The sequence below is a fragment of the Kitasatospora sp. CB02891 genome, from assembly GCF_002803145.1.
Taxonomy (GTDB): Bacteria; Actinomycetota; Actinomycetes; order Streptomycetales; family Streptomycetaceae; genus Kitasatospora; species Kitasatospora griseola.
Genome location: NZ_NNBO01000001.1, coordinates 735,592 through 848,932, shown reverse-complemented (window position 1 = coordinate 848,932; position 113,341 = coordinate 735,592). Strand labels below are relative to the sequence as shown.

The following is a 113,341-nucleotide window of genomic DNA, read 5'->3' as shown; positions in this document are numbered from 1 at the left end:
TCCGCCTCCAGGATCATCCGGAAACCGGTACGGAGCAGCGGCTGGTCGTCCACCAGCAGCACACGGATCGTCACCTACGACTCCTTGCGGGGATTGGTCAGGGTGGCCAGCGGCAGCGGGTACGGCGGGGGAGTGCCGCCGAACTCCGGACAGCTGGCCTTGTGGTCGCACCAGTCGCACAGCCGGTTGCGGGTCGCCGGGAACTCACCGGTGGCCACCGCCGCCGAGATCGCCTCCCACAGCGCCTCCAGCTTCCGCTCCACCGCCAGCAGATCGGCCTCGTCCGGGTCGTACGTCACCACGTCGCCGCCGCCGCCGAGGTACACCAGCTGCAGCCGCTTGGGGACGACGCCCTTCCAGCGCCACACCACCAGGGCGTAGAACTTCATCTGGAACATCGCCTTGCCCTCGAAGTCCCGCGAGGGCGCCCGGCCGGTCTTGTAGTCCACCAGCCGCACCTCGCCGGACGGCGCGACGTCCACCCGGTCGATGTAGCCGCGCAGCAGCAGGCCGGAGGCCAGCGCGGTCTCCACGTACAGCTCGCGCTCCACCGGGTGCAGCCGGGTCGGGTCCTCCAGCCGGAACCACTTCTCCACCAGCTTCTCGGCGTCGCCCAGCCAGCCGGCCAGTTTCTCCGGCTCGTCCGGGAACAGTTCGGCCAGCTCCGGCCGTTCCCCGAGCAGCCGCTCCCACTGCGGGGCCAACAACCCCCGGGCCCGCTCGGGGGTGCGCTCCACCGGCGGATGGTCGAACAGCCGCTCCAGCACCGCGTGCACCAGCGTCCCCCGGGTGGCCGCCGCACTCGGCGGCTCCGGCAGCCGGTCGATCACCCGCAGCCGGTACATCAGCGGGCAGGTCATGAAGTCACCCGCCCGGGACGGCGACAGCCCGGTCGGCGCGGCCGCCGGACGGGCAGTGGGCGTGGGGTCGGTCTGCTGCATGCCCCGACCCTATTGCACCGGACGGACAGCTCGGTCGAAGAGGTGGGTATGGCTTAGGAGAGCGGGGTGCGCCGTCGCAGCGGGCGGGAGATCACGTAGCGTACGAGGACGCAGAGAGTCGGCGGAAGGTGAAGGGAGCACGGTGAACGACACCAAGGGGCGGGCACCGGGGACGCCGGACTCGCCGGAGGGCGGCGAACCGCCCCGCGGCGGCATCCTGATGGGCCGGCCGTTCGGCGTGCCCGTCTACGTCACCCCGTCCTGGTTCCTGGTCGCCGCGCTGATCACCTGGATCTTCGGCAGCCGGCTGGCCGACGTCCTGCCCGGCCTCGGCGCCACCCGCTACCTGCTCGCCTTCTCCTTCGCCGTCGCCTTCTACGGCTCGGTGCTGGTCCACGAACTCGCCCACACCGTGGTCGGCCTGCGCTACAAGCTCGGCGTGCGCCGCATCCAGCTCCAGTTCCTCGGCGGCGTCTCCGAGATCGAGAAGGAGGCCGACCGGCCCTGGCGCGAGTTCTGGCTCGCCCTGGTCGGCCCGCTGCTCTCGCTGGTGCTGGCCGGCGTGTTCTGGGCCGGCCTGAGCGCCGTCGAACCCGCCACCGTCCCCGGCGTGCTGCTGGCCGGCCTGATGATCTCCAACCTGGTGGTCGCCGCCTTCAACCTGCTGCCCGGCCTCCCGCTGGACGGCGGACGGATGCTGCGCGCCGTCGTCTGGGCCGCCACCGGCGACCCGATGAAGGGCACCGTGGCCGCCGTCTGGACGGGTCGCGCCCTGGCCGTCGCCGTGGTCCTCGGGCTGCCCGTGCTCGGCGCCGCGCAGAACGCCGAACGCTCCACCGGCGAAGCCATGCTCGACGGCGTGCTCGCCGCCATCCTCGGCTTCATCATCTGGCAGGGCGCCGGCAACTCGCTGCGCAACGCCCGCCTCAAGGAGGTCCTGCCCGGCCTCAAGGTCCGCGACCTGGCCCGCCGCAGCATCGACGTCACCTCCGACACCCCGCTCGGCGAGGCCCTCCGCCGCGCCCACGAGGCCCACGCCGGCGCCATCGTGGTGGTCGACGGCCGCGGCGAACCGACCGGTCTGGTCAAGGAGTCCGCGGTCACCGACATCCCCGAGCACCGCCGCCCCTGGGTCGCCGTCTCGGCCGTCGCCCGCGACCTCCAGCCCGGCCACATCGTCCCCGTCGACCTGGCCGGCGAGCAGATCCTGGAGACCCTGCGCCGCGCCCCCGCCTCCGAGTACCTGGTGGTCCGCGCCGACGGCAGCGTCTACGGCGTGCTCTCCCTCGCCGACCTCGAACGCCGCCTCACCGCCGCCCTTCTCGGGCGCCCGACCGTCTGAACCGATCATGTGGTCGGGGGAGCCCTCAGGCTCCCGTAGGATGGCCCCCATGTCCGAACCGACCGGTGCCGCCCGCCGACGCGGGCCCTTCCAGGTCGGGGACCAGGTCCAGCTGACCGACCCCAAGGGCCGCCACTACACGTTCACGCTCCAGGCCGGGAACCAGTTCCACACCCACAAGGGTGCGTTCCCGCACGACGAGCTGATCGGCGCTCCCGAGGGCACGGTCGTCCGCACGACGGGCAACGTCCCGTACCTCGCGCTGCGCCCCCTGCTCCCCGACTACGTCCTGTCCATGCCGCGCGGCGCAGCCGTGATCTACCCCAAGGACGCGGGGCAGATCCTGGCCATGGCCGACATCTTCGCCGGCGCGAGGGTGGTGGAGGCGGGCGTCGGCTCCGGCGCCCTGTCCACCTACCTGCTGCGCGCCGTCGGCGACACCGGCATGCTCGCCTCCTACGAGCGGCGTGAGGACTTCGCGGACATCGCCCGCGGCAACGTCGAGCGCTACTTCGGCGGCCCGCACCCCGCGTGGAAGCTCACCGTCGGCGACCTCCAGGACAACCTGGTCGAGACCGACGTCGACCGCGTCATCCTCGACATGCTCGCCCCCTGGGAGTGCCTGGACGTCGCCTCCGAGGCGCTCGTCCCCGGCGGCCTCATCTGCTGCTACGTGGCCACCACCACGCAGATGTCGCGCACCGTCGAGGCGCTGCGCGAGCACGGCACCTTCACCGAGCCGCAGGCCTGGGAGACCATGGTCCGCACCTGGCACCTCGAAGGCCTCGCCGTCCGCCCCGACCACCGCATGATCGGCCACACCGGCTTCCTGCTCACCGCCCGTCGCCTCGCCGACGGCGTCGAGCCCCCGCTGCGCCGCCGCCGGCCCGCGAAGGGCGCCTACGGCGAGGACTACGACGTGACGGAGCCCGAGCTCACGCTCGCGGAGCGGGCCGCGGTCCGCAAGGCGCAGCGCGAGGCCGCGGCGCACGACGCCCGCGAACTGGGCTGAGCCACCGAGGCACGAGCAACCGGCACCCGTCGGCAGGACCGCGATCAACGGCAAGTCATTGCCCGCGTCGCGGCCTTGCGGACGGGTGCCTTCCGTTTTCCGCACCGCCCCGCGCTCCCGGTTTCCCGTTGCCCACCTGCCGTCGGGCACTTGTCCCCCCGTGTGCGAAAATGCCCGCACGGAGAGGGGAGTTTGCGGTGCACGCACGGTCGGGGTTGAAGCACTGGGTGCTGGTCGCGGCGGGGTGTGCCGCCGTGGTGGGCGGGGCGCTGGGGGCGACGTCGGCGACCGGAGCGGTGGTGACGGGTCGTCAGGCCGAGGCGGCGGTGCCGGAGGTGGACCTGTCGAAGGTCCAACTGCCCATGGAGTGCGGGCCGTTCCCGGTCGCGGTGAGCCTGAAGGCGTCCGCGGTGGTGGACGGGAAGGCGCTGGCGGTTCTCGCCGGGCACTGCCAGGCCGACATGGGGACCCCGCCGGATCAGGTGTTCGTGGTGGAGGGCGCCGGCGGCAAGCCGGTCGAGCTGCTCTCGGACCGCGACGGCTACACGCTCACCGAGTTGACGATCCGCTCCGACGGGTCGATCCGCGGAGCGGCTCGCGGCTACTCGTCCGACGACGTACCGCGGTTCTCGCCGGACGTCGTGGTGGAGCTGGTGTGGAAGCAGTCCGCCCGCGGGTGGACGAGGGGCGAGACCCGGACCCCCGCCCACACCGCCTGACGGAACGTCAGTCCGCGTCCGGGCCGTACACCTCGACGCCGTCGGAGGCCCGGCGGACGTGGATGCAGTCGCCCGGGCAGTCCTTCACCGAGTCGACCACGTCCTTGAGCAGCGTCAGCGGGACGGGCACGGTCTCGCCGGGCTGCTGGCGCAACTCGTCGTCCTCGCCCTTCACATAGGCGAGTCCGTCGATGTCGAGTTCGAAGACCTCGGGCGCGTACTGCGCACAGATCCCGTCCCCGGTGCACAGATCCTGGTCGATCCAGACTTCGAGTGCCTCGCCAGTCCCCGCCATTGCCCCTGCCGTTTCTGCTCCGGTTGCCCCGCATTCGGGGACATTCCTGTCACGATACATCCGCGCTGCTTTGAACCGTTGAGGGGTGGGCATCTCCTCTGTCAGAGGGGAAGCGCGCAGGGCGAACATCGGACACGCCCGATCCATCTTTCTGATCTAGGGGTTTACATGACCCTGGTCCCAGGTAGGTTTGGGTCGTCCAGCTCCCCCAGGAGGAGGTGAGGACCGTGGCAGCCCACGATGACGACTACGACCGCAGCGCCGGCAGGCCCGCACGGGGGTCCGACGAGGCCGCGCAGGTCTCCTACCTCGAGCAGGAGATCGCTGTGCTTCGACGCCGGCTCGCCGATTCTCCGCGCAGCTCAAGGGTGCTTGAGGAGCGGATCGTCGAGCTGCAGACCAACCTGGCCGGTGTGACCGCCCAGAACGAGAGGCTCGTCGCCACCCTGCGCGAGGCCCGCGACCAGATCGTGGCCCTCAAGGAGGAGGTGGACCGGCTCGCCCAGCCGCCCGCCGGGTTCGGCGTCTTCCTCGAGAAGAACGAGGACGGCACGGCCGACATCTTCACCGGCGGCCGCAAGCTCCGGGTCAACGTCAGCCCCAGCGTCGAGCTGGACGAGCTGCGCCGCGGCCAGGAGCTGATGCTCAACGAGGCGCTGAACGTCGTCGAGGCGATGGAGTTCGAGCGGATCGGCGAGATCGTCACGCTCAAGGAGGTGCTGGAGGGCGGCGACCGCGCGCTGGTCGTCGGGCACACCGACGAGGAGCGGGTGGTGCGGCTCGCCGAGCCGCTCCGCGAGCTGACCCTGCGGGCGGGCGACGCGCTGCTGCTGGAGCCGCGCTCCGGGTACGTGTACGAGGTGGTCCCGAAGTCCGAGGTCGAGGAACTGGTCCTCGAGGAGGTCCCGGACATCGACTACCGGCAGATCGGCGGCCTGTCCAACCAGATCGAGCAGATCCGGGACGCGGTGGAGCTGCCCTACCTGCACGCCGACCTGTTCAAGGAGTTCGAGCTGCGTCCGCCCAAGGGCGTGCTGCTGTACGGCCCGCCCGGCTGCGGCAAGACGCTGATCGCCAAGGCGGTGGCCAACTCGCTGGCCAAGAAGGTCGCCGAGGTGACGGGCCGGCCGCAGGGCAAGAGCTACTTCCTGAACATCAAGGGCCCCGAGCTGCTCAACAAGTACGTGGGCGAGACCGAGCGGCAGATCCGCCTGGTCTTCCAGCGGGCCCGGGAGAAGGCCGGCGAGGGCACGCCGGTCATCGTGTTCTTCGACGAGATGGAGTCGCTGTTCCGCACCCGCGGCTCCGGCGTCAGCTCGGACGTGGAGAACACCATCGTCCCGCAGCTGCTGGCGGAGATCGACGGCGTGGAGGGCCTGGAGAACGTCATCGTGATCGGCGCCTCCAACCGCGAGGACATGATCGACCCGGCGATCCTGCGGCCCGGCCGCCTGGACGTCAAGATCAAGATCGAGCGGCCGGACGCCGAGGCGGCGAAGGACATCTTCTCCAAGTACCTCAAGGACTCGCTGCCGTTCCACCCCGACGACGTCAAGGAGCACGACGGCTCGGTGCCCGCCACCGTCGCCGCCATGATCCAGTCGGTGGTCGAGCGGATGTACTCGGAGACCGAGGAGAACCGCTTCCTGGAGGTCACCTACGCCAACGGTGACAAGGAAGTGCTGTTCTTCAAGGACTTCAACTCCGGCGCGATGATCCAGAACATCGTCGACCGGGCGAAGAAGATGGCGATCAAGGACTTCCTCGACCACGGCCAGCGCGGCCTGCGGGTCTCCCACCTGCTCGCCGCCTGCGTGGACGAGTTCAAGGAGAACGAGGACCTGCCCAACACCACCAACCCGGACGACTGGGCCCGCATCTCCGGCAAGAAGGGCGAGCGGATCGTGTTCATCCGCACCCTGGTCACCGGGAAGCAGGGCGCCGAGTCCGGTCGCTCCATCGACACTGTCGCCAACACGGGGCAGTACCTGTAGTACGCGATCCATCCGTCCGGCTGCGGTGCTCGGCACAGTTCCGCAGCCGGACGGCGCGTCTGCACCGGCAGTACCGACAGGGTCTGGAGGGCCGCATGACCGTACGGCGCGTGATGGGGATCGAGACCGAGTACGGCATCTCCGTGCCGGGCCACCCCAACGCCAACGCCATGCTCACCTCGTCCCAGATCGTCAACGCGTACGCGGCGGCGATGCACCGGGCGCGCCGCGCCCGCTGGGACTTCGAGGAGGAGAATCCGCTGCGCGACGCCCGGGGCTTCGACCTGGCCCGGGACGTGGCGGACGCCAGCCAGCTCACCGACGAGGACATCGGGCTGGCCAACGTCATCCTCACCAACGGCGCCCGGTTCTACGTCGACCACGCGCACCCCGAGTACTCGTCCCCCGAGGTCACCAACCCGCGCGACGCGGTGCTGTGGGACAAGGCCGGCGAGCGCATCATGGCCGAGGCCGCCGCCCGCGCGCTGGAGCTGCCCAACGGGCAGCGGATCCTGCTCTACAAGAACAACACCGACAACAAGGGCGCCTCCTACGGCACCCACGAGAACTACCTGATGCAGCGGGCCACCCCGTTCGCCGACATCGTCCGCCACCTCACGCCGTTCTTCGTCTCCCGCCAGGTGGTGTGCGGCGCGGGCCGGGTCGGGCTCGGGCAGGAGGGCGGAGGGCACGGCTTCCAGATCAGCCAGCGCGCCGACTACTTCGAGGTCGAGGTCGGCCTGGAGACCACCCTCAAGCGCCCCATCATCAACACCCGCGACGAGCCGCACGCCGACGCCGAGAAGTACCGCCGGCTGCACGTCATCATCGGCGACGCCAACCTGTCCGAGATCTCCACCTACCTCAAGCTCGGCACCACCGCACTGGTCCTGTCGATGATCGAGGACGGCTTCATCGCCGTCGACCTCGCCGTCGACCAGCCGGTGCGCACCCTGCACCGGATCTCCCACGACCCGGAGCTGAAGCACCTGGTGTCGCTGCGCTCCGGGCGCAAGCTCACCGCCGTCCAGTTGCAGATGGAGTACTGCGAACTGGCCCGCAAGTACGTCGAGGACCGCTTCGGGCAGGACGCCGACGACCAGACCATGGACGTGCTGGCCCGCTGGGAGGACGTGCTGGGCCGGCTGGAGCGCGACCCGATGAGCCTGTCCCGGCAGCTCGACTGGATCGCCAAGAAGGAGATCCTGGAGGGCTACCGCCAGCGCGACGCGCTGAACTGGGACAGCCCCCGCCTCCAGCTGGTCGACCTGCAGTACAGCGACGTACGGCCCGAGAAGGGCCTGTACAACCGCCTGGAGGCCCGCGGCCGGATGGAGCGCCTGCTCACCGAGGACGAGGTGCGCCGCGCCGTGTCCGAGCCGCCCGACGACACCCGGGCCTACTTCCGCGGCCGCTGCCTGGAGCAGTACGCCGACCACGTGGCCGCCGCGTCCTGGGACTCGGTCATCTTCGACCTCCCCGGGCACGACAGCCTCCAGCGAGTACCCACCATGGAGCCGTTGCGCGGCACCAAGGCACACGTCAAGGAACTGCTCGACCGGTGCCGCACCGCGGAGGACCTGGTGCGCGTCCTCTCCGGCGGGTAACTTTTCGATCACCACGGGTGAACATTCCCGGACGGGGAATCATTCGGGTGAGCAGCGAGCGTTGTTACGGGAACACCGAGCGAGCGGGGTGAGGAAAATGGCGGAGAAGGACACCGGCGGCGGCCAGCAGCGGGCCAGCCGCTCCTCCGAGGAGGTCGAGGAGCAGGCCGCGGAAACCCAGGCCTCGGACGACCTCAAGGAGCGTCAGGAAAAGCTCAGCGACGACGTCGACGCGGTACTCGACGAAATCGACGAAGTGCTGGAATCCAACGCCGAGGATTTCGTGCGCGGATTCGTGCAGAAGGGCGGCGAGTGAGAGGGGGCAAACCCCTTTCCATCGGAAAAGAGCACGGCGAGCGCCGCAGGTGTGCCCTGAGCGCGCCTGCGGCCTCGCCTTCTCTGCCGCAGGGCACCGAAAACGTGGATCCGGCTCCCGGAGCGGGTAGGGTCCGGGGCACAACTCCAACTTTGGATCTTCGATCTGGAAGGACACGTGTGGAAGCCAACCTCAGTGGCACCGGGCGTCTACCGGCTGCCTTCCTCACCCCCGGTTCCTCCTCGTTCCTCGACTTCCTCGACAGCCACGCGCCGCAGCTGCTCCCGGGGCGGCGCCAGTTGCCCGAGGGCCTGACGATCGAGGCGCCGCACGGCACCACCATCGTGTCCGCGGTCTTCGACGGCGGCGTGGTGCTGGCCGGCGACCGCCGGGCCACCATGGGCAACGTCATCGCCCAGCGCGACATGGAGAAGGTCTTCCCGGCCGACGAGTACAGCGCGGTCGGCATCGCCGGCACCGCCGGCCTCGCCATCGAGATGGTGCGCCTGTTCCAGCTGGAGCTGGAGCACTACGAGAAGATCGAGGGCACCGTGCTCTCCTTCGAGGGCAAGGCCAACCGGCTCACCACGATGATCCGGTCCAACCTGGCGATGGCCATGCAGGGCCTCGCGGTCGTCCCGGTCTTCGCGGGCTACGACCTCGACCTCGGCCGCGGCCGGATCTTCACCTACGACGTCACCGGCGGCCGCTCCGAGGAGCGGGCGGGCTTCGCCGCCACCGGCTCCGGCTCGGTGTTCGCCCGCGGCGCGATGAAGAAGCTCTACCGGGACGGGATGACCGGCGAGCAGGCCGCCACCCTCACCGTCCAGGCGCTGTACGACGCCGCCGACGACGACTCGGCGACCGGCGGCCCGGACCTCGCCCGCAAGATCTTCCCGATCGTCACCCTGATCACCGAGGACGGCTTCCGCCGGCTCAGCGAGGAAGAGGTCGCCGCGATCGCGGTGTCCATCACCGACCAGCGGCGCGAGCACCCCAACGGCCCGCAGGCCCCGCTGCTCTGAATCCGCCTCAACCACCCGAAGGGAGACCGGCGGTGTCCACGCCGTTCTACGTCTCGCCCCAGCAGGCCATGGCGGACCGCGCGGAGTACGCCCGCAAGGGCATCGCCCGCGGACGCAGCGTGGTGGTGCTCACCTACGCCGACGGCATCGTCTTCGTCGCGGAGAACACCTCCCGCGCCCTGCACAAGGTCTCCGAGATCTACGACAAGATCGCGTTCGCGGCGGTCGGCCGCTACAACGAGTTCGAGAACCTGCGGATCGGCGGCGTGCGCTACGCCGACCTGCGCGGCTACTCCTACGACCGGGCCGACGTCACCGCCCGCGGCCTGGCCAACGTGTACGCCCAGACCCTGGGCACCATCTTCTCCTCGGTCGGGGAGAAGCCCTACGAGGTCGAGCTGATCGTCGCCGAGGTCGGCCGCACCGACGCCGACGACCAGATCTACCGGCTCACCCCCGACGGCTCGGTGGTGGACGAGAAGAACGCCGTCGTGGTCGGCGGCAACGCCGACTCCATCGGCAACTACCTCGGCCAGCGCCACCGGGCCGGCCTGAGCCTCACCGAGGCGCTCAAGCTCGCCGTCGACGGCCTCGCCCGCGACCCCAACGGCGGCACCCCGCGCACCCTGACGCCCGAACAGCTGGAGGTCGCCGTCCTCGACCGCCAGCGGGTCCAGCAGCGCAAGTTCAAGCGCATCCTGGGCGGCCAGCTGTCCCGGCTGCTCAGCGGCGACGAGAGCGCCGCCACCGAAGAGGACGAGGGCACCACCACCGAATGACCGCGTCGGGGCCCGTCCGGCCGACCGGACGGGCCCCGCGACCCGCCACCTGCCGGCGGGCCGCCCGACGATCCATCACCGCACCGAAGGGTTTCACGGAGCTTCCCACAGAGAAGAGTCGCCATATGGACCGCCGAATTTTCGGGATCGAGAACGAGTACGGCGTCACCTGCACCTTCCGCGGCCAGCGCCGCCTGTCGCCGGACGAAGTCGCCCGCTACCTCTTCCGCCGTGTCGTCTCCTGGGGCCGCAGCAGCAACGTCTTCCTGAAGAACGGCGCCCGCCTCTACCTCGACGTCGGCTCCCACCCCGAGTACGCGACCCCCGAGTGCGACGACGTGGTCGAGCTGGTCACCCACGACAAGTCCGGCGAGCGGATCCTCGAAGGGCTGCTGGTGGACGCCGAGCGGCGGCTGCACGAGGAAGGCATCGCCGGCGACGTCTACCTCTTCAAGAACAACACCGACTCCGCCGGCAACTCCTACGGCTGCCACGAGAACTACCTGGTCGCCCGGCACGGCGAGTTCTCCCGGCTGGCGGACGTGCTGATCCCGTTCCTGGTGACGCGTCAGCTGATCTGCGGTGCCGGCAAGGTGCTGCAGACCCCGCGCGGCGCGGTGTACTGCGTCAGCCAGCGCGCCGAGCACATCTGGGAGGGCGTCAGCTCCGCCACCACCCGCTCCCGCCCGATCATCAACACCCGCGACGAACCGCACGCCGACGCCGAGCGCTACCGCCGCCTGCACGTCATCGTCGGCGACTCCAACATGTCGGAGACCACCACCCTGCTCAAGGTCGGCGCCACCGACCTGGTGCTGCGCCTGATCGAGGCCGGCGTGGTGATGCGCGACCTGACGCTGGAGAACCCGATCCGGGCGATCCGCGAGGTCAGCCACGACCTGACGGGCACCCACCAGGTCCGGCTCGCCAACGGGCGGGAGGCCAGCGCCCTGGAGATCCAGGAGGAGTACTACACCAAGGCGCTGGAGTTCGCCGACCGCAAGGGACTCAACGAGGGCACCGTGGCCCGCGTCCTCGACCTGTGGGGCCGCACCCTGGAGGCGGTGCGCAGCGAGGACCTCGGCAAGGTCGGCACCGAGATCGACTGGATCATGAAGTACCAGCTGATCGAGAAGTACCGCGCCAAGCACCAGATGACGATGTCCAACCCGCGGGTCGCCCAGATCGACCTCGCCTACCACGACATCCACCGCCGCCGCGGCCTGTTCTACCTGCTGCAGAAGAACGGCCAGGCGCAGCGGGTCACCAACGACCTGCTGACCTTCCAGGGCAAGTCGGTGCCCCCGCAGACCACCCGGGCCCGGCTGCGCGGCGACTTCATCCGGCGCGCCCAGGAGCAGCGCCGCGACTTCACCGTCGACTGGGTGCACCTGAAGCTGAACGACCAGGCGCAGCGCACCGTGCTGTGCAAGGACCCGTTCCGGTCGGTGGACGAGCGGGTGGAGAAGCTGATCGCGGGGATGTGACGGTGACGGTCCGTCGGGGGCGCGCCCGAGTGCCTCCGACGGACCGGACGAATCGGGCCATACGCTGAGCTCATGCGTCGAATCGCCTGCCTGCTCTCCGTTCCCCTCGCCGCCGTGCTGCTGACCGCGTGCGGCAGCGACTCCGGCAAGTCCGCCGGGGCGACGCCCTCGTCGGCGGCCTCCCCGGCGGAGGTGCCGAGCCCGGTGGCCTCCGCCTCGCCGATGCCCACGATCAGTGGGGAGTTCGGCACCAAGGCGACGATCACACTGCCCGCCGGCCAGCCGAGCGGGCAGTTCGTGGTGAGCACCGAGACCGAGGGCACCGGGGCGACGGTCAACAAGAACGACTGGGTGACCGTCAACTACACCGCCAAGGACTGGACCAGCGGCAAGGACCTGACCAGTTCCTACGACTCCGGCGGCAAGCCGCAGCTGTACCAGGCGGGCAGCGGGCAGCTGGTGCCGGCGTTCGACGTGAGCGTGGAGGGCAAGAAGGTCGGCAGCCGGCTGGTGGTGGTGGCCCCGCCGGCCGCCGGGTTCGGCGCCCAGGGCTCGACGGCGCTCGGCGTCGGCAAGGACGACACCGTGGTGTTCGTGCTCGACATCATGCAGTCGGTGCCGCAGGACTCCACCGCCTCCGGGCCGGTCACCGAGCCGCCCGCGAACGCCCCGCAGGTCAAGGACAACGGCAAGGCCGCGCCCACCATCACCATTCCGGCCGGCGAGCAGCCGCCCGCCGACCTGCAGCAGTACGTGCTGATCAAGGGCGACGGCCCCGAGGTGAAGTCCGGGCAGACCCTGGTGGTCCAGTACACCGGCGTGACGTGGGCCGACGGCAAGCAGTTCGACTCCTCGTGGAACCACGGCGGGGCGCAGGCGCTGCAGGTCGGCACCGGCAGCCTGATCAAGGGCTGGGACCAGGGCCTGGTCGGCAAGACCGTCGGCAGCCGGGTGATGCTGGTCGTCCCGCCGTCGCTGGGCTACGGGGACAAGGCCAGCGGGTCGATCCCGGCGAACTCCACCCTGGTGTTCGTGATCGACATCCTGGAAGCTGTCTGACCGACACCTGACAGCGGGGCCAGTACCGGACTGACCGGCTCTCATGCCGACCTGACATACTGCTGCCCCGCACCAGTGGTACACGCGTCGTCGGGCGAGATGAATGGGGAGTCATGTCTGAGAAGCTGTCGAGCCCGGACGAGGCCGACAACACCGGGCAGCTGCGGCCGGGAGACCGCGAGTCGATCGTCGTCCCCGCCGAGATGCTGACCCAGGCCGGCTGGGCCCCGCCGGCCAGCCCGGCACCGGGCCCCGCGGCCGGGAGCGGCGAGGCGCCGCAGGTCTTCGCCTCCACGCAGCGCAAGGTCGACCAGTCGGAGGCCGGCTACGCCGAGGACCCGGGCAGCTCGGGCCGCCTCGGCGCGATCCTCGGCACGGTGCTGGCGGTGCTGCTGATCGGCTCCGCGATCACCATGTACGAGGTCAACAAGGACAGCGGCAAGCCCGCCGCGAAGTCCGACGCGAAGCCCGCCGCCACCGACACGCCCAGCCAGGATCCGGTGCCGCCGATCAAGGACAACGCCAAGGCGCTGCCCACGGTGACCGGCGACTTCGGCTCCAAGGCGACCATCACCGTGCCGCAGGACAAGCCGGACGGCACCTTCGTGGTCAAGGAGCTGTCCGCGGGCAGCGGCCCCAAGGTCGAAAAGGGCAACTGGGTGTCCATCGACTACACCGCGCTGGACTGGAACACCGGCAAGGAGATCCCCGGCTCGTACGACGAGAAGGCCGGGAAGCCCCAGCTGTTCCAGGCCGACTCCGGCAAGCTGATCCCCGCGCTGGACAAGGCCGTCGCCGGCCACAAGGCCGGCAGCCGGGTGCTGGTGGTCGCCCCGCCGGCCGCCGCGTTCGGCGCGCAGGGCAACAGCCAGCTGGGCATCGCCGCCACCGACAGCCTGGTCTTCGTGCTCGACATCCGGCAGGCCACCGCGCCCGACGCGGTGCTCAGCGGCGAGATGACCGCGCCGCCGGCCGACATGCCGCAGGTCAAGGACAACGGCAAGAAGCCGTTCGACATCACCCCCGTCCCCGGCGTCCCGGACCCGACGGAGCTGAAGTCGCACGTCCTGATCCAGGGCAAGGGCCGCAAGGTCGAGACCGGCGAGAAGGTCGTCGTCCAGTACACCGGCGCGCTGTACAAGGACGGCAAGAAGTTCGACTCCTCGCTCGACCGCAACCAGGCGTACACCTTCGCCACCGGCGCCGGCAGCGTCATCGAGGGCTGGGACAAGGGCGTCGTCGGCCAGAACATCGGCAGCCGCATCGAACTGGTCATTCCGGCCTCGCTGGCCTACAAGGACCAGGCCAGCGGCTCGATCCCGGCCAACTCCACGCTGGTGTTCGTGATCGACATCCTGGACGCCGGCGTCGGCGGCGAGGACTGATCGTCCGCCGCGTTTGTCTAGGATGAGCAGCGTTCACGCAACCGAACGAGAAGAGCAACAGTGAGCCTGACCAAGCCGGAGATCGACTTCCCGGGCGGCGACGCCCCGAGCGAGCTCCAGATTCGCGACATCGTGGTCGGCGACGGCGCCGAGGCCAAGGCCGGAGCGAACGTCGAGGTCCACTACGTCGGTGTCACCTTCGCCTCCGGCGAGGAGTTCGACGCCTCCTGGAACCGCGGCCAGACCTTCCGCTTCCCGCTGGGCAAGGGCCGCGTCATCAAGGGCTGGGACCAGGGCGTCGAGGGCATGCGCGTCGGCGGCCGCCGCGAGCTGGTCATCCCGCCGCACCTGGCGTACGGCAACCAGTCCCCGAGCCCGCTGATCCCGGCCGGCTCCACCCTGATCTTCGTGGTGGACCTGCTGGGCGTCTGACCTCGGACGCACCACCGAACCCCCGGTTCCGCTCGGAGCCGGGGGTTCGGCTTTCGCCCAGCGTGTCCGTACCGGTACGGTCAGGCGGGTCACCCCCGATCGGAGGAAAGGTCAGCGATGGCGATCGCCAAGGCAGAGCGGCTGATGAACCTCGCCCTGTGCCTGATGAACACCCGGCGTCCGCTCTCCAAGAAAGAGCTGCGCGAATCCGTCGAGGCGTACAGAGAGGCCTGGCAACAGGGCTCAGAGGACGCCTTCAACCGGATGTTCGAGCGCGACAAGGACGACCTGCGCGAACTCGGCCTGGTCATCGACGTGGACGAGAACGCGCTCGACGGCGAAGTGGGCTACCTGGCCCGCCGCGACCGCAACCGCCTCCCCGAGATCGCCCTGGACGCCGAGGAGGCCGCCGCGCTCACCCTCGCCGCCCGGGTCTGGCAGCAGGCCAAGATGTCCGGCGCGGCCAGCGGCGCCCTGCAGAAGCTGCGGGCCGCCGGCGTCCCGTTCGCCGAGGAGCGCGAGCACGGCGCGCTGGAGCCGCGGATCCCCGGCCGGGAGGCGGCGTTCGAGCCGCTGCTGGTCGCCGCCCGCGACCGGCGGCCGGTCACCTTCGAGTACCGCAAGGCCGGCGCCGCGACCGCCGAGCCCCGCTCGGTCGAGCCGTGGGCGCTGGAGTGCTGGCGCGGCCACTGGTACCTGGCGGGCTGGGACCGCGACCGCGGCTCCGCCCGGGTGTTCCGGCTGTCCCGGATCACCGGCAAGGTCCGCTCCCGGGCCGGCGCGTTCACCGGCGACGTCCCCGAGCACGTCGACGTGCGCGCCGTGGTCGCCCGGTTCGCCGGCGAGGGCGCGACGGCCACCGCCGTGGTGCAGGTCCGCCGCGGCGCGGCCTACCCGCTGCGCCAGCGCGCCCTGGACACCCGGCCGGTGGACGCCGACCGGGACGAGCTGGACATCCCGTACGGCAACGGCCTGGGCGCCGACCTCGCCGAGTACGGCCCCGACGTCATCGTGATCGGCCCCGAGGACCTGCGGGCCGACGTCATCGACCGGCTGCGCGCCGTCGCCGGTCTCGCGGAGGTTCAGTCGTGAGCAATGCCATCGACCAGACGCGGCGGATGCTGTCGCTGGTCACGTACCTGCGCGAACGCCCCGGGGCCGAGGTCGCCGAGGTGGCCCGGGCGTTCGGGATCACCGAGCGCGAACTGATCGGCGACCTCAACGTGCTGCCGATGTGCGGCACGTCCTTCCGCGGCGGCGACCTGCTCGACATCGACACCGACGGCGAGCGGATCTGGTGGCACAACGTGGACGACGTCGCCCAGCCGCTGCGGCTGGCCGCCGACGAGGCGACCGCGCTGCTGGTCGCCGCCCGCGCCGTGGCCGGCCTGCCCGGGCTGCGCGAGCGCGACCGGCAGGCGCTCACCCGGGCCGTCGCCAAGATCGAGGACGCGGCCGGCGAGAGCGCCGAGTCCGCGGCCCGGATCGGCGTCACCTTCGAGGCCGAGGGCACCGTCTTCGCGGACATCGACCGGGCGCTCAGCGAGGGCCGGCTGATCTGGCTGCGCTACTGGTCGCACGGCCGCGGCGAGCTCACCGAGCGCGAGGTCGACCCGATCCGGCTGGTCACCGAGGGCCACACCTACCTGGAGGGCTGGTGCCGCACCTCCGAGGACCGGCGGACCTTCCGGCTCGACCGGATCGCCGAGATCAAGGTCCTCGACGAGCCCGCCAACCCGCCCCGGATGCAGCCCCGCGACCTGTCCGCGGGCCTGGTGGCGCCCGCCGCCGACGACCCCGAGGTGGTGGTCGAGGTCGGTCCCGGCGGCCGCTGGGTCGCCGAGTACTACACCCACGACAGCGCCGAGGAACTCCCCGACGGCGGCCTGCGGATCACCCTGCGCTCCGCCGAGCCGTCCGGCCTGCGCACGCTCGCCCTGCGGCTCGGCCGGGACGGCCGGATCACCAAGCCGCCGCAGCTCGCCGAACAGGCCCGCACCGCCGCCCTGGCCGCGCTGGAGCACTACCGGGACGGACAGGTCCGAACCACGTGACCGAGGGCACCAGATTCAAGGTGTACTGCTCGCAGTGCCGGGAGAAGGTCGAGCTCCCGGCCCCCGAGTTCCGGCTGGCGCTCGGCGCCAGCCGGGAACGCACCTTCTACAGCTTCACCTGCCCGGCCTGCGGAGCGTCCGTCCGCAAGATCGCCGGGGAGCGGATCGTCGCCGCGCTCACCGCGGCCGGCGTGCACACCATGCGGCTGCTGCCGGTGGACGGATAGGAAGGGCCGCACGCACATGAACTGGACCCTGGTCGGCGCCGTCCTGCTGTCCACCGCGGGCCTGCTGGTGCTCGGCGTGCTCGCCGTCCGGCTCTGGCTGGACGCTCGGGCGCTGACCCGCGAGGTGGACGGGGCGGTCGCCGCGCTGCAGCGGGCCGCGGACAAGAACTGACCGCGCGGGCCCGGTCGCCGAACGTTGGGGACCGGGTTCCCGCCGCGACACCCCGAGCGGCTACCATCGCCCGCAGGGGGAGCTCTGCCTCCCGGACCTCCCGGGTCTCCCGGACCTCCCGGACAAGGAAGGCGGTGCTCCGATGCGGATCCTGTCACCCGCCTCGCTGCTGGTCGTCGTGGTGTTCGCCGTGCTGCTGTTCGGCGGCAAGCGGCTGCCCGACGTGGCGCGGGGGATCGGGCGGTCCCTGCGGATCCTCAAGAGCGAGGGCAAGGCGCTGCGCGGCGAGTTCGCGGCCGGGGCCCAGGCCCCTGCCGCGCAGTCCGCGGCCGCCGTCGCCGAGCCGGAGCGGGTGGTCAAGTCCGCTCCGGGCGCCTCCCGTACCGACCGGGCCGCCTGAACCGTAGGGCTGCCCGTACCACTCCGACCACCACCGACGAGCGCACGATTCGAGGACCGGGTTGAGCAAGACGACCAAAGCGCCCAAGGACCCTGAGGGGCGGATGGCGCTGGCCGACCATCTGCGCGAGCTGCGCAACCGGCTGGTCAAGTCGGTGCTGGCGATCATCGTGATCACGATCGTCGCCGCGTTCTACCAGCGCGACCTGGTGCACTTCCTGACCCAGCCGCTGCCGAAGTGCCTCCCGGACGGGCACCCGCCCGCCGGGGTGAAGCACTGCGCGGAGATCTCCACCATCGGTCTGACCACGCCGTTCACCATCGCGTTGAAGGTCAGCCTCACGGCCGGTGTGGTGGGCGCCACTCCGATCTGGCTGTACCAGCTGTGGAAGTTCGTGGCGCCCGGCCTGCACCGGCACGAGAAGCGCTACTCGCTGTCCTTCCTGGTGCTGGGCACCCCGCTGTTCCTGGCCGGCGTGGTGCTCGCCTACCTGGTCATGCCGGCGACCTCCGAGATGCTGCTCAGCTTCTCCGGGGACGACATCAAGGCGATCGTTCCGGTCGAGACCTACCTCGACCTGATCACCCGCATGGTGCTGGTGTTCGGCCTGGGCTTCGAACTGCCGCTGTTCCTGGTGATGCTCAACCTGATCGGCATCCTCTCCGGCAAGCGGCTGATGGGCTGGTGGCGCGGCTTCGTGATGGGCATCACGGTGTTCGCGGCCTTCGCCACCCCGTCCACCGACCCGCTGTCGATGCTGGCGCTGGCCGCCCCGATCTGGGTGCTGTACTTCCTGGCCGCCGGCATCGCGCTGCTCAACGACAAGCGCAAGGCGGCCCGCAACCCGGATGCGCTGCTCGACGACGAGCAGGCGTCCGAGGTCGACCTGACGGTGGACGCCATCGAGGACTCGGAGGCGGTGCAGGCCCCGGCCCCGGTGACGGCCGCGCGCCGGGACCAGATCGACGACATCACCTGATCCGCGAGGATCGCCGTCCCGAACGGCCCCGGACCCGACGGTCCGGGGCCGTTCGGCGTTCCCGGGTCGGTCGCCCCGGGGATTTGGGCTGGTGGGGGGCTTGTCGATGCTTCTGAACATGTGACATATTACTGACGTGCTGAAGCGAACCTCCTACGACGTCGTGGTGGTCGGCGCCGGCGTGGTCGGCGCCGCCTGCGCCTACTACGCGGCCCGGGCCGGACTGCGGGTCGCCGTGGTCGACCGCGGGCCGGTGGCCGGCGGCACCACCGGCGCCGGCGAGGGCAACCTGCTGGTCTCCGACAAGGAACCCGGCCCCGAACTCGACCTCGCGCTGCTCTCCACCACGCTGTGGCGGGAGCTCGCCGAGGAGTTCGGCGACCGCGTCGAGTACGAGCCCAAGGGCGGCCTGGTGGTCGCCTCCGCGCCCGCCGGACTGGACGCCCTGAACGGCTTCGCCGCGAAGCAGCGGACGGTCGGGGTGCAGGCCGTCCCGGTCGCCGCGGACTCGCTGCGCGAACTGGAGCCGCACCTCGCGGAGGACCTGCCCGGCGGCGTGCTCTACCCGCAGGACGCGCAGGTCCAGCCCGCGCTCGCCGCCGCCCACCTGCTGCGCGCCTCCGGCGCCGAGCGGTACCTGGGCGAGGCCGTCACCGCGCTGCGGCGCGGGCCCGACGGCGCGATCAGCGGCGTGGTCACCGAGCGCCGGGAGCTGGCCGCGCCCGCCGTCGTCAACGCCGCCGGCACCTGGGGCGGCGCGGTGGCCGAGCTGGCCGGAGTGCGGCTGCCGGTGCTGCCGCGGCGCGGCTTCGTGCTGGTCACCGAGCCGCTGCCGCGACTCGTCCGCCGCAAGGTCTACGCCGCCGACTACGTCGCCGACGTGGCCTCCGGCTCCGCGGACCTGCAGTCCTCCGCGGTCGTCGAGGGCACGCCCGCCGGGCCGGTGCTGATCGGCGCCAGCCGGGAGCGGGTCGGCTTCGACCGGACGCTGCGCCCCGAGGTGCTGCACCGGCTGGCCGCGCAGGCCGTCGCCCTGTTCCCGGTCCTGCGCACGGTCGCCGTGCAGCGCGCGTACCGGGGCTTCCGCCCGTACCTGCCCGACCACCTGCCCGCGATCGGCCACGACGTCCGGGTGCCCGGCCTGTACCACGCGTGCGGCCACGAGGGCGCGGGCATCGGGCTCGCGCCGGCGACGGGGTTGCTGATCGCCCGTCAACTGGTGGGTGAGGCAGTGGAGTTCGAGCTGGCTCCGTTCCGGCCGGAGCGGTTCGACGGGACGGCCGAGGGTTCGGGTTCCGGTGCGGAGTAGGTGAGCGGGCCGGCGGCGCTCGCGCGCGGGTGCCGGTGGTCCGGTGGTGCGGCCGGTGTGGCAGGTCAACGGTGTCAGGGAGGTGTGAGCGTGGATCCGCTCGAGTTGGTGGGGGCCGAGCCCGGCCCCGCGCGGACGATTCTGTTCGACGGGCGGCCGGTGTCCGCGCTGCCCGGGCAGACGTTGGCGGCGGCGTTGTGGGCCGACGGGGTGGTGGCGTGGCGGACGACCCGGGTGGGCGGACGGCCGCGGGGCGCGTTCTGCGGGATCGGACAGTGCTTCGACTGCCTGGCGACCGTCAACGGGCGTCCCAATCAGCGGCTGTGCCTGCTGACCGCCGAGCACGGCGACGCCGTCACCACCCAGGAAGGGCACGGACATGGTGAACTCGAGGTCTGAGCAGGTGCGGTACGACCTCGCCGTGATCGGCGCGGGGCCGGCCGGGTTGGCCGCCGCCGACGCGGCCGCCGGGCTCGGGCTGCGGGTCGCGCTGGTGGACGCGGGCGCGGGGCTCGGCGGGCAGTACTACCGGCACCCTGCGCCCGAGCTCGGTGCGGCGCGGCCGGAGAAGCTGCACCACGGGTGGCGGACGTTCGCCGAGCTGCGGGAGCGCCTGGCGGCGGCCCCGCTGGTCGACCACCTGGCCGGGCACCACGTGTGGGCGGCGGAGCGCGGCGAGGACTGGATCCTGCACGCGACCCGCGGGCCGGAGGCCGCCGACCGGGCCACCGTCACGGCCCGGTGCCTGCTGCTGGCCACCGGCGCGTACGAGCGTCAACTGCCGTTCCCCGGTTGGACGTTGCCCGGCGTGGTGACCGCCGGTGGGGCGCAGGCGATGCTGAAGTCGGGGCTGGTGCTGCCGGGGCGGCGGATCGTGGTGGCGGGCAGCGGCCCGCTGCTGCTGGCCGCCGCGTCCTCGCTGGCCGCCGCCGGGGCGCGGATTCCCGCGATCGTGGAGGCGACCGCCTACCTCGGGTACGCCCGGGGGCTGCCGGTGCTGGCCGGGAACGCGGCGAAGCTCGCCGAGGGCGCCGAGCACGCGGCCCGGCTGCTGCGGCACGGGGTGCGGCTGCGCCGTCGCTCCGCCGTCGTCGAGGCGCACGGCGCGGACCGGATCACCGGCGTCACCGTGGCCCGGCTGGACGCCCGGTGGAAGCCGGTGCCCGGCACCGAGCGGCGGATCGACTGCGACGCGCTCGCCGTCGGCCACGGACTCGTCCCGCAGATCGACTTGGCCGTCGAGCTCGGCGCGGACACCGTCACCACCGCCGACGGCACGGCCGCGCTGCAGGTGGACGCCCAGCAGCGCACCAGCGTGCCCGGGCTGTGGGCGGCGGGGGAGACCTGCGGCGTCGGCGGCGCGGACCTGGCGCTCGCCGAGGGGGTGCTCGCCGCCCACTCGGCGGCCGGAAAGCCTGCTCCCGCACGGGAGTTGACGGTGCGCCGGCGGCGGCGGGCGTTCGCCGCGCTGATGGCGGCCGCGCACGCGCCCGGGCCGGACTGGACGGGCTGGGTGACCGACGACACCGACGTCTGCCGGTGCGAGGAAGTCCCGGCGCGGGCCGTCCGGGAGGCGGTCACCGAGCTCGGCGCGGCCGACGCGCGGACCGTCAAACTGCTCACCCGGGCCGGCATGGGCTGGTGCCAGGGCCGGATGTGCGGGCCCGCGGTGGCCTGCCTGTCCGGCGGCCCGGTCGGCCGGCCCGACAGCCGGCCGCTGTCCTGCCCCGTTCCGCTGGCCCAACTGGCACAGCAGGACGGGACGACGGGGCTCTCCGAGTAGAGCCGAGTGGGGCCTTGTGCGCCCCCGTCGACCACTTATAAAATGTCACACATCATATCGAGGGAGATCCCCGTGACTCGCACCGCCCACGACTCCGCCCGCCCCTGGCGCGGCATCATGGTCGCCACCACCCTGCCGTTCCGCGAGGACCGCAGCGTCGACTACGACGCCTACGCCGACCACGTCCGCTGGCTGCTCGACAACGGCTGCGACGGCGTCGTCCCCAACGGCTCGCTCGGCGAGTACCAGACCCTCACCCCCGAAGAGCGCGCCAAGGTGGTCACCACCGCCGTCGAGGCCGCCGGCGACGGTGCGCGCGTGATGCCGGGCGTCGCCGCCTACGGCAGCGCCGAGTCCCGCCGCTGGGCCGAGCAGGCCGCCGAGGCCGGGGCCGGCTCGGTGCTGCTGCTCCCGCCGAACGCCTACCGCGCCGACCACGACGCCGTCCGCGCCCACTACGCCGAGGTCGCCAAGGCCGGGGTGCCGATCGTCGCCTACAACAACCCGATCGACACCAAGGTCGACCTCGTCCCCGCGCTGCTCGCCGACCTGCACACGGCCGGGCACATCGTCGCCGTCAAGGAGTTCTCCGGCGACGTCCGCCGCGCCTACGAGATCGCCGAACTCGCCCCCGGCCTCGACCTGCTGATCGGCGCCGACGACGTCCTGCTGGAGCTCGCGATCGCCGGCGCGGTCGGCTGGATCGCCGGCTACCCGAACGCGCTGCCCGCCACCAGCGCCGAGCTGTACCACGCCGCCGTGGCCGGCGACCTGGCCACCGCGCTGCCGCTGTACAAGTCGCTGCACTCGCTGCTGCGTTGGGACTCCAAGACCGAGTTCGTCCAGGCCATCAAGCTCTCCATGGACCTGGCCGGCCGCACCGGCGGCCCCACCCGCGCCCCGCGACTGCCGCTGGGCTCGGAGATCGACGCCGCGGTGCGCGCCGCGACCGAGAAGGCGCTCGCCGAGGGCCACAAGTAGAGCCCGCCCCATGCCCCGACCCGGACCGGCGACCTCGGGGGCGCCGGTCCGGGCCGGACCACCAGCCGTCAGGAGAGGACCCGCGATGCGGACCCGCCACGTCTTCCACGCCGTCGACTCGCACACCGAGGGCATGCCCACCCGGGTGATCACCGGCGGCTTCGGCACCATCCCCGGCGCCACCATGGCCGAGCGGCGCACCCACTTCCAGCAGCACCTGGACCACTTCCGCACGCTGCTGATGTACGAGCCGCGCGGCCACGCCGCGATGAGCGGGGCGATCCTGCAGCCGCCCACCCGGCCGGACGCCGACTTCGGCGTGCTCTACATCGAGGTGTCGGGCCTGCTGCCGATGTGCGGCCACGGCACCATCGGCGTCGCCACCGTCCTGGTCGAGACCGGCATGGTCCCGGTGGTCGAACCCGTCACCACCGTCCGCCTCGACACCCCCGCCGGGCTGGTGGTCGCGGACGTCCAGGTGCGCGGCGGCGCGGCCGTCGGCGTCACCATCCGCAACGTCGCCTCGTTCTCGGTCGAGCTCGACCGCAAGCTCGACGTGCCCGGGTACGGCTCGGTGACGTACGACCTGGCGTACGGCGGCAACTACTACGCGATCCTGCCGCTGGAGCAGTTCGGGCTGCCGTTCGAGCGGGAGCGCAAGGACGACATCCTGGCGGCCGGGCTGGCCATGATGGACGCGATCAACGCCTCGGAGGAGCACCGCCCCGTGCACCCCGAGAACCCGTCCATCCACAGCTGCCACCACGTCCAGCTGCTCGCGCCCGGCTCCGACGCCGTCCACTCCCGGCACGCGATGGCCATCCACCCCGGCTGGTTCGACCGCTCCCCGTGCGGGACGGGCACCTCGGCGCGGATGGCCCAGCTGCACGCGCGGGGCGAGCTGGCGCTCGGCGTGGACTTCCGCAACGACTCCTTCCTCGGCACCACGTTCGTGGGTCGCCTGGTGGAGGAGACCACGGTGGCCGGCCTGCCCGCCGTGGTGCCGACCGTCACCGGCCGGGCCTGGGTGACGGGGACGGCGCAGTACTTCCTCGACCCGACGGACCCGTTCCCGGCCGGGTTCCTGCTGTAGCCGGGGCGCCGCGCGTGACGGGGGGCGCGCGGCACACGGCATGCGGTGGGCGGCGTCCGGTCCGTGCGGCATGGACGGCCGCGTCCTGCGGAAGGAACAGGTCGGCGGCCGGCCCGTCCTTCCGTTCCGCCCGTTGGGCGTCCCCGGCCGGGCGGGCCCCGAATTTCTTGCAACGAAAGGTGTTTCGATCGTGACCACTGTCGACTCGTACAACCCCGCCGACCCCGGCGACCTGGTCGTCTCCGCGCCCTCCGCGGGGGCCGCCGGAGTCGAGGAGGCGATCGCGCGGGCGCGGGTCGCGCAGCGGGAGTGGTGGGCGCTCGGCGCGGCGGGCCGGTCGGCGGCGCTCGGCCGGGCCGCGACGGCCGTGGAGGCGGCGGCCGACGAACTGGTCGCGCTGACGGTGCGCGAGGTCGGCAAGCCGGTCGCGGAGGCGCGCGGCGAGGTGGCGCGGACGGTCGCGATCTGGCGCTACTACGCGCAGGCGCCGTTCGCCGCGGCCGGCGAGCTGCACGAGCCGGCCGCCGGGCAGGGCCTGCTGCTGACCCGGCGTCGGCCGTACGGCGTCGCCGGGCTGGTGACGCCGTGGAACTTCCCGCTGGCGATCCCGACCTGGAAGGCCGCGCCCGCGCTGGCCGTCGGCAACACCGTGGTGCTCAAGCCCGCCCCCGAGGCGACGGCGTGCGCGCTGCGCCTCGCCGAGCTGGCCGGACTGCCGGACGGCGTTCTGACGGTGGTCCCCGGCGGCGGCGAGGAGGGTGCGGCCCTGGTCGCCGGCACCGACGTGGTGTCCTTCACCGGCTCGACCGCCGTCGGCCGGCAGGTGGTCGCGGCGGCCGCCGGCCGGGGCGTCCCCGTGCAGGCCGAGATGGGCGGCCTGAACGCCGCACTGGTGCTCCCCGACGCCGACATCGCGCAGGCGGCTGCGCACCTGGCCTCGGCGATCGCCGGCTACGCGGGCCAGAAGTGCACGGCGACCAGCCGGGTGATCGCGGTCGGCGACGCGTACGAGCCGCTCGCGGAGGCGCTGGCCAAGGCGCTCGCCCAGCTCGCCGCCGCCGACCCGGCGCTGGCGACCACCGCCTGCGGCCCGGTGATCAACGCCCAGGCGCTGACCCGCCTCACCGAGGCGATCGACAGCGCGCGGACGGCCGGCGCGACCGTGCTGACCGGCGGCGTCCGGGCCGCGGACCGGGACGGCTGGTACCTGGAGCCGACGCTGCTGGAGGGCGTCCCGGCCGCACACCCGCTGGCGAGCGAGGAGTTCTTCGGCCCCGTGGCGGTGCTGCTGCCCGCCGCCGACCTGGACGAGGCGATCGCCCTGGCCAACGACACCCGCCACAGCCTCTCCACCTCCGTCCACTCGCGCAGCCTGGACGTCGCCCTGGCCGCCGCGGACCGGCTGGACGCGGGCATGATCCGCATCAACGCGCCCTCCAGCGGCGTGGACTACCACCTGCCGTTCGGCGGTGCGAAGGCCGCGTCGTACGGCTCCCGCGAGCAGGGCCAGGCGGTGCTGGACTTCTACACGGCCTCGCGGACCGTCAGCGTGCTGCCGACCGAGACGTACTGAGGAACGGGGCCGGCGGCGGTGCGAGGCGCCTCCGGCGGTCGGGCGCGGGCGCCGTCGGCCGGGGCGGGGGCGGGCAGTCGGGGGCGCGTGGTGCGGGTGCCGTGCGAGGCGCTCGCGCGGCCGCTGCCTGCCGGGGCGGTCGCGGCGCGCGGCGGTGTCGGGTCGGGTCGGAGGCGCGTTCGGTCGGCCGCCGACCCGGTCCGACCCGGTCCGGTCCGACTCCGGGCGTCCGGTCCGTGTCGGGGCGTCGTGCGTTCCGCCGGCGGGCCGGTGCCGGGCAGCGTCGTGTGTCGGCGGGTGCGGGGCCGGCCTCGTGGCGGCAGCTCGCGTCCGTGCGGGGTCGGCCGGGGTGCGGTCCTGCCGCGCCGACCCGTTCAGCGTTCTGTTTCGTCGGCGGGTCTCGTCGCAGGTGCTCGGTCCACCGGCGGGTCCGTCCGACCCGTCGTCAGCCGCTGGGCTTCGGGCCGTGGCCGCCTCGGCCCGGCGGGCTGTCCTTACTCTCCCTCTGTCAGCGTGCGTTCCTTCGTGGAGTACTGAATGAACATCACCACTACCGACTACCACACAGCCGGTGAGCCGTTCCGGATCGTCACCGGAGGCCTGCCGCCGGTGCCCGGGGACAGCGTCGCCGAGCGGCGGGCGATCGCGATCGGGGCGGGTGGGACGGCGACCTCGCCCCGGCGCAGTGCGTTGGACGACGTGCGGCGGTTGCTGACCCGGGAGCCGCGGGGCCACGCGGGGATGTACGGGGGGTTCGTCGTCCCCGCGGACGACGACGAGGCGGACTTCGGAGTGCTGTTCTGGCACAAGGACGGGTACTCGACGGCGTGCGGGCACGGGACGATGGCGCTCGGGGCGTGGGCGGTGGACACCGGCCGGGTCGCGGCGCCCGAGGACGGGACGGCGTTGGTGCGGATCGACGTGCCGTCCGGGCGGGTGAGCGCGACGGTGCATCGGCGCGGCGGTCGCACCACGGCCGTGACGTTCCGCAACGTGCCGACCCGGGTGCTCGCGAGGAAGGTCGAACTGGACACCTCCCGCGGGCCGTCGGCGGTCGATCTGGCGCACTCCGGCGCGGTCTACGCCTCGCTCCCGGCGTCCGCGCTCGGCCTGGCCGTCGTCCCCGAGCAGCTGCCCGAACTGACCGCCGCCGGGCGGGAGATCAGGGCCGCGCTGGAGGGGCATCCGGCGCTGGCGGAGTACCGGGACGGCGTCTACGGCGTCATCCTGTACGACGAACTGCCCGACACGCCGTCGGGGCCTTACCAGCGGAACGTCACGGTGTTCGCGGACGGCCAGATCGACCGTTCGCCGTGCGGGTCCGGCACCTCCGCCCGGCTGGCGCTGCTCGCCGACGAGGGCGCGCTCCGGCCGGAGCAGAGCCTGCGGCACGACTCGATCATCGGCACGGTGTTCACCGGCCGGGTCCGCGAACGGCGGCCGGACGGCGTGGTCACCGAAGTCACCGGCGCCGCGCACCGCACCGGCGAGCACCGGTTCGTGCTGGACAGCGACGACACCCTCGGCGCGGGGTTCCTGCTGTGATCGAGAGCCTGGAGTTGACGCTCGGCCACCCGGCGGCCGTCGAGGCGCTGGAGCGCACCCTGCTGGACGGGCTGGACGTGGAGCGCTGCCCGCAGCGGTCGGCGGTGCCCGTGCCGGCGGGGGAGTTGCTGCTGATGCCCGCCGCCACGGGCGCGTTCGCGGGTGTGAAGATCGCGGGCGTGGCGCCCGCCAACCCGGCGGCCGGGCTGCCCCGGATCACCGGCAGCTACCTGCTGCTGGACGGGCCGACCCTGCAGCCGCTGGCCCTGCTGGACGGGGCGGCGCTCACCGCGCTGCGCACGCCCGCCGTCACGGCGCTCGCGCTGCGCGCGCTCGCGGGGCCGGACGCGGCGCACCTGGTGGTGTTCGGCGCGGGCCCGCAGGCGTTCGGGCACGTGGCGGCGCTGCGTGCGGTGCTGCCGCTGGAGCGGGTGACGGTGGTGGCCCGCCGGCCCGGCCCGGCGGCCGAACTCGTCCGGTACGCGGAGGGGTTGGGCCTGGCCGCGGCGGTCGGTGGTGCGGACGCGGTGGCGAAGGCGGACCTGGTGGTGTGCTGCACCACGGCGCGCACCCCGCTGTTCGACGGGCGGCTGGTGCCGGACGGCGCGGTGGTCGCGGCGGTCGGCTCGCACGAGCCGGACGCCCGCGAGGTGGACGAACAACTGGTGGGCCGCGCCGACCTGTTCGTGGAGGCGCGGGCGGTGGCCCGGCGGGAGGCCGGAGACCTGCTGATGGCGGGGGCGGCGGAGGAAATCCTGGTCAATCTGTCGGAACTGGTGACCGGCAGGGCCGTTGTCCGCCATGATCGGCCGAGGTTCTTCAAGAGCGTCGGCATGGCCTGGCAGGATCTGGCGGTGGCGGCGGCGCAGTACTCCGAGAGCCGGTCGAGCGGAAGCGGATCAAGTCATTCACTCTCCGCAACGTGACATTGTACAATGGGGCTCTGCTGAAACCCCGCTGGGGTTCTGCTGAACCCCCGGAGGAACCGCCATGTCCGACCTGAAGCCCCGCAACCTCATCTCCGTCCAGGAGAGGCTGCGCGACCAGGTCGCCCACGCCCTGCGCGCCGCCCTGATCTCCGGTGAGCTGCGCCCGGGCGTGGTCTACTCGGCGCCGGCGCTGGCCGCCGACTTCGGGGTCTCCGCCACCCCCGTCCGGGAGGCGATGCTCGACCTGGCCCGCGAGGGCCTGGTCGAGGCCGTCCGCAACAAGGGCTTCCGGGTCACCGAGCTCAGCGACCGCGACCTCGACGAGTTCACCGAGATCCGCGCGCTGATCGAGGTCCCGACCGTCGGCCGGGTCGCCCGCACCGCCGCCGCCGAACAGCTGGAGGCGCTGCGCCCGCAGGCCGAGGCGATCGTCGCGGCCGCCCGCAAGCACGACCTGATCGGCTACCTGGAGGCCGACCGCCAGTTCCACCTCGACCTGCTCGCCCTTGCGGGCAACGCCCGCCTGGTGGAGACCGTCGGCGACCTGCGCAAGCGCTCCCGCCTGTACGGCCTCAACCGGCTCGACCAGCGCGGCGAGCTGGTCTCCTCCGCCGAGGAGCACCTCGAACTGCTGGACGTGCTGCTCACCGGCGACGCCAAGGCCGCCGAGGAGTGCATGACCCGCCACCTCGGCCACATCCGCCACCTGTGGGCGGCCGACGAGCAGGCCCGCGCGGCCGGGCGCTGAGCCGTCCGGCCGCGTTCAGGGCCGAGCGGTCGTCAGGCGGTGCGCGGTGTGCGGCTGCGGGACGAGTGGCCGAGCTCCGGGCCCAGCCCGAAGTAGTGCCGGAAGTTGTACACCAACGGGCTCCACGCGGCCGGCTCGACGTAGTCGGTGCCGGGCACGGTGATCGATTCGGCCGCGTGCACCCGCAGCACCTGCACCTCGGCCACCAGGAACTCGCCGGTCGCGTCCGCCCGCAGGTCAGCCACCCGGGCCTCCAGTTGGAGCGGGCACTCGACGACCCGGGGCGGCGCGACCAGCTCCGCGGGCTGCGCCGTCAGCCCCGCGTGCCCGAACTTGTCGCGGACGAAGTGCGCCGCGTCCGCCCGCCCCGTGGTGCCGCCGAGCAGCTCCACCTGCCGCCACAGCCCCGGACCCGGCACGTTGACCACCAGCTCGGGGCGGGCGGCCAGGTTGCGGGAGGCCCGGCCGTCCGGGCGCCCTGCCGGTGAACGTCCTGGCCGACCCCGGCGCAGTGCCCGTGTCCGAACTCGCCGAGGCGGGAGCTGCCCGCATCAGCGCGGGATCCTCCATCGCCGAGGCGGCGTACGGCCTGATCCACCGGGCAGCCCGTGAACTGCTGGAGAAGGGCACGACGACCACGCTGGGGGGGCGGATTCGACTACGCCACCCTCAACACGCTGTTCCTGACCGAGCCCACGCGCTGAGACGTCGGACTCCCGCACTGCCGACGGCGACCCGTGCGGAAGCGGAGTGTTCGACGGCGGGTCAGGCGAGGGGCAGCAGGAGGAGGGGGCTGCCGGTGGGGTGCGGGGAGCCGCCCGCCGGTTCCTCGGTGACGCCGACCCCGGACGCGGCGTTGACGGGGCCGGCCAGGACGAGCACGCCGTCGGCGGGAAGCAGCCCGGCCGGGCGCATGGTGCCGGCGTCGTCGAACCAGAGCTGGTAGACGCGGTCGGCGGGGAGGGCGGGCAGGCCGGAGGCCCAGAACCCGGCCCGGCCGAGCGCGGGCGACCACACCGTGGCGCCGGTTCCGCCGCCGGTCACGGGGCCGGTGGCGAGGCGGGCGTCCGGAGCGGTGAGGAGTGCCGTGAGGGCGGCCCGCTGATGCCCGGCCGCCGCTGCTGCCGTTCGGGCCCGCTCGCCCTCCCGGTGCTGCTGGACGGCGATCACGCCGGAGCCGACGGCGACGGCCAGGCACGCGGCGAGGGCCCATGCCCGCCGGTGCCGGGACAGTCGGCCGCCCGGGCGGAGACCGGTGGCGGAGGCGACCTGCGGGGCGTCCTGCCGGGTGACGGGCAGGGCCGCCATGACCCGGTCCTTGAGCGGGGGCGGCGCGGTGACGGCCTCGGCGGCGCCGAGCCTGGCGAGGGTGGCGGCGAACTCGGCGACCTCCTGCGTGCAGGACGGGCAGCGCGCCAAATGGCGTTCGAAGGCGGCCCGTTCGGTGTCGTCGAGGGCGTGGGCGGCGTAGGCGCCGGTGAGGGTGTGCAGGTCGGCGGTGGCGTTCATGTACCCACTCCCAGGCAGTCGCGCATGCGGATCAGCGCGTCGCGCATGCGGGTCTTCACGGTGCCGAGCGGGGCGCCGAGCACGTCGGCGACCTGCGGATAGGTGTAGCCGTTGTAGTAGGCGAGGGTCAGGGACTCCCGTTGGAGTTCGGTCAGCGTCTTGAGGCAGCGGCGGACCTGTTCGCGTTCGAGCCGGCCCTCCACCTGTTCGGCGACCTCGTCGAAGGCCGTCGTGTGGGCGGCGGCCGCGGCCCGCCGGTCGCGGTCGGCGGCCGCCTGGGCGGACCGGACGCGGTCGACGGCACGGTGGTGGGCGATGGCCATCACCCAGGGCATGACGTTCCCGTGCTCGGGCCGGTAGCGGGCGGCCGTGCGCCACACCTCCAGCAGCACCTCCTGGGCGACCTCCTCGGACTGCGCGGGATCGCGCAGCACCCGTCGCACCAGGCCGAGCACCGGCCCGGCCACGGCGTCGTACAGCCGTGAGAAGGCGTCCTGGTCGCCGAGGGCGATCCGGCCGATCAACTCCTGGAGGTCGGGCCCGCGACGGCCGGGGTCGGGCAGGTGGACGACCGCGCTCACCACGCGGAGGTCCCGGGGCATCGGTCGGAGCGTGCTTCCGAGGCGGTGTGCGACATGGACGCCTTCCGTCGAACGGCCGCGCTCGGCGGCTCGTGTGGCAGTCACTCGTGCGACAGGTAATCGCGTACCTGCTCGCACGTGCAGTTCGGCGCCGTGCGGTGCACGGATTGGTCGCTCCGCGAACCGGAAAGCCACCGGTTCCGCAGCGTTCTGACCGTCGGGACGGCAGAAGACGAACAGACGATCGGAGCCGCAGTGGCACCGGTGACTTCGGCCGGCCGCCGGACGCCCGGTCCCCGCGATGCCCGCAGTCACTCGATCGGGTGGGTCGGGACGTCCGACCAATCCGGCCCGGAAGAGGCCCCGAACCGGGGATGTGAGCAACGAACCCACTCCTTCGCCCCCACGGCCCGGCCACCGGCTGCTCCGGACGGCCGGTGCAGCCGCGACCGGGCTGGCGGCGGCGACGGCGGCGCTCGGCACAGGCGCCATGGCCGCCTACGCGACGGGCGCGCCGAGCACACCGGTGATCGCGGTGGGGTCGGCGGCGATCGACCTGACGCCGACGCCGCTGAAGGAGTACGCGGTCCGCACCTTCGGCGCCCGCGACAAGGCGGTGCTGCTGGACGGGATCCACCTGACGATGGCGCTGCTCGCCGCTCTCGCCGGACTGCTGGCGGCACGTCGACCGCTCGCCGGAGCCGCCGTGCTCGGGGCGTTCGGCGGCCTCGGGGCCTGGGCCGCACTGTCGCGTCCCGGTGCGCACGCGGCGGACTGCGCCCCGTCGGCGGCCGCCGGACTGGTCGGCGCGGCCACCCTCCTGCTCCTGGCCCGGTCGTGGCGTCGGACGTCGCCCGCGCTCCCCGGACCGCAGCCGGAACCGGAGCAGGAAGGCGCCCTGCCCGGACCGGCACCGGCGGTGACGAGCCGCCGGACGGTGCTGGCCGCGACCGCCGCGACCTTCACCGCAGGCGCGCTCGCCGGGACCGCCGGACGGATCCTGACGGACCGCCGGCTCGACGTCACCGCCGCCCGCGACGCCGTCCGCCTCCCGGCGCCGGCCGTCCCGCCGGCACCGCCACCGCCGCCGTCCGTCCACCCGAACATCCCGGGCCTGTCCCCGTTCACCACCCCGAACGGCGACTTCTACCGCGTCGACACCGCGCTCACCCTGCCCCGGATCGACCCCCGCGACTGGGCGCTGCGCATCCACGGCCTCGTCGACCGGCCGCAGCTGATCACCTTCGACCAACTCCTGCGCGAACCGCTGGAGGAGCTCGACCACACCCTGTCCTGCGTCTCCAACGAGGTCGGCGGCCCCTACCTCGGCACTACCCGCTGGCTCGGCGCCTCCCTGCCCACGCTGCTGCGCCGGGCCGGAGTCCGCTCCGGGGCGGACCAGTTGGTCGGGCGCTCGCAGGACGGCATGACCATCGGCACGCCGCTGGAGTCCGTCCTCGACGGCCGCCGCGCGCTGCTGGCCGTCGCCATGAACGGAGAGGCGCTGCCGCTGGCGCACGGCTTCCCGTGCCGCAGCGTGGTGCCCGGTTTCTACGGCTACACCTCCGCCACGAAGTGGCTGGTCGACCTGGAGGTCACCACCTTCGCCGCCTTCGACCCGTACTGGGTGCAGCGCGGCTGGGACCGCACCGGAACCGTCCGCACCGCCTCCCGGATCGACGTTCCCGCCCCCTTCGCGAAGGTCCGCGCCGGGAACGTCGACATTGCCGGCACTGCCTGGGCCACCCACCGCGGCATCGCCGCCGTCGAGGTCCGCATCGATCAAGGCCCTTGGCGGCAGGCCGAGTTGGCGTTCGACGCCGGGCCCGACCTGTGGCGACAGTGGTCGTACCGCTGGGCCGACGCGCCCCCCGGTGCCCACCGCATCGAGGTGCGCGCCACCGACGCCGCCGGCGCCGTGCAGCCCGAGCAACGCGCCACGCCCTTCCCCGCGGGCGCGACGGGCTGGCACAGCACCGTCGTCACCGTCACCTGACCCTTTCGTCCTGCTTTCCCCCGTACCGCTTCACCCCACCCGAACACCGAGGAGAACCCCGCCATGTCCGCGAACACCCGCACCCGTCGCACCTTCACCGCCCTGCTCGCCGCCGGGACGCTCGCGCTCACCCTGGGCGCGTGCAGCACCGGGAACAGCCCCAGCTCCACCTCGGCCTCGGCGTCGACCTCCGCGGCGATGCCCGGCAACGCCGTGCCCGCGGCAGTGCCGGCCGACCAGCCCTTCGGCGCGGCCTGCGCCGCCGTCCCCAAGAACGGTGCCGGTTCGTTCAACGGCATGGCGCAGGACCCGGTCGCCACCGCCGCTTCGAACAACCCGCTGCTGTCCACCCTGGTGGCCGCCGTCAAGCAGGCCGGCCTGGTCGACACCCTCAACTCCGCACAGAACATCACGGTCTTCGCACCCACCAACGACGCCTTCGCCAAGATCCCGAAGGCCGACCTGGACGCGCTGCTCGCCGACAAGGCCAAGCTCACCGCGGTCCTCACCTACCACGTCACTCCCGGGCGCCTCGCCCCGAGCTCGCTGGCCGGCACCCACAAGACCCTGGAGGGCGGAAGCCTCACGGCCACCGGCTCCGAGCCGGACTTCACCGTCAACGGCAACTCCAAGGTCCTGTGCGGCAACGTGCAGACCGCCAACGCCACCGTCCACATCGTCGACACCGTCCTGATGCCCGCCTCCTGAGCCTCCGTCATGCCGAGGTCCCGGCCGCTTCCGGCCGGGGCCTCGCGCCGACCGCGGTGCGCGACCCGAACCCACCACTCACCGATCCCGGAGGCCGACCGCCCCTCATGAACCCGTTCCCGCCGGACTCCCGTACCGACCGGCGGAGCGGCGCGGCCGGGGGAGCACCTCCCGGCCGCCCGACCCCGGGCCGCGGCGCGTACTTCCCCGCCGCACCGCGCCCGGGGTCGCCCTGTGGACAGGACGGTGGATGTCGTCCCGCCGCTGTCGGAGGCGTGGACGCGGTCCTGCTCCGGATCCGACCTCCGAGCGGGCGGTTCGAGGGTTGATGTCCGGTTCGAGTCGAGGTTGGGGTGAGGGCTACCGCTTCAACCTGCGGGATTCTGGTGCTGCACCGGCGTCCGGTCCGCGACCACCAGCACCGGCCGGTTGCGTTCGACGATCTCGACGTCGATGCCCGGGCCGGCGCCGTGCGCGGCGACCTGCTTCGTGAAGCACTGGTCGACCAGGGCCTTGCGGACGGTGCCGCCGGCGTGCGCCGCGACCTGGTCCGGCAGGGCGATGCCCGCGGCGTCGTCGTGCGGGTGCGCGGCCAGGACGACGACGGCGGCGATGACCGGGCCCAACACGTCCACGGCCAGGGCCCGTCTGCGACCGGGCGCCCGCTGCGCCGGGTCCCGGCCGGTCGTGCGGGGACCCCGGCGGCCACGCGGACGCTCTGCGGGTCCAGCACCACCAGGGCCGGGTCCTCCCATCGGCGGGCCCTGTCGCGGACCTGGCGGCACAGGAGCTCACGGATGACCCGGTCGGTCCCGTCGTCGCGCAGAGGCCGCGAAACAGTAGTGCGTCGCGGTCTTCGGCGGCAGATCGTGCGGGAGGCGGGCCCACTGGCGACCGGTCCCCCCGGTAGAGGACCGGACTCTCGGAATCACCTCCGGTCGGAGGGCGCCGCCCGGCCAGTGGGCCCGGCCCGGGCGGCGGCCGACGCTACGGTGCCGACGCCCCCTGGGCTGTGCGCCCGCCGTTCAGTCCGCGTTCCCAGAACACCTCGTCGCGCCACGCGCCGTCGGCGTAGAAGTGCTCGTGGGCGATGCCCCAGGACCGGAATCCGTGCTTGCGGAGGATTGCCTGGGAGGCGAGGTTCTCCAGTTGGGTGTGTGCCTCCAGGCGGTGCAGGTTCAGCTCGTCCTCGGCGATCCGCAGTGCCAGGCCGACGGCACGGCTCGTGTGCCCGAGCCCTTGGTGGCGGGAGGAGATCCAGTAGCCGAGGAACCCCTTCTGGAACGGGCCGCGCAGGATGGAGCTGATGGTGATCTGGCCGATGACGGCCCCGGCGGAGACCACGACGCCGGGCCAGGCGAGCCCCTTGCGGTGGGACTCCAGCAGGGACGCGATGACCGTGGCCTGCCCGCCGGGCGCATAGAACTCCTCGGGCCTGGCGGGCAGCCAGCGGGCGTACGCCTGCCTGTCCCGGAGGAGCAACTCGGCCAGTGCGGGACCGTCCGAAGGGTCGATCAAGCGGATCAACGTGGACTTCACGAGTGCTCTGCTGCCTTGTCAGTTGCCGTAGCTGGTCGGTTGTGAGGGGGTCTTGCGCGGGTCGCGCTCGATGATCGGGTCGAGGATGCGGTCGATGCGCTCGACGGTCTCGTCGTCGAGCTCGATCCCGGAGGCCGTGGCGCTCTGGGCGATCTGCTCGGGCTTGCTCGCGCCGACGATCGCGGACGCGATGTTCGGGTTGCGCAGCACCCAGGCGATGGCCAGCTGGGGCATGGTCAGGCCGAGGTCCGAGGCGACCTCGCCGAGCTCGGCGACGCGTTTCAGCACGTTGGCGGTCAGCGCCCCCGAGGCGAACTGGGAGGCCGCCGCGCCCGCGGCGCGCGATCCGGTGGGGGGCGGCGTACCCGGCAGGTACTTACCGGTCAGCAGCCCCTGGGCCAGCGGCGACCAGGCGAGCTGGCCGATTCCCTCGCGTTCGCACAGCGGCAGGACCTCCTCCTCGATGACTCGCCACACCAGGTTGTACTGGGGCTGGTTGGAGACGATCCGGTCCAGCCCCATCCGGTCGGCCAGTTCGAGGGCCTCGGACATCTGGGCCGCCGTCCACTCCGACACCCCCACGTAGAGGACCTTTCCCTGTCGGACCAGGTCGTCGAAGGCGCGCAGGGTCTCGGCGAGTGGGGTCCGCTCGTCGAAGCGGTGTGCTTGGTAAAGGTCGATGTAGTCGGTTCCCAGGCGCCGCAGCGAGCCGTGCGCCGCCTCCATGATGTGTTTGCGGGACAAGCCCCGGTCGTTGGCCCCCGGACCGATCGGGGAGAAGACCTTGGTCGATATCTCGACGGACTCCCGGCGCACGTTCTCCAAAGCGCGGCCCAGGACGACTTCTGCTCGGGTCCCGCCGTAGACGTCGGCGGTGTCGAAGGTCGTAATGCCCTGTTCGAGCGCCTCTCGGGCGATTCGCTCGGCTGATCCCTCTGTGTAGCTGATCCAACTGCCGTAGGCGATTTCGCTGACTTTCAGCCCGCTACGCCCCAGTGATCGATGCTTCATGGCTCGGCAGTTTACGCCCGAGGTCAAGCGGTTTACGAGCCTCGGGTATTCGACCGAGCAGGCCGATCTGCCGGCGGGTACGGAAAAGGTGTGCTTGAACTGCGACGATGCGAGGAAAGACAGCAGTTCCGGGCCCGTGGAACCCGGCATTCCCGCAGCGTCGTGCGACGGCCCGCCCCGAACGGCCTCGGGACATAACGGGCGAACCGCCGAGACGATCACCGAGTGAGGGCCGCTGACGAATCGAGGACGAGTGATTCATGAGCATGGATTCGGCCAACCTGGGAAGCATCGTTCGAGACCGACCGAACTGAGTGTAGGTTCTTGGTTGGCCTTCGAAAGGATGACCATGCGCGACAACCTGCCTCGGTTACGGGACCCGGAGTCGGGCCCGGCCGAATTCGAGGACCTCGCGGGACTGATGTCGAGGATGACCGGCGACGAGAAGCACGCCGAGGCCGCGACCTCGACGATGGACGCGCTCTGGGTGCTCTACGACCGGGTCCTGCGCGTCGATCCGGCCATGCGCGAGGACCGTGACCGGTTCTACCTGTCGAAGGGCCACGGTCCGCAGGCCTACTACGCGGTGCTGTGCGCCAAGGGCTTCTTCCAGCCTGAGCTGTTCGACATGTTCGGCGCGTTCCGGTCACCGCTCGGCTACCACCCCGACCGCACGCTCGTCCCCGGCGTCGAGATCTCCAGCGGATCCCTCGGGCACGGCCTGCCCCTCGCGGTGGGGACGGCACTGGGGCTGCGGGCCCGCGGACTCACGGACTCCCGCATCTGGGTGCTGCTCGGCGACGGCGAGTTCGACGAGGGGTCCAATCACGAAGCGGTCGCCTACGCCGCGCGCGCCGGTCTGGACCGGCTGAACGCCGTGGTCGTCGACAACCACTCGGCGACACAGGGCTGGCCCGGCGGTCTGGAGACGCGGTTCGCGGCCGAGGGCTGGGCGATCCAGCGGGTCGACGGCCGCGACCACGACGCCCTGGAGAAGGCCTTCACCACCCCTCATCCCGGCCGACCCGGTCTGGTCGTCGCCGACGTGGGCGCCGCGGCCGACCGCTGACTCCTCGACCTCAGAGCCATCCAGATCTCAGAGCCATCCGGAGGAGTGCCCTTGGCCGGCATCATGCGTCAGCGCTTCGTCGACGTCACGACGGAACTGCTGGACGTCCACGAGAACCTCGCCCTGGTGACCGCCGACCTCACCGCAGGTCTGTTCGGCGCCGCCAGGGAGAGCCATCCCGACCGGGTACTCAACCTGGGGATCAGGGAACAACTGCTGGTGAGCGTGGCGGGCGGCCTCTCGCTGGCGGGAATGCGGCCGATCGCCCACAGCTTCGCCCCCTTCCTCGTCGAGCGGCCCTTCGAGCAGATCAAAGTCGACCTGAACCACCAGGACGTGGGCGCGGTCCTGGTCAGCGCCGGCGCCTCCTACGACATGGCGAGCGGCGGCCGGTCCCACCAGTCGCCCGGCGACGTCGCGCTGTTGTCGACGCTGCCGCACTGGACCATCCACGTGCCGGGCCATCCGGACGAGGCCGAGGCGCAGCTGCGCGAGGCCGCGACGGGCGACGGGCTCGTCTACGTCCGCCTGTCCAACCAGTCGAACGCCGAGCCGTACGGTCTGCGTTCGGGGCCGGGCTTCCGGCTCCTGCGCCGGGGGAGACGGGCCACGGTCATCGCGGTGGGCCCGTTGGCCGACCCGGTGCTCCAGGCCACCGAACACCTTGACGTCACCGTCCTCTACGCCGCCACGATTCGCCCCTTCGACGCCGAGGGATTGCGCGCCGCGGTGCACGAACAAGCAGTGGCCTCCGTCGTCCTGGTCGAGCCCTATCTCGCTGGAACGTCGACGGCCGAAATATCCGATGCCTTGATCGACAGGCCGCACCGAATTCTCGCTCTCGGGGTTGCCAAAGAGGAACTGAGGCACTACGGATCGCCGCGCCAGCACTCCATCGCGCACGGTTTGGGACCGGCGGGGATGCGTCAGCGAATTAATTCGTTCCTCTCCCCTTGACGCGCCGCCCGCTCTCCAATCTAATATTCATCGGACCGTTATCCGACGGGAACCGACGAACCGGCAAGGAAAAGGAGTATTCGATGTCCATCAACGACAAGCTCGCCGCCACCAACGAAGAGGTCATCATCGCCGAGGCCGAGGCCGAGATCGAGGAGCTCTCCAAGCACGACCGCCCGATGGTCGTCGGCGTCATCAACGAGGCCTGACAGCGCGCCGCTCGGAGACGGCCTCCGGGCCGTCTCCGAGCGGTTCCATCCGATCGGCAGGAATTCCCGTGGGAACTGTACATCCGCTGGCTCGCCTCATTGACGAAGTCGATCTCATGGAGGTCTTCTGGAACAAGAAACACGGCCTGTTCAAGGATGCCGCTCCCGTCACGGGAATGCTGGACGAGAAAGCAATTCAGGAAATACTCGATGTCGGCCTGCTCCGCTGGCCGTACTTCATGCTCCTCAAGGAGGGAGTCCAGCCCGCGATCTCGGACTTCACCCGGACCAGGAACGTCCGAGGCCGGGGCGTGAGCGGCTTCGCCGACGCCCGGAAGGTTCGCCGGCTCCTCGACGGCGGCGCCACGATGAAGCTGAGTCAGCTCGAGGACTGGCACCTGCCGACACGGTCGCTCATGGACGAGATCGAGAGCCGGCTTCCCGCCGAGCTCAAGGCCTACGTCTTCTACACCCCGTGCGACAACACCGGCATGCTTCCGCACCGGGACCCGTCCCACGTGCTCGCGCTGCAGATCGCAGGCGCCAAGGAGTGGCGCATCTACGACACCCCCGACAAGGTCGACTCCCGTGGCGGGCTCCTGCCCGACCTGGACGCGGACAGTCACTCGCACTCCTTCGTCATGGAGCCCGGGGACGTCCTCTACCTGCCCCACGGCATCCCCCACGTCGCGACGGCCCGCACGGGCACCTCGCTGCATCTGACCCTGACCCTCACGGAGCCGGCCCCGCTGGATCTCGTCGAGTCCGTGATGGAGGGCTTCGGCGCCGAGGCGGACCGGCTGGAGGCCGTCACCTCCGGCGCCTCCACCGAGGACAAGGCCGAGGCGATGACCCGCGCGTTGCTCGACCACCTGGACCGGATGGATTCGGACGCACTCGTGGACTCGGCCGTGGCGCGCATGCGGAACCGGAGGGCCTGACCCGATGATGATCGATGCTTCCGCGCGGACGGACGGGACCAGGCGGGCCGAGGGGACCACGCGGACGCCCGCGAACATCGCCGACCTCGTCGGCGACGCCGAGTCGTTCCTCGCCGAGGTGTGGGGCAACCGCACGGCCACGTTCACCTGTGAGCCGGCGAGAGGGCTGCTCTCCATGGACGGCGTCTGGCGCGAGCTGGACTGCGGCTCGCTGGTCGCCCCCTACTTCGGCATCCTCCGGCAGGACGCCACTCCCACGGTCTCGGGCGTCTGTGAGACCCGGATCGTCCAGACGAAGCCCCGCCCGGGGTACGCGAAGCCGGCCGCAGTGCGGGAGCTGGTCGCCTCCGGCCGGGTCTTCCTACTGAGGCAGCTGGAGGACTGGAACGCCGGCCTCGGCACCCTGGTCGACGCACTCCGGGGCGAATGCCGTGCCGAGGTCGGCGCCGACGCGTACCTCTGCGCCGCCGGATCCGCCGGGGTGCCTGCCCATGTCGACGGCGCCCACGCCCTCGTCGTGCAGCTGGACGGCCGGGCGCGCTGGGTCGTGGGCGAGGGCGAGGGCGCCTTCGAGACCGTGCTGGAGGCCGGCGGCGTCCTCTACGTCCCGGCGGGACGGGTGCGCCAGGTGGCCCCGGACGGCACCGACACGCTCCACCTGGTGATCTCCGTCCAGCAGCCCACGGTCCGCGATCTCGCCGAGCTGGCCCTGGCACAGTTCCTCAAGGGCTCCGCCGCGGCACAGATCGCGGGACGGCACCACTTCGGGTCCCCGGCGGAGAAGGTCGCCTGGCTCCGCACCGAACTGCGCGCCCATCTGGCCGGCCACGACCGCGGAGCGCTGGCGGAGCAGGCCGTGCGGCTGCGGCAACATGAAGGCAGGGCGTAGGACCGTGAGCGAGCCCACCACCGAAGGCACCGCCGGGACCGCCCTGTTCGACCTCATCAGGGCGCAGCAGCGGCTCAAGTCGGCGCACCGGCTCGGCAGTCGTCTTCTCGTCGAATCCGACATCGAGCGGGAGAACCGTTCCGACCTCGTTCCTTTTGTGCTGGGCTACTCGTTCGACGGCGATGACGGACCGGCCCTGCAGCACGCCCACGCGGGCGCCTCGTCGGTGACCGTCATCGGTGACGACGACTACCTGTTCCTCTCGGATCGGCGTCCGAGAGCGGAACATCCGGTCGGCGGCCGGTCACTCTGGCGGCACCGCGAGGGGCGGCGGCCGGAGGCGCTGCTCGGCACCGCTCGCGACGTGGTCTGCTACGCCGCCGGCGGCCGGACGGCCGTCGCGGCCGTCTGGGTCCACGCCGAGGCGGACTCCCTCGCTTCGGACCGCGCGCTCCGGGAGGAGGCGGCTCAGGACGGCCTGACCGCGGTGATCGTCGGCGGCGACCTCTGGCCGCGCTCCGGCTATCGGTTCGGTCCCGAGGTACTCAAGCTGGTCGGAGTGTCCCTGGACGAGGATGCGGCCGCGCCGGAACTGTTGGACACGCCCCTGGAACGGGACACCCTGCTGTCCGGCCAGCTCGCCCTGACTCCGGACGGCCGCCGCTGCGCCGCCGGGTTGGTCCGCTTCCTTCCCGGCGGACACCGTCGCTACGGCTTGCTCGTGTTCTCCCCGGGCGCGCCGGACGACGCCCGGCAGGTGTGGGCCGATGACGATCTGAGCGACGCGATCGCTTCTCCGGACGGTGCCTGGTTCGCCTGCACGGCGGAACGGATCGCGGTCCCCGGGACGGCGCCCCGTCAGGAAGCGGCCCTGGTGTCGAGCGACGGCCTCGTCGTGCGCAAGGTCGGCCGGGGCCATCGCGACTGGCTCCAGCCCCGCGCCTGGCAGGACCCGACGACCCTGCTGTGCACCGGCGAGGAGGACGGGCGGCGCCACCTGTGGCGGGTCGCCGTCGACGAGGACGACGTCACGCGGATCGACGCCGGCGGCTCGGTGTTCTCCGTGACGGCCCGCCCGGGTGAGGCCCTGGTCGTCCGCTCCTCCATCGCCTCACCGCCCTCGGTCGTCACCCTCGCGCTCGCCGCGCCGGGCGTCCCTCGGACGGAGATCCTCGCCCCGGCGGTCGAGGCCACTCCACGGGGCCGGATGGAGCGCCTCACCCACACGGCATCCGACGGGGTCGAGTGGAGCAGCTGGCTCTGCCTGCCCGAGGACGTCGACCGGGAGCTGCCCGTCCTGGTCTGGTGCCACGGCGGACCGATGCTCAGCTGGACCGACTGGTCCTGGCGGTGGAACCCGTGGCCGTTCGTGGCCGACGGGTACGCGGTGCTGATGCCCGACCCGCCCCTGTCGGTCGGGTACGGTCAGGACGCCATCGAGCGGGGCTGGGGGAAATGGACCTCCGAGGTGGCCGTCGTGGCCGCCGAGCAGGTCGCGGACGCGCTGCTCGACCCGCGTCTCGACGCCGACCGGGTGGCGGTGATGGGCGCGAGCTTCGGGGGCTTCCTGTCGTTGGCGCTGGGGACGCTCCTGCGCGAGCCGCGTCTGATCGTCAGCCATTGCGGCTGGGCCGACTTCCCGGCCGTGGCGCGTGCGTGCGATCTGCACTGGCACTGGCTGCGCGAGTACGGTCCGGTGGACTCGTCGGCCTCCTACCGCTCGGAGAGCCTCTCACTGGAGGCGATCCCGCCGCGGACGAAGGTGCTGTTGTCCCACGGGTGCGAGGACACCCACGTACCGGTCGGTGAATCCCGCGCCATGTACCGGACGCTGGACACCCAGGGCGTGGACGTCGAACTCATGCTCGTCCCGGACGAGAGGCACAGCATCCTCAGGCCCGCGAACGCCGCAGCCTGGCACCGATGGGTGGCCCGGGCATGCCGCGAGACGCTCGGAGGCCGATCAGCGCGAAAGGAACTCAGCGTCAGATGACGATCGTTCACACGAACCTCCGCACGGGAGCCCCCGCGGCGGGTGTTCCGGCGAGCCTCGATCGGACCCATTGGTTCCCGCCCGCCGGGGACCCGCCCGCCACCGCCTGCGGCACCTCCTTGCGGACGCGCACGCTGGAGGAGACGGAAGCGCTTGCCCGGGCCTCTTTCACCCGGTGCGGGATCACTCGGATCGCCGACATCACCGAGCTCGACGACCTCGGCATCCCGGTCTTCAACAGCTTCCGCCCCGCCGCGGCCCCCGGGCTCAACACGGTGACCAGCGGCAAGGGCATGACCCCGGCTGCGGCCCGGGTGTCGGCCATGATGGAGGCGATCGAACGGACCTGGTGCGAACAGCGGGCGGGTGAGCCCCCGCTCCGGGCCTCGTACGCCGAGCTGCGCGAGGCGGGCACCCCGGTCCTCGACCCGCGGCGTCTGATCCTCAAGAGGGGCCACACCTGGACCGAGACCACCTCCATCAGCTGGTGGCCCGTGCGGGAACTGGCCTCGAACGTCGAGGTCCTGGTGCCCGCCCTCGCGGTCTTCGTCCCGTTCCCGAACGAGTGCGGGATGTTCCGGTCGAACACCATCGGCCTCGCCGTGGGCAACAGCCCGCAGGAAGCCCTGCTGCACGGGCTGCTCGAGACCGTCGAGCACGACTGCACGGCGTTCGGCGAGACCCTGAAGAGTGGTTGGAACATCCGGCTGTCCTCACTGCCGGACGCCGCCCGGGAGTTGGCCGGGCGGTTCCAACGGATCGGCATCGAGGTCCAGGTCTTCGCCTACGTCAACGACATCGGGGTGCCGACCTGCTTCGCGACGACCGACGACACCCAGGCCGGGGACGGAATGCTCTTCAACGGCGGCTGGGGCTGCCACCTCGACCCGGTCGTCGCGGTGACCCGCGCGCTGACGGAAGCGGCCCAGTCCCGACTCGCTGTCATCGCGGGCGCCCGGGAGGACTTCACGGGGCAGGCCTATCGCCGGAACTCGTCCTACGAGGCACTGCAGGAGATGTACCGGATGTTCAACGGCGGACGGCCCACGGCGGACTTCGACGTGGTGGAGAGCGCGAGTACCGGCACGACCGACGGCGACCTCGACGTGGTCCTGGCGGGGCTGGAACGCGCCGGGCTCCCGCTGGTGTTCGCGACGGAACTGGCCCCCGAAGGCTTTCCCTTCTCGGTGACCAAGGCGATCGTGCCCGGACTCGAGGTGTATCACAACGATCCCGCCCGGCTGGGAACACGCCTGCACCGCGAGATGGTGCGGGCCGGACTCGCAAAGTCCCTGTCATGAGCGCCGCCGCCACCGTCACGGTGTTCGCGGGCCCTTCGCTGCGCCCGGCAGACCTCACGCACCTGCGCCTGCTCGCCGAGGAGCGGAACCGGGTGCTCGACCTGCGCCCGCCGGTCCGTCGGCACGACCTGGCGGCCCTCATCGGCGCCGAGGCCCCTCGCCGGACCCTCATGCTGGACGGGGAGTTCGGCCAGAGCCTCGCGGTCAGCGTGACCGAGGTGCGGGCCCTCCTGTTCGCGGGGCAACCGCTGACCGGCGCGTCCTCGATGGGGGCCCTGCGGGCCGTGGAGTGCCGGACGATCGGGATGACCGGCAGCGGCTGGGTCTACGAGCAGTACCTGAACGGCTCGATCGAGTCCGACGGCGAGGTGGCGCTCCTCTACGACCCGGAGGACTACACCCCCGTCACCGTTCCCTTGGTGAACCTCCGTTGGCTGATGGCGGAGCGGGTCGGGGAGAAGGACCTCACCCCCGAGGACGCGCACACCGCGCTGGCGATCGCGCGGTCCCTGAACTTCCGGGCCAGACGGCCCTCCGTCCTGGTGAAGCAGTGGAAGCGCGGGCTTCCCGGCGACGCCGCGGCGATTCTGGCGGAACACCTCGCCGCCGACCGCCTCGACCACTGGGACCGCAAGCGGCTCGACGCCCTCGAAGCCGTCCGCGCGGCGCTGTCGTCCTGAGGCGCGCTGCGTCCCCCCGGACGCCGTCGGCAGCGGACCGGCGTCGACGCCGCCGACGACCGCGATCAGCCCGGGCTCCTCGCCTCCACGCTCCCACCCCATGAGAACCCCCGGCCCCGTTCGGCGGTCCGGGCCCGTTCCCCGGATTCCGACAGGAAGAACGCATGAACCAGCCCGTGACCGATGAACAGGTGGTCGCCTACCGACGCGACGGGTTCGTCCGCATCCCCGGCATCATCGGCGAGGACGAGGCCGCTCGCTATGCCAGGGCAGCGCTGGCGGCGAGGGACCGGCAGAAGGACGTTCCCCGCGATCCGGCGTTCACCCACTTGATGCAGCTGTGGCAGCAGGACGAGACCCTCCGCGAGCTCACCCTCAGCCCCGTCCTGGCCGCCGCGGCCACCGCACTGGCCGGGGTCCCGCTGCGGCTGTACCACGACCACCTGTTGATCAAGGAACCGCACAACGGCGCCCCCACCGAGTTCCACCAGGACCAGCCCTACTGGCCGCACCTCGGTTCCCGGCACTCCCTGTCCGCCTGGGTTGCCCTCGTCGACGTCCCGACGACACGCGGCTGCATGACCTTCATCCCCGGCTCGCACCTCCTCGACGGCCGGCACCGCCAGGACCTGCGCGACGCCGACAACCTGATGCGGGCCGCTCCGGAGCTGGTCTGGGAACCCCGCGTCACCGTCCCGCTCCGGGCCGGCGACTGCACCTTCCACCACTCGCTCACCGCCCACAGCGCCTCGCCGAACCTCACCGACGACCCGCGCGTCGCCCACGTCGTCGTCTACATGGACGTCGAGACGCGCTACGACCCCCGCGAACGCCTCGTCGGCGAACCCCTCGTCGAGCCGGCCGGCGTCGCTGCGGGAGTCCCGTTCCCGGATGACGACTTCCCCCCGCTCCCGTGAAGACAGACCGCTTGAGGACGGGCCCCCGCGGCCGCTTATCGCCCGACACGCCACGGAGTTCAACGTGATCGCTTCTTTCGTACGGAACAACTACTCCTCGCTGAAGGGCCCTGCCAGGACGCTCGCCCTGCTGCACTTCCTCGACAGCGTGGGCGGCGGTGTCTTCACGTCCGGTTCGGCCGTCTACTTCATCGTGGTCGCCCACCTCTCCGCCCCCCAGGTCGGCCTCGGCCTCTCCATCGCGGGCCTTTCCGGGTTCGTGTCCAGCGTGCTCATGGGCATGGCCGCCGACCGGATCGGGGCCCGGCGCCTGCTGTTCCTCGCGTTGCTGGCGATCGGCGTCGCCTACTGCTTCTACCCGGTGGTCGGTTCGCTGCCGGCGTTCTTCGCGGCGGTGGGTGTGGTCGGGGCGCTCGAATGGGGCTCCGGCCCGCTGTTCCACACCTTGATCGCGGAGTTGGTCCCGGAGGGCGACCGGGTCAGCGCACGCGCGGCCCTGCGTTCGGTGTTCAACGTCGGCTTCTCGCTCGGTGCCCTGGTGGCCGCGGCGCTGATCGGCATCGGAGGCTCCGCGATGCAGATGCTTCCCCTGGGGAACGCCCTCTCCTTCCTGCTGGCGGCGGGACTGGTGCTGCGGCTGCCCGCCACCCCCGCCCCGCGCACCAGGACGGAACGCGAGTCCCGCTTCCGGGCGTTGAAGGACACGCCCTTCCTCGGCGTCATCGGCGCCTCGAGCCTGCTGGCCCTGCACGGCGCGGTCCTCGTCGTCGGCATCCCGCTGTGGCTCGTGACCAGTGACAAGCTCCCGCGCAGCGTCATCCCCGCGGTCTTCGTGTTGAACACGATCCTGGTCGTGCTCTTCCAGGTGAAGTTCGCCAAGGGATCCGAGACACTGGGCGGCTCCGTCCGCGCGGCGCGCAAGGCGGGCCTGATCAGTGTGGTCGCATGCCTCGCCATGGCCATCGGCAACGTGACCACGGCATGGGTCGCGGGCGTGTTCGCCCTGGCGGCGGTCCTCCTCGTCACCTTTGCCGAGCTGGGGCAGTCGGCCAGCGCGTTCGGCCTCGGCTTCGGACTCGCCCCCGAGGCGGCACGGGGAGAGTACCTGGGGGCGTTCCACCTCCACGTGGTCGTCCAGGCGACCGTCGGACCGGCCGTGGTCTCCTTCCTGGTGATCCACTATGGCTCGTACGGCTGGCTGACCCTGTGCCTGGTCTTCCTCGCCGGCACGGCCGCGATCGCCCCCGCGGTGCGCCGGGCCCGCAAGGACGACCTGACCCCGGCGTCCGCCTAGCTCGATCTCCGACCTCTGCAGCGAGGCCGACGGCTCCGACCCGTCCTCACCGGTCGTCACGGTCCGGCGCCGTGCTCCGGTGCGGGTCGTTCCCGGTCGGCGCGGGCGGCCCGCCGGACGAGAAGCAGGTCGCCGCGCACGGCGTCGGCCCGGGCATCGGCGTCGAGATCGTCGAACGCAACCCGCGGGACAAGGGGTTCGTCCCGCAGCCGAAACGCTGGAGGGTCATCAACCCGCGAACCGCCCTCCGAGGACGGCTCCTAGCGGGCCGTCAGGCGGCCGTCCTGCATTTCCAGGACTCGGTCGGTGCGGCTCAGGAGGTCGCGGTCGTGGGTGACCATGACGGTGGCGGTGCGGTGGGTGCGGGTGACCTCGGCGAGGAGGTCGACGACCTGGGCGCCGCGTTCGTGGTCGAGGGCGGAGGTGGGTTCGTCGACCAGGAGGACGGAGGGCTCGCCGAACAGGGCGCGGGCGATGTTGACCCGCTGGCGTTCGCCGCCGGAGAGCTGGTGGGGTCGGCGCTGCTGCTTGGGGCCGGCCAGGCCCACCGACTCCAGCAGGTCCTCGGCGCGCTGCCGGGCGGCGGCCGGGCGGCGGCCGCGCACCGACTCCAGCACCAACAGCTGCTCCACCGCGGTCAGCGAGGCCAGCAGGTTCGACTGCTGGAAGACGATGCCCAGGCGCTCGCGGCGCAGCGACGTCCGCTCCCGCTCGCCGAGCGCGCCCGCGTCCACGCCGTCGATCAGCACCTGCCCCGTGTCCGGGCGCTGGAGCGTCGCGGCGACCGCCAGCAGGCTGGACTTGCCGCAGCCCGACGGGCCGACGATGGCCGCGAACTCGCCGGGGGCGACGGAGAGCTCGATGTTGTTCAGGGCCGTCAGCCGGCTCTCGCCGTCCGGGTAGGTGAGGGTGACGCCACTCAGTGCGAGGCCGGTGCGGACGGCGGTGGTGGTGGTCATGGCGGGGTCCTTCGGGAAGAGAGGTACGACGGTCATCGGTTGGCGCCGAGCGCGGCGAGCGGGTCGACGGCGGTGATCCGGCGGACGGCGAGGGCCGCGCCGAGCAGGCCGAGCAGCACCATCGCGCCGACCGGCACCGCCACCGTGAGCACGCCCACGTCGAACGGCACCGCCGCCGAGGCGAACGCCCCGCCGATCGCGCCGATCGCCCCGCCGAGCAGCGAGCCCGCCACCAGGACGGCCGCGGCCTGCGCGAGCGCGTCGCGCACCAGGTAGCCGCTGGACGCGCCGACGGCCTTGAGCACCGCGATGTCGGGGCGGCGCTGCACCGTCCACACCGTGAAGAACGCGCCGATCACCAGGGCGCTGACGGCGAACAGGAAGCCCTGGATCATCAGCAGGCTGCCCCGCTCCGCCGAGTACCCGTTGATGCCCGACAGCGCGTCGCTCCGGGAGACCGCCTTCAGGTCGGTGGGCAGGTCCTTCGGGGTGCCGTGCACCGCGACCGCGGTCGGCTGCTTCTGGCCGGAGACCTGCTGCCACGTCGTCGTGGTCGTCCAGACGCTCGGTGCGTGCGAGAGCGAACGCTCGGCGGTGATCGCGCTGACCGTCAACTTCTGGGCGCCGAGGGTGACTTGGCTGCCGGGGGAGAGGTGGTGCTCGGCGGCGGTGTCGGTGCCGACGGCGACCTCGCCGTCCTTGGGCGCCGCACCGGCCGACAGCGGCGGAAGCAGCGCCGCGTCGGTGCCCAGCACGCTCACCGAGGCCGCGCCGTCGGGGGCCGTCAACCGCGTCATCGCCACGCCCAGCGGGTGCGCGTCCCGGGTGCCCGGGGCCGCGGCGATCTGCGCCTGCTGCTCGGCCGTCACCGTGCTGGAGGCGAACGACACCTCCGGCGCCGCGCCCGCGGGCGCGCCGAACACCACGCCGTCCACCGGGAGTTCGGCGATCGTCGAGGACGCCGCCGAGGACAGGCCGCCGGTCAGGCCGTAGAGGAACACCACCAGGGTCGTGATCAGAGTGACCACCGCACCCATCAGGGCGAACCGCCCCTTGGCGAAACGGATGTCACGCAATGCGACGAACACGGGAAACCTTCCGAAGGACAGCTGGACGAGAAGACCACTCCACCTTCGCGTTTTCCGCCCGCCCTGCCATCAGGGAGAAGGCGGACTGTGCACCGTCCGTGCGGTGCAGCCGAAAATCCATCGAACGGTTGATGCCGCGTCGCGCCGACCGGTCGCCGGTGCCCCGTACCCTCGGACAGCGTGCCCCGTACCGAACCACCCCCGCCCCCGCCCGCCACCGCACCGCACCGCTCACCCGCCGGCCCGACGCCCGCGCTGCGACTGGCCAACCTCGCCGTGCACGGCATGTTCTTCACCCTGCTGGCCGTCCTGCTGATCCGGGCCGCCGCCAACGGCGAACTCGGCGCGGCCGGCTGGGTCTGCGCCGGGGCACTCGCCGTCGCCTACGCCGCCGGCGGCGTGCTGCGGCAGATCCGCGAATCGCGCGCGCTGGGCACCGTGTGGCTGCTCGCCGTCGCCCTGCTGTGGATCGAACTCACCCTGCACCACCCCGAGTTCAGCTACCTCGCATTCCCGCTGTACTTCGTCTGCCTGCACGTGCTGCCGGTGCGCTGGGCGCTGCCCGCGGTGGCCGGCCTGACCGCCGCCGTGATCGCCGCGCAGGCCACCACCCCCGGCGGGCTCACCACCGCCAAGGTGATCGGCCCGCTGGCCGGCGCCGCCGTCGCGCTGCTCACCGCCTACGGCTACGCCGCCCTCTACCGGGAGAGCCGGGCCCGCCAACAGCTCATCGACGACCTGGTCCGCACCCGCGGCGAACTCGCCGCCAGCCAGCGCGAAGCCGGCCGCCTCGCCGAACGCCAGCGGCTGGCCCGGGAGATCCACGACACCCTCGCCCAGGGCCTGTCCGGCATCGTGCTGCTGGCCCGCGAAGCCGCCGCCGCCCTGCCCGACACCCCCTCGCCGGCCCTTCCACTGCTGCGCGAGATCGAACAGAACGCCTCCGCGAACCTCGCCGAGGCCCGCCGGTTCGTCCACGCGCTCACCCCGCCCGCGCTCGACGACACCACCCTCGCCGACGCGCTGCGCCGCCTCGCCGACGGCGCCGACGCCGCGTTCCACCTCGACGGCGAGCCCTACCCCCTGCCCGTCGAGGCCGAGGTGGCCCTGCTGCGCCTCACCCAGGAAGCCCTCGCCAACGCCGTCCGGCACGCCGCGGCCCAGCACATCGCCGTGACCCTCGGCTACCTCGACGACACCGTCACCCTGGACGTCTACGACGACGGCACCGGCTTCGACCCCGCCACCGCACCCGCCCCCGGCTCCTTCGGCCTGCACGGCATGCACGAGCGGATCGCCGCCCTCGGGGGCACCCTCACCGTCGAGTCCACCCCCGGCGAAGGCACCGCCGTCGCCGCGACCCTGCCGCTGCGCGCGATCGACCCGCTGCCGACGGCCGCCGACGGCCCCGCGCCTGGCGCCCGTCCGAAGACGCCGCCCGGCGGCCGGCCGGGTACGCCGCCCGGCGGTGCGCTGCGCCTGCGGCTCGCGGGGGTGCGGCGGTGATCCGGGTGCTGGTGGTGGACGACCACCCCGTGGTGCGGCGCGGCCTGCGCGCGATGGTCGACGACCTGCCCGACGTCACCGCCGTCGGCGAGGCCGCGGACGGGGCCGCCGCGCTCGACCTGCTCGCCGCGCTCCCGGCCGGGCAGCGCCCGCACGTCGTCCTGATGGACCTGCAGATGGGCACCGGCATGCACGGCGTCGAAGCGACCCGCCGGATCACCGCGCTGCCCGACCCGCCCGCCGTACTGGTCCTCACCACCTACTCCACCGACGCCGACATCCTCGCCGCGGTCGAGGCCGGCGCCACCGGCTACCTGCTCAAGGACGCCCCGCCCGAGGACCTCGCCGCCGCCATCCACGCCACCGCCCGCGGCGAGACCGTCCTCGCCCCGCCGGTCGCCGCCCGCCTGCTCGGCCGCGTCCGGGCCGGGCGCCCCACGCTCTCCCCGCGCGAGGCCGAGATCCTCCAGCTCCTCGCCGAGGGGCTGCCCAACCGGCAGATCTCCAAGCGCCTGTTCATCAGCGAAGCCACCGTCAAGACGCACCTGGTGCACATCTACGACAAGCTCGGCGTCGACTCCCGCACCTCGGCCGTCGCGGCGGGCCTGGCGGCGGGCCTGATCCGCGCCGTCGACCGCTGACCGACCGCCGCAGAAACCCGGACCGGGTACAGTTTCGTACCCGGTCTGAGTATGATGATCCGATGGTCGGACTGCGTGAACTGAAGAAGGAACGGACCGGACGCCGGATCGCCGAGCAGGCCCTGCGCCTGTTCGCCGAACGCGGCTTCGAGGACGTGACGATGGGCGAGGTCGCCCGGGCCGCCGAAGTGGCCCGGGCGACCCTGTTCGCCTACTACCCCACCAAGGAGTCGCTGGTCCTGGCCGGTGTGGCCGGTGACGACCTGGCCACGACGGTCGCCGACCGCCCCGACGGACAGTCGGCCCTCGCCGCCCTGCGCGCCCACCACCGCACCCTGGCGGCCGGCCCGGTCGCCGCCGCCGACCTGCCCGCACTGCTCACCCGGGTCCGGGTGATCCAGGCCAGCCCCGCGCTGCGGACCGCCGCCGACAGCCTCCGGTACCGCCAGCGGCAGGCCCTCGCCGACGTCCTGTCCGCCGAACACGGTGAGACCGCCGGCACGCTGATGGCCGCCCAGATCGCCGCCTCGCTGGCCGCCCTGCAGGAACGCCACTTCGCCCGCCTGGTCGCCGGCACCCCCGCCGAGCAGGCCGACCGGATGCTCGCCGAAGACCTCGAACTCGCCTTCGACCTGCTGGAACACGGCCACGGCGGAACGAGGGAGCAGTGACGGTGCGCACCCTGGGCATCACCTACGACACCGGGACCTTCACCGGCGAACGCCTCACCCGCCGCCGCTTCGACCCCGCCCGGGTCCGCCACGACCTGACGGTCGTCGCCCGCGAACTGCACTGCGACGCCGTCCGGATCACCGGCGGCGACCCCGAACGGCTCGACCTGGCCGCCCGGTTCGCCGCCGACGCCGGACTCGACGTCTGGTACTCGCCGTTCCCCGCCGACTTGCCGCCCGCGCAGCTGCTGCCGCTGTTCGCGGACTGCGCCCGCCGCGCCGAGACGCTGCGCCGCTCCGGCGCCCGGGTGGTGTTCGTCGCGGGCTGCGAACTCAGCGTGTTCGCCGAGGGGTTCCTGCCCGGAGCCACCCACCTCGACCGGCTGCACGCCATGACCACCGCGGACCTGGACTGGTGGCTGGCGCTCGGCCCCGTCCCCGAGCAGCTGAACGCCTTCCTCGCCGAGGCCGCGACGACGGTCCGCCAGGAGTTCGCCGGCCCCGTCGGCTACGCGTCCGGACCGTGGGAGCCCGTCGACTGGACCCCGTTCGACCTGGTCGGCGTCGACGCGTACCGGTCCGCGCAGAACGCCGACGAGTACCGCGAGCACCTGCGGGCCGCCCGCGCCCACGGCAAGCCGGTCGCCGTCACCGAGTTCGGCACCTGCGCCTACCGCGGCGCCGCCGACCTCGGCGGCATGGCCTGGCAGGTGCCGCCCGGCGCCGTCCCCGACGAGGGCGAACAGGCCCGGCACCTCGACGACCTGCTCGACGTCTTCGCCCAGGAGGGCATCGACAGCGCCTTCTGGTTCACCTTCGCCGCCTACGACAAGCCCGGCCCCCGCGACCTCGGCTCGTACGGCGTGGTCCGGACGCTGGACGACGAACGGTGGGAGCCCAAGCGGGTGTTCGACACGATGGCCGCCCGGTACCGGCGCTGACGGCGACCCGCCGGAGGCGACTCGCTCGACACGCCCCACTTGAGGCGGCTCACTTGAGGCGGCTCACTGGAACGCGGCGACGTACCGCCGCGCCCAGTCGGCGAAGGTGCGCGGAGCGCGGCCCAGGACGCGCTCCACGTCCGGGCTGATCCGCCGCTCCGCCGGAGTGGGAGCGCCGAGGATGCTCAGCGTGGTCTCCACCACTGGCTCCGGCAGGAAACCGAGCAGCTGCGCCCGCGCCTCCTCGGCCGTCTGCTCGACGAACCGCACCGGCTCGCCGAGCGCGTCGGCGAGCGCCTCGGCCCGTTGGCGGGGCGTGGTGGCGACCGGACCGGTCAGCTCGTAGATCCGTCCGTCGTGGCCGTCCGCGCGCAGGGCGACGGCCGCCACCTCGGCGATGTCGTCCGGGTCGACGGACGGCAGGGCGACGTCCGCGAACGGCGCGGCGACCGTCCGGTGGGCACGGACCGGCTCGGCCCACGCGTACGCGTTGGAGTGGAACCCGCCGGGCCGCAGGATCGTCCACGCCAGCCCCGACTGCCGCACCGCCTCCTCGAACGCCAGCGCCGTCGCACCGTGCGACTGCGATTCAGGCCGGGTCGCCACGCCCTGCGAGGACAGCAGGACGACGCGGCCGATGCCGGCCGCCCGCGCGACCTCCACGATCCCGTGCGGGCTCAGCAGGTGGGCGCTCGGCCCGCCGTTCTGCAGGAACAGCGCGTCCGCCCCGTCGAACACGGCCCGCAGGCCCGCCGGATCGGCCAGGTCCGCCCGCCGGTGCGCGATGTGCTCCGGGACGTCCGCCGCCGAGACGTTCCGCGACGTCGCGGTCGTCGGCACGCCGGCCGCCGCGAGCGCCCGCACCAGCGATCCGCCCACGTTACCCGTCGCTCCCGTGACTACGATCATGGCAATTCCTCTGTTCCGTACGGTGATTGACGCCCAGTCGGAGCGGCGCTCCCGGGCAGTGCGAGGACGCTAACAAGGCCGATACAGTAGGTACCTAGAGGAAAGCGACTACCCGTGGAGTGCGTGTGGCCACCGAGACCGACCGGGCATCGGCCGCCGCCACCGACCCCGAACTCGCCTGCCCCACCAGCGCGGTGGTGGACATCGTGTTCAGCCGTTGGACCACGCCGATCCTGTGGACCCTGCACACCCACGGCCGTCAGCGCTTCGTCGAACTGGAACGCCGGATCGGCGCCATCACCGCGAAAGTCCTGACGCAGCGCCTGCGCCAACTCGAACGCGACGGCATGGTCGTCCGCACCTACCACCCGGAAGTCCCCCCGCGCGTCGAGTACGAGATCACCGACCTCGGCCGCAGCCTCGCCCCGCTCTTCGCCCACCTCTCCCAGTGGGCCGCCGCCAACCTCGACCGGGTCGAACAGGCCCGGCACGCCTATGACGAGCAGGCGCCCTGAGGCCGCAGCGATTCGGTGGTCAGCGCCGCCGCGTGTGTGTATCGTCGCAGTGCGCGACCGGACGGCTGTCGCGAAACAGCAGCTGGGGGCGGCAATGGCTGTGCAACCACCACCGGGACTCGATCCTGTCCTCAGCCTGCTCGGCGTCCGCTTCCCGAGCATCGACGAGGACCAACTCAGGCTGCTGGCCGACCAGTTGGAGAAGTTCGCCGAGGGGCTGGACGGTGCCCAGACGGCGGCGGACGCGCAGCTCGCCCAGCTGTACGAGGTCTACCGGGGCTGGTCCGCGGGCAAACTCGCCGAGCTGTGGAGCACCGTCACCGGGTACTCCGGGCTGATCGCCGAGACCTGCCGCACGGTGGCCAGAGTGCTGCGTGCGGCGGCCGTGGTGGTCGAGGTGGCCAAGACCCAGCTCATCACACAACTGCTCGCCGTCCAGGCCCAGTTGGCGAGGGTCTCGGCCCGCGGCTCGTGGCGTGCGGCGGCGGTGCTGCGGCTGGGTCGCAAGATCGTCAACCAGTTGCTGGAGGCGGCGGCCGACCGGCTCGCCCGGACCGTCGCCCGGCCGATCGACGACATGGTCGACAAGGTCGCGCAGAAGATTCCCCCCGCCCCGGTGGGCGGCTCCGACCGCTCCGACGGCCAGAGCTTCGACATCGACCTCGGGCAGCTCAGATCGTGCGCGGCCGGCCTGCGCCGCGGCGCGGACGACATCGAGTCGAAGGGCCTCGACCTCCGGCGGACCGTGCAGGGCCTCACCACCGGCGAACCCCGCGACCCGTTCGGTGAGTTGGCGATCGAGGCCACCGAGAAGATCCTGCGGGCGATCACCGACGACGCCCTCGGACGGATCCTCACCTCGTTCCGCGACACCGCCGCCAGGATGGACCGGCTCGCGGGCGGCCCGACCGAGGACGCGGACGGCAGCCGCATGGCGTTGAACAGCCTCTCCAGTACCGTCACCGACCGGCTCCGCCCGTCCCCCTTCTCCGATTCCGGCTTCTTGCGGGGCGGTTCATCGGCGGCCGGGCTCGCGATGCCCCGGTACAGCCCGGTCGGCTACTTCCGAAGGCCCGGCGCCGACACGTCCGCCCTGACCTGGGACTCGCCGTACGAGGACGCCGCCGCCCCCCGCGCCGCCCGCCCGCCCGAGCACGTCCGGGACCACGTGCGGCGGCTCCTGGACACCGACCTCACGGCGCTCGGCGCACTCGACGAGGCCTCGCTGGACGAGATCGCGGACACCGTGGACCGGGGCCTCGCCGAACTGCTGGAACGACTCGACCGCCTGCCCGTCCCGACGAACGGGACCCTGGGCGACGATCTGACGGAAAGGCCCACCGGGGAACATCGTGGCTGAGGACGAGCAGTACGAGGCGGACTCCGAACCGGACGGGCCGTACGAGGAGGGCTTCGAGCCGGACGACCTGTGGCAGAGCCGGGCGTTCGAGCAGGCGAGCAAGATGGCCGCGAAGTGGGGCGACGTCCCCGCGCCGACCGTCGTCGCCATGCTGGCCACCCTGAACCAGGAGGCCGAGCGCAAACAGCAGTTGCGCCTCAAGCTGGCGGAGTTCCAGCACGAGCTGGAGATGGCCAGGCTCAAGGACGGCGAGCGGCTCCACGAGTTGGAGATGGCCAAGCTGAAGGACGGCGAGCGGCTCCACGAACGGGAGATGGCCAAGCTCAAGGACGCCGACCGGCGGCACAAGCTGGACATGGCCAGACTGAAGGACGGCGAACGACTCCACGAGCGCGAGATGGCCGAGCTCAGCGACGCCGACCGGCAGCACCTGGTGGGCGTGGCCGCCGGCGTGCTGGTGAGCCTGAGCTGCATCGGCGGCGCGATCTGGTTCGGCGCGGCCGGCCACTACTGGCCGATGGGCATCCTGGTCGGTCCGGTGCTGATCGTGCTGACCAAGATGTTCGTCCTGCGCCGGAGCGACACCGGCGACGTGGGCGCGATCGCCAACACCTTCGGCAGGCGGCTGGGCCTGAGCCCCGCCCCCCGCGCCGACGCCGAAGGCACCGACGTCGGCTGAGGCGCTCCACCGGCCGACCCGGCCGGGCAGTTCGCTCACTTCCGCCGAGGCCGCCACCCGGAGCGCGGACGACCCCAAGGCGGTCCGGGCCGGCCGGGGCAGCATCGGCCGGCGGCCCCGAGGTCCACGGGTGCGGCTGCCCCCGATCTCCGCGGTGCGCGAGAATCGGCGGCATGCTGAGAGTCGGGTCGGTGGTACTGGGCGTGGCGGACGTGGCGCGGGCGACGGCCTTCTGGACGGAGGCGCTCGGGTATGTGCCCCGCGAGGGGAGGCGGGACGACTGGGTCGTTCTGGTGCCGGCCGGTGGGGGTGAGGGGGTCCAGGTGGCGCTGATGCGCACGGGGACACCCGTTCAGGAGCATCCGCGGGTCCACCTGGACCTGTACGCCCGGGACGCGGAGGAGCAGGCCGCGGAGATCGAGCGGCTGCTGGCCCTCGGCGGGCAGCGCGTCGACTGGGACAGCTACCCGCAGGACCCGGACTTCGTGGTGCTCGCCGACACGGAGGGGAACCGCTTCTGTGTGATCGACACCAGCCACGGCTGACCGGGGGCGGGGTGCGAGGTGCACGACCAGCGCCTCCGGTGGTCCGCTCCCTCCTGGAAAACCACTGGTCAGGGCGTCGGCGAGGCTGGCAGGCTGCCGGGTATGGACTCCTTGCGCGTGGTGGCGAACCGTCAGGCCGTCGGGTGGATCTGGCCCGAGCAGCTTCCGATGGCGGCGGCGGATCTGCTGGTGGACGGTCATGACTCCCCGGCACTGCGGGAGTTGGCCGGCTGCAGTGGCCGCGAGCAGAGTGCCGAGCTGAAGTGGCTCTGGCGGCGGGCGCTCGACGAGCTGGGGGCGGCGGAGCCCGAGCAGGAGGACGCGGAGCGGTGGGCGCTGCGCGAGGTCGCGGCCCGGCTGGTCTCCGGTGAGATCCGGTCGATGGGCGAAGTGATGGCTGCCGTCGGCGGGTTGGAGTCCGCGGAGGGCGAGTTCGTCCGGGTCGTGGGGGAGAGGTGCTGCGACGGGTGCGTCGAGTACTGGACTCCCGAGCAGATCCGGGCCTGGGAGGCGGAGGCGCGGGCCGCCGCGGCGGCGCTCGTGGCGGAGGGGCGGTGAGTGGGGGTGCCGGAGGCGGAGCGGGTGCGGCTGGTGGCGCTGCGGTACCGCGCAGGTGAGCTGAGTACCGGTGAACTTCCGATGGCCGCCGCCGAGTTGGTGGCCGACGGGTTCGACTCCTCGGCGTTGTACGACCTGGCCGGGCGGGGGCGACGGGAGTCGGCGTCCGAGTTGGAGCCGCTGTTGCGGGAGGTGCTGGACGAGTTCGGTCTGGCGTACCCGGGGGCGGTGGACGGCAAGCGGTGGCTGGTGCGCGAGCTCGCGGCCCGGGTGGTGGCGGGCGGTGCGACGCCCGCGGAGCTGGCTGCGGCGGTGAGCGACTGGGACTCCGAGGGCCTGGACCAGGACGAGGCGGCGCTGCTCGGGCTGTTGGCCGTCCACTGCGACTGCTGCGCCGGGTACTTGACCGCCCAGCAGTTCCGCGAATGGGAGGCCGAGGTGCGGGCCGCCGCTGCCGCGCTCTCCGGGGGAGAGTGAGGGCGGCCCCTCCCTTGCGGGGGAGGGGCCGAACGGGTCAGGCGAACTGGCCGGGGACGTAGTCGCCCGCGGGCTGGCGAATGATCACGTTGACCCGGTTGTAGGTGTTGATCAGGGCGATCAGGCCGACGAGGGCGATCAGCTGCTCCTCGTCGAAGTGCTTGGCGGCCTCCGCCCAGGCCTCGTCGCCGACGCCGCCCGCCGCGTCGGCGATCCGGGTGCCCTGCTCGGTGAGTTCGAGCGCGGCGCGCTCGGCCTCGGTGAAGCAGGTCGCCTCCCGCCAGGCGGCGATCAGGTTCAGCCGCTGCTGGGTCTCCCCGGCGTGGGTGGCGTCCTTGGTGTGCATGTCGGTGCAGAAACCGCAGCCGTTGATCTGGCTGGCCCGGATCTTCACCAGCTCCTGGGTGGCGGCCGGGAGCGAGGAGCCCCCGATGGCGGCGCCGGCCGAGTTGATGTGCTTGATGATCTTCCCCGCGAGCGGGTTGCCGAAGTAGTTGAGGCGTGCGTCCACGGTCGGGCTCCTTGTCGTGTGTGCTTCTGCAAGGACTGACCCCGCAGCTCCACCGAATGTGACCGCCCTGCGGATGTGACGCCCGTCACGCCACCCGTTCGTGTCCGTTCGCGTCCGTTCGGCCGTGCGGGCGGACCGGGGCGGCGTCAGCGCGGGGCCGTTCCGACGCTGCGCACCCACACGGGAAAGGGCGGGAACCCGGGGTCGGGCTCCGGCGGGTCGTCGACCTCCTCGGGATCCTGCTGCTCGTCGTGCAGGAAGCCCTCGACGACCGGGCCGAGATCGCCGACCGGCAGGTACGCGGCACCGAACGGCAGCTCCTCGGCGGGCACCGATCCGGTGGAGCACCGGAGTTGGTCGGCCTGGCGGTCGTGCCACACGTAGAACGTCGCCACCCCGGCGAAGCCCAGTTCGCGGACGCGCTCCCGGATGCGTCCGGCGGTGCGCTCGAAGGCGGCGACCACCTCACGCACGGTCAGGGACCGCCGGTCCTCGTCTGCCGCGCTCAGCAGCCAGGTGTTGGTCTCCCACTCCACCCGCCGGTCGGCCGGCTCCAGCGCCAGCGGTTCGTCCGCCACCTCGGCGATCCAGGTCAACAGCACCCGGGGAGTATCCCGGTGCGGCGAGGGCTCCGGCAAGCGGGAGAGCGACGGCGGACCGGGCGGCCGTCGGCGGGATCGGCCGTGGACGTAGGGTGGGCAGCGACCGGGGATCGGTGCACACGGAGGCGAGGGAGCGGCATGGCATTCGACTGGGAGGTGCCGCTGGTCGCGGCCCCGATGGCGGGCGGCCCGAGCACTCCCGAGCTGGTCGCGGCCGTCAACGGCGCGGGCGGCCTGGGCTTCCTCGCCGCCGGCTACCGGACGGCCGACGGGATGCTCGACCAGGTCCGCCGGACCCGTGAGCTGACGGACCGCCCGTTCGGCGTCAACCTGTTCGTGCCCGCGCCGCCCTCCGACCCGGGGCCGGTCGTCGCCTACCGGGAGCGGCTCCGCCCGGAGGCCGAGCGGTGGGGCGTGGAGCTGCCCGCCGAGGTCCGGTCCGACCGGGACGGCTGGGAGGCGAAGCTCGACGCGCTGCTGCGCAACCCCGTCCCCTACGTCTCGTACACCTTCGGGCTGCCCGGCCGGGACGAGGCCGACGCGCTCCGGGCCGCCGGCATCCGCCAACTCGGCACCGTCACCAGCCCGGAGGAGGCCCGCGCCGCCACCGCGCTCGGCATGGACGCCCTGACCGTGCAGGGCCCCGAGGCCGGCGGCCACCGCGGCACCCACCGCGCCGAGGACACCCCGGGCACCCTCCCGCTGCTCGAACTGCTCGCCGCCGTACGGGAGGTGACGCCGCTCCCGCTGATCGCCGCCGGCGGCCTCGGCGACGGCCCGGCGATCGCCGCCGCGCTGCGGGCGGGCGCGGTCGCCGCCCAACTCGGCACCGCCTACCTGCGCACCGACGAATCCGGCGCCTCGGCGGCGCACCGCCGCGCCCTGGTCGAGCTCCCCGGGACGACCGTCACCCGCGCGTTCACGGGCCGCCCCGCCCGGGCCCTCCGCAACTCCTTCATCGACCGGTACGACGCCGACGCCCCGCCGGCCTACCCCGAAGTCCACTACCTCACCCAGCCGTTGCGGGCGGCCGCGACCCGCCGCGGCGACGTCGAGGGCATGCACCTGTGGGCGGGCACCGCCCACGCCTCGGCCCGCGAGGGCGGCGCGGCGAAGGTGACTCGCGCGCTGTGGGAGGACGCGCAGCGCGCCGGGTAGGACCCGGCGTAGGGCCCGGCCTAGGGCCGGACGTCGCGCCGGTACCAGGTGCCGGGTTTGCCGCCGAGGTCGGCCGGGGCGGCGGGGCCGTCGGGGACGAATCCGGCCTTGGTCAGGACCTGGCGGGACGCGGCGTTGTCGTGGGAGGTGGCCGCCCGCAGGGTGTGCAGGCCGTGCAGCGTCGGCGCCGTTCGGCAGAGTTGCTGGACGGCCGTCGTTGCCAGGCCGCGTCCGGCGGCCTGTTCCGCGACCCGGTAGCCGAGGACGGCGGCGCCGTTCTCCAGGTCGTACAGGTTGAACCTGCCGAGGACCGAGCCGTCCGCGGCGACGAGGAGGTGGAAGACGCAGACGCCGGCCTCCTGCTCGGCCAGCAGGGCGTCGTGGCGCTCGGCGAACCGGTCGAAGTACTCGTCGCCGCGGTCGGGGATCGAGGCGGCGAAGTAGGCGCGGTTCGCCAGCTCGAAGGCCAGGACCGCCGGGGCGTGGTCGGCGCGCAGCCGCTGCAGCTCGGGCATCGGCCGACCCTACTGGGGCCGTGCGCCGAGGTCACTCGAATTTCCGTCGGTCACCGACAGGTCCGGGGCGTGTGATCATGCCCGAGGACCGCCGGGGTCCAGCCGCGAAGAACGGAGCCACCATGGCCGAGCGCCCGTACGTGCTGCTGAGCGTCGCCACGTCGATCGACGGGTACATCGACGACACCTCGGCGGAGCGGCTGCTGCTGTCGAACGCCGAGGACTTCGACCGGGTGGACCAGGTGCGGGCCGAGTCGGACGCCGTCCTGGTCGGCGGGAACACGCTGCGGGCGGACGATCCGCGGCTCCTCGTCAACAGCGAGCGGCGGCGGGCCGAGCGGGTCGCGGCGGGGAAGCCGGCGTACCCGTTGAAGGTGACGGTCTCGGCGAGCGGCGACCTCGACCGGGGGTTGAAGTTCTGGCACTTCGGCGACCGGAAGGTCGTGTACACCACCGACGCCGGGGAGTCGAGGCTGGGCGGCACGCTGGACGGGCTGGCCGAGGTGGTGAGCACCGGTGACAGCGTCGACTTCGGGGCGATGCTCGACGACCTGGCGGCCCGCGGGGTGCGGCGGCTGATGGTGGAGGGCGGCGGGCGGATTCACACGCAGTTCCTGTCGCTGGGCCTCGCCGACGAGGTCCACCTGGCGGTGGCGCCGCTGCTGGTCGGCGAGGCGGGTGCGCCGCGTTTCGTGTATCCGGCCGCGTTCCCGGGCGGCAGCACGCATCGGATGACGTTGCTGGGGGCCGAGACGGTGGGCGATGTGGTGCTGTTGCGCTACGCACCGTGAGGGGGCGTCAGCCGGTGTCGGTGTCCGTGTCGGTGGCCGCGAGGACGGCGAGGCGGCGGCGGTCGGGGGTGAGGGTGGCGGGGCCGAGGTCCCAGGCGAGGTGGTCGAACCAGGGGGCGGGGGCGCCGAGGGTGAACCAGTGACAGGCGGTGGCGCGGGCCTCGGCGGCGGGGAGGCCGGCGTGGGCCAGTGCGGCCGGCGACTGCCACGCGGCGAGGCGGCGGCGAACAGGACGCTCCAGGCCTCGGCGGCGGGCAGGCGGTGACGGAGAGCGCGGAGGGCTCGGCACCGGCGAGGCAGTCCAGGCCGAGGGCGGGCAGGGCGACCGGGACGGACTCGACGGGCAGCGGTGCGGCGAACTCGAACACCTGGGCCTCGATGCGGCTGTTGGACTCCTCGGCACAGTTCGCGACGGCCCGGCCCAGGGCCTCGGCCGCCTCCGGGGTGGTCGTTTCGGCGGCGGGCAGCGGGCAGCGGGCAGCGGGCGGCAGCGGTTCGGCGGGCCGTCAACTGCTCGCCTCCCGAACCCCCGTGCGGCAGCGCGTGGCAACTGCCGTCCGGGCCGTGGCCGGGCAGGCCGGCGAGCGCCTCCAGCGGGGAGGGCGTCCGGGGCAGCGCGCCCAGCGGGTGGTGGGCGAAGTGCGGGGCGGCCGCCCACGCGGAGGCGTCGGGGACGGTGTCGAGGTCCACACCGAACCCCCGTGCGGCAGCGCGTGGCAACTGCGGTCCGGGCCGTGGCCGGGCAGGCCGGCGAGCGACTCCAGCGGGGAGGGCGTCCGGGGCAGCGCGCCCAGCGGGTGGTGGGCGAAGTGCGGGGCGGCCGCCCATGCGGAGGCGTCGGGGACGGTGTCGAGGTCCACGCCGAACCCCCGTGCGGCAGCGCGTGGCAACTGCGGTCCGGGCCGTGGCCGGGCAGGCCGGCGAGCGACTCCAGCGGGGAGGGCGTCCGGGGCAGCGCGCCCAGCGGGTGGTGGGCGAAGTGCGGGGCGGCCGCCCACGCGGAGGCGTCGGGGACGGTGTCGAGGTCCACGCCGCGCAGGATCAACTCGTGGACCAGGCAGGCCCGTAGCTCGTTCGAGGAGGGCTCGGCGAACGCGGCGGCGAGATCGGCCGGACGGTGGCCGGACGCCGGTAGCGGGGCCGCGGGGCGGGCGGAGTCGGGTGCCGCGGTGAGCAGCCGCAGCGCCTGCCGGACGTTCTCGGCGCCGGGCCGGGCGGCCAGGCGCCGGACCAGGTGGTCGAAGGCGCTGCGGTAATGCCATTGCGGCTCCGCCTCGCCGAGGTGCCCGGCGAGGGCGAGGCCGAGTTCGGCGAGGAACACGGCGTCGCCCCGCGCGAGTTGGCTCCCGGGCCGTCGCGCGGACGCTGTCGACGTCGCCGAGACGGGGGAGGTCCGCCACGATCCGGTCGATCCGGTCGATCCGGTCGGTACGGAGGGCACGGTCGGTCACGGGGGCTGAGCCTGCGCACCCGTGACCCGACCGTTCATCCCGACGTCAGCCCAGCAGCTCGCCCATCCAGGACTCGATGCCGTCCACCGCGCGCGGCAGCTCGGCGGACATCAGGCGGGCGCCGTCGGCGGTGATCACCAGGTCGTCCTCGATGCGGATGCCGATGCCGCGCAGCGCGGGCGGCAGGGTGAGGTCGTCGGGCTGGAGGTAGAGGCCCGGCTCGACGGTGAGGACCATGCCTTCCTCCAGCACGCCGTCCAGGTACGTCTCGGCGCGGGCCTTCGCGCAGTCGTGGACGTCCAGGCCGAGCATGTGGCCGCTGGCGCAGAGGGTGTAGCGGCGGTACAGGCCGGAGTCCTCGCGCAGCGCCTCCTCGGCGGAGACGGGCAGCACGCCCCACTCGGAGAGGCCCTCGGCGATCACCCGCATCGCGGCACGGTGGAAGTCGCGGAAGGACGCGCCGGGGCGCAGCGTGGCGATGCCGGCGCTCTGGGCGGCGAGGACGAGTTCGTAGGCGTCGCGCTGGGCGGGGGAGAAGGTTCCGGACAGCGGCAGGGTGCGGGTGATGTCGGCGGTGTAGAGGGTGTCGGTCTCCACGCCCGCGTCGAGCAGCAGGAGCTGGGCCGGGTCGAGCGGGCCGTCGTTGCGGATCCAGTGCAGCACGCAGGCGTGCGCGCCGGAGGCGACGATGGTCTCGTAGCCGGTGCCGTTGCCCTCGGCGCGGGCGCGGGCGTTGAACGCGCCCTCCAGGATGCGCTCGCCGCGGTGGTGGCGCAGTGCGGCGGGCAGCGCGCGGACCACGTCGGCGAAGCCCGCGGCGGTGTGGTCGACGGAGAGCTGGAGCTGGTCGACCTCCCACGGGTCCTTGATCAGGCGCAGCTCGCTGAGCGCGGCGGCGAGTTGGCCGTCGCGGGCGGCGTGGTCGGCGGACGGGCGGCCGGCCAGGGCGTCCAGGACGGGGTCGACGTCGGCGAGGACGCGGGTGGGCGCGTTGGCGGTGAACAGCTTCGGCAGGTCGTCGAGGTGGGCGGTGCGCAGGCCGGTGAGCTGGGCGGCCTCGGCGAGGTCGGCGCGCCGACCGACCCAGAACTCGCCGTAGCGGCGGTCGCGGTAGAACTCGGCGGAGCCGCCGGCCCGGTCGGAGCGCGGCCGCAGGTACAGCACGGCCTCGCCGTCGGGCTCGATCACCAGGACGTGGCCGACCTGCTCCTCGCCGGTCAGCCCGGTGAGGTGGGCGTAGGCGCTGTTCGGGCGGAACCGGTAGTCGCAGTCGTTGCTGCGGATCTTCAACTGCCCCGCGGGGACGAGCAGTCGCTCGCCGGGGAAGGCGGCGGCGATCCGGGCCCGGCGGGCCGGGAAGTACGCGTGGCCGGGAACGCGGCTGTCGGCGGGCAGCGGGGTGGCGGCCCACTGGTCGGCCATGAAGGCGGCCAGGGCGGGGGTGATGGGCAGGTCGTGGCTGCCGGTGTTCAGTGCGGGCTGGTCGGCCATCGGGTGGAACTCCTCCGAGCGGGGGCGAAACAGGGACAACGGGTGTGAGCGGCAAGGAAATTGCACTGCTGAGCGGCGAGCAATGACACGGCTCGATAACAGTCGGGCCGCCTCATTGCGCAGTGCAATTTCACATTACTATGTTACGGGTCACACCTCAGAGCGGGCCAGACCCCGGCGGCATCGATCCCCGGAGGCGCCGATCTCTCGGTGACCTGATCCCCGTTGAGCAGCCCCCAGTTCCGGAGATGCACATGAACAGGCGTACCCACGCCGCCCTCGCGGCGGCCATCGCGGCGTCCCTCACCCTCGTCCTCGCCGCATGCGGCAGCAACGGCGGCGGCGGTGACGACAGCGGCGGACCGCAGGGTGTGACCACCGAAGGCAACGGCATCGTCGGCGGCACCCCCGTCAAGGGCGGCACCCTGACGATCCTGTCGAACCAGGACTTCGACCAGCTCGACCCCGCCCGCAACTGGACCATGCCGGTGATGGACGTCGGCGTGCGCATGCTCTACCGCACGCTGACCACCTTCAAGGCCGCCCCCGGCGCCGAGGGCCTGAAGATCGAACCCGACCTGGCCACCGACCTCGGCACCTCCAGCGACGGCGCGAAGACCTGGACCTTCCACCTGAAGGACAACCTCAAGTACGAGGACGGCACGCCGATCACGGCCGACGACATCAAGTACAACGTCGAGCGGTCGTACTCGCCGGAACTGGCCGGCGGGCCCGACTACGCGGTGCGCTACCTCAACGCCCCGGCCGGGTACAAGGGCCCGCTGGGCGGCGAACGGCTCGGCAGCGACGCCATCGAGGTCCCGGACGCCAAGACGATCGTCTTCCACCTCAAGCGCCCGGTCGCCGAGTTCGGCTACACCGTCACCCTGCCCACCTTCTCGCCCGTCCCCAAGGCCAAGGAGGCGGGCGCCAACTACTCCAACCACCCGGTCTCCTCCGGCCCGTACAAGATCGAGAGCTACGACCGCGGCAAGCGCATGGTGCTGGTCCGCAACACCAACTGGGACCAGGCCTCCGACCCGGTCCGCAAGGCGTACCCCGACAAGATCGTGGTCGACCAGACCCTCAAGGGCACCGGCATCGCCGACCGCCTGATCGCCGACCAGGGCGACGACAAGAGCGCCATCTCCTACGTGGACCTGACGCCCGCGAAGATCTCCGAGGTGCTCACCAACCCCGACGTCAAGAAGCGCCTGATCAGCGAGAACGCGGGCTGCACCACCAAGCTGGACATGAACACCACCAAGGCGCCGTTCGACAACGCCAAGGTCCGCCTGGCGATGCAGTACGCGGTGGACAAGGAGTCCTTCGCCGCCGCCACCGGCGGCCCCGCGTTCAACGACATCGCCACCACCTACCTGCCCCCGATGCTCACCGCCGGCACGGCCGTCGACCACTTCAAGATCAAGCCCGGCGGCGACCCCGAGAAGGCCAAGCAGCTGCTCGCCGAGGCGGGCTTCCCGAACGGCTTCTCCACCGACTTCGTCACCTCCACCGGCGGCAAGGCGCAGGCCGAGGCCATCCAGGCCGCCCTCAAGCGCGCGGGGGTGAACGTCACCATCACCACCGTCGACCCCACCGCCGTCAACTCGATCGTCGGCGACAAGGAGAAGCAGCCCGGACTCACCAGCCTCGGCTGGTGCCCCGACTACCCCTCCGCCGGCACCTTCCTGCCGATGATCTTCGACGGCCGGGCCGTCAAGGACAAGGGCAACAACGGCAACATGACCCGGTTCGACGACCCGACGGTCAACGCCGAACTCGACCGGATCGCCGGCCTGGACAACCTGCAGAAGGCCAACGAGGCCTGGCTCGCCCTGGACGCCAAGATCATGGAGGCCTCGCCCGCCGTCCCGCTGATCTGGCAGAAGAAGCCCGTCCTGGTCGGCTCCAACATCGCCGGCGCCTACGCCCACCCGGTCTGGGCCGGGCAGCTCGACTACGCGGGCATCGGCCTCAAGTCCGTCAAGTAGAGCGGGAGTTCCAAACATGACCACCCCGCTCCCGACGGCCGCGGCCGAGGGAGCGGGGGCCCCGGACACCACCGAGGCCCCCGCGTCCCCCTGGAAGCTCGCCCTGCACCGCCTGCGCCGCCAGAAGGCCGCCCTCGTCGGCGCCGCCATCATCGCCTTCTTCGTCCTGGCCGCACTCCTCGCGCCGGTGCTCACCGCGATCAGCGGCACCCGCCCCGACACCGTCGACAAGAAAGCCGTCGACCCCTACCTCGGCGGCCTGCCCCGCGGCGCCCTCGGCGGCATCAGCCCCCAGCACTGGCTCGGCGTCGAACCGCTGCTCGGCCGCGACATCTTCGCCCGGCTGCTCTACGGCGCCCAGATCAGCCTCCTGGTCGCGTTCAGCGCCGCCCTGCTGATCACCCTGATCGGCACCGTCCTCGGCATCACCGCCGGCTACTTCGGCGGCCGCACCGACGCCCTGATCAGCCGGTTCATGGACGTCATGATGTCGTTCCCCAGCCTGATCTTCATGATCGCGCTGCTCTCCGTCGCCCGGGACGTCAACCGCGTCCTGCTGCTGATCGGCGTCATGTCGCTGTTCTCCTGGCCCTACATCGCCCGCGTGGTCCGCGGCCAGACCCTCTCCCTCAAACACCGCGAGTACGTCGAGGCCGCCCGCGCCAGCGGCACCCGCAACAGCCGCATCCTGTTCGGCGAGATCCTGCCCAACCTCACCGGCACCATCATCGTCTACGTCACCCTCGCCGTCCCCGGCCTGATCGGCACCGAGGCCGCACTCAGCTTCCTCGGCGTCGGCATCCGCCCGCCCACCCCCTCGTGGGGGCAGATGATCTCCGACGCGGTGCTCTACTACAAGGTCGACCCGATGTTCTTCATCCTCCCCAGCGCCTGCCTGTTCCTGGTGGTCCTGGCCTTCACCCTGGTCGGCGACGCCCTGCGGGACGCCCTCGACCCGAAGGGCAGCCGGACGTGATCGGATACCTGCTCCGCCGGCTCGCTGCGATGGCCGCCACCCTGCTGGTCGTCTGCGCGCTCACCTTCGCCGTCTTCTACCTGTTCCCCGCCGACCCCGCCGTCCAGTTCTGCGGCAAGGACTGCTCCACCGAACGCATCGAACTCGTCCGCCAACAGCTCGGACTGGCCGACCCCCTGATCGTCCAGTTCTGGCACTACGTCACCGGCATCTTCGCCGGCCAGACCCTCGGCACCGGCCAGTACGCCGTCCAGTGCGGCTTCCCCTGCTTCGGCTACTCCTTCCAGTCCGCCCAGCCCGTCTGGGACCTGATGATGGACCGGCTGCCCACCAGCATCTCCCTCGCCCTCGGCGCCTCCGCCCTCTGGCTGCTCCTCGGCGTCGGCACCGGCGTGGTCTCCGCACTGCGCCGCGGCACCCGCCTCGACCGAACCCTGATGGTCGGCACCATCGGCGTCGCCGCCCTGCCGGTCTACTTCACCGCGATGATCCTGCTCTACCTGGTCGTCACAGTGGCCGGCCTGCTGCCCTACCCCCGCTACATCGCCTTCACCGAGCACCCCGGCCAGTGGATCTCCAACCTGATCCTGCCGTGGATCACCCTCGCCCTGCTGAACGCCGCCATCTACGCCCGGATGACGCGCAACTCCGTCATCGAGACGATGGCCGAACCGTACGTGCGCACCGCCCGCGCCAAAGGCCTGCGCGAGCGCCGCGTCGTCGGCAAGCACGGCCTGCGCCCCGCCCTCACCCCCGTCGTCACCATGCTCGGCATGGACCTCGGCGGACTGCTGGCCGGCGCCCTGATCACCGAATCCCTGTTCAGCCTCCCCGGCATCGGCAAACTCTTCGCCGACTCCCTCAACAAGTCCGACCAGCCCGTCGTCATGGGCGTCACCCTCCTCGCCTCCTTCTTCATCGTCAGCTCCAACCTGGTCGTGGACCTCCTCTACGCCTGGATCGACCCGAGGGCGAGGCTCGCATGACCGCACCCCTGCTCGCCGTACAGAACCTCGCCGTCACCTTCGACACCGCCGAAGGCACCGTCCACGCCGTCAAAGGCATCGACTTCACCGTCGAACGCGGACGCACCCTCGGCATCGTCGGCGAATCCGGCTCCGGAAAGTCCGTCACCTCCCTCGCCGTCATGGGACTGCACCGCGGCGCCACCGTCACCGGCTCCGCGCAACTCGACGGCACCGAACTGATCGGCGCCCCTGACGACCACCTGCGCACCCTGCGCGGACGGAAAATGGCGATGGTGTTCCAGGACGCCCTCACCGCCCTGCACCCCTACTTCACCGTCGGCGACCAGATCGCCGAGGCCTACCGCAGCCACTTCGGCGGCACCCGGAAAGCCGCCCACGCCCGCGCCGTCGACGTCCTCGGCGACGTCGGCATCCCCGAACCCGCCCGGCGCGCCCGCGAACACCCGCACCAGTTCTCCGGCGGCATGCGCCAACGCGCCATGATCGCCCTCGCGCTGTCCTGCGAACCCGACCTGATCATCGCCGACGAACCCACCACCGCCCTCGACGTCACCGTCCAGGCCCAGGTCCTCGACCTGCTGACCCGCCTCCAGCGCGAGCGCGGCCTCGGCCTCGTCCTGATCACCCACGACCTCGGCGTCATCGCCCGCGCCGCCGACGACGTCCTCGTCATGTACGGCGGCTCCGCGGTCGAACAGGCCGACGCCGAAGCGCTGTTCACCACCCCCCGGCACCCGTACACCCGCGGGCTGCTCGACTCCCTGCCCCGCCTCGACGCGGCGCCCGACACCGCCCTGCGCGCGATCCCCGGCACCCCGCCGTCCCTGCTCGCCCCGCCCGCCGGTTGCGCCTTCCACCCCCGCTGCCCCGCGTACGCCGCCACGCCCGACACCCGCTGCACCGGCGAACGGCCGCCGCTGCGCACCGTCGCCGGCGGCCACCGCAGCGCCTGCATCCACGACGAGGTGACCGCATGACCACCGACACCGCGGTGCTGAGCGTCCGCGACCTCGGCATGACCTTCCCCGGCCCGCGCGGCGTCCTGCGCCGGGCCCCCGGCGTCCGCGCCGTGGACGGCGTCAGCTTCGACGTCCGCCCCGGCGAGACCCTCGGACTGGTCGGCGAGTCCGGCTGTGGCAAGTCCACCACCGGACGGATGCTGGTCCGCCTGCTCGACCCGACGGCCGGGCAGGTCAGCTTCCGCGGACAGGACATCACCCGGGCCCCGCAGCGCCAACTGCGGCCGCTGCGCAGCAAGTTCCAGATGATCTTCCAGGACCCGTTCGCCTCGCTCAACCCGCGCAAGACCGTCCAGCAGATCATCGCGGCCCCGCTGCGCGCGCAGGGCGCCTCCCCTTCGTCGATCCGCGAGGAGGTCCGGGACCTGATCCGGCTGGTCGGGCTCGCCCCCGAACACCTGGAGCGCTACCCGCACCAGTTCTCCGGGGGGCAGGCCCAACGCATCGGCATCGCCCGGGCGCTCGCGACCCGGCCCGAACTCGTCGTCGCGGACGAGCCGGTGTCCGCGCTCGACGTCTCCATCCAGGCGCAGATCGTCGGCCTGATGGAACGCCTGCAGGCCGAACTCGGCGTCGCCTACGTCTTCATCGCGCACGACCTGGCCGTGGTCAAACACCTCAGCCACCGGGTCGCCGTCATGTACCTCGGCCGGATCGTCGAACTCGGCGACCGGGCGGACGTGTACGAGCGCCCCGCCCACCCGTACACCAAGGCGCTGCTGTCCGCCGTCCCGCTGCCCGACCCGGCCGCCGAGCGCGCCCGCGAACGCATCGTCCTGCTCGGCGACCCGCCCAGCCCCGCCAGCCCCCCGCCCGGCTGCACCTTCCACCCGCGCTGCCCCAAGGCGCAGGCAATCTGCCGGACCGAGGCGCCGGTGCTCGCCCCCGACACGCCCACCCGCCAGGTCGCCTGCCACTTCCCCGAGACGTAGCGCACCCCGCGGACGGGGGAGAGCCCACGCTCTCCCCCGTCCCGCCCGCCCCGCCGGGCCCCGCGCCCCGCGAGGAAGCCGTGCGCCCGACCGTGCACCGACCGCACCCCGGCCGCCCGTCCCGACGACCCGAACTGCCACTTCGGCAAGACCGACGTCCGGCCCGGTGGCCGGGCCGGCACCGCCGACCACACCTGCGAAGGCCCGCTGCGCCGCCGACCGGCGCGCGTCACCGGGCCGACGCCTCGAACCCCCGCTCCGGCCGGCCGTTCTCCCGCTTCCGCGGCCGGCCGGGGCGGGACCACTTCCCGCGAAAGGAAACCCCGCGTGACCGCACTGTCCTGGGACGGCTCCGCACCGCCGTCCGGTCGCACCGAGACCTCCCGCACCGTCGACGCCGGCCTGCTCACCCTCCGGGTGACGGCGGTCGGGAGCGCGAGCGCCCCGGCCGTGACCGTGACCGAACTCGCCGTCCCCGGCGTGCTGCTGATCGAGGCGACCACCGTCGAGCCGGACGTCCGCCTGCGGATCGAATGGCAACTGCCCTGCACCGGCGCCACCGCCTACTGGACGCCCAACACCAACGCCCGCTGGCTGCCGCCGAGTTGGGCGAACCCCCGGGAGGCGTCACTGCCCAAGGGCGCACCCGTCGGCAGCCTGGTCGGCCAGGGCGACGGCGCGCTGTGCACCTTCGCGGTCGGCGAACTCGTCCGACCCGTCGCCATCGGCGAAGGCGCGGTCGAGGAGACCGGGCGCTACAGCTGGTGGATCGAGCAGGACGGCCCCGGGATCGCCCTGCGCCTCGACCTGAGCGGCCGTCACTTCGCCGACACCGTCCGGGAGTGCGCCGACTGGTGGGCCGGCCTCGCACCCGTCCGCGCCGTCCCCGACACCGCGTTCGAGCCGGTGTTCTGCACCTGGTACGCCCTGCACCTGGCGATGGCCGCCACCGACGTCGAGCGCCTCGCCGAACTCGCCGCACCGCTCGGCTTCCGAAGCCTGATCGTCGACGACGGCTGGCAGACCGACGAACGCACCCGCTCCTACGCCACCACCGGCGACTGGCAGCCCGCCCCCACCGACTTCCCCGACTTCGCCGCGCACGTCGCCCGGGTCCGCGGCCTCGGCCTGAACTACCTGCTGTGGCACGCCGTCCCGTTCGTCGGCGACCGCAGCGAAGCGGCGACCCGGCTGGCCGGCCACACCCTCGCCCACCTGCCGACACTGGAGACCTACCTGCTCGACCCGCGCAGCCCCACCGTCCGCGCCCACCAGGTCGACCGGCTCGCCGCCGCCGTCGAGCAGCACGGCGTCGACGGCCTGAAGATCGACTTCGTCGACACCTTCGCCCACCGGCCCGCAGCCGGCGCCGCACCCCACACCGCCTCGCCCGAGGCGGACTGCGCCACCGTCGCCGAAGGCGTGCAGAGGCTGCTCGCCGCCCTCGACGAACGGCTCCGCGCCACCCGCCCCGACGTGCTGGTCGAACACCGCCAGGACTACCTCGGCCCCGGCCTGTGGCCGTACGCCACCATGGTCCGGGCCGCCGACTGCCCGCACAACGCCGTGGAGAACCGGGTCCGCACCGCCGACCTGCGCCTCACCGCCGGGCCGCTCGCCGTGCACGCCGACCCGCTGACCTGGCACCCCGAGGAGAGCCCGGAGCAGATCGCCGTGCTGCTCCAGTCGGTGCTGTTCGCCACCGCCCAGGTCTCCGTCGACCTCGCCGCGCAGCGCCCGGAGCAGCTGGCCGCACTGAGGTTCTGGCTGGGCGTCATGGCCGAGCACCGCGAGCTGCTCCAGCGCGGCGAACTGCGCCCGCACCGGCCCGAGTTGGCGTATCCCGTGATCGAGGCGCGGCGCGCGGGCGCGCTGGCGTTCGGCCGGTACGCCCCGCTGCCGCTGCGCGTCGCGGGCCACTGGCGGAGGCTGCTGGTGGCGAACGCCGACCCGGACACCCTGGTGCGGATCGAGTTCGACCGGGCGCCGGGCCCGGTCGACCTGCTGGTGCAGGACTGCCTGGGCGGGGATGTGGCGCGGGCGCAGACCCCGGTCGACGGGACGGAGCTCGCCGTCCGGGTGCCCACCGGGGGCCTGCTCACCCTCGGCCGGGTCGGCTGACCTCAGACCTCCAGGTCGGTCTCGACCTTCTTCAGCTGGTGGCGGGCCATCGCCAGGTTCGCCCGGTTGCGGTCCAGCGCCAGGTAGAGGAACAGGCCCTTGCCGGAGCGGGAGGTGAGCGGGCGGATCAGGTGGTACTGGGAGGAGAGGGTGATCAGGATGTCCTCGATCGCCTCGTTCAGGTTGAGCAGTTCCATCGCGCGGAGCTTGGCCCGGACCACGTCGGTGTTGCCGGCGGCGGCGACGTTCAGGTCCAGGTCGGGGCCGCCGCCGATCAGGCCCAGGGCCATGCCGCTGTTGTAGTCGACCAGGGCGACACCGATGGCGCCCTCGACCGACCCCATGATCTCCTTGAGCGCGGTTTCCAGCGTAGACATGGTGCAAGTACCTCTTCCGGTAAGCGAATTGACGGCACGTCAGATCGACGGGCCGGGTGGTGCGGAGACGGGACGAACGTCGAAGGGGGAGAGCGGGAGGGTCAGAGCGGGCTGCGGTCGAGGTCCGCGTCGGCCAGGGCGGCTATCCGCGCGCCGGCGCGGCGGGCCTCCAGGTGCAGGCGGCCGACGTTGGCCTGCGCGTCGGCCAGCAGCGTGAGCACCGTGTACGCGCCGGCGGCGTACGTCGCCGTGTAGCCGCGCTCGCCGCGGGTGATCAGCTCCAGGAAGGCGCCCTGCCCGGTGGCCTCCGTGAGCCGCGCGCCCACGCCGAGCGCGGCGGCGGTCAGCGCGGCCACGCTCTCCGCCTCCAGGGCGCTGGTGTCGTGGGCCACCACCAGGCCGTCGACGGTGGCGACCAGCGAACCCGTCAGGTGCGGGACGCGGGACCGCAGGCCCCGCAGTTCGGCCTGCACCTCGGCTTCGGGCAGCACGGGCGTCCTCCTCGCGGTCAGTTGACGGAACGTGCGCTTCATGACTCGGACGGCGGGCAGGTGCGGGCGGACAGGGCGGTCACAGGGCCTCCAGGGCGGCACGTAGTCGGAGCAGCAGGCCCACCTCCGGGTCCGAGGAGTCGTAGGAGCGCGGGCCGGGCGGCAGCAGCACGTCCGGCGGCGCCGGACCGGGCGCGGCGGCCGGTGGCGGGTCGGGGAGGACGGCGGGCCGGCCGGCCGAGAGCAGCCCGGCGGCGGCCAGCTGCCGGACGTCCAGCAGGGCGCCGAAGGTGGTGCGGCCCAGCAGCCGGGCCAGTTCGGGCACGGTGCGGGTGCCGTCGGCGGCGGCCAGCAGCGCCTGCCGGCGGTGGCGCGGCACGGCGGTGCGGCGGACCGGGACGGCGCCGGTGGCGACCGGCGGGGCGGAGTCGAGTTCGGCGGACGGCCAGCAGGAGTCCAGCAGGGCGCGGCGTCGGCCGACCGCGCCGCGCAGTTCCAGGACGGACAGCGGGCGGGCGAGCCGGAAGCCGGGGCGGGCGGCGGAGTCGAAGCGCAGCTCGCCGCCGTGCTGGGCGAGCGCGTCGTGGGCGCCGTCCAAGGTGGCGGCCAGGCGGGCGAGTTCGAGTTCGCCGCGGCCGACCAGTCCGGCGGCGAGCAGGTGGTCGGCGGGGTGTCCGCCGGTCAGCGCCACGCTCTCCTCCCAGACGCGGACGGTGACCCGGCCGGCGGCGGTGAGCAGGTGGCCGACGCTCGCCCCGCGCGGGGACTCGGCGTGCACCACCAGGCCGGCCGCCAGGTGCACCGCGCCGTCCGGGCCGTGCAGGACGCCGGTGGCGCCCTCGGTGGCGAGGTCGGTGAGCGCCGCCTCGAACGTGGTGGCGGGCGCGCAGGCGGAGCGTCGCCGGCGGGGGAGCGGCGCGGCCTGGGTGCGCCGCGGGCGGGGGCTCGACTGCGGTGCCGGGCCGTCGAGTTGAGGGGAGGCGCCCAGCAGCGGCGGCGCGGTCGGCATCGGGGGGACGCGGTAGGGGCCGGTGGTGGAGGCGGGTGTGAGGGTGTCGGCGGACCACATCAGGTGAGCACCAGTCGGTCGGCGATGGCGGCGAGGCGGAGCCGGGCCATCGCCAGGTTGGCGTGGTCGCGGTCCAGCCGGAGGTAGAGGAAGACGTTCGCGTCGAAGGCGGCGGGGACGAACCGGATCAGGTGGTAGTTGCCGGCCGAGGTGACGATGACGTCCTCGGCGGGCGGGGCGCCGGAGTCCGGGTCGGCGAACGACGGGGTCTGGGTGACGGCCCGGGCGAGTTCGGTGGCGTCGGCCGCCCCGACCTCGTGGTCGCCGTCGGGGCCCAGTCCGGCGGTGCCGATGGCCAGGCCGTTGGTCCAGTCGACCAGGCTGACCCCCAGGGCGCCGGTGATCCCCATGGCTTCCGCAAGGCACTCTTCGATCCCGGGCACGTACGGCGTTCCCTCCCCACCGTGCCGGACACGGTGCGTCGCTGCCACCGCTTTCACCTGCGGTAGTCTGACCGGAACGCAACGCTACCGGCGGGGCCCCCGCGGGGCGAGACTTTCGGCCATATCCGTCGGGCATATGCCCGAATGCGCTATCGTGCCCCGGAATCCCGACCCGACGTCAGGTCGAATGTTCGAGTCGTTCCTCCTGGTCAGCCGGGTCCTCCGGGTCCACCGCCCCGTCCCGGCCGGGCAGTTCGCGCAGCCGCGGGATCGGCGAGAAGACCACCCACAGTCCGGAAGCGATCGCTCCGATCGCGGCGATCCAGAGCGCGGGGTGCAGGCCCAGGGTGGAGCCGAGCAGTCCGCCGAGCAGCGAACCGAGCGGCCGCACACCGTAGTTGACGGCCTGGTAGGCGCCGGAGACGCGGGAGCGCAGGGCGTCCGGGATGCAGGCGGCGAAGATGGTGCCCGCGGAGATGTCGAGGATCATCATGCCGATGCCGGACAGGAACTCCGCGGCGAACAGCAGGGCGGCGGCCGTGACGCGCGACCCGCCGGCCAGCGGGATCAGCAGCATCGGCGCGGCGAACGCCACCAGGCCGAACAGGAAGGCCGGGCCGATGCCGATCCGGGCCGCCACCCGCCCGGTGAGCGCCGCGCCGAGCAGCGTGCCGACCGCGGCGGCGCCCAGCACCGCGCCCAACAGGCCCGCGCTGAAGCCGAGTTCACGGGTCGCGTAGAGCACGAACAGGGCGCTGAGGACGAAGGTGAACAGGTTGACGGTGGCGGTGCCGAGCAGCGCCGCGCGCATCACGGGGGAGCGGCGGATCCAGCGCAGGCCCTCGCCGGTCGAGCCGCGCCCGGCCTCGGCGGGCGGCGGCTCCTCGGGGCTGATCCGGCGCAGGAACAGCGCGGACGCCACGAAGGACAGCGCGTCCGCCACCAACGCCAGTGGCGCGGACAGTAGTTGGACCAGCAGGCCGCCGAGGCCCGGGCCCACCACGTAGCTGGCCGCGCGGCTGCCGTTGATCAGGGCGTTGCCGCTCAGGTACTGCTCGGCGGGGACCAGGGCGACGAACAGCGGCGCGTTGCAGACGTTGAAGAACACCGACAGCGAGCCGACGGCCAGCACCACGGCGTACAACTGAAAGAGCGTCAACAGCCCGGCGGCCCAGGCGATCGGGACGGTCAGCAGCGCCGCCGCGCGGCCCAGGTCGGTGACGATCATCACCCGGCGCCGCTGCCGGGAGCGGTCGGCCCAGCTGCCCGCGTGCAGCGACAGCAGCAGGTACGGCAGGTAGCCGGCGGCGGCCAGGTAGCCCATCTGCGCGGCGTCGGCGTGCAGCGCGGAGACCGCGATCAGCGGGATCACCAGCAGGGTGACCTGGTCGCCCAGCGAGGAGACGGTCTGTCCGGTCCAGTAGCGGCGGAAGGCCGTCTCGCGCAGCAGTTCGGGTATCCGGAGCCGGCCGATCACGGCCGCACGTCCGTCGGCACGGCCAGCTGCATCAGCTGGACGGCGCGCGCGCCCTCCGGCCGGTCGGCCGTGCGCTCCACGTAGGGGCGGGTCAACTCCTCGATTCGGGTGAGGAGTTCGGTGAGCTCCTCGGGGGTGACCCGCACCACGGTGTCGCCGAAGCCGGCCGCCTCGCGCCACTCGGGCGTCTCCTCGGCGCGGTGCGTCAGCCAGCCGGTGGCGCGGGCGAAGTAGCCGTCCAGCACCGCGCGTTGCAGGGTGTCGACGGCGGCGGCCTGCTCGGGGTCGGCGGGGGAGGAGTCCCAACTGGTGAGGTCGGCGGTGGCCTGCCAGGGCTTCTCCCGCCCGCGCCCGCCGCCGGCCTCCTCCACCAGCCCGTACTTGGCGAGTTGGCGCAGGTGGAAGGAGCAGCTGGCGACGGACTCGGTGCCGAGCAGCTCCGCGGCCCGGGTCGCGGTCAGCGGCCCGTGCACGCGGAGCAGGCCCACCAGGGTCATCCGGGTCGGATGGGCGTAGGCGCGCAGGGCGCGCGGGTCGGTCAGCCGGACGGCCGACGGCTGTTCGCTCATGTATCCAAAGCTATCTTTCTAAAGAAGCCTTTACAAGAGGAACAGCCGTCGGCCGACCGGTACTTCAGATCACCGCGGAGCTCAGGACGCCGGGCCCACCCGGACGGTGGTCAGCTTGCCGCCCTGGGTCTCGCGGACCACCTCGATCCGGGTGTTGGTGTCGGGCACCTTCACCCCGAGCTGCGGGATCGCCGGGTCGGTGTACACCCCGCTGTGGTCGTCGAAGGCCGGCACCGCCGGCTCCGAGGGAACCTTGGTCGCCACGCCCGCCTTGTGCAGCGTGAACGCGTCGGTCTTCTTCAGCGAGAACGTCGCGTCGTAGGACTGCGAACGCCCGTTGGTGAGCGAGCCGTCCGCGAACCGCAGCGCCTTCGGATGCGCGTCCACCGGCAGGATCAGTCCGCCGCCCAGGTGGTCGACGGTGTTGTTGTTCTCGTAGGAGGTGTCCCACAGCCAGACCAACACCCCCTCCTGGTACGGGTAGTTGTCGATCACGTCGGCCTTGCCCGGCACACCCGAGTAGCCGAAGTTGTACGGCCCGGTCTTCAGGAACGCGCCGTACCCGGTGTAGCGGCGGTTCTCCACCAGGTAGGCCCGCGGGTGCTGCTTGACGGCGTTCTTGCCGTGGATGACCGAGAACCCGACGGCCGCCCAGTCGCCCGGGCCGCCCTCCGCGCCGTCGGCCAGCAGCACCGCGCCGTCCGCGGTCAGCTTCACCGCGTCCACCAGCACGCCCCGGCCGTGCGTGTTGGTGTCGGAGGTGACGTGGAAGCGCACCTGCACCTGCTTGCCGAGGTACTCGTCCAGCGGGAGGTGCAGCTGACGCCAGCCGCCCGAACTGCCGCTCAGGCCGGGCGTGTTCGCCGTGGTGTCGCCGATCGGCAGCCCGTCGACGGTGCCGTGCAGCGGCGTCCAGGTGCGGCCGCCGTCCGCGGACGCCTCCACCGTGAAGAAGTCGTAGTCCTGCTCGGTGTCCCACCAGGCCGCGGCGTCGAGGGCGGCCGAGGAGGTCTTCCCGGTCAGGTCCACGGTGCGCGACAGCGAGGCGTCCATGTTGTCGCCGCTGTCGCTCCACCACTGCGCGCCGCCCTCGAACGGGTCGGCCAGCGTGGTCGTGGTCGACGCCGGCGGCAGGTGCACCAGGACGGCCTGCGCCTGGTCGGTGTTGTAGCCGGACACGCCCAGGGTGTGGCTGGAGCGGGTGGCGGCCTGCGCCTCGTCGTAGTTCAGCCAGCCCATCTGCAGCTTGCTCCAGGCGTCCAGGTCGCCCGGGTACGCGCCGGTGGTGTTGCGCCCCTTGCCCAGGTACGAGCCCGAGGACATCAGCGACCAGAAGCTGACGGAGTTGTCGCCGCCGTTGGTCGAGTACAGGTCCGGCAGGCCCAGGTTGTGCCCGAACTCGTGGGAGAACAGGCCCACGCCGCTGTTCTCGCCCGCCTGCACGTAGTCGTACACGTACAGGCCGGTGTCGCCGACCGGCGCGCCGCCGATCCGGTTGCCCGCCGGGCCGGTCTGCCCGGTCGGGTCGGGGAAGGTCCAGCTGCGGTGCGCCCACAGGGCGTCGCCGCCCTGCGCGCCGCCGCCCCAGGTCTCGTCGACGCCGGCGTGCACCACGATCACGTTGTCGAGGTAGCCGTCCGGCTCGTCGAAGTTGCCGTCCTTGTCGTAGTCGTAGCGGTCCTGGACGTCGTACTGCGCCAGCTCCGCCTTGACGTCCGCGGCCGTGCGGCCCTTGGCGATCTCGCCGTCGTACCAGGCCTTGGTGGCGTCCCGGACGAACTCCTGCGCCTGGGTCCAGCCGCCGCCGCCCTGCGGGCCCTTGTTGGAGCCGTAGCGGGCCTCGTTCCACGGCAGGGTGACCCAGTCGGTGACGGTGCCCTCGATGTCGTACCGGCCCGAGGACTGGGTGCGGTAGAAGTTGCGCATCGAGTTCGCGCCCGGCGCGTCGTCGAAGAACATCTTCCGGTAGGAGTCGCGACTGAAGTCGTTCTGCCAGTAGGTGTGGGTGTCGTTCGCGCCCGGCTGCGGAATCCGGTTGTGCTGCGGGCCGGGGGTGCCGCCGTAGCGCGGCTTGCCGTCGTACAGCGTGGTGTTGTCGACCTGGTCGCCGAACTGGGCGAGGATCACGAACACCTTGTCGGTGCGCTGGTGGGCGAGCTGGACGTAGTCGTTGCCGATCTTCACCTTGGCCGGGGTGGTGCCCTTGTCGCTCTTGGCGACCTTGCCCTGGTTGACCTGTGCCATGGCCTGCGCCTTGAGCGCCTGCCGGGCCCGCTCCTGCGGCGGCACCGGCGAGGGCGGCGCCTCCCGGCCGTCGGTCGCCGACTGCGGGGCGGCGGTGGACGGTTGGGCCTGGGCAGGGACGGCGGCCAGGGCTATCGCGCCGGTGGTCAGGGCAGCCAGCAGGGCTGTGGGGAGTCTGCGCAAGTGACCCGCTCCTCAGTAGGAAAGGGGGAGGTAAAGGAATGGTCGGTAATATTTCACATGTCATGCATCAAGAGGAAGGGGTAGCGCCCAACTCCTGCCGCAGGCCCAACTCCTCGCGGAGGAAGGCGAGCTCCACCGCCGCCAGCCGCTCCAGCTCGCCGTCCGGCAGCATGTGGCTCACCCCCGGCAGCGGCAGCACCGCGTGCGGACGCCCCGCCCGGTTCAGCGCCTGCGACAGCAGCAGCGAGTGCGACGGGTGCACGTTGTCGTCCGCCAACCCGTGGATCAGCAGCAGCGGACGGCGCAGTGAGGGCGCGTCGGCCAGCAGGCAGTCCGCCTCGTACCCCTGCGGGTTGTCCTGCGGCAGCCCCAAGTAGCGCTCGGTGTACGCCGTGTCGTACAGCCGGAAGTCGGTCGGCGGCGCACCCGCGCTCGCCACGTGGAACACGTCCGGGCGGCGCAGCACCGCCAGCGCCGCGAAGTACCCGCCGTACGACCAGCCGCGCACGCCCACCCGGGTCAGGTCCAGATCCGGGTGCTCCGCGCCCAGCGCCTGCAGCGCCGCCACCTGGTCGTCGATCGCCACCTGCGAGAAGCGGCGGAAGATCGCCCGGGTGAACTCCGGTGACACGAAAGGCGTTCCGCGGTTGTCCACGGTCACCACCGCGAAGCCCTGGTCGGCCCACCACTGCTTCAGCTGCCAGCGGCGCGGCTCGTTCGCCACCGCCTGGAAGCCCGGCCCGCCGTACACGTCCAGCAGCACCGGCAGTCGGTTCCCCGCCACGTGCCCGCGCGGGTACAGCACCGCCGAGGGCAGCCCGTGCTCGGTGACCCGTCGCAGCAACGGCTCGGGCCGGTAGGGGAGTTCGGCCGACAGGTCGGGGAACGAGGTGCGGGCGTCGCCGGGCCCGACCAGCTCGCGGCGGACGCCGTCGAGGGACGCCGAGACGAGCAGCAGCACGCCCTCGCCGTGCGCGGCCACGCTGTGCACGCCCGGGCCCTCGGTGAGCCGCTCCGGCGCGCCGCCGTCCGGGTCCAGCAGGAACACCTGCTGGTCGGCCGGGTCGCCGTCGCCCGCCTCGACCAACAGGCCGCCGTGCCACGGCCCGACCACCCGGCGCACCTGCAGACGCTCGTCCGTCAGCGCCTTGCCGTCCAGCGCCAGCCCGCGCGCCGCCGGGGTGTCCGCCGAGGTCAGCACCCGCCCGTCGGGCAGCCGCAGCGGCGTGCCCGGCAGCGGGTCCACCCAGAACTCGTCCTCGGTGCGGGAGAGTTCGCGCGTGACGCCGGTGGCCGGGTCGGCGCTCAGCAGCAGCACCCGCTGCTGCAGGCGGTCCGCGACGGTCAGCAGGATCTCCCCGTCGCCCTCCCAGTCGGCCGCCAGCAGGTACGGGAACTCGGCGTCGTCCCAGCGCAGTCGGGTGCGGTCGCCGGACAGCCGCAGCACCCACAGCTGGACGTCCGCGTTCGGGCCGCCCGCCTGCGGGTACGCGAACGACTCCGGCTCCCGCTCCGGGTGCGCCGGGTCGGCGAAGTGCCGGAGCGGCACCGCCGATTCGTCCACCCGGGCGGCCAGCACCGCGGAGCCGTCGGGCGACCACCAGTGGCCCCGGGAGCGGCCCAGCTCCTCCGCCGCCGCGAACTCCGCCACGCCCCAGCGGGCCCCGTCCGCCGGGCTGAGCCGGCCGCCCGAGGTCAGGTGCAGCGCGTCGTCCGCGACGTACGCGACCAGCGCGCCGTCCGCGCTCGGGCGCGGGTCGAACGCGGGCCCGGCGACCGGGAGTTCGGTGCAGGAGCCGGTCACGGTGTCGCACCGGAACAGCCGGCCGTCGAGGGTGAAGACCGCGGTGGCGAGATCGGCCGTGGCCGCGAACGAGCCGATGCCGGGCGCCCACACCCGGATCCGCTCGCGCAGCCGGCGCTCCACCGGCGGCAGGTCCGCGACCGCGCCGGTGCGCCCGGGCGCCAGCGCCAACGGGTCGGCCACCAGCCGCTCCTGGCCGGTCGTCAGGTCGAAGCTCCACAGGCGCTCGACCGGGTCGGTCGGGCCGGTGGAGCGCAGGAACAGGGCGCGGCGGGCGTCGGCGGCGAGGGTGACGGCGCGGGGCGAGCCGTAGCTGAAGCGGCCGGTGGCGGCGCTCAGCGCGAGAAAGGGGTCGGTGTGAGTCACCAGCCGATCGTTGCGGGGCAGGGGTGGGTTCGGCTAGAAGTATGACCTGTGAAATGTCACACAGCATAAGCACCCGAGCCGCCGTACGCTGCGGCAGTCACCGCGGCGGCGACCACGGCTGGGGCAACGGGCTGCGCTCCGGAGTGCACCGGCCGCGCGGTCTGCCTGCCGCCGGAGCTCGCGCGGCGAGACGTCATGAGCGGGCCACCCGGCGCTGGCGGCGGGTGGCCCGTCGGCGTGTCAGGGGGAGGCGCGGAGCTCCTCCAGCAGCATGCCCTGATCGGCGAGCAGCTCGGTGAGTATCCGGCGGGCGGTGCGCAGCAGTTCGGCGACGTCGGCGCCGGCCAGCGCGTAGACCACCGTGGAACCCTCGCGGGTGGCGGTGACCAGGCCGGAGCGGCGCAGGATGGCCAACTGCTGGGAGAGGCTGGACGGTTCGACGTCGAGTTCGGGCAGCAGCTCACGGACGGGCGTCGGCCCCGCCTGGAGCAGTTCGAGCACTCGGATCCGGACCGGATGGCCGAGCATCCGGAAGAACTCGGCCTTGGCCTGGTACAGCGGTACGGGCATGCTTCCTCCCCTTGTCTCCGGCGGCCCGTGGGCCGCCGCCCCGCGCTCAGACCTCCAGGGACGCCTCGATCCGCTTCAACTGGTGCCGGGCCATCGCCAGGTTGGACCGGCTGCGGTTGAGCGCGAGGTAGAGGAACAGCCCGCGCCCGCCGGCCGTGGTCAGCGGGCGGATCAGGTGGTACTGCCCGGTCAGGGTGACCAGGATGTCCTCGATCCCGTCGTCGTGGAGGTTGAGCATCTCCATCGCCCGCATCTTGGCACGCACCAGGTCGGTGTTGGCGGCCGCGGCGACATTCAGGTCGATCTCCCCGCCGTCGCCGAGAGTCCCCAGCGCCATTCCGCTGCCGTAGTCCACCAGTGCCACGCCGATGGCTCCTTCGATGGTCATGGCTTCCTTGAGCGAGGTTTCGAGATTCGCCATCGCCTGTCCTCCTGCTGCTGTCGCGGCCTGCTCGGTCGGCACGACTGTAGGAACCGGATCGCACTTCGGCCATCTGCCGACCACAACTGTTCGACTCTGGCCGCAGCCTGATCGATCGACACCGATTCGCCGACCACATGAAGACATTTGCAACTCTGGATGTGAACAGTTCGCGTGAGTCGCCGCCCCGCCGAACCTAGGCGCGATCCGCTGGGCGAGGGGGCGCACTCCTGTCATGGACATGTCCCCGTGTCCGGCTTCGGACTGGCCGATTGACGACACCCGAAACGGCTTCCGGCGGCCCTCGCGGCGGGCGAAGCTACTGATCGCCGCCGGGGGGGGGTCGACGCCCCGGGCAGCGCCGCCGCTGCGAACCGGCCGTCGCCCCGGCTTGTCGCGCCCGGCCGCTGTGCGCGCAGGACGGGCGTCCGCCGGCGCCCCGCCGAGCCGCCCACGCATCACTCCAGGTTTTCCGAACCCGCCACGAGAGGACTTCGCCGTGCCTTCTTCCCGCAGCTCCAAGTTCGTCCGCTTCGCTCTGGCCGCCGCCATCACGCTCTCCGGTGCCGTCGCGACCACCGCCGCCACGGTGGCCACCGCGACCACCGCCCAGGCCGCCTCGTCCGTGGGCGGCCCGATCACCCGCAGCGAGGTCATCCAGCGGGCCCAGTACTGGATCGGCAAGCCGATCCCCTACAACCAGGGCGGCACGTACCCGGACTCCTCCGGCCGCAACTACCGCACCGACTGCGGCGGTTACGTCGACATGGCGTGGCACCTCGCAGACGGCCCCAACACCCAGGGGCTCGAAAGCAGTGCCTACACCACGCAGATCTCCCGCAGCGACCTGAAGGCCGGCGACATCCTCAACAGCTACCGGGACCACGTGATCCTGTTCGAGAAGTGGGACGACTCCGCACACACCGTCTTCTCCTACTACTCCTTCGGCTCCACCCCCGTGAAGCACGTCACCGGCGTCTCCATCAACGCCGCCTACTTCGACTCGCACCCCAACGGCGACTACAAGGCCCTGCGCTACAACAAGATCGTCGACGACGCGACCGTCATGCCGACGAATGTGCAGCTCGACATCGTGGGTGGGGACGGTGCGTTGTACAGCCAGTTCGGCAACTACTCGTCGGGTTCGTTCAATTCGGCGTGGGCGGCGATCTCGGGTGTTCCGATCAGCCGGCTGACGAGTGTGAACGTGGGCGGGAACCTGGTGCACTTCTACGCGGTGGCGGACGGCCGGGTGTTCGGGCGCGACCACATTCCGTCGAGCAACACGTGGACGGGCTGGTCGGAGATTCCGGGCGGCGCTTCCGGGGTCAAGGACATCGCCGCGACCGCTGTCGGCAGCAATGTGATCCTCTCGATCGTCGGTGGCGACGGAGCGCTCTACACGCAGTTCGGGAACTACGACGCCGGTCACTTCGACGCGTCGTGGGTGCGCCGCAGCGGTGCGGAGCTGACCCGGATCACGAGCGTCACGGGCGACAGCAACACCGTTCGAATCTACGCCGTTGGTCCCGGCGGCCGGGTCTACGGCGCCGACTACACGCTCTACGCCAACAGCGTCGGTGCGTGGGGCGAGATCCCGGGCGGTGCGACCGGGGTCAAGGACATCACGGCCAGCACGAGCGGCACCAACGTGATCCTTTCGATGATCGGCGCCGACGGCACGCTCTACACGCAGTTCGGGAACTACGACGCCGGCCACTTCGACCCGTCGTGGGTGCGGCGCAGCGGCGTGGAACTGACCAACCTGTCCAGCGTCCCCGCCTTCAACGGCGACGTGGTCCGCATCTACGCGGTCGGTCCCGGCGGCCGGGTCTACGGCGCGGACTACACCCTCTACAGCAACAACGTCGGCGCGTGGGGCGAGATCCCGGGCAACGCCACCAACGCCCAGGACATCGCCGCCGCCAACTCCAACTGACACCGACCCGCCCGGACGGGCGGGCGAGACGCGAGGCGCGTCGATCCACGCCCGTCCGGGTCCCCTCCTGCCTCCTGCCGCACCGATCGAAGGAAACCGCCATGCCGTCGTCCGCCCGCCTGAAGTGCTCCCTGGTCGTCGCAGCCGCGTCGCTGCTCACCGTGCTCGCACCCGCCGCCACTGTCGGCACCGCCTCCGCCGCGTCCGTGAGCACCTGGGACAAGGTCGCCCAGTGCGAGAGCGGCGGAAACTGGAGCATCAACACCAACAACGGCTACTACGGTGGGCTGCAGTTCGACTCCGGCACCTGGGCGGCCTACGGCGGACGGCAGTACGCACCGCAGGCCAACCTCGCCAGCAAGCAGCAGCAGATCCTGATAGGCGAGAAGGTCCTTGCCGTCCAGGGCCAGGGCGCCTGGCACACCTGTGGCCCGCAGGCCGGACTCGGCGCCGACCACGCCGACCCGTACCCGTCCGTGCCGCCCGTGACGTCGCAGCCGACGAATGTGCAGCTCGACATCGTGGGTGGGGACGGTGCGTTGTACAGCCAGTTCGGCAACTACTCGTCGGGTTCGTTCAATTCGGCGTGGGCGGCGATCTCGGGTGTTCCGATCAGCCGGCTGACGAGTGTGAACGTGGGCGGGAACCTGGTGCACTTCTACGCGGTGGCGGACGGCCGGGTGTTCGGGCGCGACCACATTCCGTCGAGCAACACGTGGACGGGCTGGTCGGAGATTCCGGGCGGCGCTTCCGGGGTCAAGGACATCGCGGCCAGTGCGAGTGGCAGCAGTGTGATCCTGTCGATCGTCGGTGGCGACGGGGCGCTGTACACGCAGTTCGGGAACTACGACGCCGGTCACTTCGACGCGTCGTGGGTGCGTCGAGGCGGTGCGGAGCTGACCCGGATCACCAGTGTCACGGGCAACAGCGACACGATTCGGATCTACGGGGTCGGCGCGGGCGGCCGGGTGTACGGCGCGGACTACACGCTCTACGCCAACAATGTCGGTGCGTGGGGCGAGATCCCGGGCGGTGCGACCGGGGTCAAGGACATCACCGCCAGCACGAGCGGCACCAACGTGATCCTGTCGATGATCGGTGGCGACGGGGCGCTGTACACGCAGTTCGGGAACTACGACGCCGGCCACTTCGACGCCGCGTGGGTGCGGCGCAGCGGCGTGGAGCTGACCAACCTGTCGAGCGTCCCGGCGAACAACGGCGACGTGGTCCGCATCTACGCGGTCGGCCCGGGCGGCCGGGTGTACGGCGCGGACTTCACGCTCTACAGCAACAGTGTCGGCGCGTGGGGCGAGATCCCGGGCAACGCCACCAACGCCCGGGACATCGCCGCCGCGAACTCGAACTGACGCCGAGCCACTTGCGCCTGGGGGCAGCAGAACGTGACGGAGCCCGGGAGCGGTATCCAGCTCCCGGGCTCCTGAGGTGCCACCCAATTGCTCTGCGCCGGCACGTTTAAGGCCGAGGGTCACTCTCACAACGTCGTGCTTTGCCATTGAAGCTACCGCGCCAGGAAGAGGCGCAGGCGGGAGTCGAACCCGCATCCGACGTTACCGGCCCTCGACCGGTCGATCCGGCGCTCGGCGGCGAATGCTGAGACTTGAGCGAGAGTCTGAGATTGACGGGGTTGCCTCTGCCTGGTTGGGCCACCCCGGCGCGTGTGGTGCCGGGGGGAGGACTCGAACCTCCACCTGTGCCCCGAAGTCAGCTTCAACTTCAGTGTCAGCTTGCGCTTCTCGCGCCACCCCCGGTCTCACCCGGGGGGCTCTTGGGGCTACCCGAACAGGTAGCCGAACACGGCGTCGCCGACCCGGCGGTCGGTGACCTCCGAGGCGTTCGCCTCCTCACGGGCGAACTGCACCGCCTGCTGGAGCTTCTCCACCCGCTCCAGCAGCTCGTTCACCCGGCGCGCGGGCAGCGCGCCGGAGAACTTCACGGTCGTCCAGTACCCGATCGCGACGTCCTCGTAGTAGACCTCGACCTGCGCCGGGTGCTTCTCCGTCGCCTCCGCCTTCACGTGGTTGCGCGGCACCTTCTTGGTGCGGATGGTGCGCACCGCCTCGGTCTTCCACGCGTCCGAGGACGGGTCGTGCGACCAGGACTCGGCGGCGTCCAGCACCGGCAGCTTGCGGACGAAAGTCCGCAGGTCGGTCAGCTGCTTCTCCAGGAACAGCAGGTACGTGACGGGCGCGTCGGCCACCAGCGTCCGCCCGTCCACCACCACGTCGGCCCGGGCCTCGGTGTTGGCCCAGTCCTTCGTCGCGGTGACGTCGAACAGCCGGGTGAGCGTGGCGGCGGTGGTGCGCAGCACGTCCTCCGCCTTGACCTGCACCCGCGTCGACTCGGGCGGCAACTGCTCGCCCTCCTCGTCCTTCGGCTGGTACGTCCGGGAGATGCCGGCCAGCAGGGCGGGCTTCTGCAGATCCTGGTGAGCCTGCGTCAGCTCCTGGAACGACTTCGACTTGACGCCTTTTTCCACGGCGATGATCTGGTTCAACTTGGCCACGACGAGGACGCTAGCGGAACGCCCGTTCGACCCGCACCGGATTTTCGCGGCCCGGCCCACCTGCGGCGACGCTCACCCCGAGCAGCCGTCCGATCACGCATCGCACCGTCTCCCGCCGGCGATTTCAGCTGCCGGAAAAGTCGGCTGTTGATGTCACTCCAGACGGGTAATCTCAGGCTGAGATGCTCGATCACCACACCCCAAGCACCCGCTGCGCCCCGTCGCCCGCCAGGGCCGCGGCCCCGCAGCCGCAGGCGTCGCCGTCTGCGCCCCCGTCCAGCCACACCCACGGGAAGAAAAGGTGACGCCAGTGCACGGCAGCCCCACGCCCGAAGAGCAGCTCAGCCCCGCCGAGCGGTACGCGGCCTCCCGCGAACGCGCCAAGGAGCAGGCGACGGCCCTCTACGGCTTCCAGCAGTTGTACGACTTCCCGCTCGACGACTTCCAGGTCCGCGCCTGTCAGACGCTGGAGAGCGGCAAGGGCGTCCTGGTCGCCGCCCCCACCGGCAGCGGCAAGACCATCGTCGGTGAGTTCGCCGTCCACCTGGCGCTGGCCGCCGGGCGCAAGTGCTTCTACACCACGCCGATCAAGGCGCTGTCCAACCAGAAGTACGGCGACCTGGTCAAGCGCTACGGCCAGGCCAAGGTCGGCCTGCTCACCGGCGACAACTCCGTCAACGGCGACGCGCCGGTGGTCGTGATGACCACCGAGGTGCTGCGCAACATGCTGTACGCGGGCTCCAGCGCCCTCGACGGCCTCGGCTACGTGGTGATGGACGAGGTCCACTACCTCGCCGACCGGTTCCGCGGCGCCGTCTGGGAGGAGGTCATCATCCACCTCCCCGAATCCGTGATCCTGGCGTCGCTGTCCGCGACCGTCTCCAACGCCGAGGAGTTCGGCGACTGGCTGGACACCGTGCGCGGCGGCACCGAGGTGATCGTCTCCGAGCACCGCCCCGTCCCGCTCTGGCAGCACGTGATGGCCGGCAACCGGATGTACGACCTGTTCGCCAGCCCCGACCGGGACGGCCGCCCCAAGGGCAGCCTGAAGAACCCCGCCAAGGCGGTCAACCCCGAGCTGGTCCGCCTGGCCCGCTCCGAGGCCGACCGCGGCCGGGACAGGTTCGCCCGCGGCCGCGGCCGCTCGATGCCCGCCGGCCGCCCCGGCCGGGTCTGGACGCCGAGCCGGGTCGACGTCATCGACCGGCTGGACGCCGAAGGCCTGCTCCCCGCGATCACCTTCATCTTCAGCCGGGCCGGCTGTGAGGCCGCCGTCCAGCAGTGCCTCAACTCCGGCCTGCGGCTGAACCGCGAGGCCGACCGCGCCACCGTCCGCCGGTTCGTCGAGGAACGCTGCCGCGACATCCCCGACGAGGACCTCAACGTGCTCGGCTACTACGAGTGGCTCGACGGCCTGGAGCGCGGCATCGCCGCCCACCACGCCGGCATGCTGCCCAGGTTCAAGGAAGTCGTCGAGGAACTCTTCGTCAAGGGCCTGGTCAAGGCGGTCTTCGCCACCGAGACGCTCGCCCTCGGCATCAACATGCCCGCCCGCTCGGTGGTCATGGAGAAGCTGGTCAAGTGGAACGGCGAGACCCACGCCGACATCACCCCCGGCGAGTACACCCAGCTCACCGGCCGGGCCGGCCGCCGCGGCATCGACATCGAGGGCCACGCCGTGGTGCTGTGGCAGCGCGGCCTCGACCCGGAGGCGCTGGCTGGCCTGGCCGGCACCCGCACCTACCCGCTGAAGTCCTCCTTCCGCCCGTCCTACAACATGGCCGTCAACCTGGTCGGCCAGTTCGGGCGGCACCGCTCCCGCGAACTGCTGGAGACCTCCTTCGCGCAGTTCCAGGCGGACCGCTCGGTGGTCGGCATCGCCCGCCAGGTCCAGCGCAACGAAGAGGGCCTGGACGGCTACCGCGAGTCGATGACCTGCCACCTCGGCGACTTCGACGAGTACATGTCGCTGCGCCGGCAGCTCAAGGACCGCGAGAACGAGCTCGCCCGCGAGGGCTCCACGCAGCGCCGCGCCGCCGCCGTCGAATCTATCGAGCAGCTCAAGCCCGGCGACATCATCCACGTCCCCACCGGCAAGTTCGCCGGCCTCGCGCTCGTCCTCGACCCCGGCCTCCCCCCGGACGTCCGGGGCAGGCACGGGCGCACCGGGCCGCGCCACCCCGACTACCAGGACGGGCCGCGCCCCGTCGTGCTCACCGCCGAACGCCAGGTCAAGCGCCTCGCGATGATCGACTTCCCGCACCCGGTCGCCGCCATGGACCGGATGCGCATCCCCAAGTCCTTCAACCCGCGCAGCCCGCAGTCCCGCCGCGACCTCGCCTCCGCGCTGCGCACCAAGGCCGGCCACCTCGAACCCGAGCGGTTCCGCAAGGGCCGCGCGGCCGCCGCCGACGACCCCGAGATCGCCCGGCTGCGCGCCGCGCTGCGCCAGCACCCCTGCCACGGCTGCGACGAACGCGAGGACCACGCCCGCTGGTCCGAGCGCTACCACCGCCTGCACCGCGACACCGAACTGCTGGAACGCCGGATGCGCTCCCGCACCCACACCATCGCCCGCACCTTCGACCGGGTCTGCGGCCTGCTCGCCGAGCTCGGCTACCTCAGCGGCGACACCGTCACCGACGACGGCAAGCGGCTGGCCCGGCTCTACGGCGAGCTCGACCTGCTCGCCTCCGAGTGCATCCGCGAAGGCGTCTGGGACGGTCTCGCCGCCGCCGAACTCGCCGCCTGCGCCTCCGCGCTGGTCTACGAGGCCCGGCAGTCCGACGACGCCACCGCTCCCCGGGTCCCCGAGGGCGGCGCCAAGGACGCGCTCGGCCGGATGGTCCGGATCTGGGGCAAGCTCGACGCCCTGGAGGAACAGCACAAGATCTCCACCGCGGAGGGCGTCGGCCAGCGCGAACCCGACCTGGGCTTCGCCTGGGCCGCCTACCGCTGGGCCCTCGGCCACGACCTGGACGCCGTCCTGCGCGACGCCGACATGCCCGCCGGCGACTTCGTCCGCTGGACCAAGCAGCTGATCGACGTCCTCGGCCAGATCCAGGACGCCGCCGGCGACAACGTCGAGCTCCGCCGCACCGCCCGCAAGGCCGTCGACGGGATGCGGCGCGGCATCATCGCGTACTCGTCCGTCGGGTAGCGGTACCTGCGCAGCGGGCCCGGCCGGTCGGCGGCCGGGCCCGTTCGCGTCCGTCCTCGTCGGTGTGGTCGAGCCGGGGACGCCGGGACCGGGGTCAGGCGTCGGCCGGGAGCACCGTGCACGGCAGCGGGTCGAAGCCGTTGAAGCCCTGGGTGAGGTAGCTGACCGCGTACGCGCCGCTGGCGAGGATCCACACCGGGTCGCCGGAGGCCACCGCCCGGGGCACCGGCACCAGGCCGGTGGTGCGCCCGTGCGGGAAGGTGTCGTCGCTGTCGCAGGTCGGGCCGGCGATCACGGCGGGCACGCGGTCCTCGTCCGGGTGGGTCGGGAAGACCAGCCGGTACTGCACCTGGTCCATCTCGTACAGCCCGTTGAACTTCCCGCAGCCCAGGTAGAGCCAGTGCTCCCGCTCGCCGTCCGGCTGCTGACGGTCCGTCAATCGGTAGACGTGGGTGCGGATCGCGCCCTGGTCGGCGACCAGGTGGCGGCCGGGCTCCAGGACGAACGCCAGCTCGCCGCCGTGCAGTCGGCGCAGCCGGTCGAGGCCCCGCCGGACGGTGCGGAAGATCTCGTCGAGCGGTGGTTCGAGCGCGGTGCCGTGCCGGTCGACGTAGCCGAGGGCGGGCAGGCCGCCGCCGAGGTTGACGTGGTCGAGCCGGATCCCGTCCCGTTCGAGCTCCACCATGGCGTCGGCGAGCAGGTCGAAGGCCGCCGCCCAGGCCTCGGCGGTCAGCTGCTGCGAGCCGACGTGCACCGAGAGCCCGGCGGGGGTCAGCCCGGCCGCCCGGGCCGCGGTCATCACCCGGACGGCGTCCGCCGCCGAGCAGCCGTACTTGCGGCTCAGGCCCCAGAGCGCGCCCTTGCCGGTGGTGGCGAGCCGGCAGAACACCCGGGCGCCCGGGGCGTGTTCGGCGATCGCGGCGACGTCCGCGAGGCTGTCGGTGGCGAAGTCCCGGATGCCCAGGCGGTGGGCCTCGGCGATGCCCCGGTCCGACTTGACGGTGTTGCCGTAGTGCACCCGCTCGGCCGGGACGCCGGTGCGCAGCGCCTGGGCGATCTCGTTCGGGCCGGCGGCGTCGAAACCGGCGCCGAGCGCGGCGAGTTCGGCCAGCACCTCGTCCACCGGGCAGGCCTTCATGGCGAACCGGACGGCGACGCCCGGGAGTTCGTCCCGCAGTGCGGTGTAGCGGCGGGTGATGCCGGCCAGGTCGTAGAAGATCCGGTCGTCGCCGGACGCCGCCAGGGCGGAGCGCAACGCCGGGCTGAGGGAGGTGAGTTCGGCGGTCAGGTTCAACGGCCCCGGTCCTCGCGGCTGGAGGTCGGCCGATGCTTCATCACCGCACGGACGGCGTCGCGCAGGTGGTCGCGGTTCGGCTGCAGGGCGCGGTCCAGTGCGGGGGCGAACGGCAGCACGGCGCCGTCCGGGCGGGTGATCCGCCGGGGCGGGGCGATCAGGCGCAGCTCCTCGGCGGCGGTGGCGACGATCTCGCCGCCGATGCCGCAGCTGCGGTTGGAGTCGTCGACGACGACCAGCCGGCCGGTGCGCTCCAGCGAGGCGGCCAGCGCCGTCCAGTCGAACGGGTACAGGGTGCGCGGGTCGAACACCTCGACGGAGACCTCCGGGGCGAGCTCCTCCGCGACGGCCAGCGCGTCGTGCACCAGGTGGCCGACGGCGACCACGGTGACGTCGGCGCCCTCGCGGTGGATCCGGGCCGAGCCGAGCGGGATCGGCGCCAGCTCCCGGGTCACGGTCTCGCGCACCGGCAGGGCGCCGGCCGGGGCGAAGACGACCACCGGGTCCGGGTCGGCGATCGCCGACCGGAGCAGCCCGTAGGCGTCGGCGGGCGTGGCCGGGACCACGGTCTTCATCCCGGCGTGCGCGAACAGGCTGTACGGGTGGTCGGAGTGCTGCCCGGCCCAGCCGTCCCGGGAGCCGGAGCCCGGCACCAGGCAGGTCAGCGGGACGTTCGCCTGGCCGCCGGTCATCAGCGAGAACTTGTGCGCCTGGTTGACGAGTTGCTCGAAGACCAGGAACAGCAGCGAGGGGATCTGGAACTCGATCACCGGCCGCCGCCCGGTCAGCGCGGCGCCGATCGCCATCGAGGTGAACGCCTGCTCGGAGAGCGGGGTGTCGACGATCCGGCCGGGGCCGAAGCGGTCGAGCAGGTTGAGGGTGGGGCCGGCCATTCCGGCGCCGATGTCCTCGCCGAACACGCAGACCGCCGGGTCCTCGGCGAGGGCGTCGGTGAGCGCCCGGTTGAGCGCCTTGGTGTAGGAGAGCCTCATGCCCCGGCCCCCGCCCTCGGACGCATCCCGTCCGCGTAGAGGTGCTCCGACGCGCCGTCGGGGGAAGGGAGTTCGGAGTCGAGCGCGAACTGCCGGGCGGCGGCCAGCTGCTGCGCGACCGAGTCGTCCAGCCGCTCGGCCAGGCCGGGCGGCAGCAGCGCGGCGGCGCGCGGCAGCGGGTCCAGGCCGCGCCAGTCGGCGACCTCTTCCGGGGTGCGGTAGCGCAGTTTCATCAGCCGTTCCATGGTGTGGTGCCCCTCGAAGCGGTAGGTGCGGCACTCCAGGAAGCCCGGGCCGCCGCCGTCGGCGGCCCGCGCGACGGCCTCGGCGGCCGCCGCGCGGACGGCCTCGGTGTCCATCCCGTCCACCTCGACGGCGGGGATCCCGAAGGCGGCGGCCCGGCCGGTGGCGCTGCCGGCCACCGCGGTGGCGGCCGGCAGCGTGGTGGCGTAGCCGTTGTTCTCGCAGACGAACAGCACCGGCAGCCGCCACATCGCGGCCAGGTTGAACGACTCCAGCAGGACGCCCTGGTTGAGCGCGCCGTCGCCGAAGAACGCGACGGCGACCCGGTCCTCGTCGGCCTGCCGGGCCGACCAGGCGGCGCCGACCGCGATCGCACCGCCGGCGCCGACCATGCCGTTGGCGCCCAGGATGCCGAGCGAGAAGTCCGCGGCGTGCATCGAGCCGCCCCGCCCCCGGTTCAACCCGCCGGTGCGGCCCAGCAGTTCGGCCAGCAGCCGGCTCGGGTCCGCGCCCTTGGCGAGCACGTGGCCGTGGCCCCGGTGGGTGGAGGTGATCCGGTCCTGCGGGCGCAGCGCGGCGCAGACGCCGACCGCCACCGCCTCCTGCCCGATGTACGGGTGGATGCCGCCGGTGATCTCCCCGGACTTCACCAGGCCGAGCGCGAGCTCCTCGAAGCCGCGGATCAGCCGCAGCATCCGGTAGCGCCCGGCGGGGGAGCCGAGGTCGGCCGAGCCGGGCAGGCCCGTCACCGGGCTCCCCGCCAGACGACCGGGCAGATCTCCGGGTCGGCGTAGTCGGGGCGGCCGTCGGCGGTGCGGCGGACCAGCACGTCGTGGTTGTACGAGGCGGGGCTGCCGTCCGGGCGGGTGGCGTGGCGGTACGCGTTGGCGCCGTCCTGGAGGTGCAGCGAGATCGCCCGGCGCGGGAAGTCGGCCAGGTTGGCGCCGCTGCCGTGGTAGGTGCGGCAGTGGTGGAAGCTGACGTGCCCGCGCGGGATCACCACCGGGACCTTGCGCACCTCGGCGCCGTTGTGGCGCGCGTTGGCGGCCAGGATCGACTCCAGCTCGGTGCGGTCGCGCTGGGCGAAGTGCCGGGTGGCGTCTTCCTCGGAGGGCAGCTCCGCCCAGCGGTTGCTGCCGTCGACCATGGTGATGGTGCCGTTCTCCACCCCGCAGTCGTGGAACGGGATGAAGGCGGTCAGCATCTCCTCCGAGGTCGAGGTGTGCCAGTAGTGCTTGTCGAAGTGCCACGGCACCTGGTTGGAGGGCTCCTCCGGCACCGGCGGCTTGAAGATCAGCGTCGACTGGAAGATCCGGATCTCCTCGGCCCCGGCGAGCACCGCGGCGACGGCGCCGACCAGCGGCTTGCGCAGGATCGCGGCGATCGCGTCGCTCTCGTAGTGCACGTAGTCGTTGTGCCGCTGGACCGGCCCGTGCGCGGGCTCCCAGGCGGCCAGCCGGGGCGGCCGGACGGCGAGGGTGCGGTCGCGCCGGCCCTCGTAGTAGTCGTCGGTGGCGGCCTGGAGGGTGTCGAGCTCCTGGTCGGTGAACAGCTGCCCGGAGAGGTACCAGCCGTGCTCGCGGTAGCCGGCCACGTCCTCGGGCGTGGGCAGCAGGGCGGTCTCGGCCGGGGTCAGGACGAACTCGGGTGCGACGGTCATGGGGCGGTCCTCCTCGGAGGGCGGTCGGGTCGGGTGGGGGCGGCCGGTCAGACGGCGGCGGCGGCGCGCTGGCGCTCGACCGCCTCGTACAGGGCCTTGATGTTGGCGGTGCCGAAGGTGCCCGCGCCCTGGCGTTCGATCAGCTCCAGGAAGAAGGTCCGCCGGGGGTGGGTGGAGCGGGCGAAGATCTGGAACAGCTGGCCGCCGTGGTCCTGGTCGACCAGCACGTCCAGCTCGCGCAGCGTCCCGACCGGGATCGCGGTGTCGCCGAGCCGCTCGGCCAGGCCGTCGTAGTAGGCGCCGGGGGTGGCCAGGAACTCGACGCCGCGCGAGCGGGCGGTGCGGACGGCGGTGGCGATGTCGTCGGTGCGCAGCGCCAGGTGCTGGACGCCCGCGCCGCCGTGGTCGGCGAGGAAGGTGTCGATCTGGCCGGCCCGGCGGTCGGTGTCCGGCTCGATCAGGGTGAAGGTGACGTCCCCGGAGGGGCTCTGCACCACGCTGGAGTCCATCGCCTGCTCGCCGACCTCGATGTACTCGCCGAAGATCAGGCGCATGCCGAGCGCGGCCTCGCAGAACCGCACGGACGCGGCGAGCCGCCCGGCGGGCACGCAGATCGCGACGTGGTCGAGGGCGTCCAGCAGGTCGCCGCCGGCGGGCTCCGGCGCACTGTCCGGCAGCGGGACGAAGCGCAGCGCGGTGTCGCCGAAGCCGGCGATCAGCGCGCCCGCGCGGTCCAGCACCTCGGCGCCGTGCCGCTCCGCCCGCTCCAGCGCCGCCGCCGGGTCGGCGCAGCCGAGCGCCAGCACGGCGACGCCTTCGCCGTGCCGCTCCACCCAGTCGGCCACCGGGTGGCCGCCGATCCCGCTGGACAGCAGCCGCAGCCGGATGCCGCCCTGGAGCAGGTGGACGGCCCGCAGCCCGGGCGTCCACACGGGCTGGTCGGCGTCGCGCCGGAAGCCGAAGCCGTCCTGCAGTTCGGCGGCGGTCCGCGCGGCGTCCGCGCAGTGGTACTCGACGTGGGTGATCGTCTGGATGGGCAACTGGGCTCCTGGCAGCTGGGATTCGAGCGCGAAGGCAGCGGGTCGTGGCGGCCGCTTCGGCGCTGGTGGCCTTACTTGACGGTGCTGGTGGGCGTCGGCCCGAAGACCAGACTGGTGTTGTGGCCGCCGAACGCGAACGCGTTGCTGAGCGCGGCCCGCAGCCGGACCGGCCGGGCGGCGCCGCGGACATGGTCCAGCGCGCACGCCGGGTCGGGGTCGTCCAGGTTGAGGGTCGGCGGGAGCAGGCCGCGGGCCACGGCCAGCGCGGTGACGGCGGCCTCCACCGCCCCGGCCGCGCCCAGCAGGTGGCCGGTGGCGCCCTTGGTGGAGCTGACGGCGGGCCGGTGCTCGCCGAACACGGCGTTCAGCGCGGCCGATTCGGCGACGTCGCCGAGCTTGGTGCCGGTGCCGTGCGCGTTGACGTAGCCGATGTCGGACGGGGCCAGGCCGGCGTTGGCGAGGGCGGCGCGCATGGCGTCGGCGGCGCCCGCGCCGTCGGGGCGGGGCATGGTCGGGTGGTGGGCGTCGGTGCTGGAGCCCCAGCCGATCAGTTCGGCGTACCCGGCCGTGCCGCGGGCGGCCGCGTGCTCGGCGCTCTCCAGGACCAGGACGGCGCTGCCGTCGCCCAGCACGAAGCCGTTGCGGCGGGCGTCGAACGGCCGGGACGCCTGCGCCGGATCCTCCCAACCCTGGGCCAGCGCACGGGCGTTGGCGAAGGCGGAGACGATCGTCGGGTGCAGCGAGGCGTCCGTCCCGCCGCACACCACCACGTCCGCGTCGCCGGCCCGGATCAGCCGCAGCCCCTCGGCCACCGCCTGGGCGCCGGCCGCGCAGGCCGTCACGATCGCGGTGCTGAAGCCGCGGATGCCGTGCTTGATCGCGACCCGGGCGGTGGCCATGTTGGAGAGCATCCCGGGCAACAGGTACGGGCTGACGCCGGGGCGGCCGCGCTCCCGGCGGCGCTGCGCCTGCTGCTCGTAGGTCTCCAGGCCGCCGCCGCCGGTGCCCAGCACCACGGCGGTGCGGCGGGCGTCGACGTCGCGGCCGACCACCAGCCCGGCGTCGGCCAGCGCGTCGTCCGCGGCGGCCATCGCCAGCAGCGCGAAGCGGTCGACGCAGCGGGTCTCGGTCGGCGGCAGCACCTCCCGGCCGTCGATGTGCGGGGCGATCCCGGCGGCGGGCAGCCAGCCGTGCGCGACGTGGCCCTCCGGTACGGCGGTGATGCCGCTGAACCCGGAGGTCAGCGCCTCGAAGACGTCGCCCGGCCTGCGGCCCAGCGAGGTGACCATGCCCAGGCCGGTGACGACGGCGCCCGGCCGTCCGACCCGGGTCATCGGGCGGCAGCCGAGAGGGCGGTCGTCGACAGGGCGGTCGTCGAGAGGGCGCCGGCCGCGAGGTTCAGCGCGCCGAGGTGGCGCTCGCGCAGCAGGACCTTGCGGACCTTGCCGGTCGGGCCGAGCGGGATGTCCGCGTCGTCGACCACCAGGACCGAGCGGACGGTGGCGGCGGTGTGCTCGTCGAGCGCGGCGACCACCTCCTCGGTGCGGTCGACGGCCGGGTCGGCGCCGGCCGCGAGCAGCAGCAGCACGTCGGTGACCACCCGGTCGCCGTCCTTCACCGCGACGACCGTGCAGTCCTGCACGCCGGGGACGTCGGCCAGCACCCGTTCCTCGGACATCGCGGTGTACAGCCGCCGGCCGCCGCCGAGGTCGACCGAGTCGACCAGCCGGTCGACGTGGTAGTAGTAGCCCTCCTCGTCCCGGTACATCAGGTCGCCGGTGAGGAAGCGGCCGCGCAGCCGGGTGCGGTAGGTGGTGACCGAGTCGTTCCAGTAGCCGGGCGCCAGGGTCGGGGAGGCGGTGGCGAGTTCGCCGACCTCGCCGGGGCCGAGCGGCTCGCCGTCCGGGCCGACCACCTCGCAGTCGACGAAGGTGTGCGGACGGCCCACGCAGCGGCCGTACTTCTCGGTGCCGGGGGCGTGGGTGATGTGGAAGTGCGAGTGGCCCATCTCGGTCGAGCCCAGGCCGTCGACGAACACCGAGCCCGGCAGGCGGACGCGGCCCTCGCGGGTGACGGTCTCGCGCGAACCCTGGGCGATCAGGCGGCGGATGTGCGCCTCGTGCGCGCAGTCGCCGGTGTTCCACCACAGGCCGACCGAGGACAGGTCGCAGGCGGCCAGGTCCTGCCGGGCCAGGTCGGCCCAGGTGGTGGCGAAGCCGAACACGCTCTGCGGCCGCCAGCGCTCGATCGCCTCCAGCACGGCCGGGCCGGTCTGCTGCGAGATCAGGTGCAGTCGGGCCTCGAAGCTGAGCGCCAGGTTGAGCGCGATCAGCGTCGCGGCGTGCGCGGCGGGCAGCACGCTGAGCACCCGGTCGATGCCCTGCGGCCGGGGCAGCGCGGCGCGGTGCCGGATCGACGCGTACAGGCTGGCGTGCGAGTGCACCACCGCCTTGGGCATCCCGGTGGTGCCGGAGGAGTGGGTGATCGCGATCGGGTCGTCCGCGTGGTGGCGGTAGGGGGCGGGCGCCGCGTCCGGGTCGGCGGCGCCGAGGTCGGCGGCGTCGGCGAGCACCGGGGCCGCCGGGTCGTACTCGGCCAGTTCGGCCCGGTGCGCGGGGTCGGTGAGGATGCCGGCGGCGCCGAGCCGGGCGATGTAGCGGGCCGCGCGCTCGCCCTCCACCCCGGGGTTGAGCAGCGCCGGGATCGCGCCGAGCCGGGTCAGCGCCAGGAAGGACAGCACCTGGTCGGCGGCGGCGCTCACGTACACCACCACCACGTCCCGCCGACCGACCCCGAGGGCGTGCAGCGCGGCCGCCCGGGCCCGGACGGCGCGGTCGGCCTCGCGCAGGGTGAGGGCCTCCCGGGCGGCGTGGCCGTCCACCGGGGTGTCGAAGGTCAGCGCCGGCTCGTCCAGGCCGATGCCCAGGGCGATCCTGCTGGTCAGCACGTTCCCGGCGCCGACGTCCGGGTCGTTCGCCAGGAGGCTGCGGATGCTGCGGGTGCTCACGGTGATGGATCCCTCCCATGGTGCTGACCATGCGGTGTGCGGTGTGCGGTGTGCGGTGTGCGGCGTCCGGGGACGCGTACGGACGGGGTGTCGGAAAGCGGGGTGCGCGCGGACGAGGGCTCAGGCGGTGGTGACCAGGACGGCGGTGGCGTGGCCGGCCTTGCTCCGAGCGTGCTCGGCGTGTTCGGCGTGGTCGGGCTGCTCGGGCTGCTCGGGCTGCTCGGCGGCGATGACCAGGACCTGGTCGGCGTCGCCGTCCGCGAGCAGCAGGGCGGCCAACTCCAGTGCGTCCGGCGGGACTTCACCAGGTGCGGCGGCGGTCGCGAGGCTGATCGCGACGACCGGGCCGGTCAGGCCCCAGCGGGCGGCGATGTGCCCGAGGACGGCGTTCGGGTTGGACTGGAAGAACAGCAGCGGCGGCATCCGATGCCCCGCCGCGCCGGTGTCGATGGCCAGCGCGGTGGCGCGGTCACCCCCGGCGCTGGCGAGCAGCAGGCCGGTGCGACGCGACTCCCCGGGAAACCCGGGCTTGTCGGGTCCGCGAGGTCCGCCGGGCAACGAGGGCTCGCCAGGCTTGTTGGGTGACCCAGGTCCGCCGGGCGCTCCGGGTCGGCCGGGCGCCCCGGGTCCACCAGGCAACCCGCAGTCCCCGAGGCCGCCGGAGGCGATGGGTCTGCGAGGCTCACCGGGCTTCGTCCCGGGGCTGCCAGGCAATCCGGGCCCGCCGGGCACGCCAGGCGACCCGCAGTCTCCGGGTGTGCCGGGTGTGTCGGGCAAGGCAGGTCCACCGGGTTCGCCGGGCTCGCTGGGTTCGCCGGGCACCCCGGGCCCACCAGGCAACCCGCATTCCCTGGGCGTGCCGGGCGTGCCGGGTGTGCCGGGTGTGCCGGGTGTGCCGGGTGTGCCGGGTGTGTCGGGCAAGGCAGGTCCACCGGGTTCGCCGGGCTCGCCGGGCTCGCTGGGCACGCCAGGCAACCCGCAGTCTCCGGGCGCTCCGGGTTCGCCGGGCGCCCCGGGTCCACCAGGCAACCCGCAGTCCCCGGGGCTGCCGGAGGCGATGGGTCTGCGAGGCTCACCGGGCTTCGTCTCGGGGCTGCCAGGCAATTCGGGCCCGTCGGGCACGCCAGGCGACCCGCAGTCTCCGGGTGTGCCGGGTGTGTCGGGCAACGCAGGTCCACCGGGTTCGCCGGGTTCCCCCGGCTTGTTCGGCTCGATGTGTCCGTTGGGCTCCTCGGCTCCGCCGGGCTCGCCGTAGTGCGCGGCCAGGCAGCGCTCGGCGACCGCCGCGACCAGTGGGTTGAAGGTCGAGGCCGAGAAGCCGGGCAGCGGGGGCGGCGGCGCGCCGTCGGTCCAGGCCGCGGTGGCGAGCGTGCGCAGGTGGTTCATGCGGCGGCCACCAGGAGTGCGGTGTTCGCGCCGCCGAACGCCGAGTTGAGGCTCAGCGCGTAGCGGGGACGGGCGTCCTCGCGGGGTCCGGCCAGCACCAGGTTCAGCCCGATCTCCGGGTCCGGGCCCAGCCAGCCGGCGTTGACCGGCAGCCGCCCGCTGCCCAACGCGCCGATGGTGACGGCGAGTTCGAGCAGCGCGGAGGCCTCCAGGGCGTGCCCGTGGACGGACTTGCTGGAGCTGACGGGCAACCCGGCCAGCGCGTCGCCGAACACCTCGCGCAGCGCCCGCGCCTCCGCCAGGTCGGACATCGGCGAACCGGTGCCGTTGGCGTTGACGTAGCCCACCGCGGACGGGGCGACCCCCGCCCGGGCCAGCGCGGACCGGGCCGCCCGGGCCACGCCCGCGCCGTCCGGCCGCGGCCGGCACACGTGGTGCGCGTCCCCGGAGCGGCCCCAGCCCGCCAGCCGGGCCAGCGGACGGGCGCCGCGCCCGGCGGCGGCGTCCGCCGCCTCGACCACCACGGCCACCGCGGCGTCCCCGAGCAGGGTGCCGCTGCGCCCGGTGCTGAACGGCCGCAGCTCGCCGTCGCGGGCCAGCGCCCGACCCGCGTCGAAGGCCGCGAAGACGCCCGGCTCCACCAGGTGCCCGGCCGCGACCAGCACCCGGGGGTGCCGGCCGGAGCCGACCATGGCGGCCGCGTCGGCCACCGCGGTGGCGGCGGCCACGCAGGCGCCGGTGTAGACCCGGGTCACCCCGGCCAGGCCGAGGGCGGCGGCGCCCCGCGACACCTCCTCGGCGACCCCGCGGGTGCGCAGGTCACTGTGCAGGGCGAGCAACAGCGGTGCACCGGCCGGAAGTTCGGACTGCGCGCAGGCGTCGGCGACGGCGCCGAGCACCGCGTCGGCGAGCGGCGGCGGGTCGGCCAGCAGGGCCGCCCGCCGGGTGCCGCGCCGGGCCACGTCGAAGCGGGTCACCTCGGCGAAGCCGGCCCCGGCCGTGGCGGTCGCGGCGGCCAGCGGGGCGAGCCCGGCGCCGAAGGCGCTGAGCACCCCGAGGCCGGTGAACACCGGCCGTCCGGCCGGCGGTGCGCTGCTGCTCATGACCGGGCGACCCCGCCCGGGGAGGGGGTGGCGGCGAGCACGGCCTCGCGCAGCACCGCGACCGCGTCGTCCACCGTGCGGACGGCGGCGAACCGCTCGTCCGAGAGCTCCAGCTCGATGCCGTAGCGCTGCTCGAACTCGGCGGTCAGCCAGGTGAGTTCGAGCGAGCCGAGGTTCTCGGGCACGCGGTCCGCGGGCCGCTGCCCGAACGCCGCGAGCATCGCCACGACCTCGGCCCGGTCCGGCAGCACGGTCGTGCTCACGCGGCGGTGCCGGCGGCGGCGGTGGACTCGGCGGCGATCCGGCGGGCCACGTCGGCGGTGAACTGGTCGAGGGTCATCAGCGCGGTGGTCTCCATCTCCTCCACCTCGAACTTGACCCCGAACTCGTCCTCGACCTGGACCGAGAGCTCGGCGAGCGCCAGCGACTCGAGGTCGAGGCCGGCCGGGCCGAGGTCGGTGTCGCCGGTGACTTCGTCGACGTCGTAGTTCATCCCGGCGAGTGCCGCGATGACGAACTCGTGGATGCGCTCCTGCATGGTGTGCTCCTCGTGCTGGGTCGGGGTTCGGAACGGTGTGCGGTCGATCAAGGCGTGATCAGGGTGCGGCGGCGCGCAGCGCGGCGGTGTCGCGGACGAGCTTGCCGGTGGCGGTGCGGGGCAGCGCCGGGAGGAAGGTGAGCTGCCGGGGCCGCTTGAAGGCGGCCAACTCGCGGGTCAGCGCCTCGCGGACGGCGTCGGCCCGATCCGCGGTTCCGGCGCTCTCGGTGGCCAGGTAGGCCTCGATGGCGCCGTCGACGAAGACCACCACGGCCTCGCGGACCTCCGGCAGGGCGGCCAGGGTGTGCTCGACCTCGTTGAGGTCGACCTTGAGGCCGCCGATCGAGACCTGCGAGTCGCGGCGGCCGAGCACGGTGATCCGGCCGGTCGCCGGGTCGACCCGGCCGGCGTCGCGGGTGTGCAGCCGGCCGTCCGACCAGCGGGTGGGGTCGGTGAGGCCGGGGTACGGGGAGGCGGCCGTCGCGATGTGCAGTTCGCCGCCGTCCTCGCGCACGTCCATGCCGTGGACGGGCACGGCCTCGGGGTGCAGGGCGCCGTCGAGGTCGGTGGCGATGACGCCGAGCTCGGTCATCCCGTACATGGTGCCCAGCGGCACGCCGTACCGGTCGGTGAAGGCGGCGGGCAGGCCCGGGCGGACCAGCTCGCCGGCGACGATCATCCGGCGCAGTTGCGGCAGCGGCGGCGCGTCGGTCGCGCCCGCCAGCAGCTCGGCGTGGAACGGGACGCCGATCACGGTGGTCGGCCGGTCGTCCGCGGCGACGGTGGCCAGGATGCCCGCCGTGGTTATCCGCGCGGGGACGGTCAGCGGCACCCGGGCGTACAGGCTGTTGAGCAGCCCGCCGACCAGGCCGAGGACGTGCACCACCGAGGAGAGCAGGACCACCCGGCCGCCGGCCTTCGGGAACGCCTCCAGCCGTGCGTAGCAGTCGAGTTCGCGCAGCAGGTCGGCGGCGGTACGGGCGATCACCTTGGCCGGGCCGGTCGAGCCCGAGCTGAGCTGCACCAGGGCGTGGCCGGTCGCGGCCGGGCGGCCGTTCGGCAGCGCCACCGGCACCGGGTCGGTGTCGGCGAACCCCCGCAGCGCCGCCGCCGGGCCGTGCGCCGACTCGACCAGCACCTCGGGCGCCAGCCGTTCGACGGCGAGCGCGACCTCGTGGTCGGTGAGCCGGTGGTCCAGCAGGACGGCCTGGACGCCCAGCTGCCAGCAGGCGAGCAGCGCGGCGACGTAGCCGAGCGAGGGCGCCAGCCGCAGCGCGGCCGTGCCGCCGCGGCGCAGACCGGCGGCGGTGAGCCGGGCGGCCTGCTCGGCGACCAGGGCGCGCAGCGCCGCCCGGTCCACGGGGGCGCCGAAGCGCAGGCACTCCTGGTCGGCGGGGCCGGCCAGCAGGTAGCGGTCCACCCAGTCGTGCGGGGCCTCGGCGGCCTCGTACGGCTGGGCGGGGAGAGAAGAAGATCCGGTCAACGCCACTCCACGAAGGGGAGGTTGGAAGGACGCCGGTCACGACGAACGGGGTCGGTTCGGCTTTCTGACGATTGCACAGGCGTTTGAGCCGAAGCAATGTCTAGACCATTGGGGGTGTGGCCTCCTACGCTGCCGGGCCGGAGCGGGCCCGACCGAGGCCTGCCCGGAAAGGCAGACCCGTGGAAGCGCTGGAACCGGCCGACTTCGAACGCGCCGCCCGCGACCGACTCCCCGCCGAGATCTGGGACTTCGTGCAGGGCGGCAGCGGCGCCGAACGCACCCTCGCCGCCAACCGGGCCCGGTTCGAGGAGTGCCGGCTGCGCCCGCGCACCCTGGTCGACGTCTCCGCCACCGACCAGGGCCTCACTCTGCTCGGCAGCCGCCTGGAGACCCCCATCGGCATCGCCCCGATGGCCTACCACCAGCTGTTCCACCCCGAGGGCGAGGTCGCCACCGCCCGCGCAGCGGGCCGCGCCGGCGCGCTCATGGTGGCCGGGATCTTCGCCAGCCGGACCCTGGAATCCATCGCCGAGGCCGCCACCGGCCCGCTCTGGCTCCAGCTGTACTGGCTGCGCCGCCGCGACGTGCTGGCCGCCCTGGTCGAACGCGCCGAAGCCGCCGGATTCCGCGCCCTGGTGCTGACCGTCGACGCCCCCCGGATCGGTCGCCGCCTGCGCGACGCCCGCAACGGCTTCGCCATCCCCGCGCACGTCCGCGCCGTCAACGTCGACCAGGCCGTGATGGCCGCCAGCCACCGCGCCGGCCACGGCAGTTCGGGCCTCGCCGACCACGCCAAGGAGCAGTTCGACCCCACCCTGACCTGGGCCGACCTCGCCTGGCTGCGCGAACGCACCCGCCTGCCGATCGTCCTCAAGGGGATCCTCACCGCCGAGGACGCCCGGCTCGCCGCCGAGCACGGCGTCGACGCCGTCCTGGTCTCCAACCACGGCGGCCGCCAGCTCGACGGTGCCCTCCCGTCCCTCGCCGCACTGCCCGAAGTGGCCGACGCCGTCCCGCCGAACCTGCCCGTCCTCCTGGACGGCGGTGTCCGGACGGGCACGGATGTTGCCCTCGCGATCGCCCTCGGCGCCCGGGCCGTCCTGATCGGCCGGCCCCTGCTGTGGGGCCTCGCCGCCGACGGCGAGAACGGCGCCGCACGGGTCCTCGACCTGCTGAAGGCCGAACTCGACGACACCCTCGCCCTGTTGGGCCGCCCACGCCTGACCGACCTCGACCGCACGGCGGTCGTCCCCGACGGTCGCTGAACGCAGGCGGGTGAGAACACGCGAGCGCTGGAGGTACCCCCAGGCGAAGCCGAGGGGGGCGGAACTGCGCGACAAGCGCCAACCAGTCCGTAAGGTCGCGGACACGTGCAGGTCATTCTCCTGCGTCGCGATCTTGCGGGTGAGCGCCTTCCGCTTCGCGCAGTTCTCCCCCAGCCCTAGCGGGCCGGGAGGTGCCCCCACGCGCCCCTGGTTGTGCTCCCTGGTTTCGCACCCTCGCAGAACCCCGCACCGACCCGCCGCCGAAGACCGGCGGCCCGATCCCCCAGGAACGTCCCTTGCCACTGCATCCCCAGGCCGAGGCCGTGCGCGCGCAGCGCGCCGCGGCCGGTACGCCGCCGTTGTACACCCGTACGCTCGCCGAGGCCCGCGCCGCGGATCTCGCCGACATCCGGGCCGCCGCCGGGAACCCCGAACCGGTGGGCTCGGTCGAGGAGTTGACCGTTCCCGGCCCCGGCGGTCCGCTGCCGCTGCGGGTCTACCGCCCCGAGCGCGACGGTCGGCTCCCCGTCCTGCTCTACCTGTTCGGCGGCGGCTGGACTCTCGGCTCGCCGGACACCGGCGACGCGATCTGCCGCCGCCTCACCAACGCCGTCGGCTGCGTCACCGTCTCGGTCGGCTACCGGCTCGCCCCCGAGCACCCCTTCCCGGCCGCCGTGCACGACGTGATCGCCGGCGCCGAGTGGATCGCCGCGAACGCCGCCGAACTGGGCGTCGATCCCGAGCGGATCGCGGTCGGCGGCGACAGCGCCGGCGGCAACCTGGCCGCCGCGCTCACCCTGGCCGCCCGGGAGCGCGGGGGCCCGGCGCTGCGCCACCAGCTGCTGGTCTACCCCAACACGGACCACGCCGCGGACACCCCGTCCGTCCGCGAGCACGACGACCCGCTGCTGTTCAACCGCCGCTCGGTCGCCTGGTACTGGGGCCACTACCTCGCGGACCCGGCCGACGGCGCGGACCCGCTGGCGTCCCCGCTGCGCGCCCCCTCGCTGGCCGGGCTGCCGCCCGCGACGGTGATCACCGCCGAGTACGATCCGCTGCGCGACGAGGGCGAGGCGTACGCACGAGCCCTGCGCGCCGCCGGCGTCCCGGTCGAGCTGCGCCGCTACGACGGCATGCCGCACGGCTTCTTCGCGATGGCCGGCGTCCTGGACGACGGCCGCGACGCCCAGCGCTACGCCGCCGACCGACTGCGGGAGGCCCTGCGGTGACGACGACCACCACGCTCCCGCTGGGCGAGCTGCACGCCAGCCTGGCCGATCCGCTGCTGGACGCGATGACGTTCCTCAACGAGGTCACCGAGCGCTACCCGGACGCGCTGTCCTTCGCCCCGGGCCGGCCGCACGAGGGCTTCTTCGAGCCCGAGGACGTCCACGGCCACCTGGACACCTACCTCGCCCACCTCGCCGAACGCGGCCTCAGCGGCAGCGCCGTGCGGACCGCGCTGTTCCAGTACGGGCCGACCAAGGGCATCATCGCCGACCTGGTCGCCCGCACCCTCGCCAACGACGAGGGCCTGCACGCCGCCCCCGAGTCGCTGGTGCTCACCGTCGGCGCCCAGGAGGGCATGCTGCTGGTGCTGCGCGCGCTGTGCGCCACGCCCGAGGACGTCCTGCTGGTCAGCTCGCCCTGCTACGTCGGCGTCACCGGCGCCGCCCGGCTGCTCGACGTGGCGACCGTCCCCGTCCCGGAGGGCCCCGACGGCGGCCCCGACCCGCAGGCCGTGCGGGCGGCGGCCCGCGCCGTCCGGGCGGCCGGCCGCCGTCCGCGCGCGCTGTACGTCGTCCCCGACTTCGCCAACCCGTCCGGCACCAGCATGCCGGTCGAGGCGCGCGCCGGGCTGCTGGACGCGGCGGCCGAGGAGGGGCTGCTGGTGATCGAGGACAACCCGTACGGCTTCTTCGCCCGCGAGGCCGGCGACCGCCCCACCCTGAAGGCGCTGGACCGGCGCCGCCAGGTGATCTACCTCGGCTCCTTCGCCAAGACCTGCTTCCCCGGCGCCCGGCTCGGCTACGTCGTCGCCGACCAGCAGGTGCTCGCCCCCGACGGCCGCACCACGCTGCTCGCCGACGAGCTGGCCAAGCTGAAGAGCATGACGACGGTCAACACCCCGGCGCTCAGCCAGGCCGTGATCGGCGGCATGCTGCTCCGGCACGACTGCCGGCTGCGGGACGCCAACGCCCCCGCCCGCGCCCACTACGCGGCCAACCTCGCCGCGCTGCTGCGGGAGTTGGAGCGGCACTTCCCGCCGGCCGAACGGGCCCGGCTCGGCGTGTCCTGGAACGAGCCGGAGGGCGGCTTCTTCGCCGTGCTCCAGGTGCCGTTCACCGCCGACGAGGCGGCGATGGAGCGCTGCGCCCGCGAACACGGCGTGCTCTGGACGCCGATGGCCCCGTTCTACCCGGCGGGCGGCGGCGAGCGCCGCCTGCGGCTGTCGATCAGCGCCCTGAGCGAGCAGCAGATCGGGACGGGCGTGGCCCGGCTGGCCGACTTCGTCCGGGCAGCCGCGGGCTGAACACGACGGAGCGGGGAGGGGCCGCAGCCCCTCCCCGCTCCCCGGCCGGGTGCGGCTACCGGATCCGGGCCGAGAACAGCCGGGCCGAGTAGAACACCGCCGCGACCGTCAGCACCGTGACGATCAGCAGCCCCTGCCAGACCACGCTGTCGCCGGGGTGCCCGGAGAACAGCGCCCGCATGCCCTCCACCGCCCAGTAGAAGGGGTTCCACTCCGCCACCCGCTGCAGCCACATCGGCGCCAGCGCCAGCGGCAGCAGCACGCCGGAGAGCAGGCCGATCGGCTGGGCGATGGTGTTCACCACCGGCGCCATCGCGGCGTCGTTGGGCAGGGCGAGGGCGATGCCGTACGAGACGGCCGAGGTCATCAGCGCCAGCAGGGCGAGCAGCAGGTAGGCCAGCAGCAGGCTCCCCGGGTCGACCCGCAGGCCGAACGGCAGCGCGACCAGCGTGATGATGACCGCCTGGACGAGCAGCCCGACCGTCTCGCGCAGCGCCCGCCCCAGCAGCAGGGCGAGTCGGCTGACCGGGGTCACCCGGGAGCGCTCGATGATGCCGGCCTTCAGCTCGCCGAGCAGGCTGAAGCCGGTGTAGAGGCCGCCGAAGATGCAGAGCACCGCCAACAGGCCGGGGACGTAGATCTGGTAGGCCTCGGCGTAGCTGGTGGCGCCCATGGGGGCGAGCACCTTCTTGAGCAGCGGGGCGAACAGCAGCAGGTAGAAGACCGGCTGGGTGATGCCGATGACGATCCAGATCGGTGTGCGCCACATCAGCAGCACTTGCCGCTGGAAGACCAGCCAGGTGTCACGGGCGAGCTTCACGGAAGGAACCCCAGGGATCTCTCGTCAGGACTGTTCGATGGATCGGCCGGTGCGGGCCAGGAACACGTCGTCCAGGCTCGGCCGTTGGAGCTGCACCGTGCCGGGGACGATGCCCGCCCCGTTCAGGACGCTCAGCAGCAGCGGGATCGCCGCCGCACCGTCGTCCAGGTAGAGCCGCAGGCCGTCCTCGCCCGGCTCCAGCCGGTGCAGGCAGGGCTGACCGCGCAGGGCGTCGGCCGCGGGCTCGGCCTCCCCGGCGGCGAGGCCGAGCAGGACGACGTCGCCGGAGATCTCGCGCTTGAGCGCCTCGGGCGTGCCCTCGACGACGACCTGGCCGTGGTCGACGATCGCGACCCGGTCGCAGAGCGCGTCGGCCTCGTCCAGGTAGTGGGTGGTCACCACCACGGTCATGCCCTCGGTGCGCAGCCGCTTGATCTCGGCCCACACCTGGCCGCGGCTGGCCGGGTCGAGCCCGACCGTCGGCTCGTCCAGGAACAGCACCTTCGGGGAGTGGATCACCCCGAGGGCGATGTCCACCCGGCGGCGCTGGCCGCCGGAGTAGGTGCTGCAGTGGCGGTCGGCGAACTCGGTCAGGTCGAAGGCCTTCAGGGCGTCCTCGGCCTGGCGCCGGGCGTCGGCCTTGCGGCTGCCGTACATCCGGGCCTGCATCACCAGCTCCTCCCGGCCGGTGACCGCGTCGGCGGTGCCGCCGCCCTGGGCGACGTAGCCGATCCGCCGGCGGACCCCGGCCGGGTCGGCCAGCAGGTCGGCGCCGGCGATCAGGGCTTCGCCGCCGTCCGGTCGGATGAGCGTCGCGAGCATGCGCAGGGTGGTGGTCTTCCCGGCGCCGTTCGGGCCGAGGAAGCCGAAGATCTCGCCCGCTCGGACCTCCAGATCGATGCCGCGGACGGCGTCGACGGTGCGGCCGTGCTTACCGGACGGATAGGACTTGCGAAGTCCCTTGGTCTCGATCAACCAGAACTCCCGGGATGGGGCGGTGTACGGGGGCTCACGCCCGTCAACCCCCGTGCAGAAGGCAGGGGTTGGCGGGCGCGAGGCGGAATCAGGGGGCGACCAGCGCTTCCATCCGGTCGGCGGCGGTCGACGCCCCTCCACCGGACAGAAGGTGACGACCGATCAGCTCGGCGGCCGTCCGGTGGGAGGGCTCGTCGAGCACCCGCCGCAGCCGCTCGGCGATCACCGGCGGACTGACCCGGGCGAACGGGACCCGGAGGCCGGCCCCGGCCTCCACGACCCGCTGCGCCACGAACGGCTGGTCGTTGCGGATCGGCGCCGCCAGCACGGGGACACCGTGCGCCAGCGACTCGACCACGGTGTTCATCCCACCATGGCAGAGCACCGCGTCCAAGTGGCCCCCGGACAGCAGCTCCAGGATCGGTGCCCGATCGACCACCGTGACGGAGTCCGGAAGGGCAGCCGGCAGTGCCCCGCGGGGCGCGGCGATCACCGCACGGACGTCGCCGCCGAGCAGCGCCAGCGCCTCGACGGTGCGGTGCAGGAAGTCCGCGCCGACGACGTCCGACATCGTCCCCATGGTGACCAGCACGGTGCGCCGGCCCGGCTCCAGCCGCTCCCACGGGAACGCCGGGTCGGCCGGCCGCTCGGTCAGCACCGGCCCCACCAGGGCGAGTTGCGGCAGCGTCGGCAGGTCGCCGAGCAGCGCCCGCCCGGTGGTGGCCAGCACCAGGTGCGGCGAGAGGCGCGGATCGGCGAACTCCCCGGCGGGCAGCTGCGCCCGCTCCCACAGGCCCGCCAGCAGGCCCGCCGTCCAGGCCTCGACCTGCGGCAGGTGCCGGTACGGGCGGCCCAGCTCCATCGCCCCCGGCGCCAGCGTCGCCCACGGCAGCCCGTACCGGTGCGCCACCAGTGCGCCCGCCGGGGTGTGCTGGTCCACCAGCAGCGCGTCCGGCCGGAACTCCCGGACCACCGCGTCCAGCGGCTTCAGGGTGAACCTGGCGTACGGGACGACGAAGCCCTCCCACAGCGAACGCAGCGAGGCCAGGCCGTGGCCGCCCATCGCCCGGAACATCCGGTTGCCGGTGCCGAAGACCCGGGCGTCGGGCCCGAGCAGCGGCCGCAGCATCGTCTCGGTGCCGGTCCAGGCGACCTCGTGGCCGCGCGCGACCAGCTCGTCCGCGATCCCCGCCGCCGGATTGGCGTGCCCGGCCAGCGGGGGCACCGCCATCAGGAAGCGGCTCATCGGCGCACCAGCTCCGCCAGGTCGCCGACGGTCAGCGCAGCCAGTCCGTCCAGGCCGAGGCCGGCCCGCAGCGCGCCCAGGTCGGCGCCGAAGCGCTCCCGCAGCAGCGCGTCCAGGGCGGCGAACTCGCTTTCGTCCAGGGCGAGATCACCGTCGAGTCGGTCCTCGGGGGCGAGCGACTCTGCCCAATCGGGCAGCGCGTCGGCAGCCTCGGCCAGCGCGGCCAGCAACCCCGGGTCGAGGGCGGCAGGAGGCCCGGAGGCCAGGTCGGAAACGGTTTCTCGGTATGCGGAGTAATGCTGGGGATCGGTCATCGGAAGGCTCCACCGGCTCGACGGCAACGGGGGTGAGGGAGGGGGCTCCAGGGCGGTGATCGCTTGTGCGACCCGCGGAGCGTGGGAATACTAACCGGCGTGACCGCACTGGAGGCAGTGGCCGTCCACCTCCCCCCGCGACTCGAATCGATCGAGGACGTGGGCGCCCGGATCGGCCTTACCCCACGTCAACTCCGACTCTTCCGCCGCTTCCACGGCCTGGACCAGGTGCGCCTGGACCCGGACGGGACGCTGCTCGACCTGCTGGACGCCGCCGTCCGGGCCCTGCCCGAACTGCGCGGCAACGAACACCGGGTCCGGTACCTGCTGCACGCCCGCAACACACCGGTCGCCGTGCCCTACCCGCTCAACCCCCTGCACCAGCTCCGGGAACGCTTCGGCCTCACCCGCGCCGACGCCTTCACCGTCACCCAACAGGCCTGCGCCGCCTCACTGTTGGCCATCGACCTGGCCGGGCGACTGCTCGCGGACGACGGCGACCCGTCGGCGCTGGCCCTGGTGGTGGCGGGGGAGAAGACCTTCACCCGGGACGCCCAGGTCCTCCCCGACACCACGATCTTCGCCGAGGCCTCGACGGCCTGCCTGGTCAGCCCCGGCGGCGACCGGAACCGGGTGCTGTCCTACGCGGTCCGCCAGCGCCCCGAGTTCTACGGCCGGCCGGCCGAGGACCCGGAGCTGATGGTCCGCTACCAGCGGGAGTACCAGCCCACCATGATCGAGACCGTGCAGGCCGCGCTCGACCAGGCCGGTCTGGACCTCTCCGACCTCGCGCTGCTGCTCCCGCACAACGTCAACCAGGCCTCCTGGCGGATGATCTGCCGCCAACTCGGCCACCCCGTCGAGCGGGTGGTCCTGGACAACGTGCTCACGGTCGGGCACAGCTTCGCCGCGGACGCCTTCGTCAACCTCCGCACCGCCACCACCGGCGGAGCGCTCCGGCCCGGCGACCACTACCTGATCGCCGCCGCCGGCGTCGGCGCCACCTTCGCGGCCATGGTCCTGCAGCACTGACCCGCCGCCGCACCCTCGTTCCCCTCCACCCAGCACTGGACGGTCCACCCATGTCAGACTCCGCCCTGCCCACCACCGAGTCGGTCGACCCCGAGGTGCGCGGCCGCATCCGGCGCGGCATCGAGGACGTGCTGCCGCGCGTCCTGGGCGTCGAACTCGCCGACATCCCCGCGAACGCCTGCTTCTTCGACGACTACGGCCTCACCTCCTCCGGCATCGTCGAACTGGTCCTGGACATCGAGGAGACGCTCGCCATCCAGGTCGACGTCGAGCACCTCGGCATCGACGACATCCGCACCATCGACAGCCTCACCGACTACGTCGTCGGGCACTACGCCGACGAGGACTGACCCGATGCCCGCCGAGACCCGCGGCCTGCGCGTGACCAGGGCGGTCGCCGCCGGATTCGACGGCCACTCCGCCGCCGCGCTCCACCCCGACCTGCGCGTCTTCACCGGCGACCTGGTCCGCCCGTACGGCCTGCCGCTGCGCGAGGACCTGCTGGCCGAAGGCGCCGGGTACGACTACGGCGAGATGGCCGCCGGCCTGATCGAACAGGCGCTGCCCGGGGGCGAACCCGCGGACCTGCTGATCCTGGTCTTCTCCTCGCCGGACGTCCTGCCCGCCGCGCCCTCCTCGCTCCGGCTCAGCCGCCACTGCCCCGGGCAGCCGACCGCCTTCGCCGTCTGCGACCAGGGCAGCGCCACCGCCTTCGCCGCGCTGAAGATCGCCGCCGCCCACCACCGCACCGGCGGCTGCCGGCGGGCCGTGATCGTGCTCGCCGAGCAGAGCGCCCTGCACTACCGGCCCGCCGAGCCCGTCGAGCTGCCCGCCGAGCACCGGGCCGTCGTCCTGGTCTGCGAGGAGGCCCCGGGGGAGGGGATGCGGGTCCGCCAGCAGGCCGAGCCGGACAGCGCGCAGGCGCTGCGCTCCGTTCTCGACGAACACCGTCGACTCGGGCCGGGCGCCGGGCTGTTGCTCGCCGCCGACCTCGCCTCCGGCGACACCCCCGAAGGCGCCCGGGCGGCCCGTCCCGGACAGCCGTTCACCGGCGTCTGGAGCCTGCTCGCCGACCGCCTCCCCGGGCCCGGCCCGCTGCTGGTCGCCGACCACGACCGCCGTCTGGGCCGGCTCAGCACCCTGACCCTGCCGTGAACGCCCCTGCGCGGGAAAGCGCCACCGACATCATCGACGTCTGGAGCATCCCCACCGACCAGCCCCCGGCCGTCGTCCGCCGGCTGTACGGCCTGCTCGACGCCGAGGAACGGGAGCGGGCCGACCGGGCCCGCGACCCGCGGCAGGGCGAGCGGTTCACCGTGGTCCGCGGCGCCGTCCGGCTGCTGGTCGCCGAACGGCTCGACGTCGCGCCCGCCGACCTGGCGTGGCGACGCGGCCCGCACGGCAGGCCCAGCCCCGCGGCCGGCGGCCGGATCGACGCCAACTGGTCCGCCTCGGGCGCCCTCGCGCTGCTCGCCGTCGCGGACGGGCGCCGGGTCGGGGCGGACGTCGAGCAGCTCCGCCCGCCCGGCGTCGGCAGCCGGATCGCCCGCCGGCACTTCCCGCCCGCCGACGCGGCACTCGTCCTCGACGCGCCCACCCCGGCCGACGGCGCCGACCGCTTCACCCGGCTCTGGTGCCGCCGCGAGGCCTGCGTCAAGGTCTACGGCGGCCGGCTCGCCCAGGGCCTCGGCCTCCCGCTGGCCGGCCCCTCCCCGCTGCGCCTGGCCGACCCGGGCCCGCTCGGCCCCGGCCCGCTCCGGCTCGCCGACGTCCCCGTCCCGGGCCCGTTCCGCGCGGCGGTCGCCGTCGACGAGGACCGCCCCTTCACCGTCCGCCACCGCACCTGGGCCGCCCCCTCCTGAACCGAACTTCCTTGCTGCGCAGACGCGTTGAGCCCGACCGGCAGCCAGGCCGGTCGGGCTCCTCAGGTACTGCCGCGGTCAGCCCACCGGCCTCGACATGTAGACCGCACGCCGCCCGTAGGACGCGGGCACGGCCACCTCCCGGTGCGCGCGGTAGCCGTAGAACCGCAGCAGGATGTCGGAGCCGCGCACCGCGATCATCGAGATCTGCGCGAAGCCCCCCTCCGCGGCCCGCGCCTGCGCGTGCTCCATCAGGTTCGCGGCGAGCTCCCGGCCGCGCAGCTCCTCGGCCAGCACCAGGTCGTGGACGTGCAGGTTGTCCGACTCGAACGCCCCGGCCTCCGCCACGGCGAGGTCCGGGCAGCGCAGCGGCGGGTACGGCAGGCTCAGCAGGTAGCCGCGGACGACGCCGTGCTGCTCCAGCACGTAGCAGGTCTCCGGCGAGCAGCGGGCCCGGGACTGGAGCGCCTCCCGGCCCTCCGACAGGCCGTCGGCCGCGTAGGCGTCGTGCTCCAGCGCGACCACCGCGTCCCAGTCCCCGTCGGCCAGTTGACGGATCAGGAACTCCCCGCTCACCCGCCGAGCCCCCGCTCGCGGGCGGCGGCCACCATCGGGGCCCAGGCCTCGATCAGCACGGCCCAGCGCTCGGCGTCCTCCCGGGCCTCGTCCAGCAGCTGCTGCCGCTGCCCGGCCACCACGTCCGCCAGCTCGGCGTACTTGCCGCCCAGCTTGCGGTAGAGCCGGTCCACCTCGTCCAGGCACTGCTCGTTCACGTCCCGGTCCAGGTCGACGGTGCCCCGCACCAGGCCGAGGATCGGCTCGACCAGCAGCTCGTGCCGCTCGTCCAGCAGCCCGCGGCCGAGGTCGATCATCTGGCCGTAGACCGGGTACAGGTACAGCATCGAGAGCAGCATCTTGACGAAGCGCAGCTGGTACGAGACGAACCCGGCGCCGACCCGGCGTTCGGGCGTGTAGTAGTTGACGATGTGCCGCTTGTGGATGACGGCGGGCAGCTTGGAGTGCACCAGGGCGTGCAGCAGCGCGTAGTCGGCGCCGATGGTGCGCAGCGACGGCACCAGCGGCAGCACCTCGTAACCCCGATGGTCCAGGGCGACGTTGCACATGTAGACGTCCCAGATGTCCGGCACGCCGAGCACCGAGTCGTCGCTGTCGAAGGTATCCGGCTCGGCGCCCTTGAAGGAGACGTCCACCATGGCGTCCTGCTGCTCCCGGGTCCACACCCGCGGCGTCCACAGTCGCACCAGGTCCCGGTAGACCTCCGGGTCCAGCTCGTTGATCTCGCCGATGTCCACGTTGAGTTCGCCCATGAAGGCGGCGCTGACCAGCATCACGGGCTTGTCCGCGTCCGCCGGGTCGAGCTCGGAGCGGGCCACCCCGGCCACCGCCCGGCCGGCCGGCTTGCCGATCGACAGCAGCTCGTGGTGGATCGGGAACATCTTCTCGCCGTCGACGACCTGGTAGTCGAAGTCGTCGTTGCGCAGGTGCGCCGAGGTGCAGCCCAGGGCGGCGGCGCCCAGGAAGATCCGGTTCACGCAGGAGCCGTACGCGACGGTCGGCGGCAGCATCAGGTCGAGCAGCAGCTCGGGGTCGGCGCCGCCGGAGCGCTGCGCCACGTCGAGGAAGAACTCGCGCTGCGCCTCGTTGCCGAGGTGGTGGACGAACACGCCGGGGGCGGGCGTCAGCGCGGCCACGGCGTCCGCGTTCTTCGCGAACTCGGCGTCCTCGGTGGTGTCGAGGACGAGGAGGTGGACCTCGACCCCGAAGGTCTCGA

At 73.0% G+C, this 113,341-nt stretch carries 112 protein-coding genes and 7 pseudogenes (2 of these 119 running past the window's edge); 69 read left to right on the top strand and 50 right to left on the bottom strand.

The window, feature by feature from the left end:
• Window positions 1–74: the 5' end (the start) of a response regulator transcription factor gene (locus CG736_RS04065; RefSeq protein WP_043911498.1), read on the bottom strand. Its footprint begins 598 nt before the window's first position; only the first 74 of its 672 coding nucleotides appear in the window; the start codon lies at window positions 72–74; its stop codon lies off the left edge, out of view.
• Window positions 75–941, bottom strand: coding sequence for a RecB family exonuclease (locus CG736_RS04060; RefSeq protein ID WP_100584717.1), 867 nt, complete (start codon window positions 939–941; stop codon window positions 75–77).
• 142 nt (window positions 942–1,083) lie between these two features.
• Here CG736_RS04060 and CG736_RS04055 point away from each other — a divergent pair, with 142 nt between their 5' ends.
• The 3 genes from CG736_RS04055 (at window position 1,084) to CG736_RS04045 (ending at window position 4,014) form a co-directional block, all read left to right on the top strand.
• Window positions 1,084–2,283: a site-2 protease family protein gene (locus CG736_RS04055; RefSeq protein WP_100584716.1), complete on the top strand. Its 1,200-nt coding sequence runs from the start codon at window positions 1,084–1,086 to the stop codon at window positions 2,281–2,283.
• Window positions 2,284–2,332: 49 nt separating this feature from the next.
• A complete protein-coding gene (locus CG736_RS04050; protein WP_100584715.1) occupies window positions 2,333–3,295 on the top strand; it encodes a tRNA (adenine-N1)-methyltransferase in 963 nt (320 codons plus the stop codon).
• A 197-nt stretch (window positions 3,296–3,492) separates the two neighbouring features.
• The gene (locus tag CG736_RS04045) at window positions 3,493–4,014 is read left to right on the top strand and encodes a hypothetical protein (RefSeq protein WP_157815398.1); all 522 of its coding nucleotides are present in this window, start codon (window positions 3,493–3,495) and stop codon (window positions 4,012–4,014) included.
• Window positions 4,015–4,021: 7 nt separating this feature from the next.
• Here CG736_RS04045 and CG736_RS04040 read toward each other — a convergent pair whose 3' ends face one another.
• Window positions 4,022–4,309 carry a ferredoxin gene (locus CG736_RS04040; RefSeq protein ID WP_043911509.1) on the bottom strand — a complete coding sequence of 96 codons (288 nt, stop codon included), beginning with the start codon at window positions 4,307–4,309 and terminating at the stop codon, window positions 4,022–4,024.
• Window positions 4,310–4,536: 227 nt separating this feature from the next.
• Here CG736_RS04040 and arc point away from each other — a divergent pair, with 227 nt between their 5' ends.
• The 24 genes from arc (at window position 4,537) to CG736_RS03925 (ending at window position 28,186) form a co-directional block, all read left to right on the top strand.
• On the top strand, window positions 4,537–6,303 hold the full coding sequence (gene arc, locus CG736_RS04035) for a proteasome ATPase (RefSeq protein WP_043911512.1): 1,767 nt from the start codon (window positions 4,537–4,539) through the stop codon (window positions 6,301–6,303).
• Window positions 6,304–6,398: 95 nt separating this feature from the next.
• Window positions 6,399–7,910: a depupylase/deamidase Dop gene (dop, locus tag CG736_RS04030; RefSeq protein ID WP_100584713.1), complete on the top strand. Its 1,512-nt coding sequence runs from the start codon at window positions 6,399–6,401 to the stop codon at window positions 7,908–7,910.
• A 97-nt stretch (window positions 7,911–8,007) separates the two neighbouring features.
• A complete protein-coding gene (locus tag CG736_RS04025) occupies window positions 8,008–8,226 on the top strand; it encodes a ubiquitin-like protein Pup (RefSeq protein ID WP_035868822.1) in 219 nt (72 codons plus the stop codon).
• Window positions 8,227–8,405: 179 nt separating this feature from the next.
• Window positions 8,406–9,251, top strand: a complete 846-nt coding sequence (gene prcB / locus CG736_RS04020; RefSeq protein ID WP_100584712.1) for a proteasome subunit beta — start codon at window positions 8,406–8,408, stop codon at window positions 9,249–9,251.
• A gap of 32 nt (window positions 9,252–9,283) precedes the next feature.
• Window positions 9,284–10,030 (top strand): proteasome subunit alpha, encoded by a 747-nt coding sequence (gene prcA, locus CG736_RS04015; RefSeq protein WP_100584711.1) that lies wholly within the window; start codon window positions 9,284–9,286, stop codon window positions 10,028–10,030.
• Between the two features lie 125 nt (window positions 10,031–10,155).
• On the top strand, window positions 10,156–11,517 hold the full coding sequence (gene pafA, locus CG736_RS04010; protein WP_100584710.1) for a Pup--protein ligase: 1,362 nt from the start codon (window positions 10,156–10,158) through the stop codon (window positions 11,515–11,517).
• 72 nt (window positions 11,518–11,589) lie between these two features.
• A complete protein-coding gene (locus tag CG736_RS04005; RefSeq protein ID WP_100584709.1) occupies window positions 11,590–12,576 on the top strand; it encodes an FKBP-type peptidyl-prolyl cis-trans isomerase in 987 nt (328 codons plus the stop codon).
• Window positions 12,577–12,689: 113 nt separating this feature from the next.
• Window positions 12,690–13,961 carry an FKBP-type peptidyl-prolyl cis-trans isomerase gene (locus CG736_RS04000; protein ID WP_100584708.1) on the top strand — a complete coding sequence of 424 codons (1,272 nt, stop codon included), beginning with the start codon at window positions 12,690–12,692 and terminating at the stop codon, window positions 13,959–13,961.
• Window positions 13,962–14,021: 60 nt separating this feature from the next.
• Window positions 14,022–14,393 carry an FKBP-type peptidyl-prolyl cis-trans isomerase gene (locus CG736_RS03995; RefSeq protein WP_100584707.1) on the top strand — a complete coding sequence of 124 codons (372 nt, stop codon included), beginning with the start codon at window positions 14,022–14,024 and terminating at the stop codon, window positions 14,391–14,393.
• Between the two features lie 117 nt (window positions 14,394–14,510).
• The gene (locus CG736_RS03990) at window positions 14,511–15,485 is read left to right on the top strand and encodes a YafY family protein (RefSeq protein WP_100584706.1); all 975 of its coding nucleotides are present in this window, start codon (window positions 14,511–14,513) and stop codon (window positions 15,483–15,485) included.
• 26 nt (window positions 15,486–15,511) lie between these two features.
• The gene (locus tag CG736_RS03985) at window positions 15,512–16,447 is read left to right on the top strand and encodes a YafY family protein (RefSeq protein WP_198520370.1); all 936 of its coding nucleotides are present in this window, start codon (window positions 15,512–15,514) and stop codon (window positions 16,445–16,447) included.
• On the top strand, window positions 16,444–16,674 hold the full coding sequence (locus CG736_RS03980; protein WP_043911529.1) for a hypothetical protein: 231 nt from the start codon (window positions 16,444–16,446) through the stop codon (window positions 16,672–16,674). Before CG736_RS03985 ends, CG736_RS03980 begins: the two co-directional genes overlap by 4 nt.
• Before the next feature lie 16 nt (window positions 16,675–16,690).
• Window positions 16,691–16,846, top strand: a complete 156-nt coding sequence (locus CG736_RS35905; protein ID WP_157815397.1) for a hypothetical protein — start codon at window positions 16,691–16,693, stop codon at window positions 16,844–16,846.
• 142 nt (window positions 16,847–16,988) lie between these two features.
• A complete protein-coding gene (gene tatA, locus CG736_RS03975) occupies window positions 16,989–17,246 on the top strand; it encodes a Sec-independent protein translocase subunit TatA (RefSeq protein WP_100584704.1) in 258 nt (85 codons plus the stop codon).
• A 103-nt stretch (window positions 17,247–17,349) separates the two neighbouring features.
• A complete protein-coding gene (gene tatC / locus CG736_RS03970; protein ID WP_043911534.1) occupies window positions 17,350–18,225 on the top strand; it encodes a twin-arginine translocase subunit TatC in 876 nt (291 codons plus the stop codon).
• 136 nt (window positions 18,226–18,361) lie between these two features.
• Window positions 18,362–19,534: an FAD-binding oxidoreductase gene (locus tag CG736_RS03965; RefSeq protein ID WP_100584703.1), complete on the top strand. Its 1,173-nt coding sequence runs from the start codon at window positions 18,362–18,364 to the stop codon at window positions 19,532–19,534.
• A gap of 90 nt (window positions 19,535–19,624) precedes the next feature.
• Window positions 19,625–19,933 (top strand): (2Fe-2S)-binding protein, encoded by a 309-nt coding sequence (locus CG736_RS03960; RefSeq protein ID WP_369879809.1) that lies wholly within the window; start codon window positions 19,625–19,627, stop codon window positions 19,931–19,933.
• Window positions 19,914–21,317: an NAD(P)/FAD-dependent oxidoreductase gene (locus CG736_RS03955; RefSeq protein WP_100584702.1), complete on the top strand. Its 1,404-nt coding sequence runs from the start codon at window positions 19,914–19,916 to the stop codon at window positions 21,315–21,317. The genes CG736_RS03960 and CG736_RS03955 overlap by 20 nt, the downstream gene beginning before the upstream one ends.
• Window positions 21,318–21,434: 117 nt before the next feature.
• Window positions 21,435–22,298 carry a dihydrodipicolinate synthase family protein gene (locus CG736_RS03950; protein WP_369879865.1) on the top strand — a complete coding sequence of 288 codons (864 nt, stop codon included), beginning with the start codon at window positions 21,435–21,437 and terminating at the stop codon, window positions 22,296–22,298.
• Between the two features lie 85 nt (window positions 22,299–22,383).
• On the top strand, window positions 22,384–23,391 hold the full coding sequence (locus tag CG736_RS03945; protein ID WP_100584700.1) for a proline racemase family protein: 1,008 nt from the start codon (window positions 22,384–22,386) through the stop codon (window positions 23,389–23,391).
• Window positions 23,392–23,581: 190 nt separating this feature from the next.
• The gene (locus CG736_RS03940; RefSeq protein ID WP_232733768.1) at window positions 23,582–24,964 is read left to right on the top strand and encodes an aldehyde dehydrogenase; all 1,383 of its coding nucleotides are present in this window, start codon (window positions 23,582–23,584) and stop codon (window positions 24,962–24,964) included.
• A 537-nt stretch (window positions 24,965–25,501) separates the two neighbouring features.
• A complete protein-coding gene (locus tag CG736_RS03935; protein WP_100584698.1) occupies window positions 25,502–26,509 on the top strand; it encodes a proline racemase family protein in 1,008 nt (335 codons plus the stop codon).
• Entirely contained in the window at window positions 26,506–27,435 is a 930-nt protein-coding gene (locus CG736_RS03930) for an ornithine cyclodeaminase family protein (protein WP_100584697.1), read from the top strand. Before CG736_RS03935 ends, CG736_RS03930 begins: the two co-directional genes overlap by 4 nt.
• Window positions 27,436–27,499: 64 nt before the next feature.
• Window positions 27,500–28,186, top strand: a complete 687-nt coding sequence (locus CG736_RS03925) for a GntR family transcriptional regulator (RefSeq protein WP_100584696.1) — start codon at window positions 27,500–27,502, stop codon at window positions 28,184–28,186.
• 32 nt (window positions 28,187–28,218) lie between these two features.
• Here the strand turns inward: CG736_RS03925 and CG736_RS03920 are convergent, their stop codons facing one another.
• Entirely contained in the window at window positions 28,219–28,605 is a 387-nt protein-coding gene (locus CG736_RS03920) for a hypothetical protein (RefSeq protein ID WP_232733767.1), read from the bottom strand.
• Between the two features lie 65 nt (window positions 28,606–28,670).
• Here CG736_RS03920 and CG736_RS38835 point away from each other — a divergent pair.
• Window positions 28,671–28,745 (top strand): annotated as a pseudogene (locus CG736_RS38835) (hypothetical protein); the annotation flags it as partial.
• 206 nt (window positions 28,746–28,951) lie between these two features.
• Here the strand turns inward: CG736_RS38835 and CG736_RS03910 are convergent.
• Together CG736_RS03910 and sigK are read right to left on the bottom strand one after the other, a co-directional pair.
• A complete protein-coding gene (locus CG736_RS03910; RefSeq protein WP_100584694.1) occupies window positions 28,952–29,695 on the bottom strand; it encodes an anti-sigma factor domain-containing protein in 744 nt (247 codons plus the stop codon).
• A complete protein-coding gene (gene sigK / locus CG736_RS03905; RefSeq protein ID WP_100584693.1) occupies window positions 29,692–30,297 on the bottom strand; it encodes an ECF RNA polymerase sigma factor SigK in 606 nt (201 codons plus the stop codon). Before sigK ends, CG736_RS03910 begins: the two co-directional genes overlap by 4 nt.
• Window positions 30,298–30,652: 355 nt before the next feature.
• Between sigK and CG736_RS03900 the strand changes: the two genes are divergently transcribed.
• Together CG736_RS03900 and CG736_RS03895 are read left to right on the top strand one after the other, a co-directional pair.
• Window positions 30,653–32,272 (top strand): molybdopterin-dependent oxidoreductase, encoded by a 1,620-nt coding sequence (locus CG736_RS03900; protein ID WP_232733766.1) that lies wholly within the window; start codon window positions 30,653–30,655, stop codon window positions 32,270–32,272.
• A 63-nt stretch (window positions 32,273–32,335) separates the two neighbouring features.
• The gene (locus tag CG736_RS03895) at window positions 32,336–32,980 is read left to right on the top strand and encodes a fasciclin domain-containing protein (RefSeq protein ID WP_100584691.1); all 645 of its coding nucleotides are present in this window, start codon (window positions 32,336–32,338) and stop codon (window positions 32,978–32,980) included.
• A 428-nt stretch (window positions 32,981–33,408) separates the two neighbouring features.
• Here CG736_RS03895 and CG736_RS38830 read toward each other — a convergent pair.
• The 3 genes and pseudogenes from CG736_RS38830 to CG736_RS03880 form a co-directional block, all read right to left on the bottom strand.
• A pseudogene (locus CG736_RS38830) lies at window positions 33,409–33,879 on the bottom strand (IS5/IS1182 family transposase); the annotation flags it as partial.
• A gap of 88 nt (window positions 33,880–33,967) precedes the next feature.
• On the bottom strand, window positions 33,968–34,498 hold the full coding sequence (locus tag CG736_RS03885) for a GNAT family N-acetyltransferase (RefSeq protein ID WP_157815396.1): 531 nt from the start codon (window positions 34,496–34,498) through the stop codon (window positions 33,968–33,970).
• A gap of 39 nt (window positions 34,499–34,537) precedes the next feature.
• Entirely contained in the window at window positions 34,538–35,680 is a 1,143-nt protein-coding gene (locus CG736_RS03880; RefSeq protein ID WP_369879807.1) for an aldo/keto reductase family protein, read from the bottom strand.
• A 199-nt stretch (window positions 35,681–35,879) separates the two neighbouring features.
• Between CG736_RS03880 and CG736_RS03875 the strand changes: the two genes are divergently transcribed.
• The 11 genes and pseudogenes from CG736_RS03875 to CG736_RS38825 form a co-directional block, all read left to right on the top strand.
• A complete protein-coding gene (locus CG736_RS03875; RefSeq protein ID WP_100584688.1) occupies window positions 35,880–36,599 on the top strand; it encodes a thiamine pyrophosphate-dependent enzyme in 720 nt (239 codons plus the stop codon).
• 63 nt (window positions 36,600–36,662) lie between these two features.
• Window positions 36,663–37,556 (top strand): transketolase family protein, encoded by an 894-nt coding sequence (locus CG736_RS03870; RefSeq protein WP_100585035.1) that lies wholly within the window; start codon window positions 36,663–36,665, stop codon window positions 37,554–37,556.
• A gap of 83 nt (window positions 37,557–37,639) precedes the next feature.
• Window positions 37,640–37,765 carry a hypothetical protein gene (locus CG736_RS38330; protein WP_255418981.1) on the top strand — a complete coding sequence of 42 codons (126 nt, stop codon included), beginning with the start codon at window positions 37,640–37,642 and terminating at the stop codon, window positions 37,763–37,765.
• A gap of 116 nt (window positions 37,766–37,881) precedes the next feature.
• Complete coding sequence (locus CG736_RS03865) at window positions 37,882–38,706, top strand: JmjC domain-containing protein (protein ID WP_100584687.1); 825 nt, start codon at window positions 37,882–37,884, stop codon at window positions 38,704–38,706.
• Between the two features lie 4 nt (window positions 38,707–38,710).
• Window positions 38,711–39,595 carry a JmjC domain-containing protein gene (locus CG736_RS03860; RefSeq protein ID WP_100584686.1) on the top strand — a complete coding sequence of 295 codons (885 nt, stop codon included), beginning with the start codon at window positions 38,711–38,713 and terminating at the stop codon, window positions 39,593–39,595.
• A gap of 4 nt (window positions 39,596–39,599) precedes the next feature.
• Window positions 39,600–41,588 carry a prolyl oligopeptidase family serine peptidase gene (locus tag CG736_RS03855; RefSeq protein ID WP_100584685.1) on the top strand — a complete coding sequence of 663 codons (1,989 nt, stop codon included), beginning with the start codon at window positions 39,600–39,602 and terminating at the stop codon, window positions 41,586–41,588.
• Window positions 41,589–41,707: 119 nt separating this feature from the next.
• Window positions 41,708–42,889 carry a YcaO-like family protein gene (locus tag CG736_RS03850; RefSeq protein ID WP_157815395.1) on the top strand — a complete coding sequence of 394 codons (1,182 nt, stop codon included), beginning with the start codon at window positions 41,708–41,710 and terminating at the stop codon, window positions 42,887–42,889.
• The gene (locus tag CG736_RS03845) at window positions 42,886–43,569 is read left to right on the top strand and encodes a TfuA-like protein (protein ID WP_100584683.1); all 684 of its coding nucleotides are present in this window, start codon (window positions 42,886–42,888) and stop codon (window positions 43,567–43,569) included. Before CG736_RS03850 ends, CG736_RS03845 begins: the two co-directional genes overlap by 4 nt.
• Before the next feature lie 164 nt (window positions 43,570–43,733).
• A complete protein-coding gene (locus tag CG736_RS03840; protein ID WP_100584682.1) occupies window positions 43,734–44,486 on the top strand; it encodes a phytanoyl-CoA dioxygenase family protein in 753 nt (250 codons plus the stop codon).
• 64 nt (window positions 44,487–44,550) lie between these two features.
• Window positions 44,551–45,780 (top strand): MFS transporter, encoded by a 1,230-nt coding sequence (locus CG736_RS03835; protein ID WP_157815394.1) that lies wholly within the window; start codon window positions 44,551–44,553, stop codon window positions 45,778–45,780.
• A gap of 119 nt (window positions 45,781–45,899) precedes the next feature.
• Window positions 45,900–46,007, top strand: a pseudogene (locus CG736_RS38825) (IS5/IS1182 family transposase); the annotation flags it as partial.
• A gap of 33 nt (window positions 46,008–46,040) precedes the next feature.
• Here CG736_RS38825 and CG736_RS03825 read toward each other — a convergent pair.
• Together CG736_RS03825 and CG736_RS03820 are read right to left on the bottom strand one after the other, a co-directional pair.
• Window positions 46,041–46,739 carry an ABC transporter ATP-binding protein gene (locus tag CG736_RS03825; RefSeq protein WP_100584680.1) on the bottom strand — a complete coding sequence of 233 codons (699 nt, stop codon included), beginning with the start codon at window positions 46,737–46,739 and terminating at the stop codon, window positions 46,041–46,043.
• Window positions 46,740–46,771: 32 nt separating this feature from the next.
• A complete protein-coding gene (locus CG736_RS03820) occupies window positions 46,772–47,827 on the bottom strand; it encodes an FtsX-like permease family protein (protein WP_100584679.1) in 1,056 nt (351 codons plus the stop codon).
• 180 nt (window positions 47,828–48,007) lie between these two features.
• Here CG736_RS03820 and CG736_RS38325 point away from each other — a divergent pair, with 180 nt between their 5' ends.
• The 4 genes from CG736_RS38325 to CG736_RS35900 all read left to right on the top strand — a co-directional run bounded on the left by CG736_RS38325 (window position 48,008) and on the right by CG736_RS35900 (window position 51,586).
• A complete protein-coding gene (locus tag CG736_RS38325) occupies window positions 48,008–49,333 on the top strand; it encodes a sensor histidine kinase (protein ID WP_198520342.1) in 1,326 nt (441 codons plus the stop codon).
• Window positions 49,330–49,974 (top strand): response regulator transcription factor, encoded by a 645-nt coding sequence (locus tag CG736_RS03810; RefSeq protein ID WP_100584677.1) that lies wholly within the window; start codon window positions 49,330–49,332, stop codon window positions 49,972–49,974. Before CG736_RS38325 ends, CG736_RS03810 begins: the two co-directional genes overlap by 4 nt.
• Window positions 49,975–50,036: 62 nt before the next feature.
• Window positions 50,037–50,645: a TetR/AcrR family transcriptional regulator gene (locus CG736_RS03805; RefSeq protein ID WP_100584676.1), complete on the top strand. Its 609-nt coding sequence runs from the start codon at window positions 50,037–50,039 to the stop codon at window positions 50,643–50,645.
• A gap of 2 nt (window positions 50,646–50,647) precedes the next feature.
• Window positions 50,648–51,586 (top strand): hypothetical protein, encoded by a 939-nt coding sequence (locus tag CG736_RS35900; protein ID WP_198520369.1) that lies wholly within the window; start codon window positions 50,648–50,650, stop codon window positions 51,584–51,586.
• Between the two features lie 63 nt (window positions 51,587–51,649).
• Here the strand turns inward: CG736_RS35900 and CG736_RS03795 are convergent, their stop codons facing one another.
• Window positions 51,650–52,495, bottom strand: coding sequence for an NAD(P)H-binding protein (locus CG736_RS03795; protein ID WP_100584675.1), 846 nt, complete (start codon window positions 52,493–52,495; stop codon window positions 51,650–51,652).
• Between the two features lie 125 nt (window positions 52,496–52,620).
• Here CG736_RS03795 and CG736_RS03790 point away from each other — a divergent pair, with 125 nt between their 5' ends.
• From CG736_RS03790 to CG736_RS03765, 6 genes are all read left to right on the top strand, one after another.
• Window positions 52,621–53,010, top strand: coding sequence for a helix-turn-helix domain-containing protein (locus CG736_RS03790; protein WP_100584674.1), 390 nt, complete (start codon window positions 52,621–52,623; stop codon window positions 53,008–53,010).
• Window positions 53,011–53,104: 94 nt separating this feature from the next.
• Window positions 53,105–54,370 (top strand): hypothetical protein, encoded by a 1,266-nt coding sequence (locus tag CG736_RS03785; protein WP_100584673.1) that lies wholly within the window; start codon window positions 53,105–53,107, stop codon window positions 54,368–54,370.
• A complete protein-coding gene (locus CG736_RS03780) occupies window positions 54,363–55,049 on the top strand; it encodes a hypothetical protein (RefSeq protein ID WP_100584672.1) in 687 nt (228 codons plus the stop codon). The genes CG736_RS03785 and CG736_RS03780 overlap by 8 nt, the downstream gene beginning before the upstream one ends.
• 173 nt (window positions 55,050–55,222) lie before the next feature.
• Window positions 55,223–55,594 carry a VOC family protein gene (locus CG736_RS03775; RefSeq protein WP_100584671.1) on the top strand — a complete coding sequence of 124 codons (372 nt, stop codon included), beginning with the start codon at window positions 55,223–55,225 and terminating at the stop codon, window positions 55,592–55,594.
• Window positions 55,595–55,696: 102 nt separating this feature from the next.
• Window positions 55,697–56,152, top strand: coding sequence for a hypothetical protein (locus tag CG736_RS03770; RefSeq protein WP_100584670.1), 456 nt, complete (start codon window positions 55,697–55,699; stop codon window positions 56,150–56,152).
• Complete coding sequence (locus tag CG736_RS03765) at window positions 56,153–56,629, top strand: hypothetical protein (RefSeq protein ID WP_100584669.1); 477 nt, start codon at window positions 56,153–56,155, stop codon at window positions 56,627–56,629.
• Window positions 56,630–56,666: 37 nt separating this feature from the next.
• On the opposite strand, the gene CG736_RS03760 is transcribed toward CG736_RS03765, so the two are convergent.
• Window positions 56,667–57,140 carry a carboxymuconolactone decarboxylase family protein gene (locus CG736_RS03760; protein WP_100584668.1) on the bottom strand — a complete coding sequence of 158 codons (474 nt, stop codon included), beginning with the start codon at window positions 57,138–57,140 and terminating at the stop codon, window positions 56,667–56,669.
• A gap of 146 nt (window positions 57,141–57,286) precedes the next feature.
• The gene (locus tag CG736_RS03755; protein WP_100584667.1) at window positions 57,287–57,742 is read right to left on the bottom strand and encodes a hypothetical protein; all 456 of its coding nucleotides are present in this window, start codon (window positions 57,740–57,742) and stop codon (window positions 57,287–57,289) included.
• A gap of 138 nt (window positions 57,743–57,880) precedes the next feature.
• Between CG736_RS03755 and CG736_RS03750 the strand changes: the two genes are divergently transcribed.
• The gene (locus tag CG736_RS03750) at window positions 57,881–58,900 is read left to right on the top strand and encodes a nitronate monooxygenase (protein ID WP_100584666.1); all 1,020 of its coding nucleotides are present in this window, start codon (window positions 57,881–57,883) and stop codon (window positions 58,898–58,900) included.
• Between the two features lie 20 nt (window positions 58,901–58,920).
• Here the strand turns inward: CG736_RS03750 and CG736_RS03745 are convergent, their stop codons facing one another.
• Window positions 58,921–59,415 (bottom strand): GNAT family N-acetyltransferase, encoded by a 495-nt coding sequence (locus tag CG736_RS03745; protein WP_100584665.1) that lies wholly within the window; start codon window positions 59,413–59,415, stop codon window positions 58,921–58,923.
• Between the two features lie 122 nt (window positions 59,416–59,537).
• Here CG736_RS03745 and CG736_RS03740 point away from each other — a divergent pair, with 122 nt between their 5' ends.
• Complete coding sequence (locus CG736_RS03740) at window positions 59,538–60,206, top strand: dihydrofolate reductase family protein (protein WP_100584664.1); 669 nt, start codon at window positions 59,538–59,540, stop codon at window positions 60,204–60,206.
• Window positions 60,207–60,213: 7 nt separating this feature from the next.
• Here the strand turns inward: CG736_RS03740 and CG736_RS03735 are convergent, their stop codons facing one another.
• The 6 genes and pseudogenes from CG736_RS03735 to CG736_RS03725 all read right to left on the bottom strand — a co-directional run bounded on the left by CG736_RS03735 (window position 60,214) and on the right by CG736_RS03725 (window position 63,148).
• A complete protein-coding gene (locus CG736_RS03735) occupies window positions 60,214–60,495 on the bottom strand; it encodes a DUF6183 family protein (protein ID WP_100584663.1) in 282 nt (93 codons plus the stop codon).
• 19 nt (window positions 60,496–60,514) lie between these two features.
• Window positions 60,515–60,631 (bottom strand): annotated as a pseudogene (locus CG736_RS38820) (DUF6183 family protein); the annotation flags it as partial.
• A gap of 82 nt (window positions 60,632–60,713) precedes the next feature.
• Window positions 60,714–60,896, bottom strand: a pseudogene (locus tag CG736_RS38815) (DUF6183 family protein); the annotation flags it as partial.
• A gap of 2 nt (window positions 60,897–60,898) precedes the next feature.
• Window positions 60,899–61,066 (bottom strand): annotated as a pseudogene (locus tag CG736_RS38810) (DUF6183 family protein); the annotation flags it as partial.
• Window positions 61,067–61,245: 179 nt separating this feature from the next.
• A pseudogene (locus tag CG736_RS38805) lies at window positions 61,246–61,647 on the bottom strand (DUF6183 family protein); the annotation flags it as partial.
• A gap of 55 nt (window positions 61,648–61,702) precedes the next feature.
• Window positions 61,703–63,148 carry an aminopeptidase P family protein gene (locus CG736_RS03725; RefSeq protein WP_100584661.1) on the bottom strand — a complete coding sequence of 482 codons (1,446 nt, stop codon included), beginning with the start codon at window positions 63,146–63,148 and terminating at the stop codon, window positions 61,703–61,705.
• 254 nt (window positions 63,149–63,402) lie between these two features.
• Between CG736_RS03725 and CG736_RS03720 the strand changes: the two genes are divergently transcribed.
• From CG736_RS03720 to CG736_RS03695, 6 genes are all read left to right on the top strand, one after another.
• The gene (locus tag CG736_RS03720; protein ID WP_100584660.1) at window positions 63,403–65,142 is read left to right on the top strand and encodes an ABC transporter substrate-binding protein; all 1,740 of its coding nucleotides are present in this window, start codon (window positions 63,403–63,405) and stop codon (window positions 65,140–65,142) included.
• A 16-nt stretch (window positions 65,143–65,158) separates the two neighbouring features.
• A complete protein-coding gene (locus CG736_RS03715; RefSeq protein ID WP_100584659.1) occupies window positions 65,159–66,118 on the top strand; it encodes an ABC transporter permease in 960 nt (319 codons plus the stop codon).
• Window positions 66,115–67,104 (top strand): ABC transporter permease, encoded by a 990-nt coding sequence (locus CG736_RS03710; protein ID WP_100584658.1) that lies wholly within the window; start codon window positions 66,115–66,117, stop codon window positions 67,102–67,104. Before CG736_RS03715 ends, CG736_RS03710 begins: the two co-directional genes overlap by 4 nt.
• Window positions 67,101–68,084: an ABC transporter ATP-binding protein gene (locus CG736_RS03705; protein ID WP_100584657.1), complete on the top strand. Its 984-nt coding sequence runs from the start codon at window positions 67,101–67,103 to the stop codon at window positions 68,082–68,084. Before CG736_RS03710 ends, CG736_RS03705 begins: the two co-directional genes overlap by 4 nt.
• Window positions 68,081–69,058 (top strand): ABC transporter ATP-binding protein, encoded by a 978-nt coding sequence (locus CG736_RS03700; protein ID WP_100584656.1) that lies wholly within the window; start codon window positions 68,081–68,083, stop codon window positions 69,056–69,058. The genes CG736_RS03705 and CG736_RS03700 overlap by 4 nt, the downstream gene beginning before the upstream one ends.
• Window positions 69,059–69,385: 327 nt before the next feature.
• A complete protein-coding gene (locus tag CG736_RS03695; protein WP_100584655.1) occupies window positions 69,386–71,179 on the top strand; it encodes a glycoside hydrolase family 36 protein in 1,794 nt (597 codons plus the stop codon).
• 2 nt (window positions 71,180–71,181) lie between these two features.
• Here the strand turns inward: CG736_RS03695 and CG736_RS03690 are convergent, their stop codons facing one another.
• From CG736_RS03690 to CG736_RS03645, 10 genes are all read right to left on the bottom strand, one after another.
• Window positions 71,182–71,556 (bottom strand): hypothetical protein, encoded by a 375-nt coding sequence (locus CG736_RS03690; RefSeq protein WP_100584654.1) that lies wholly within the window; start codon window positions 71,554–71,556, stop codon window positions 71,182–71,184.
• A 101-nt stretch (window positions 71,557–71,657) separates the two neighbouring features.
• Window positions 71,658–72,089, bottom strand: a complete 432-nt coding sequence (locus CG736_RS03685; protein WP_232733764.1) for a roadblock/LC7 domain-containing protein — start codon at window positions 72,087–72,089, stop codon at window positions 71,658–71,660.
• A 37-nt stretch (window positions 72,090–72,126) separates the two neighbouring features.
• Complete coding sequence (locus CG736_RS03680; protein WP_100584652.1) at window positions 72,127–73,116, bottom strand: hypothetical protein; 990 nt, start codon at window positions 73,114–73,116, stop codon at window positions 72,127–72,129.
• Window positions 73,116–73,499, bottom strand: a complete 384-nt coding sequence (locus tag CG736_RS03675; protein ID WP_100584651.1) for a hypothetical protein — start codon at window positions 73,497–73,499, stop codon at window positions 73,116–73,118. Before CG736_RS03675 ends, CG736_RS03680 begins: the two co-directional genes overlap by 1 nt.
• A gap of 178 nt (window positions 73,500–73,677) precedes the next feature.
• Entirely contained in the window at window positions 73,678–74,976 is a 1,299-nt protein-coding gene (locus tag CG736_RS03670; RefSeq protein ID WP_100584650.1) for an MFS transporter, read from the bottom strand.
• Complete coding sequence (locus CG736_RS03665; protein WP_100584649.1) at window positions 74,973–75,545, bottom strand: helix-turn-helix domain-containing protein; 573 nt, start codon at window positions 75,543–75,545, stop codon at window positions 74,973–74,975. The genes CG736_RS03670 and CG736_RS03665 overlap by 4 nt, the downstream gene beginning before the upstream one ends.
• Before the next feature lie 81 nt (window positions 75,546–75,626).
• Window positions 75,627–77,972: an immune inhibitor A domain-containing protein gene (locus CG736_RS03660; protein WP_232733763.1), complete on the bottom strand. Its 2,346-nt coding sequence runs from the start codon at window positions 77,970–77,972 to the stop codon at window positions 75,627–75,629.
• A gap of 67 nt (window positions 77,973–78,039) precedes the next feature.
• Window positions 78,040–80,142 carry a prolyl oligopeptidase family serine peptidase gene (locus CG736_RS03655; RefSeq protein ID WP_100584648.1) on the bottom strand — a complete coding sequence of 701 codons (2,103 nt, stop codon included), beginning with the start codon at window positions 80,140–80,142 and terminating at the stop codon, window positions 78,040–78,042.
• A 240-nt stretch (window positions 80,143–80,382) separates the two neighbouring features.
• On the bottom strand, window positions 80,383–80,712 hold the full coding sequence (locus CG736_RS03650; RefSeq protein ID WP_043911599.1) for a helix-turn-helix transcriptional regulator: 330 nt from the start codon (window positions 80,710–80,712) through the stop codon (window positions 80,383–80,385).
• A gap of 46 nt (window positions 80,713–80,758) precedes the next feature.
• The gene (locus CG736_RS03645) at window positions 80,759–81,133 is read right to left on the bottom strand and encodes a hypothetical protein (protein ID WP_100584647.1); all 375 of its coding nucleotides are present in this window, start codon (window positions 81,131–81,133) and stop codon (window positions 80,759–80,761) included.
• 499 nt (window positions 81,134–81,632) lie between these two features.
• On the opposite strand from CG736_RS03645, the gene CG736_RS03640 reads away from it, so the two are divergent.
• A complete protein-coding gene (locus CG736_RS03640; protein ID WP_100584646.1) occupies window positions 81,633–83,072 on the top strand; it encodes a hypothetical protein in 1,440 nt (479 codons plus the stop codon).
• 101 nt (window positions 83,073–83,173) lie between these two features.
• A complete protein-coding gene (locus tag CG736_RS38520; RefSeq protein ID WP_100584645.1) occupies window positions 83,174–84,439 on the top strand; it encodes a transglycosylase family protein in 1,266 nt (421 codons plus the stop codon).
• A gap of 425 nt (window positions 84,440–84,864) precedes the next feature.
• Here CG736_RS38520 and CG736_RS03630 read toward each other — a convergent pair whose 3' ends face one another.
• Complete coding sequence (locus tag CG736_RS03630; protein WP_100584644.1) at window positions 84,865–85,596, bottom strand: hypothetical protein; 732 nt, start codon at window positions 85,594–85,596, stop codon at window positions 84,865–84,867.
• A gap of 310 nt (window positions 85,597–85,906) precedes the next feature.
• Between CG736_RS03630 and CG736_RS03625 the strand changes: the two genes are divergently transcribed.
• A complete protein-coding gene (locus CG736_RS03625) occupies window positions 85,907–88,756 on the top strand; it encodes an RNA helicase (RefSeq protein ID WP_100584643.1) in 2,850 nt (949 codons plus the stop codon).
• Between the two features lie 94 nt (window positions 88,757–88,850).
• On the opposite strand, the gene CG736_RS03620 is transcribed toward CG736_RS03625, so the two are convergent.
• From CG736_RS03620 to CG736_RS03565, 12 genes are all read right to left on the bottom strand, one after another.
• Complete coding sequence (locus tag CG736_RS03620) at window positions 88,851–90,050, bottom strand: ornithine decarboxylase (RefSeq protein ID WP_100584642.1); 1,200 nt, start codon at window positions 90,048–90,050, stop codon at window positions 88,851–88,853.
• The gene (locus CG736_RS03615; protein ID WP_100584641.1) at window positions 90,047–91,042 is read right to left on the bottom strand and encodes an alpha-ketoacid dehydrogenase subunit beta; all 996 of its coding nucleotides are present in this window, start codon (window positions 91,040–91,042) and stop codon (window positions 90,047–90,049) included. Before CG736_RS03615 ends, CG736_RS03620 begins: the two co-directional genes overlap by 4 nt.
• Entirely contained in the window at window positions 91,039–92,034 is a 996-nt protein-coding gene (locus tag CG736_RS03610) for a thiamine pyrophosphate-dependent dehydrogenase E1 component subunit alpha (protein WP_232733762.1), read from the bottom strand. Before CG736_RS03610 ends, CG736_RS03615 begins: the two co-directional genes overlap by 4 nt.
• Window positions 92,031–92,945 (bottom strand): phytanoyl-CoA dioxygenase family protein, encoded by a 915-nt coding sequence (locus tag CG736_RS03605; protein WP_100584640.1) that lies wholly within the window; start codon window positions 92,943–92,945, stop codon window positions 92,031–92,033. The genes CG736_RS03610 and CG736_RS03605 overlap by 4 nt, the downstream gene beginning before the upstream one ends.
• Window positions 92,946–92,992: 47 nt before the next feature.
• Window positions 92,993–93,985, bottom strand: a complete 993-nt coding sequence (locus CG736_RS03600; RefSeq protein WP_100584639.1) for a VOC family protein — start codon at window positions 93,983–93,985, stop codon at window positions 92,993–92,995.
• Between the two features lie 71 nt (window positions 93,986–94,056).
• The gene (locus CG736_RS03595) at window positions 94,057–95,319 is read right to left on the bottom strand and encodes a beta-ketoacyl synthase (RefSeq protein ID WP_100584638.1); all 1,263 of its coding nucleotides are present in this window, start codon (window positions 95,317–95,319) and stop codon (window positions 94,057–94,059) included.
• Window positions 95,316–96,992, bottom strand: a complete 1,677-nt coding sequence (locus CG736_RS03590; protein ID WP_232733761.1) for a class I adenylate-forming enzyme family protein — start codon at window positions 96,990–96,992, stop codon at window positions 95,316–95,318. The genes CG736_RS03595 and CG736_RS03590 overlap by 4 nt, the downstream gene beginning before the upstream one ends.
• Window positions 96,993–97,112: 120 nt before the next feature.
• Window positions 97,113–97,550, bottom strand: a complete 438-nt coding sequence (locus tag CG736_RS03585; protein ID WP_100584637.1) for a beta-ketoacyl synthase N-terminal-like domain-containing protein — start codon at window positions 97,548–97,550, stop codon at window positions 97,113–97,115.
• A gap of 824 nt (window positions 97,551–98,374) precedes the next feature.
• A complete protein-coding gene (locus CG736_RS03580) occupies window positions 98,375–99,481 on the bottom strand; it encodes a beta-ketoacyl synthase N-terminal-like domain-containing protein (protein ID WP_100584636.1) in 1,107 nt (368 codons plus the stop codon).
• Entirely contained in the window at window positions 99,478–99,744 is a 267-nt protein-coding gene (locus CG736_RS03575; RefSeq protein WP_198520341.1) for an acyl carrier protein, read from the bottom strand. Before CG736_RS03575 ends, CG736_RS03580 begins: the two co-directional genes overlap by 4 nt.
• Window positions 99,741–100,019 (bottom strand): acyl carrier protein, encoded by a 279-nt coding sequence (locus CG736_RS03570; RefSeq protein WP_100585031.1) that lies wholly within the window; start codon window positions 100,017–100,019, stop codon window positions 99,741–99,743. The genes CG736_RS03575 and CG736_RS03570 overlap by 4 nt, the downstream gene beginning before the upstream one ends.
• Window positions 100,020–100,077: 58 nt before the next feature.
• Window positions 100,078–101,508 carry a class I adenylate-forming enzyme family protein gene (locus tag CG736_RS03565; protein ID WP_100584635.1) on the bottom strand — a complete coding sequence of 477 codons (1,431 nt, stop codon included), beginning with the start codon at window positions 101,506–101,508 and terminating at the stop codon, window positions 100,078–100,080.
• A gap of 173 nt (window positions 101,509–101,681) precedes the next feature.
• On the opposite strand from CG736_RS03565, the gene CG736_RS03560 reads away from it, so the two are divergent.
• From CG736_RS03560 to CG736_RS03550, 3 genes are all read left to right on the top strand, one after another.
• Window positions 101,682–102,767 carry an alpha-hydroxy acid oxidase gene (locus CG736_RS03560; RefSeq protein WP_100584634.1) on the top strand — a complete coding sequence of 362 codons (1,086 nt, stop codon included), beginning with the start codon at window positions 101,682–101,684 and terminating at the stop codon, window positions 102,765–102,767.
• A 296-nt stretch (window positions 102,768–103,063) separates the two neighbouring features.
• Entirely contained in the window at window positions 103,064–103,996 is a 933-nt protein-coding gene (locus CG736_RS03555) for an alpha/beta hydrolase (RefSeq protein WP_100584633.1), read from the top strand.
• On the top strand, window positions 103,993–105,300 hold the full coding sequence (locus CG736_RS03550) for a PLP-dependent aminotransferase family protein (RefSeq protein WP_100584632.1): 1,308 nt from the start codon (window positions 103,993–103,995) through the stop codon (window positions 105,298–105,300). Before CG736_RS03555 ends, CG736_RS03550 begins: the two co-directional genes overlap by 4 nt.
• Before the next feature lie 55 nt (window positions 105,301–105,355).
• On the opposite strand, the gene CG736_RS03545 is transcribed toward CG736_RS03550, so the two are convergent.
• The 4 genes from CG736_RS03545 to CG736_RS03530 form a co-directional block, all read right to left on the bottom strand.
• Window positions 105,356–106,120 carry an ABC transporter permease gene (locus tag CG736_RS03545; protein WP_100584631.1) on the bottom strand — a complete coding sequence of 255 codons (765 nt, stop codon included), beginning with the start codon at window positions 106,118–106,120 and terminating at the stop codon, window positions 105,356–105,358.
• 24 nt (window positions 106,121–106,144) lie between these two features.
• Complete coding sequence (locus CG736_RS03540; RefSeq protein ID WP_100584630.1) at window positions 106,145–107,095, bottom strand: ATP-binding cassette domain-containing protein; 951 nt, start codon at window positions 107,093–107,095, stop codon at window positions 106,145–106,147.
• An 88-nt stretch (window positions 107,096–107,183) separates the two neighbouring features.
• Window positions 107,184–108,341 carry a glycosyltransferase gene (locus CG736_RS03535; protein ID WP_100584629.1) on the bottom strand — a complete coding sequence of 386 codons (1,158 nt, stop codon included), beginning with the start codon at window positions 108,339–108,341 and terminating at the stop codon, window positions 107,184–107,186.
• Complete coding sequence (locus tag CG736_RS03530; protein WP_157815391.1) at window positions 108,338–108,655, bottom strand: hypothetical protein; 318 nt, start codon at window positions 108,653–108,655, stop codon at window positions 108,338–108,340. The genes CG736_RS03535 and CG736_RS03530 overlap by 4 nt, the downstream gene beginning before the upstream one ends.
• Window positions 108,656–108,754: 99 nt before the next feature.
• Between CG736_RS03530 and CG736_RS03525 the strand changes: the two genes are divergently transcribed.
• The 4 genes from CG736_RS03525 to CG736_RS35885 are packed head-to-tail and all read left to right on the top strand — an operon-like array spanning window position 108,755 to window position 111,549.
• Entirely contained in the window at window positions 108,755–109,687 is a 933-nt protein-coding gene (locus CG736_RS03525; protein WP_100584627.1) for a 3-oxoacyl-[acyl-carrier-protein] synthase III C-terminal domain-containing protein, read from the top strand.
• A 50-nt stretch (window positions 109,688–109,737) separates the two neighbouring features.
• Window positions 109,738–110,037 (top strand): acyl carrier protein, encoded by a 300-nt coding sequence (locus CG736_RS03520; RefSeq protein WP_100584626.1) that lies wholly within the window; start codon window positions 109,738–109,740, stop codon window positions 110,035–110,037.
• Between the two features lie 4 nt (window positions 110,038–110,041).
• Window positions 110,042–110,842: a 2-hydroxy-acid oxidase gene (locus tag CG736_RS35890; RefSeq protein WP_157815390.1), complete on the top strand. Its 801-nt coding sequence runs from the start codon at window positions 110,042–110,044 to the stop codon at window positions 110,840–110,842.
• Window positions 110,839–111,549 carry a 4'-phosphopantetheinyl transferase superfamily protein gene (locus CG736_RS35885; protein ID WP_157815389.1) on the top strand — a complete coding sequence of 237 codons (711 nt, stop codon included), beginning with the start codon at window positions 110,839–110,841 and terminating at the stop codon, window positions 111,547–111,549. The genes CG736_RS35890 and CG736_RS35885 overlap by 4 nt, the downstream gene beginning before the upstream one ends.
• A gap of 78 nt (window positions 111,550–111,627) precedes the next feature.
• On the opposite strand, the gene CG736_RS03510 is transcribed toward CG736_RS35885, so the two are convergent.
• Both CG736_RS03510 and CG736_RS03505 read right to left on the bottom strand, forming a co-directional pair.
• Window positions 111,628–112,125 carry a GNAT family N-acetyltransferase gene (locus CG736_RS03510; RefSeq protein WP_043911619.1) on the bottom strand — a complete coding sequence of 166 codons (498 nt, stop codon included), beginning with the start codon at window positions 112,123–112,125 and terminating at the stop codon, window positions 111,628–111,630.
• Window positions 112,122–113,341, bottom strand: partial view of a DUF6271 family protein gene (locus tag CG736_RS03505; protein WP_100584624.1) — the 3' portion only. It continues 85 nt past the right edge of the window; only the last 1,220 of its 1,305 coding nucleotides appear in the window; its start codon lies off the right edge, out of view; the stop codon is at window positions 112,122–112,124. The genes CG736_RS03510 and CG736_RS03505 overlap by 4 nt, the downstream gene beginning before the upstream one ends.

Coding starts and splice junctions, on each gene's coding strand:
- CG736_RS04060 (WP_100584717.1), bottom strand. CDS start 941: ATGCAGCAGACCGACCCCACGCCCACTGCCCGTCCGGCGGCCGCGCCG.
- CG736_RS04050 (WP_100584715.1), top strand. CDS start 2,333: ATGTCCGAACCGACCGGTGCCGCCCGCCGACGCGGGCCCTTCCAGGTC.
- CG736_RS04040 (WP_043911509.1), bottom strand. CDS start 4,309: ATGGCGGGGACTGGCGAGGCACTCGAAGTCTGGATCGACCAGGATCTG.
- dop (WP_100584713.1), top strand. CDS start 6,399: ATGACCGTACGGCGCGTGATGGGGATCGAGACCGAGTACGGCATCTCC.
- CG736_RS04025 (WP_035868822.1), top strand. CDS start 8,008: ATGGCGGAGAAGGACACCGGCGGCGGCCAGCAGCGGGCCAGCCGCTCC.
- pafA (WP_100584710.1), top strand. CDS start 10,156: ATGGACCGCCGAATTTTCGGGATCGAGAACGAGTACGGCGTCACCTGC.
- CG736_RS04005 (WP_100584709.1), top strand. CDS start 11,590: ATGCGTCGAATCGCCTGCCTGCTCTCCGTTCCCCTCGCCGCCGTGCTG.
- CG736_RS04000 (WP_100584708.1), top strand. CDS start 12,690: ATGTCTGAGAAGCTGTCGAGCCCGGACGAGGCCGACAACACCGGGCAG.
- CG736_RS03990 (WP_100584706.1), top strand. CDS start 14,511: ATGGCGATCGCCAAGGCAGAGCGGCTGATGAACCTCGCCCTGTGCCTG.
- CG736_RS03985 (WP_198520370.1), top strand. CDS start 15,512: ATGCTGTCGCTGGTCACGTACCTGCGCGAACGCCCCGGGGCCGAGGTC.
- CG736_RS35905 (WP_157815397.1), top strand. CDS start 16,691: ATGAACTGGACCCTGGTCGGCGCCGTCCTGCTGTCCACCGCGGGCCTG.
- tatA (WP_100584704.1), top strand. CDS start 16,989: ATGCGGATCCTGTCACCCGCCTCGCTGCTGGTCGTCGTGGTGTTCGCC.
- tatC (WP_043911534.1), top strand. CDS start 17,350: ATGGCGCTGGCCGACCATCTGCGCGAGCTGCGCAACCGGCTGGTCAAG.
- CG736_RS03955 (WP_100584702.1), top strand. CDS start 19,914: ATGGTGAACTCGAGGTCTGAGCAGGTGCGGTACGACCTCGCCGTGATC.
- CG736_RS03950 (WP_369879865.1), top strand. CDS start 21,435: ATGGTCGCCACCACCCTGCCGTTCCGCGAGGACCGCAGCGTCGACTAC.
- CG736_RS03945 (WP_100584700.1), top strand. CDS start 22,384: ATGCGGACCCGCCACGTCTTCCACGCCGTCGACTCGCACACCGAGGGC.
- CG736_RS03935 (WP_100584698.1), top strand. CDS start 25,502: ATGAACATCACCACTACCGACTACCACACAGCCGGTGAGCCGTTCCGG.
- CG736_RS03925 (WP_100584696.1), top strand. CDS start 27,500: ATGTCCGACCTGAAGCCCCGCAACCTCATCTCCGTCCAGGAGAGGCTG.
- CG736_RS03910 (WP_100584694.1), bottom strand. CDS start 29,695: ATGAACGCCACCGCCGACCTGCACACCCTCACCGGCGCCTACGCCGCC.
- sigK (WP_100584693.1), bottom strand. CDS start 30,297: ATGCCCCGGGACCTCCGCGTGGTGAGCGCGGTCGTCCACCTGCCCGAC.
- CG736_RS03895 (WP_100584691.1), top strand. CDS start 32,336: ATGTCCGCGAACACCCGCACCCGTCGCACCTTCACCGCCCTGCTCGCC.
- CG736_RS03880 (WP_369879807.1), bottom strand. CDS start 35,680: ATGCCGGGTTCCACGGGCCCGGAACTGCTGTCTTTCCTCGCATCGTCG.
- CG736_RS03875 (WP_100584688.1), top strand. CDS start 35,880: ATGCGCGACAACCTGCCTCGGTTACGGGACCCGGAGTCGGGCCCGGCC.
- CG736_RS03870 (WP_100585035.1), top strand. CDS start 36,663: ATGCGTCAGCGCTTCGTCGACGTCACGACGGAACTGCTGGACGTCCAC.
- CG736_RS38330 (WP_255418981.1), top strand. CDS start 37,640: ATGTCCATCAACGACAAGCTCGCCGCCACCAACGAAGAGGTCATCATC.
- CG736_RS03865 (WP_100584687.1), top strand. CDS start 37,882: ATGGAGGTCTTCTGGAACAAGAAACACGGCCTGTTCAAGGATGCCGCT.
- CG736_RS03860 (WP_100584686.1), top strand. CDS start 38,711: ATGATGATCGATGCTTCCGCGCGGACGGACGGGACCAGGCGGGCCGAG.
- CG736_RS03845 (WP_100584683.1), top strand. CDS start 42,886: ATGAGCGCCGCCGCCACCGTCACGGTGTTCGCGGGCCCTTCGCTGCGC.
- CG736_RS03840 (WP_100584682.1), top strand. CDS start 43,734: ATGAACCAGCCCGTGACCGATGAACAGGTGGTCGCCTACCGACGCGAC.
- CG736_RS03825 (WP_100584680.1), bottom strand. CDS start 46,739: ATGACCACCACCACCGCCGTCCGCACCGGCCTCGCACTGAGTGGCGTC.
- CG736_RS03805 (WP_100584676.1), top strand. CDS start 50,037: ATGGTCGGACTGCGTGAACTGAAGAAGGAACGGACCGGACGCCGGATC.
- CG736_RS03795 (WP_100584675.1), bottom strand. CDS start 52,495: ATGATCGTAGTCACGGGAGCGACGGGTAACGTGGGCGGATCGCTGGTG.
- CG736_RS03785 (WP_100584673.1), top strand. CDS start 53,105: ATGGCTGTGCAACCACCACCGGGACTCGATCCTGTCCTCAGCCTGCTC.
- CG736_RS03775 (WP_100584671.1), top strand. CDS start 55,223: ATGCTGAGAGTCGGGTCGGTGGTACTGGGCGTGGCGGACGTGGCGCGG.
- CG736_RS03770 (WP_100584670.1), top strand. CDS start 55,697: ATGGACTCCTTGCGCGTGGTGGCGAACCGTCAGGCCGTCGGGTGGATC.
- CG736_RS03750 (WP_100584666.1), top strand. CDS start 57,881: ATGGCATTCGACTGGGAGGTGCCGCTGGTCGCGGCCCCGATGGCGGGC.
- CG736_RS03745 (WP_100584665.1), bottom strand. CDS start 59,415: ATGCCCGAGCTGCAGCGGCTGCGCGCCGACCACGCCCCGGCGGTCCTG.
- CG736_RS03740 (WP_100584664.1), top strand. CDS start 59,538: ATGGCCGAGCGCCCGTACGTGCTGCTGAGCGTCGCCACGTCGATCGAC.
- CG736_RS03725 (WP_100584661.1), bottom strand. CDS start 63,148: ATGGCCGACCAGCCCGCACTGAACACCGGCAGCCACGACCTGCCCATC.
- CG736_RS03720 (WP_100584660.1), top strand. CDS start 63,403: ATGAACAGGCGTACCCACGCCGCCCTCGCGGCGGCCATCGCGGCGTCC.
- CG736_RS03715 (WP_100584659.1), top strand. CDS start 65,159: ATGACCACCCCGCTCCCGACGGCCGCGGCCGAGGGAGCGGGGGCCCCG.
- CG736_RS03705 (WP_100584657.1), top strand. CDS start 67,101: ATGACCGCACCCCTGCTCGCCGTACAGAACCTCGCCGTCACCTTCGAC.
- CG736_RS03700 (WP_100584656.1), top strand. CDS start 68,081: ATGACCACCGACACCGCGGTGCTGAGCGTCCGCGACCTCGGCATGACC.
- CG736_RS03690 (WP_100584654.1), bottom strand. CDS start 71,556: ATGTCTACGCTGGAAACCGCGCTCAAGGAGATCATGGGGTCGGTCGAG.
- CG736_RS03685 (WP_232733764.1), bottom strand. CDS start 72,089: ATGAAGCGCACGTTCCGTCAACTGACCGCGAGGAGGACGCCCGTGCTG.
- CG736_RS03680 (WP_100584652.1), bottom strand. CDS start 73,116: ATGTGGTCCGCCGACACCCTCACACCCGCCTCCACCACCGGCCCCTAC.
- CG736_RS03665 (WP_100584649.1), bottom strand. CDS start 75,545: ATGAGCGAACAGCCGTCGGCCGTCCGGCTGACCGACCCGCGCGCCCTG.
- CG736_RS03650 (WP_043911599.1), bottom strand. CDS start 80,712: ATGCCCGTACCGCTGTACCAGGCCAAGGCCGAGTTCTTCCGGATGCTC.
- CG736_RS03645 (WP_100584647.1), bottom strand. CDS start 81,133: ATGGCGAATCTCGAAACCTCGCTCAAGGAAGCCATGACCATCGAAGGA.
- CG736_RS38520 (WP_100584645.1), top strand. CDS start 83,174: ATGCCGTCGTCCGCCCGCCTGAAGTGCTCCCTGGTCGTCGCAGCCGCG.
- CG736_RS03615 (WP_100584641.1), bottom strand. CDS start 91,042: ATGAGGCTCTCCTACACCAAGGCGCTCAACCGGGCGCTCACCGACGCC.
- CG736_RS03605 (WP_100584640.1), bottom strand. CDS start 92,945: ATGACCGTCGCACCCGAGTTCGTCCTGACCCCGGCCGAGACCGCCCTG.
- CG736_RS03595 (WP_100584638.1), bottom strand. CDS start 95,319: ATGACCCGGGTCGGACGGCCGGGCGCCGTCGTCACCGGCCTGGGCATG.
- CG736_RS03580 (WP_100584636.1), bottom strand. CDS start 99,481: ATGAGCAGCAGCGCACCGCCGGCCGGACGGCCGGTGTTCACCGGCCTC.
- CG736_RS03570 (WP_100585031.1), bottom strand. CDS start 100,019: ATGCAGGAGCGCATCCACGAGTTCGTCATCGCGGCACTCGCCGGGATG.
- CG736_RS03535 (WP_100584629.1), bottom strand. CDS start 108,341: ATGAGCCGCTTCCTGATGGCGGTGCCCCCGCTGGCCGGGCACGCCAAT.
- CG736_RS03530 (WP_157815391.1), bottom strand. CDS start 108,655: ATGACCGATCCCCAGCATTACTCCGCATACCGAGAAACCGTTTCCGAC.
- CG736_RS03520 (WP_100584626.1), top strand. CDS start 109,738: ATGTCAGACTCCGCCCTGCCCACCACCGAGTCGGTCGACCCCGAGGTG.
- CG736_RS35890 (WP_157815390.1), top strand. CDS start 110,042: ATGCCCGCCGAGACCCGCGGCCTGCGCGTGACCAGGGCGGTCGCCGCC.